Raw genomic sequence first — 115,343 nt, 5'->3', positions numbered from 1 at the left:
CAGTGAACGCTTTAAACGAATGTTTACCTATTATCTGAATGCCTGTGCAGGTGCTTTCCGCGCCCGTGATATTCAGCTCTGGCAGGTCGTGTTCTCACGCGGTGTTGAAAACGGCCTTCGAGTGGCTCGCTAAAGGCTATTCTATCGCCCCCTCTCCGGGGGCGATTTCAGATCAGGCTTCTGTACCTGGTTGATTCATGGCATTTTCTCGTGCCGCCAGCACACGTTCTACCGTATCTACCACTGCCTGAGTTTGTGGATCGATTTCAATGTTGACGCGTGCGCCAAGTTTTTTCTTCCCAAGAGTCGTGCGTTCCAGTGTTTCCGGAATTAAATGGACGCAAAAACGCGTTGGCGTGACTTCGCCGACGGTCAGGCTAATACCGTCGATGCCAATAAATCCTTTGTACAGAATATATTTCATCAACTGACTATCCTGGACTTTAAACCAGATCTGGCGATTATTTTCCGAGGTTAATATTTTCGCCACTTCAGCGGTGGTCATAATATGACCTGACATTAAGTGTCCGCCAATTTCATCACTGAATTTCGCCGCACGCTCAACGTTTACCCAATCCCCCACTTTTAAATCGCCAAGATTGGTAATGCGTAACGTTTCTTTCATCAGGTCAAAACTGACATGGTTGCCGTTAATTTCCGTCACGGTCAGGCAGCAACCGTTATGCGCCACGGACGCACCGGTTTCCAGGCCGTCCAGCATGTGGTCGGGTAACTCCACCACATGCGTACGAAAATTTGGTTTCTCGTCAATCGACACCAGTTTTGCGGTGCCCTGTACAATCCCCGTAAACATACTTACAACTCCTGAAATCAGTTAAGACATTCTGTTCAGCACAATAGCAGGTGGCAAACGCCCTTACCAGTGAAGGGGTAAGAATGACTATTTTTTCACTGGAGAATTAATAAATCCTCGCTACAATAGACTGAATTTCCCCTGCTTCTTCTTTTTGCTGCCCATTCAGGCGGCTTTTTAGTCTCTCATATAACTACAAATAAAAGGTGTTCACGTGCAGAAGTATATCAGTGAAGCGCGTCTGTTATTAGCATTAGCAATCCCGGTGATTCTCGCGCAAATCGCCCAAACTGCGATGGGTTTTGTCGATACCGTGATGGCGGGCGGCTATAGTGCCACCGACATGGCGGCGGTCGCTATCGGTACTTCTATCTGGCTTCCGGCGATCCTCTTTGGTCACGGACTGCTGCTGGCATTAACGCCGGTTATCGCGCAATTAAATGGTTCTGGTCGACGTGAGCGCATTGCGCATCAGGTGCGACAAGGTTTCTGGCTGGCAGGTTTTGTTTCCGTTCTCATTATGCTGGTGCTGTGGAATGCAGGTTACATTATCCGCTCCATGGAAAACATCGATCCGGCTCTGGCGGAGAAAGCCGTGGGTTATCTGCGTGCGTTGCTGTGGGGCGCGCCGGGATATCTGTTCTTCCAGGTTGCCCGTAACCAGTGTGAAGGTCTGGCAAAAACCAAGCCGGGTATGGTAATGGGCTTTATCGGCCTGCTGGTGAACATTCCGGTGAACTATATCTTTATTTATGGTCATTTCGGTATGCCTGAGCTCGGTGGCGTTGGTTGTGGCGTGGCTACTGCGGCGGTGTATTGGGTCATGTTCCTTGCCATGGTTTCTTACATTAAACGCGCCCGCTCCATGCGCGATATTCGTAACGAAAAAGGCACCGCGAAACCCGATCCTGCGGTTATGAAACGACTGATTCAACTCGGTTTGCCGATTGCGCTGGCACTATTCTTTGAAGTGACACTGTTTGCCGTCGTGGCTCTGTTAGTGTCTCCGCTCGGTATTGTTGATGTCGCAGGACACCAGATTGCCCTGAACTTTAGTTCACTGATGTTTGTGCTTCCAATGTCGCTGGCGGCAGCGGTAACTATCCGCGTAGGTTATCGTCTGGGTCAGGGCTCAACGCTGGATGCGCAAACCGCTGCGCGGACCGGGCTTATGGTGGGTGTCTGTATGGCAACCCTGACGGCCATATTCACGGTTTCACTGCGGGAGCAAATCGCCCTGTTGTACAACGACAATCCCGAGGTTGTAACGCTGGCTGCGCATTTGATGTTGCTGGCGGCAGTATATCAGATTTCTGACTCGATCCAGGTGATTGGCAGTGGGATTTTGCGTGGTTATAAAGATACGCGTTCCATTTTCTATATTACCTTTACGGCTTACTGGGTGCTGGGCTTGCCAAGCGGCTATATTCTGGCACTGACCGATCTGGTCGTTGAACCTATGGGGCCAGCAGGCTTCTGGATAGGCTTTATTATTGGCCTGACGTCGGCAGCCATTATGATGATGCTGCGTATGCGGTTCCTGCAACGTCTGCCGTCAGCCATCATTCTGCAACGAGCGTCCCGCTAATAAAGACAAGGCGCAACCTTCACGGGTTGCGCCTGTGTTTTTACGCAGGCTGGAGCGTTGCGCCAATCCCGTCTTCGTCTGGCTGTAGTTTCAGTGCGTTACACAGAGTTTGCCGACTGGCATCTGTTATCTCAACGCGTATATCCCCGGTAACTTCCCCTTTCACATTGATGAAGTCAGGTGAAATTTCTTTCGCACTGGTTTGCAGGCAAATCGCTCCCTCTCCGCGCAGGCGTTTCACTTTCAGTTGCACATGCGTTGCCGCACCAGTGATCAGCCACAGTTTTCCGCCATTCAGATTGATGTTACCAACAATGAAAGTGACACTGTCACCTTTTACCGTACTGCCGTCGAGAATCAACACACCGCCCTGCTGTACAGTAATCGTTGATTGTTGCAGCTCTGCGCCATAACCAATAATCATTGAAGCGCCGTCCAGTAATGCAACACTCCCGGTCAGTTCAACCGGTGCGCGATCTTCCTCTACGACAAAATTTTCGTCCGCGCTGGTGGGTGACAACAGGATCACTGTTCCACCTTGTATTACCGCATTTTCCAGCGTACCGGCATGCACTTCAGCCCGACCACCCACATTCACGGACAGGTTTTGCGTCTTACCGGAACTGTAGAGCTGAAGGCCATCCGTCCCCAGACGATAAATGGATCCATTCTCAACAATAGTGTCAGAGTCTTCACCACCGAGATTATTCATGGTGCCACCAGCAAGCAACGTATCACTGGCTTTCCCAGCCAGCATAAAAACGCCGCCCTGATTAATCTCACAATTGCTGGCTTCCCCACCTGGATACACCAACAATTCACCACCTTCATCTACCACGACCGCTGAGGTTGTCCCATTGACCAACAGGCCGCCCTCTTGATCGAGAATGATTTTTTCCGCGCGATGTCCTTCCAGTACACGCAGGTTACCGCCATTTTCCAGCAACAAACCGCAGGCATAACCCTGATCAACGCTGAATTCACCTTCGGGATGGCGGCCATTAACCGTAGCGAGCGTAGAGAGACTAATTGCGCCTCCCTCGGACTGAACAACATCTGTGGCAATGGCACCGTCGCTGACCGATAGCGTGCCATTGTTACCGTACTGTGTGCATTTGACGATCCCACCGGTTGCAACTTTCAACCAGCCGGTCCCCGTGACCACGGTATTTTCAGCTCTTCCGCCAGCCTCAACAATTAACTCGCCTTCAGTAAGTTGAGTCGCGCCAATGACCTCGCCGGTCTTAACAATTTGCACGTTCCCGTCGCTCATCAAGTTTTTCGCATCAGATCCCATGATTTATTCCTTTGCTGCATCTGTGTGCCTTTATTGCTACCTAAGTGTAAAGGCTACGGAGGATTTATCCACGACAGATTTGAGATGGTGGCAAACAACTCTGTTTAAACTCTGATACACGAATTATTGGGTTGTATCAGATGTAAATGCGATCCTGAATAAAAATCGCCCTTGCAAATCAACAAAATATAGCCAATTTGCTTAAAAGCTCTGCAAACGGTCGAAATAGCGCAGAAAATTACGTTTTACCTCTTGCCACCTTCCCACTCTGCCGCTAATATTCGTCCCCGTTGTCACCTACAACGTTGCGTTCATAGCTCAGTTGGTTAGAGCACCACCTTGACATGGTGGGGGTCGTTGGTTCGAGTCCAATTGAACGCACCATCCTGCGTCCGTAGCTCAGTTGGTTAGAGCACCACCTTGACATGGTGGGGGTCGGTGGTTCGAGTCCACTCGGACGCACCAGATTTTCTTAATCTGGTCTTCTCCTTTTTCCCTCTGTTTCTTCTCTGTATCCAATACGTTAAAAGATTTACACTGTCTTCGTATGCGTTATCAGAAGGAGAATCGCTATGGCAACTTTGTTACAACTTCATTTTTCTTTCAATGGCCCATTTGGCGACACAATGGCTGAGCAGCTTAAACCGCTTGCTGAGTCGATTAATCAGGAACCTGGTTTTCTGTGGAAGGTATGGACCGAAAGTGAAAAGAACCACGAAGCCGGTGGGATCTACCTTTTCACTGATGAAAAAAGCGCCCTTGCCTATCTGGAAAAACACACTGCCCGACTGAAAAATCTCGGCGTTGAGGAAGTTGTCGCCAAAGTTTTCGATGTCAATGAGCCACTGAGTCAAATCAATCAGGCAAAACTCGCCTGACAGAATTTAATCAAGGGCGGTTAGCGCCCTTTTCATCCCTGTCTGAAATTTCTCAAATTCTAAAAATTTCAACCAAACTTATCTGATAACACTAAATTCGAAAGAATGCGTACAGGTAAGTAACAATGAAAAAAATTGCTATTGTGGGTGCCGGGCCTACGGGGATCTACACCTTATTCTCGCTTCTACAGCAACAAACTCCACTTTCTATTTCTATCTTCGAGCAGGCTGACGAGGCCGGTGTCGGGATGCCATACAGTGATGAGGAAAACTCAAAAATGATGCTGGCAAATATTGCCAGTATTGAAATACCGCCGATTTATTGTACGTATCTCGAATGGCTACAAAAGCAAGAAGCCAGCCATCTCCAGCGTTATGGCGTTAAAAAAGAAACCTTGCACGATCGTAAGTTTTTACCGCGAATTCTGCTGGGCGAATATTTCCGCGATCAATTTTTACGATTAGTAGACCAGGCACGAAAGCAAAAATTTGCAGTGGCTGTTTATGAATCATGCCAGGTTACCGATCTGCAAATTACAAATGCTGGCGTCATGCTCGCTACAAATCAGGATTTACCCAGCGAGACGTTTGATTTAGCGGTGATTGCCACGGGTCACGTCTGGCCTGATGAAGAAGAAGCAACCCGAACGTATTTTCCCAGCCCGTGGTCAGGCCTGATGGAAGCAAAGGTCGATGCGTGTAACGTGGGTATTATGGGAACATCCTTGAGCGGACTGGATGCGGCAATGGCAGTGGCTATTCAGCATGGTTCGTTCATTGAAGATGATAAACAACACGTCGTTTTTCACCGCGATAACGCAAGTGAAAAGCTAAATATCACGTTGATGTCGCGCACGGGTATTTTACCCGAAGCCGATTTCTATTGCCCTATTCCCTACGAGCCCTTACACATCGTCACCGATCAGGCATTAAATGCTGAGATTCAAAAAGGCGAAGAGGGCCTTTTGGATCGGGTATTTAGATTGATAGTAGAGGAAATCAAGTTTGCTGATCCAGACTGGAGTCAACGCATAGCCTTAGAGAGCCTGAATGTCGATTCCTTTGCTCAAGCCTGGTTTGCCGAGCGCAAACAACGCGACCCATTTGACTGGGCAGAAAAAAATCTCCAGGAAGTCGAACGCAATAAACGAGAAAAACATACTGTTCCCTGGCGTTATGTCATTCTGCGCCTGCATGAAGCCGTACAGGAAATTGTTCCACATCTGAATGAACACGACCATAAACGGTTCAGTAAAGGCCTTGCCCGGGTTTTCATCGATAATTATGCGGCAATCCCTTCAGAGTCTATCCGTCGCCTACTTGCCTTACGTGAAGCGGGAATCATTCATATTCTCGCCCTCGGTGAAGACTACAAAATGGAAATTAATGAGTCGCGCACCGTCCTGAAAACGGAAGACAACAGCTACTCGTTTGACGTTTTTATCGATGCCCGCGGGCAGCGTCCGCTTAAAGTGAAAGATATTCCTTTCCATGGACTACGCGAACAATTACAGAAAACAGGGGATGAAATCCCTGATGTTGGTGAAGATTATACGTTACAGCAACCCGAAGATATTCGTGGACGCGTAGCGTTCGGCGCGTTGCCCTGGTTAATGCACGACCAGCCTTTCGTTCAGGGACTTACGGCATGTGCAGAAATTGGTGAGGCGATGGCTCGGGCGGTCGTAAAACCTGCCTCCCGTGCACGTCGGCGTCTTTCGTTTGATTAAAGGTAAAGCTATCAGCACTCAACAAACTGATGCTGTTCATTAAGACGATAGCGGACTCCGGCTCGAATATTGTTTTCACCTTCAATGGCGACGGCGAAGCGAACTCTTTCGCCGTCATGATATACCAGTGCGGCGCTTCCTCCTGGCCCGAGAATAATTGAGTCGACCACGCCCGTGCTCACTACCGTTGAATTTTCACCGCTGGCAATGATGTGTACATTGTCGCCACTGTTGGCAATTCTGGCGTTTGCGCCAAAGCTGGCGATTTGCACCAGGTCACCATTACTGGCGACATGACATCGTTCACCCAATGTACAAACGCGTACTCGCATTCCGGTATTCGCAATCCGACTGCTATCTCCAGCGCTGCTTATCCGCGAAGAATTACCGGTTACAGCAACCCGTGCGCGTTCACCGGAGCTGCCAATGTGACTGTTAAAGCCGACACTTCCAATCCGCACGCTATAACCCATACTGGCAATTTGCGCGGCATACCCAGCGGTTGCGATTCTGGCGTTATCCTCACAACAGCCGATGCGAGCATGATCGTCGCTGCGGGCAAACTGACTGCAAAATGGTCTCTCTCCGGGGTCTGTGGCCAGTTTTTGCATAGAGGAAACTTCCTGATGCGCGAAGTTTTCATCCGCCAGCCATTTTTTCCACGCATACTCAACCAGACTCTCCGCCCAGTCCGTATATCCTTCCTCAATCAGTGCATGATGAATACCGGCATAACTACCGCCGCGTGGGAAATGGCGCAGGAACCAGCGATACATCACCGCTCCGATACGCCATTCTCGCAGGTCTGCTTGTGTAATGATCATTCGTTAGTGCCGGTGATAGCCATCGACCATGCTTTTAAAGGTTTCGTGTGGCGTACGCCCCGTGGTGCAAAGATAAAGATGACCGAAGATAAAAAAGAGGCTTATAAATGCCAGAGCAAAATGTGTCTGCAATAACCAGTATCTTACGCCAGGAAACACATCTCCCACGGCTTGCGGATAGAGACACAGCAGCCCCGTCAATAGTAACAACGGCAGCAATCCATACATGACACCAACATAGGCAACCTGCTGTAAGGGATTAAATTTAGACTGGGTTGTTGCCGGGAAAGGATGTTCTTCCCCCTGCATAATGCCAAACAAATAAAATCGCGTTTGTTTTGCCGCCCGCTCCAGCCAACCCTGACGACGAATGCGATAGTGGTGGCCATTACCCCCAACGGCATTGATCAGAACAAAGCCGAGCCAGCATGCCAGTAACAAAAATCCGCAAACTTCATGCACCGCAACCAGACTTTTAACCGCAGTTGCGCCCACCAGCGCAAAGTGATTTATCAGCCCACTTGCCAGCAACAATACAAAGAGTAACGCATTCGACCAGTGCCATAATCTGACCGCTTTGCTGTAAAGATAAATCTTCTCACCATGATCGGTGGCTGATTTCTTCACGCCACGAGCACGAAGCAAGGCGTGCAGCCCCAGCACCAACCACATCCCAACCAGCAATACTCCGGCAATGATCAACCACACCGGCCAAAATTCGGGAGTGAACTGTGGCACATAGTTCGCTAACTGGCTCTGAAACTGTTCAGCATGTTGCGACGGGTTCATACATTTTCCTTTTTAATCAAATGTTGACCGAACCGGCGATACAGATGCGGTTTCCCGGCACCAGGTAGCTGATATTGATAGTATTTATTATCCTGCAACCACGCCTGAATTTCTGGGCTATCTTCGCGACCAAAGATCAATGCGTGTTCCGGGCAGGCGCTGACGCAAATGGGCGGAAAGCCTTTTGCCAGCCGGGACTCAGCGCAGAAATCACATTTATCTGCCACTTTAGTGACAGGGTTAAGGTAGCGAACCTGGTACGGACAAGCGCCAATGCAATAACTGCAGCCGATGCACTGCGATTTTTCTACCCGCACGATCCCCTGCTCATCACGCCACGATGCCCCCGTCGGGCAAACGTCGATGCACGGAGCATCTTCGCAGTGCTGACATGACTGGCGAAAAAAGTGATACTGCGTTTCGTTGTCGTTATCGGTGACTGGAATGTGTGCTATCGATAAACGGCTTCCCTGAGCGGGGACGTGGTTAGTTTTACGGCATGCGCGGGCGCAAATATTACAGCCATTGCACCGTGACTCGTCATGAATCATGGCATACCGAACTTCCTTTTCTTGCCTCGTGTTCGCTAACAGAGAAGACGCAGAACCAGTAAAAAAGATTACTGTTCCCATCCCCAGAACAAATTTGCGTCGAGTGAAGGACATCTGATTATCCCCTAATGCAGTGGCTGCAACTGTCCACCCTATCCATGACATCTCCCTGAAATTTCAGGGGTTCTGAAACTGCTCTACCTCGAACCATTCGCATAAGCCATAAGCCTTGCCATAGGTCATAAATCGCTCGCTAAACAAGTACAACACCGCCGTCGATGACTCCACCTGCCGTATATCGGCATATTCAGGTGCAACATCCATCGCGGCGATCGCGGCTTCAATCTGCGCTTCCTGGAAGTAATATGGCGCTTGCATCAGCATGGCGACTTTGTAAGGACGAGGATACGTCTGGCACTCAAAACGAACGGCGTGTGCAATGGCGCGACAAATGTCCTGCTCCACAACTTGCAAAGACATCGCCGCGTAGTTTTCACTCATGGCCTGCGTTGAGTAATAGTAATCATCCTTGCTTCCCGTCAAACAAGCGATATCCGCGTAGTCTCCGTTCTGCTTAATGCTTTCCAGCAAAACTGACAGTTCCTCTTCTGCAACCAAATAGGGTGGCGAGAGAAACACGGCGCGCGCCACCAGCTGCCCAGCCGCAGAATGCTGGCGAATGAACTCAGCCAGGATTTCAGCAGGTTCTGGTTCGGTTACCGTATCAACGGGGTGACGCATCCCCTGCAACCATTGCCGCTTCGCCTCGTCAACTTCACTGACTTTCGCTAACGGCAATTCATCCTGATGGTTCATCTTACCCATTCCTTACGCAGGCAGTAGATTGTGTGCTGCCAGATCGGCGGCAATATCTTCCAGCCCCAGACGCTGCAATGTTTCGCGGGTTGGACAACCAAGCTGTGGGTCCCAGCCCATTTCTTTGTAGAACATCGTGAGCGAAGCATGCATATCGTCACGATCCATTTTGTCAGTACCTTCAGTAAAGACCGGGATCTGCGGATCCTTGTCGAATACCCAGGAACAGATAAGATCGTGTTCATTACGCATATCTTTGGTTTGCATCAGTTTTACCGTGTAGGCACGATGCAACGTAAAAATACGCTCTGCAGCTAAATCTAATTTTTCCTGAGTCATCTCTTCGCCGGTGATCGCTTTGAAGAATTTGGCTTCAAGCGCCAGATCGCCCCGGTAATTACGGCTTTTCAGCGGCGAAACGGTCATTGGCCAGACCCAGTTGCACAGGGTGACGGCGTTATGCAAACAGACCCGCAACAGCGACCACTTTGCATATTTAATTTTTGCGTCATTGATTGGCGTGTAGTTTTTGGTTTCATCGTAAGCATCTTCAGAACCAAAAAGTTCTTTCGCCACTTCACGTTGCAGTTTCAATGGCAAGCCGGAACCAATAAAGTTGATATGGGTATGCGTCATGCAGTCACGGTTGAACATACAGTTAACAATGGAACCGACCTGCGCTGACGCTTCATTGGCATGGTGAACCGGATAGCCAAACGGCGACCAGAGTTTATTTTTCGCGTAGCCCCAGTACTCTTCACCCAAATTCCAGCGTTCTGCGATGGCATATGAACCATCAGCCAGGTGACTCAGCTCACCCACACGATGCGCCAGACGGTAGTAAAAATCTTTAATGAAGTTAACGTCACCCGCTTCCAGTTGATCCCAGCGAATTTCTGCATACTCTTCAGCTGGCAGAACACGCTTGAACACACCTTTGCTGTAACAATAAGTAAAGTCGCGATGCAACTGCCCGTAGTTACACCATAGGCCGTAGTCATCGAACAAATTCAGACCCACCAGGTTACCAATCACACGACCATCGTCTTTATCTTCAAAATCTTTCGGCCCGTTCGGGAAGATGGTGGTATGGACAAAGTTTGCTACACAAGTGTTACCACCTGTGCTGGGCACGCCAAACTCTTTCACCCGAGGAATATTCATTTGGGTCATACAACGGATCGGGCAAGAGTGGCAGCCGCTCATTTTTACTGTGTATTTCTCTGCCGCCGGTCCTAAGTCAAAAACGGATTTATAGGTACGAAAGCCGACCGTATTCTGATTGCCTGGCGGAATTTCACCCGTTTCAATCGGACCACCTTCAGCCGCGCCCCAAAACAGCCCTTTACGTGCTGTCCAGCGTGACTTGGGATCTGAATACTCTGCCCACGATTGTGGCGTACTTGGCACGACATGGTTGTTATTCGCACCAATAAGTTCAGTCATCATGTAATCATTGAGACGCTTCATCTCCTGACGATCGGCAATGTTGACCCCTTTCGTCCCTTCAACCGCAATCGCTTTCAGGTTTTTCGAACCCATTATTGCGCCAGTTCCCGCACCGCCGCTGTGGTTACGGCTATTCAACATGCCAGAGAGAGGAACAAGGTTTTCCCCAGCCTGACCAATAGCCGCCACACAGGTTTCCGGACTGGTCAATCGACAAATTTCTTCCGTCGTTGCGCGCGTCCCTTTTCCCCATAAGAAATCGGCTTTTTCCAGGCTAACTTTGTCATCTTTAATCTTCAGCCATACCGGTGATTTCGCCTTCCCTTCGATAATAATGACGTCGTATCCAGCGAATTTCATTTGCGCTGCAAAAAAGCCACCCATATGGGCATCGACGACTAAATTTCCTTTGGTAAAAGTAGAAAGTGAGGTGATATTTACGCGAGAACTACAGGGGGCACCAGATCCAGTTAATGGGCCGGTAGCAAAGACTAATTTATTCGCTTCATCGAAAGGTTTCGTGCCTGGCGATACTTCGTCATACATAATTTTGTAGCCGAAGCCCATGCCACCGACAAAACTTTTAAACTTACTGGAATCTTCGAGGGTAATATTTCCTGTCGTGAGATTGACTCTTAATATATTACCTGTCCAACCGTTAGCCATGATTTTTTCCTTTGCAAGATTCACACAGTAATATCTTTCCACTCGATAATTTTTAACGCCCCTGTTGGGCAGGCGTTTGCGCATTCACCGCATAACACACATTTCGAGGATTTTTTACTTTCGGTATTTACGGTGGCCATCATCCACGGGCATGCCGTAGTACAGGCGCTACAGCCAATACAGCGTTTATGATCGACGGTAATACAGCCTTCTTTCTGCTGCCAGGTAATCGCACCAATCGGGCAGACGTTCATGCATTGCGGCTCTTTGCATTGACGGCAGGTGTCCGCGGTATAGTTGAGATCGCCATACAGGCCGCCGCCAGAGCCAACCCCGTTGTCGCCAAAGAAATAATTGCGATGGATTTTGATACGGGAGAAGAATGTCCCTACTGAGCCATCGTTGAAGTTGGTACAAGAGATTTCACAGCGGTGGCAACCCGTGCATCGCGCTCGCTGGGTCACCAGCACCCCTTTGGGGGTATTTATCAACCCTACTGTGCCGCTATCAATATCTTCCTGTTTGCAACCCAAAAGTGACAGTAACGCAGGGGCAATTGTTAGACCAGCAAGGCCTTTTCCTGATATACGCAAGAATTCTAATCGCGTTAAGCCAATATCTAATAGTGGACGATCAACCGGGTTCATTTATTTCGCATCCTCTTCGCAAACACAGTGCTGACAATTCAGCAGCCTGATATTAAGCATTCAACTAATACGCTGCTGACTCTGTCCCCAACACCAGATATTTTCCCTAACCCGATAGTGTATGAGAAAAGATTAACGCCGATAAACTAATCCTTTATGGTTAGGAGAAAAAATAATGTGATTATTCTGAGCCCTTAACATTGATCGTTATCAATTAAAATTACAAAGCAAGAAATTATAAGTGAACTGATATTTATTATCATTTGAAATAAATTTAACTTAAGCGACAATTATTTGTGACGTTCATTGCAGAAAATAAAAATAACATTATCGCTATAAATTAAAATACATACCGAAATTCGTATAATTTCAGCAGTTGTTATTTAGAATGATTAACTGGACCGCAACTGAAGCAAGAATATCAGGATGAAGCTTACCGCCTCATCCTGAATGGTCATTTTACCAGTGCGTTAATGACGGTTTCCATCGCCTGCTTTTCCAGCTCACTGCGCTGAATGCGTTTATTGGCTAATGCTGTACGTAATACGCCTGCGATAACAATATGCTTTGGTTCCTGCCCCAGATCGCGCATTTCCAGCACAACTTTACCGACAACTCTGCACATTTCTCGGTACAGTTCATCCTCTTTTGTCCGATTTCCCATTCTTTATACCTATTTATCATGCCAACTATCAGCATATATCAATCTAACCAATTAAACAAAAATCAAACAAAATCAGACAAATAACGCGATAAATTATTTTAACTGTAGCAATTGAGCGATGATATATTTATACACCGGATGAACTTTCACTTATCCTCACACTGACAACTTCGGCACCAGACGTTGCGCAAACAGCGAAGTTTTTGCGTAACCTTTTCCCTGGAACGTTAAATCTTTGATAACAATTTATTGTCTAACAAGTTGTATATTTTTTGAAACGCTGTTTTTGTTTTCCTTTTGGATTAATTTCAGCGTATAATGCGCGCCAATTGACTCTTGAATGGTTTCAGCACTTTGGACTGTAGAACTCAACGACTCAAAAACAGGCACTCACGTTGGGCTGAGACACAAGCACACATTCCTCTGCACGCTTTTTCGATGTCACCTATCCTTAGAGCGAGGCACCACCACTTTCGTAATACCGGATTCGCTTTCCGGCAGTGCGCCCAGAAAGCAAGTTTCTCCCATCCTTCTCAACTTAAAGACTAAGACTGTCATGAAAAAGACCAAAATTGTTTGCACCATCGGACCGAAAACCGAATCTGAAGAGATGTTAGCTAAAATGCTGGACGCTGGCATGAACGTTATGCGTCTGAACTTCTCTCATGGTGACTATGCAGAACACGGTCAACGCATTCAGAATCTGCGCAACGTGATGAGCAAAACTGGTAAAACCGCCGCTATCCTGCTTGATACCAAAGGTCCGGAAATCCGCACCATGAAACTGGAAGGCGGTAACGACGTTTCTCTGAAAGCTGGTCAGACCTTTACTTTCACTACTGATAAATCTGTTATCGGCAACAGCGAAATGGTTGCGGTAACGTATGAAGGTTTCACAACTGACCTGTCTGTTGGCAACACCGTACTGGTTGACGATGGTCTGATCGGTATGGAAGTTACTGCCATTGAAGGTAACAAAGTTATCTGTAAAGTGCTGAACAACGGCGACCTGGGCGAAAACAAAGGTGTGAACCTGCCTGGCGTTTCCATTGCTCTGCCAGCACTGGCTGAAAAAGACAAACAGGACCTGATCTTTGGTTGCGAACAAGGCGTAGACTTTGTTGCTGCTTCCTTTATTCGTAAGCGTTCTGACGTTATCGAAATCCGTGAGCACCTGAAAGCGCACGGCGGCGAAAACATCCACATCATCTCCAAAATCGAAAACCAGGAAGGCCTCAACAACTTCGACGAAATCCTCGAAGCCTCTGACGGCATCATGGTTGCGCGTGGCGACCTGGGTGTAGAAATCCCGGTAGAAGAAGTTATCTTCGCCCAGAAGATGATGATCGAAAAATGTATCCGTGCACGTAAAGTCGTTATCACTGCGACCCAGATGCTGGATTCCATGATCAAAAACCCACGCCCGACTCGCGCAGAAGCCGGTGACGTTGCAAACGCCATCCTCGACGGTACTGACGCAGTGATGCTGTCTGGTGAATCCGCAAAAGGTAAATACCCGCTGGAAGCGGTTTCTATCATGGCGACCATCTGCGAACGTACCGACCGCGTGATGAACAGCCGTCTCGAGTTCAACAATGACAACCGTAAACTGCGCATTACCGAAGCGGTATGCCGTGGTGCCGTTGAAACTGCTGAAAAACTGGATGCTCCGCTGATCGTGGTTGCTACTCAGGGCGGTAAATCTGCTCGCGCAGTACGTAAATACTTCCCGGATGCCACCATCCTGGCACTGACCACCAACGAAAAAACGGCTCATCAGTTGGTACTGAGCAAAGGCGTTGTGCCGCAGCTGGTTAAAGAGATCACTTCTACTGATGATTTCTACCGTCTGGGTAAAGAACTGGCTCTGCAGAGCGGTCTGGCACACAAAGGTGACGTCGTAGTTATGGTTTCTGGTGCACTGGTACCGAGCGGCACTACTAACACCGCATCTGTTCACGTCCTGTAATATTGCTTTTGTGAATTAATTTGTATATCGAAGCGCCCTGATGGGCGCTTTTTTTATTTAATCGATAACCAGAAGCAATAAAAAATCAAATCGGATTTCACTATATAATCTCACTTTATCTAAGATGAATCCGATGGAAGCATCCTGTTTTCTCTCAATTTTTTTATCTAAAACCCAGCGTTCGATGCTTCTTTGAGCGAACGATCAAAAATAAGTGCCTTCCCATCAAAAAAATATTCTCAACATAAAAAACTTTGTGTAATACTTGTAACGCTACATGGAGATTAACTCAATCTAGAGGGTATTAATAATGAAAGCTACTAAACTGGTACTGGGCGCGGTAATCCTGGGTTCTACTCTGCTGGCAGGTTGCTCCAGCAACGCTAAAATCGATCAGCTGTCTTCTGACGTTCAGACTCTGAACGCTAAAGTTGACCAGCTGAGCAACGACGTGAACGCAATGCGTTCCGACGTTCAGGCTGCTAAAGATGACGCAGCTCGTGCTAACCAGCGTCTGGACAACATGGCTACTAAATACCGCAAGTAATAGTACCTGTGAAGTGAAAAATGGCGCACATTGTGCGCCATTTTTTTTGTCTGCCATTTACCGCTACTGCGTCGCGCGTAACATATTCCCTTGCTCTGGTTCACCATTCTGCGCTGACTCTACTGAAGGCGCATTGCTGGCTGTGGGAGTTGCTCCACTGCTCACCGCAACCGGATACCCTGCCCGACGATACAACGCTTTATCGACTAACTTCTGATCTACAGCCTTATTGTCTTTAAATTGCGTAAAGCCTGCTGGCAGTGTGTATGGCATTGTCTGAACGTTCTGCTGTTCTTCTGCCGATAGTGGTCGATGTACTTCAACATAACGCATCCCGTTAGGTTCCACGGAATATTTCACCGGTTCGTTGATCACTTTCACCGGCGTTCCCGTCCGCACGCTGGAGAACAAGGCTTTAATATCCGGTGCATTCATGCGAATACACCCTGAACTGACGCGCAAACCAACGCTGTCCGGCGCACTAGTGCCATGAATGAGGTATTCGCCATTACCATGCGCGAGGCGCAGTGCGTAACGTCCTAGCGGGTTATTTGGTCCGGCAGGAACGACTGGCGGTAATTTAATGCCACGCTCCAGCGAACGCTGACGAATGCCTGCCGTAGGCGTCCAGGTTGGGTTAGGGATTTTCTGCCCAACACGCGTTTCCATCACCGGCGTTTCCAGCCCCTGCAATCCAATACCTATTGGATAAACCTGCACAATATTTTCTCCCGGCGGATAATAATAAAGGCGCAGCTCTGCAAGGTTAACGATAATCCCCTGACGCGGTGCATCAGGTAATAACAGTTGTGAAGGAATAGTTATCGTCGTACCAGGTTTTGGCACCGGGGCGATAGTGTTATTGGCTTCAAGGATCAACATTGCCGCAGTATCAAAACGTCGGGCAATAGCCTGAAGGTTTTTATCCCCTTCTTGCACCGTATACGTTTGATTTTGCCCAACCAGTCGGCTTCCGGTTGGTGGTAGCGGATAATCAACCGCCCAGGCAGCCTGGATGGCGCTAAAAGCGCCGATAAGCGTGAGTGTAAGCAAAGACGCGCGTTTCATTGTAAACCTCCTGTATTTGCCGGAGACTCACGCTGAAACGTCGGATGGCGCTTATGTTCACCTGAAACCAAAACACTCCTGTGCAGGTCAGTGTAAACATTGACCATCCGGCAATGTGAGCCAACCGGATGAAAGCTGTCCCTTTAGTTTAGCTAAGTGCAGCGGCTTTGGCGCGAATTGCGCGAATCATCGCTTCCAGACCTTGTGAACGAGATGGGGTGAGATGTTGGGTGAGCGCCATTTTTTCAAACCACGGACGCACATCGAAATTGACAATATCCTGCGGCGTCATCTGATCGTAGAGAATAAAGACGACCGCAATAAGCCCTTTCACAATCGCCGCATCGCTGTCGCCCTGCAATTCAATAATTCCCTGCGCATTCTGGCGCATGACAATCCACACCTGACTCTGGCAGCCCTGAATGCTATTTTGTGGGCTTCGGTCTTCGGCGCGTAATTCTGGCAGACGCTGGCCCAGCTCAATAATGTAGAGATATTTCTCTTCCCAGTTGGCGCAGCGTAAAAAATTACGCAGCAATTTTTCTTTATCCGGCAATAAAGCCATAGTGCCTCCCTGTTATCCCAGCAGACGGTGAATACGTTGCAGTCCGGTCACCAGACGATCCACTTCTTCATGGGTGTTATACATGGCCAGCGACGCCCGACACATAGCAGGGACGTTGTAATAGGCCATTAATGGCATCGCGCAGTGATGTCCGGTACGCACAGCAATGCCGTAGTTATCGAGAAAACTGCCAACATCATAGGCGTGGTGTTTACCAAGATTAAAAGCAATAACGCCAAGCCTGTTCCGCGGGCCATAGAGAGTGAGATCCGGTACAGATTCCAGCTGTGATAGCGCGTAGTGCATCAGATTCTGTTCATACTCGGCTATGTTATTAAGCCCCAGCGCCGAAACATACTCCAGCGCCGCGCCAAGACCAATGATGCCCCCGGTATTGGGTGTACCGGCTTCAAACCGCCATGGTGCTTTGGTCCAGGTAGTGCCTTCACTCAGGCTGACGGTGGCGATCATAGAACCGCCCCCTTCCCACGGCGGCATCTCCTGCAACAAGGCTTCTTTCACATAAAGAATGCCAATTCCGGTGGGGCCATACAGTTTATGCCCGGAGAACACGTAAAAGTCGCAATCCAGCGCCTGAACATCCACCGGATGATGCATCACCGCCTGAGCGCCATCCACCAGCACTTTTGCGCCATGCTGGTGCGCAAGCGTGATTATTTCCGCCAGCGGATTTTCTGTTCCCAGCACGTTGGAGACATGAGTAATTGCCAGCAGGCGAGTTTTCTCATCAAACAGCGTAGGCAGCGTCTCCAGTTGCAGCGTACCGTCGGGGTTGAGAGGGATCACACGCAGCTCTGCGCCAACGCGTGCGCAAAGCATCTGCCAGGGGACAATGTTAGCGTGGTGCTCCATCTGACTGATGATGATGTTATCGCCCGCCCGCACATTGCTGTTGCCCCAGCTATTGGCGACCAGATTGATCCCTTCCGTCGTGCCGCGGACGAACACCAGCTCTTCCGCCGAACGGGCATTAATAAACAGCGATGCCCGCTTGCGCACGTTCTCCATTTTCTCGGTCGCCTGAGCGCTTAAGGTATGAATACCGCGATGCACCGCCGCGTAGCCATGACGATAAAACTCGGCCTCGGCGTCAATCACCTGGCTCGGTTTCTGTGCACTGGCGGCGCTGTCGAGATAAGCCAGCGGCAAACCGTTTACCTCACGCGAAAGCACCGGAAAGTCGGCCCGCACTTTGTCGACGGAAAAAGTCATCTTGCACCTCCTGGCAGCCGTTGACCGATTCGGGCCAGCACCTGCTGTTTAAGCCCCTCATCACGCAGTGCTTCCGTCAGTTCGGCAGCAAAGGCGTAAATGATCATCTGCTGGGCATCCTGCTGATTGATCCCGCGCGAGCGCAGATAGAACATCTGTTCATCATCAATACGCCCCACCGTCGCGCCGTGGCTGCATTTCACATCATCTGCATAGATTTCCAGCTGCGGTTTTGTATCCACTTCCGCCAGTTTGCCCATCAGCAGATTATTGTTGGTCATCTGACCATCCGTTTTGATGGCGTGCTGCGCGACGTTGATCAAACCGTTAAATACCGCGCGGCCTTTGTCGCTGACGATAGTTTTGTGCAACTGTCGGCTGTTACAAAAACCTTTATTGTGTTCCAGCCAGGTACGGGTATCACACACCTCGTTTTTCACCGGCATCGCCAGGCTATTGATCCGCAGCGTGCTGTTTTCGCCATTGAGTTGCGTACTGGTGTTGTGTCGTAACACTGCGCCACCCAGCAGGAAACTATGGCTAAATGCGGTGGCATCGTCAGCCAGCAACAAATCGTTATGGGCAAAGTGGTGACTGACCGGGTTTTCAAACGCCAGCTTGATATGCTGCAAGTGGGCGTTCGCTGCGACATTGATAGTGAACCGTGCGCCGGTGAAGTGACGAGCATCATTAAGGCTGACAAAATGTTCGATCACCGTTGCTTCGGCACCTTCCGCCAGATCCAGATGATGTCGGTAATGGGCAGTGTTGACCTCTTCACCTGCCACGCCCTGGGTAATATGCATTAACAGCAATGGCTTTGCCGGCCGTTGACCGCGCTTCACGGCGATATGCGTCACGCTTTGTGCCAGGCTTTCCGTCAAATGCAGAAACACTTCCGCCTGAATAGCGTCGGGTACCCCCTGACGGTCGTCGTTAATGCTCACTTCATACCCGCTGCCTTCAGTCGCATCGCTCAGTGCTGACACGTAACGTCCATCGACAAATACCAGCCGCACAGCGTCTAACGTTAACGCTAAGGCATCTCGCTGCTGTGGGGATATCTCTCCCGCAATGCTGACAAACTGACTATTGGTCAGCCCTTCCAGCGGCGTATATTTCCAGTTTTCATGTTTACGTGTCGGCAGTCCGGTACGCAGCAATTGTTGTAAATGCTGCTGTGCTTGCGGTGAGCGTTTTGTCCCTTCAGCTTCAAACAAGTGATGCCACTGTTGCAGCGCATTACTGCTGTTCGGTAAGCCAGCCATAACCCTGCTCCTCCAGTTGTTTGACCAACGTGAAATCGCCGGATTTCACAATTCGTCCCTGATATAGCACATGAACGTAATCAGGCTTGATGTAGTCGAGAATGCGTTGGTAGTGCGTAACAATGATGAATGAGCGCTTGCCATCACGCAGCGAGTTCACGCCATCGGCGACCACTTTTAATGCGTCAATATCCAGCCCGGAGTCCGACTCATCAAGAATGCATAACTCCGGTTCCAGCACCGCCATTTGCAAAATATCGTTGCGCTTTTTCTCGCCGCCGGAAAAACCAACGTTTACCGAACGGGTCAATAAATCTTCCGGCATCTTCAACAGCGCGATTTTCTCTTCCATCAAATCCTGAAAATCAAAGCGGTCGAGCGTTTCCTGCCCGCGATAGCTGCGCACCGCATTAAGTGCCGTTTGCAGGAAAAACTGGTTACTGACGCCGGGAATTTCTACCGGATACTGGAAGGCCATAAAGATACCTTCACCTGCACGATCTTCCGGCGACAGCGCAAGCAAATCTTTGCCTTTAAACTCAACCGCTCCGCCCGTCACTTCATAATCTTCTCGCCCGGCAAGCGTTGCCGATAAGGTACTTTTGCCCGAACCGTTTGGCCCCATAATGGCATGAACTTCGCCGGGACGAACGTCGAGGCTTAATCCACGCAGGATAGCTTTATCTTCCACGCTGACGTGTAAATCTTTAATACTTAACATGTTTATTCCTTATCCGACGCTGTGTTCAAGACTGATGGCGAGGAGTTTTTGTGCTTCAACGGCAAATTCCAGCGGCAGTTCTGAGAACACGTCTTTGCAGAAACCGTTAACAATCATCGAGATGGCGTCTTCTTCGCTGATCCCGCGTTGCAGGCAGTAAAACAGTTGATCTTCACCAATACGTGATGTCGTTGCCTCGTGCTCCAGTTGTGCGCTGTTATTGCGACATTCGACATACGGGAAGGTATGCGCCCCACAATTAGCGCCAATCAGCATTGAGTCGCACTGAGTGAAATTGCGCGCATTGGTTGCCGTCGGCATGATTTTCACTAAGCCGCGATAACTGTTCTGACTATGTCCGGCAGAGATCCCTTTCGAGATAATGGTCGATTTGGTGTTTTTACCGATGTGGATCATCTTGGTGCCGGTATCAGCTTGCTGATGACCGCTGGTCAGCGCCACTGAGTAAAACTCACCAATGGAGTTATCGCCGCGCAAAATGCAGCTGGGATATTTCCACGTAATCGCTGACCCGGTTTCTGATTGCGTCCATGACATTTTGCTGTTTTCGCCTTCGCACAAAGCACGCTTGGTGACGAAGTTGAGAATACCGCCGGTGTTGTTATCGCCAGGGAACCAGTTTTGTACCGTGGAATATTTCACCTCGGCGTTTTTATGGATGATGACTTCCACCACTGCCGCGTGCAACTGATAGCTGTCACGCACCGGAGCGGAACAGCCTTCAATGTAGCTGACGTAGCTGTCTTCGTCGGCCACCAGAATGGTGCGCTCAAACTGCCCGGTTTTTTCTGCGTTAATGCGAAAATAGGTGGAAAGTTCCATCGGGCAGCGCACGCCTTTAGGCACATAAATAAACGTACCGTCAGAGGCTACCGCCGCATTAAGCGCGGCAAAGAAGTTGTCATTCCCCGGCACCACGGTGCCGAGATATTTACGCACCAGTTCCGGGTGATCGTGGATCGCCTCACCAAAGGAACAGAAAATAATTCCCTGCTCCGCCAGTTTTTCGCGATAAGTAGTGGCAACCGAAACTGAGTCGAAAATGGCATCCACCGCCACCTCTTTGCCTTCCCGCACGGGAACGCCCAACTGCTCAAACGCCGCCTCCACCTCTTTACTTAAAAAGGCGTTCGCGCCAGTTTGCTGCACCGCGCCAGGTTCAGACGCGCAAGTGTCGTCACAATTACCGCACGATGGTGCTGAGTAGTAGCTGTAATCCTGATAATTCAGCTTGTCGTAGTGCGCTTTCAACCAGTGCGGTTCTTCCATCTCCAGCCATGCGCGATAGGCGTTTAGACGAAACTCCAGCATCCATTCCGGCTCATTACGCTTCGCCGAAATTGCGCGCACCACCTCTTCGTTTATCCCTTTTGCCAGCTCATCGGTGGCTAACTGGGTGAAGAATCCTTCTTTATAATTCAGCGGGCCGCCGGTCCAGGTTTTGACATCGTCAGTTGCTTCAGTATTACGAGACATAGTACCGCCTATACCCCAAAGCTTTCGCCACAGCCACATTCATTCTGGGCTTTAGGGTTGTGAAATTTGAATATCTGATTAAGTCCTTCACGAACGAAATCGACTTCCGTGCCATCAATAAACGGCATCGCTTGCAGCGGGACAAACAGCTTCGCGCCGTCGTGTTCAAACAGCAGATCGTCTTTGTCCGGCTCGCTAACACTGTCGAGCACATAGCCAAAGCCCGCGCAGCCCGTTTGCTTCACACCTAAGCGCACGCCGACCATACCTGGCTGCTTTGCCACCAGCTCGCGGATGTGTATCGCCGCTGCGGGTGTCAGCGTTAAGCCTTGCCAGGCGAAATCCTGTGGGTTAAAGGTTCCTGAATGCATGTCCATCTATTTACCTCACTTCATCGCTTTCAGCGTATAACAGCATGTTAGTGATAATGATTATCAGTTCAACCCAGCAAACGCAGGGGCTTTACCGTAAAACATGCTTTTTGCCTGCTTTTAATAAGCATAGACCCTGATGTGTGGGTTAACAGGCACGCTAAGAATTAGGTATCTCATTGTTAGATAATGGTTATTATCTAAGGAGCATTAAGGCTGTGATGAAAAAGAAAAAGTTGTATTGAAAATGACTATTTAAGAGATAGGTAAAAAAGTGCAGCGTTCAGAAATAAGAAAACCCTTAAGTCAGTGCGACACAGGCTTAAGGGTTTCTACCCCATCCGGCGCTTATCTCCGGCACTCTCAGTGGCTTAGCTCTTGAAGGGGTGATAAGAATAATCTCATAAAGCTAACCCGCCGTTTTAACACAAACTGCGATTAGTATTATTTTTGAACAATATCAGGCGGGTAGATAAGCAGTATTAAGAAGGTCATCGAACCTGGACGGAGGTTAATCCAGGTCGATTTGGCGAACTTGCGGTATTAAGTCAGGATCAATGCACGCCCAGACGCCAGGCAAAGTAGATTTCTTCTTTTAATTCAGCAGAAGAGAGAGTAAGCAGGTCAGCAAATTCAAGTTCTAGTTGTTTCAGACGTTTGAGATATTGGGCAGGTGAAAGATTGCTCTGGTCACGGCGTAAAAATTCAATGGCCAGCTGGGTGGGATCAAGTTGAGTAGACATAGCATCCTCGCTTTTAGACAAGACCTGCACAGTATACCACCGTTTACTGTGCAGATAATGACCAAAAGCAATATGCGTCACACTTTTCTGGTGACAACGTCACAAAATGGCGGTCGTCAATCGTGACGAACAGCACAAACGCCCTTTCTCATCGAAGATTTCAATCTGCCAGACCTGGTGACGCGAACCGAGATGCAACGGTTTGCATGCGCCGTGCACCCGTCCTTCTCGTGCCGAGCGGACGTGGTTAGCATTGATTTCCAGACCAACCACTTTTTGCTCACCTTCGGTACATAAATAACCGGCAACGGAACCGATACTTTCGGCCAGTACCACGGATGCACCTCCATGTAGCAACCCGAAAGGCTGCTTTGTCCGCGAGTCTACTGGCATTGTCGCTTCAAGGGTGTCATCACCAATATGTTCAAAGCGAATATCCAGTAACCCCACCATGTTTCCTTCACCCATAGCATTCAGTGCTTCCAGGGTGATTTTTCGTTTCCATATCATTTAATAATCTCCAGTAAAGCCTGCACAGGATGGCGTACCCCCGTGCCTTCAACCCGTTTGACCTGACTACGGCAGGAATATCCGGTCGCCAGACAGCGGTTACGCGGCAGTCGCTGCATAGCCTGATGCCAGGATAACTCATAGATCCCGAGCGAATTTTTATGGTTTTTCGCTTCATGTCCGTAAGTCCCTGCCATGCCGCAGCAACCCACGCTGACATTTTCCAGTTTCGCGCCAAAACGGGCAAATATCGCGGCCCATTGTGCTGGCGCACCCGGCAAGGCGGTAACTTCGGTACAGTGACCAAAGAAATACCATGATTCACCGCTGACTGTAGCCACTGGCTGTGACTCAAGTGCGCTTGCCAGCCATTCATTCGCCAGTAAGACGTTAAACTCGCCACGTTCCTCGCCCAGTGCCAGTTTATATTCATCGCGATAACAAAGTACCAGCGCCGGATCGACGCCTACCATTGGCATACCCAGCTTCGCCATACGGTTGAGGAAATCCGCCGTCTTTTTCGCCGTCTTCGCAAAACGATTAAGAAAACCTTTAATATGCTGGGCTTTGCCATTTGGCGAAAATGGCAGTAACACAGGCTGGAAACCTAATTTTTCGACCAGACGGACAAAATCCGCCACCACTTGCGCATCGTAATAGCTGGTAAAGGGGTCCTGCACCACCAACACTGTGCGCGCTTTCTGCTCTGCATTGAGAGATTCAAGCTGTTCCAGCGTCATGTTTGCCGAGCGATGCCCCACCATTTGTTGTTGTAGCGAGGGGACCGACAGCAGCGGCAAATCAACCATGCCGATATGTTTTTCCGAGAGTTTGCGCACCAGCGGCTGGTTAATGAAGAAGTTAAAGGTTTTCGGCGCGCGTGCCATCAGCGGCGCGTAGCTCTCGACCGTAGCGACGAGGTGGTCGCGCAGCGGACGTAAATAACGGGTATGATAGAGCTGCAGGAAACGAGAGCGAAACTCCGGCACATCAATTTTGATGGGGCACTGGGTCGAACAAGCTTTACAGGCCAGACAGCCCGACATCGCCTCTTTGACTTCGTGTGAGAAGTCATATTCGCCTTTATTCGCATGCCAGCTATTGCGCGTGCGGGCAATTAACGTCCGCAAACTGACGCCGGATTCAGGCAGTTCTTGTTCCAGTTTGAGTGGATCAACGCCGCGATCCGCCAACAAACGCAGCCATTCACGCACCAGCGTTGCGCGCCCTTTCGGTGAATGAATCCGGTTCTGGGTGATCTTCATCGACGGACACATCGGACTACGGGCATCAAAGTTGAAGCATAAACCGTTGCCGTTACACTCCATCGCACCGCGCCACTGCTGGCGTACCGCAATGGGGATCTGCCGATCGAATGTACCGCGCTTCACCGCGTCCACTTTCATCATCGGCGCATCGAGACCTTCTGGCGGGCAAATCTTCCCTGGGTTGAGTCGGTTATGCGGGTCAAATGCCGCTTTCACTTTGCGCAGTTCTGCAAAAAGTTCCTCACCGAAAAACGCCGGGCTGTATTCAGCGCGAAAACCTTTGCCGTGCTCGCCCCACAACAAACCACCGTATTTCGCAGTCAGCGCCACCACGTCATCAGAGATTTGCTTCATCAAAATCTCTTGTTGCGGATCGCACATATCCAGTGCCGGACGGACGTGCAAGACACCTGCGTCGACGTGACCGAACATACCGTAGCTTAAGCCGTGGCTGTCGAGCAGCGCGCGAAATTCAGCAATATAATCGGCCAGATGTTCCGGCGGTACGCAGGTATCCTCAGCAAACGGAATTGGCTTAGCGGCACCTTTGGCATTGCCAAGCAGACCAACGGCTTTTTTGCGCATTGCATAGATACGTTCAACCCCCGCCAGCTCACGGCACACCTGCCAGCCGATGACACCTGCTTGATGACTGGCGATCAGCTCATCCAACCGCGCACAGAGTGCATTTACCCGCTCATCAATCAGCGCCTCATCATCACCAGCAAATTCCACAATGTTCAGCCCGAGCATCTCTTTGTCAGGCACATCGGTAATCAACTCGCTGACGGAATGCCAGACAATATCTTCCCGCGCCAGATTCAGCACTTTTGAGTCCACCGTCTCTACCGAAAGCGCCCGCGCCTCAACCATAAACGGCGCGTTACGCAGCGCAGAGTCAAAAGAGTCATATTTGACGTTCACCAGACGGCGCACTTTAGGCAAGCGCGTAATATCCAGCCGCGCTTCGGTAATAAAGGCCAGCGTCCCTTCTGAACCCGTCAGAATGCGCGTCAGGTCGAACTCGGTCATCTCATCGTTAAAGACATGACGCAGATCGTAACCGGTAAGAAAGCGGTTAAGTTTGGGGAAGTTGTCGATGATTAACTGGCGTTGCTGACGGCAACGTTGATAAACCGTGTTATAAATTCGCCCGATTGTGGTATTGGATTTACCCAGCGTTTCCGCCAGCTCGACGGGTAAAGGTTGCGTATCGAGAATATCGCCCCCCAACAACACCGCGCGTACGCCAAGTACGTGATCTGACGTTTTGCCATAGACCAGCGATCCCTGACCGGATGCATCGGTATTGATCATCCCACCGAGCGTTGCCCGGTTGCTGGTCGAAAGTTCCGGCGCAAAAAAGTAGCCGAACGGTTTCAGGTACTGATTGAGTTGGTCTTTTATCACCCCGGCCTCAACGCGCACCCAGCCCTCTTCAGGGTTAATTTCGATGATGCGGTTCATATGGCGGGACATATCAACAATAATACCCTGGTTGAGCGCCTGACCGTTAGTGCCGGTGCCGCCGCCGCGGGGGGTAAAGATCAGCGATGAATAGCGTTCCTGCGCGGCAAGACGGGCGATCAGCGCCACATCTGCGGTTGAACGCGGAAATACCACCGCATCGGGGAGAAGTTGGTAAATACTGTTGTCGGTCGACATTGTCAGACGATCAGCATAACTTGTCGCCGTATCGCCGGTAAAACCTTGTTGCTCCAGCTCTTGCAAAAAATTAAGCACCAGTTGAACGACGCCGGGTGCCTGGGAAATCTGTGGAATCATTATATTGACCCTTTCCTGCGGTCTGTGATGTAGGTCGATACACTGTTCTTTCAGGCGGCTGCAATAGCGCACAGAAAAGTGATGTTTATTTACTCTATGGATTTCGAGTTGCAGGAAGGCGGCAAGCGAGTGAACTCCAGGAGCTTACAACAGTAAGTAACTGGGGTGAACGAACGTAGCCGCAGCATATGCAACTTGAAATACGACGAGTAAATCGTTTGCGTGTTGCCTGAGTTGTTGTACCACATTTTTTTCTAACACGCCCATCAGAATTAAGGGCAGAATCGGCCTGTTAAAAACCGCTGAAATTGCTCATCATTATGCAGGTGAGTTTCGCGTGTTCACGTCGCGTCGACGATTTGACGCACAAAAAAGGTGAAAAGTAGTTATGGTAAATGTTCGTCAGCCCAGGGATGTCGCACAAATTCTGCTTTCGGTGCTGTTTTTAGCCATCATGATTGTGGCATGTCTGTGGATTGTTCAACCCTTTATTCTCGGCTTTGCATGGGCCGGTACGGTGGTTATCGCCACCTGGCCGGTATTGTTACGTTTGCAAAAGATCATGTTTGGCCGCCGCTCTCTCGCCGTTCTGGTGATGACGCTGTTATTAGTGATGGTGTTTATCATCCCTATTGCTTTGCTGGTTAACAGTATCGTCGACGGCAGCGGCCCGCTAATTAAAGCCATTTCCAGCGGTGACATGACGTTACCCGATCTGGCGTGGCTTAATACCATTCCGGTGATTGGCGCGAAGCTGTATGCAGGCTGGCACAACTTGCTGGATATGGGGGGGACGGCGATCATGGCGAAAGTCCGCCCTTATATTGGCACCACCACTACCTGGTTCGTTGGGCAAGCGGCGCATATCGGGCGCTTTATGGTGCATTGTGCGCTGATGCTTCTCTTCAGTGCCCTGCTGTACTGGCGCGGTGAACAGGTGGCACAAGGCATTCGCCATTTTGCGACCCGTCTGGCAGGCGTTCGCGGAGATGCCGCCGTACTGCTGGCGGCACAGGCTATCCGCGCGGTGGCGCTGGGTGTGGTGGTGACGGCGTTAGTACAGGCAGTGCTTGGCGGTATCGGCCTCGCCGTATCCGGCGTACCTTATGCAACTTTGCTAACGGTGTTAATGATCCTTTCCTGCCTTGTCCAGCTTGGCCCGTTGCCGGTACTGATTCCGGCGATTATCTGGCTCTACTGGACTGGCGATACCACCTGGGGAACGGTATTGTTAGTGTGGAGCGGTGTGGTTGGCACGCTGGATAACGTCATCCGCCCAATGTTAATTCGCATGGGTGCCGATTTACCGCTGATCCTGATCCTCTCTGGCGTTATTGGTGGTTTGATTGCTTTCGGGATGATCGGTCTGTTTATTGGTCCGGTTCTGTTAGCCGTTTCCTGGCGTCTGTTTGCCGCGTGGGTGGAAGAGGTCCCACCGCCGACGGATCAACCGGAAGAAATTCTCGAAGAACTTGGCGAAATCCAGAAACCGAATAAGTAATTTCTCATCAGGCGGCTCTGCCGCCTGATTGTTAACCACCGCTAATTGATATTTGCTTGCTCTTCCCCATATTTTCCTGCTTACCGCCATTCAGCTGGTAGTACCTGTCGCAAATTCTTTACAGTTTTTAAACTAATGAGACGAATCTGATCGACGCAAAAAGTCCGTATGCCTACTATTAGCTCACGGTTATAAATCAACATATTGATTTATAAGCATGGAAATCCCCTGAGTGAAACAACGAATTGCTGTGTGTAGTCTTTGCCCATCTCCCACGATGGGCTTTTTTTTAACATTTTTCCGCTTCGCTACCTCGCCCCTCACTCTTTCCAATAATGTTGCACAAGATACTGTGACTCTCTTCAAGCCGTCAGCAGGCTGATAATGTTATTTATATTTTATTGTTTATTTCATGCAGCCATTACACGATGAACGCTTATGAACTCCAGGCACTCCGCCATATTTTTGCTATGACTATTGATGAATGCGCGACCTGGATTGCCCAGACAGGTGACAATGAAAGCTGGCGTCAGTGGGAAAATGGCAAATGCGCCATTCCTGATCGTGTGGTCGAGCAACTGTTGGCTATGCGACAGCAACGAAAAAAACATCTTCATGCCATCATAGAGAAAATAAATAACCGCATCGGCAACAACACCATGCGTTTTTTCCCCGACTTAACCGCGTTTCAACGTGTCTACCCTGATGGCAATTTTATTGACTGGAAGATCTATCAATCGGTAGCCGCTGAATTATATGCACACGATCTGGAGCGGCTTTGTTAATTTTTCCACAGAAAGGAATTGTCGTTGTTACAACAATAATGAATGGATACTGACACAACATCGCTACACTTTTTAAAGCACCTTTGCTAAGTAGAACCTATGAAAAATCCCTATTACCCTACCGCACTTGGGTTGTATTTTAATTACCTGGTGCATGGTATGGGCGTCATTTTGATGAGCCTGAATATGGCCTCGCTGGAGACGCTTTGGCAGACTAATGCCGCGGGCGTCTCGATAGTTATCTCATCGCTGGGCATTGGTCGATTAAGTGTCTTGCTTTTTGCAGGATTATTATCCGATCGCTTTGGTCGCCGCCCTTTTATCATGCTCGGGATGTGCTGCTATATGGCCTTCTTTTTTGGCATCCTGCAGACCAATAACATCATTATCGCTTATGTTTTTGGCTTTCTGGCGGGAATGGCAAACAGTTTTCTCGATGCAGGCACTTATCCCAGTTTGATGGAAGCTTTTCCACGCTCACCTGGGACAGCCAATATTTTAATTAAAGCATTTGTTTCCAGCGGACAATTTTTATTACCGCTAATCATTAGCCTGTTAGTGTGGGCTGAACTGTGGTTCGGTTGGTCCTTTATGATTGCTGCAGGCATTATGTTTATTAACGCTCTGTTTTTATACCGTTGTACGTTCCCACCCCATCCGGGTCGTCGCTTACCTGTCATAAAGAAAACCACCAGCTCTACGGAACATCGCTGTTCAATTATCGATTTAGCCAGTTATACCTTATATGGCTATATCTCAATGGCAACGTTTTATCTGGTTAGCCAGTGGCTGGCACAGTACGGACAATTTGTTGCAGGCATGTCATACACTATGTCGATCAAACTACTCAGTATCTACACCGTGGGTTCGCTGCTTTGTGTATTTATTACCGCTCCACTCATTCGTAATACCGTTCGCCCAACAACATTACTGATGCTGTACACCTTTATCTCATTTATTGCTCTGTTTACCGTCTGCCTGCATCCCACATTTTATGTGGTGATAATATTTGCTTTTGTCGTTGGTTTTACCTCTGCTGGAGGTGTTGTGCAAATTGGCCTGACGTTAATGGCTGAACGTTTCCCTTACGCTAAAGGTAAAGCTACAGGGATCTATTACAGTGCGGGCAGTATTGCGACCTTTACTATTCCGTTGATTACGGCTCATCTGTCCCAAAGAAGTATTGCCGATATTATGTGGTTCGATACCGCCATCGCTGCCATCGGTTTTTTACTGGCACTGTTTATCGGCTTACGCAGCCGCAAAAAAACGCGGCATCACTCGCTAAAGGAAAATGTCGCTCCGGGTGGGTAATGCAATATTCTTTTCAGGTCATGCAAGATCTTACGGATAAATAACTCTTTCTGCGCTAACTAAGGAAAATCGCGATCAAAAACAAACTATGACATGCAATATTCCTGGAAACATAAACTTTATGCCATGTACCCAGGGAAAATCATCTTCAGTATAGTAATTATGTAAACCGTCGGAGAACAATACGTACGGTAACGAAATTATCTTTCAGCAAGGAGCTGTGAAAATGTCTCAAAATAAGGCTTTCAGCACGCCATTTATCCTGGCTGTTCTTTGTATTTACTTCAGCTACTTCCTGCACGGCATTAGTGTTATTACGCTTGCCCAAAATATGTCATCTCTGGCGGAAAAGTTTTCCACTGACAACGCGGGCATTGCCTACTTAATTTCCGGTATCGGTTTGGGGCGATTGATCAGTATTTTATTCTTCGGTGTGATCTCCGATAAGTTTGGTCGTCGGGCGGTGATATTAATGGCAGTAATAATGTATCTGCTATTCTTCTTTGGTATTCCCGCTTGCCCGAATTTAACTCTCGCCTACGGTCTGGCAGTGTGCGTAGGTATCGCTAACTCAGCGCTGGATACGGGTGGCTACCCCGCGCTCATGGAATGCTTTCCGAAAGCCTCTGGTTCGGCGGTCATACTGGTTAAAGCGATGGTGTCATTTGGGCAAATGTTCTACCCAATGCTGGTGAGCTATATGTTGCTCAATAATATCTGGTACGGCTATGGGCTGATTATTCCGGGTATTCTATTTGTACTGATCACGCTGATGCTGTTGAAAAGCAAATTCCCCAGCCAGTTGGTGGACGCCAGCGTAACTAATGAATTACCGCAAATGAACAGCAAACCGTTAGTCTGGCTGGAAGGTGTTTCATCGGTACTGTTCGGTGTAGCCGCATTCTCGACCTTTTATGTGATTGTGGTGTGGATGCCCAAATATGCGATGGCTTTTGCTGGTATGTCAGAAGCTGAGGCATTAAAAACCATCTCTTATTACAGTATGGGCTCGTTGGTCTGTGTCTTTATTTTTGCCGCACTACTGAAAAAAATGGTCCGGCCCATCTGGGCTAATGTATTTAACTCTGCACTGGCAACAATAACAGCAGCCATTATCTACCTGTACCCTTCTCCACTGGTGTGTAATGCCGGCGCCTTTGTTATCGGTTTCTCAGCAGCTGGCGGCATTTTACAGCTCGGTGTTTCGGTCATGTCAGAGTTTTTCCCAAAAAGCAAAGCCAAAGTCACCAGTATTTATATGATGATGGGTGGACTGGCTAACTTTGTTATTCCGCTGATTACCGGTTATCTGTCGAACATCGGCCTGCAATATATCATTGTTCTCGATTTTACTTTCGCGCTGCTGGCCCTGATTACCGCAATTATTGTTTTTATCCGCTATTACCGCGTTTTTATTATTCCTGAGAATGATGTGCGGTTTGGCGAGCGCAAATTTAGCACCCGGTTAAACACAATTAAGCATAGAGGTTAAAGGAGTTAATTATGGATGTTACCGCAAAATACGAATTGATTGGGTTGATGGCTTATCCTATCCGCCACAGTTTATCGCCTGAAATGCAGAATAAAGCCTTAGAAAAAGCGGGATTGCCATTTACCTATATGGCCTTCGAAGTGGATAACGATAGCTTTCCCGGAGCAATTGAAGGATTAAAAGCTCTAAAAATGCGCGGAACTGGTGTATCAATGCCGAACAAACAACTGGCGTGTGAATATGTTGATGAATTAACGCCAGCAGCCAAACTGGTGGGTGCCATCAACACCATCGTTAATGATGATGGCTACCTGCGCGGCTATAACACCGACGGCACGGGCCATATTCGAGCCATTAAAGAGAGCGGTTTTGATATCAAAGGCAAAACAATGGTGCTGTTAGGGGCCGGAGGTGCCTCAACGGCGATTGGCGCGCAGGGGGCAATTGAAGGTTTAAAAGAAATTAAACTCTTTAACCGTCGGGATGAGTTCTTCGATAAAGCCCTCGCCTTCGCGCAGCGGGTTAACGAAAACACCGATTGTGTCGTCACGGTTACCGATCTCGCCGATCAGCAAGCCTTTGCTGAAGCCCTGGCTTCCGCCGACATTTTAACCAATGGCACAAAAGTGGGTATGAAACCCCTTGAGAATGAATCATTGGTTAATGATATCAGTCTGTTACATCCGGGACTGCTGGTCACTGAATGCGTGTATAACCCGCATATGACGAAGTTATTGCAGCAGGCGCAACAAGCTGGTTGCAAAACGATTGATGGATACGGCATGTTGTTGTGGCAAGGGGCTGAACAGTTCACGTTATGGACTGGCAAAGATTTCCCTCTGGAATATGTTAAACAGGTCATGGGGTTCGGTGCCTGACAGGCTGACCGCGTGCAGAAAGGGTAAAAAATGAAAACCGTAACTGTAAAAGATCTCGTCATTGGTGCGGGCGCACCTAAAATCATCGTCTCGCTGATGGCGAAAGATATCGCCCGCGTGAAATCCGAAGCTCTCGCCTATCGTGAAGCGGACTTTGATATTCTGGAATGGCGTGTGGACCACTTTGCCGACCTCTCCAATGTGGAGTCTGTCATGGCGGCGGCAAAAATTCTCCGTGAAACCATGCCAGAAAAACCGCTGCTGTTTACCTTCCGCAGTGCCAAAGAAGGCGGCGAGCAGGCGATTTCCACCGAGGCTTATATTGCTCTCAATCGTGCAGCCATCGACAGCGGCCTGGTTGATATGATCGATCTGGAGTTATTTACCGGCGATGATCAGGTTAAAGAAACCGTCGCCTACGCCCACGCGCATGATGTGAAAGTTGTCATGTCCAACCATGACTTCCATAAAACGCCGGAAGCCGAAGAAATCATTGCCCGTCTGCGCAAAATGCAATCCTTCGACGCCGATATTCCTAAGATTGCGCTGATGCCGCAAAGTACCAGCGATGTGCTAACGTTGCTTGCCGCGACCCTGGAGATGCAGGAGCAGTATGCCGATCGTCCAATCATCACGATGTCGATGGCAAAAACTGGCGTAATTTCTCGTCTGGCTGGTGAAGTATTTGGGTCGGCGGCAACTTTTGGTGCGGTAAAAAAAGCCTCTGCGCCAGGGCAAATCTCGGTAACTGATTTACGCACAGTATTAACTATTTTACATCAGGCATAAGCAATAATATTTCGGCGGGAATATCCTCCCCCGCCGAACTAAAAAAATATATTCAACCGTATTTAATAAAAATATTTCGTGAGTCTCTGTGCGCTAATTATCCATCTGGCGTAGGGAAAATCACACCTGAATCAGGAATTAACAATGAAACCTGTAAAACCACCTCGTATTAATGGACGAGTGCCGGTCCTGTCGGCACAGGAAGCGGTGAATTATATTCCCGACGAAGCAACACTTTGTGTGTTAGGCGCTGGCGGCGGTATTCTGGAAGCCACCACGTTAATTACTGCTCTTGCTGATAAATATAAACAGACTCAAACGCCACGTAATTTATCGATTATTAGTCCAACAGGGCTTGGCGATCGCGCCGACCGCGGTATTAGTCCGCTGGCGCAAGAAGGTCTGCTGAAATGGGCATTATGCGGTCACTGGGGACAATCGCCGCGTATTTCTGATCTCGCAGAACAAAATAAAATTATTGCTTATAACTATCCACAAGGTGTACTTACACAAACCTTACGCGCCGCCGCAGCCCACCAGCCTGGTATTATTAGTGATATTGGCATCGGGACATTTGTCGATCCACGCCAGCAAGGCGGCAAACTGAATGAAGTCACTAAAGAAGACCTGATTAAACTGGTCGAGTTTGATAACAAAGAATATCTCTATTACAAAGCGATTGCGCCAGATATCGCCTTCATTCGCGCTACCACCTGCGACAGCGAAGGCTACGCCACTTTTGAAGATGAGGTGATGTATCTCGACGCATTGGTTATTGCCCAGGCGGTGCACAATAACGGCGGTATTGTGATGATGCAGGTGCAGAAAATGGTTAAGAAAGCCACGCTGCATCCTAAATCTGTCCGTATTCCGGGTTATCTGGTGGATATTGTGGTGGTCGATCCGGATCAAACCCAACTGTATGGCGGTGCACCGGTTAACCGCTTTATTTCTGGTGACTTCACCCTTGATGACAGTACCAAACTTAGCCTGCCCCTAAACCAACGTAAATTAGTTGCGCGGCGCGCATTATTCGAAATGCGTAAAGGCGCGGTGGGGAATGTCGGCGTCGGTATTGCTGACGGCATTGGCCTGGTCGCCCGAGAAGAAGGTTGTGCTGATGACTTTATTCTAACGGTAGAAACAGGTCCGATTGGCGGAATTACTTCACAGGGGATCGCCTTTGGCGCGAACGTGAATACCCGTGCCATTCTGGATATGACGTCCCAGTTTGATTTTTATCACGGTGGCGGTCTGGATGTTTGTTATTTGAGTTTTGCTGAAGTCGACCAGCACGGTAACGTCGGCGTGCATAAATTCAATGGTAAAATCATGGGCACCGGTGGATTTATTGATATCAGTGCCACTTCGAAGAAAATCATTTTCTGCGGCACATTAACTGCGGGCAGTTTAAAAACAGAAATTACCGACGGCAAATTAAATATCGTCCAGGAAGGACGGGTGAAGAAATTTATTCGGGAACTACCGGAAATTACTTTCAGCGGAAAAATCGCTCTCGAGCGAGGGCTGGATGTTCGTTATATCACTGAGCGCGCAGTATTCACGCTGAAAGAAGACGGCCTGCATTTAATCGAAATCGCCCCTGGCGTCGATTTACAAAAAGATATTCTCGACAAAATGGATTTCACCCCAGTGATTTCGCCAGAACTCAAACTGATGGACGAAAGATTATTTATCGATGCGGCGATGGGTTTTGTCCTGCCTGAAGCGGCTCATTAACAGGAGTATAATGATGGATTTTTCTTTAACTGAAGAACAAGAACTGCTGCTGGCCAGTATTCGCGAACTGATTACGACTAACTTTCCGGAAGAGTATTTCCGCACCTGCGATCAAAACGGGACATATCCGCGTGAGTTTATGCGGGCGCTGGCGGATAACGGTATTTCCATGCTTGGCGTGCCGGAAGAATTTGGTGGTATCCCTGCGGATTACGTCACCCAAATGCTGGCGCTGATGGAAGTGTCAAAATGCGGTGCTCCGGCATTTTTAATTACCAACGGTCAATGTATTCACAGTATGCGCCGTTTCGGTTCTGCAGAGCAGCTACGTAAAACGGCAGAAAGCACCCTGGAAACCGGCGACCCCGCCTATGTCCTGGCGTTGACGGAACCAGGTGCTGGCTCAGATAACAACAGTGCCACCACCACTTACACGCGTAAAAACGGCAAGGTTTACATCAACGGACAGAAAACCTTTATTACCGGTGCGAAAGAGTACCCGTATATGCTGGTGTTGGCGCGCGATCCGCAACCGAAAGATCCCAAAAAAGCCTTCACCCTGTGGTGGGTCGACTCCAGTAAGCCCGGCATTAAGATTAACCCGCTGCATAAAATCGGCTGGCATATGCTCAGCACCTGCGAAGTCTATCTCGACAACGTGGAAGTTGAAGAGAGCGACATGGTGGGCGAAGAAGGAATGGGTTTCCTCAATGTGATGTACAACTTTGAGATGGAGCGCCTGATCAACGCCGCGCGCAGCACCGGCTTTGCCGAATGCGCCTTTGAAGATGCCGCCCGCTATGCCAACCAACGTATCGCTTTTGGTAAGCCCATTGGTCATAACCAGATGATCCAGGAAAAACTGGCGCTGATGGCGATTAAGATTGACAACATGCGCAACATGGTGCTGAAAGTGGCATGGCAAGCCGATCAGCATCAGTCACTGCGCACCAGCGCGGCGCTGGCAAAACTGTATTGCGCACGTACCGCAATGGAAGTCATTGATGATGCGATTCAAATCATGGGCGGTCTGGGCTATACCGATGAAGCGCGCGTCTCCCGCTTCTGGCGTGATGTCCGTTGTGAACGTATCGGCGGCGGTACAGACGAAATTATGATTTACGTAGCAGGTCGGCAGATCCTGAAAGACTATCAGAACAAATAATCTGCAGGCGGCGCAGCTTCTTAACAAACTGCGCCGCCAGATTTATCCAACAAGACTTACCGGTTGAGGAAATTCAGATAGGATTTCTTGTTCCGCAAAACAGTTTTTAAATTGCCTGCGGTAATCGCTGGGTGAACAGCCGACATGGCGCAAAAACAGTTTGCCAAAGTGATCGACATTTTCATAACCCACACGCCAGGAGATCTCTGCCTGTGATAATTCAGTATTAGTGAGTAACCATTTCGCTTCCGTCATACGCCGTTGAATAACATAGTTAATTGGGGAAATACGATACTCTTTGGTAAATTCATGGCAAATATAACTGACGCTGGCACGAAATTTTTTCGATAACTGTTCTAAAGTGATTTTTTCGCGATAATTATTATTCAGATAGAAAAGAATATCTTTTATCAGAACATCTTTTTTAATATACCCCTGCTCCGAACGATAAGCATTTTTAAAGTTTTCGTAGTAAAGAATTGCTAATGTATAGGCAAATGCATCCCATAACGAAGATGTTTGGCTATTTTTACTTTGCGGCAAAATCACACTTAGCTCATTAAATAAGGTTTTAATGACTTCTTTTCCCTGCCCCGCGGCAATTACCGGACAAGAATGCGGTTGCAGTAGATGATTTTCCTCAGCCCCCTGAAACTGAAAGCCGTACAGCGCACAGGTACACGTCGTTGCCGGATCGTTAACGTCAGAGGCCACCGCATGCAGCCTGCCGCGTTCTATCACCACTATATCATCTGCATGCGCGACATATAACGAAGAATCGATGGTAAACCTTGCCACCCCTTTCTTGACGTAAATCAGCTCGGTTTCATTGTCATGAACGTGATGTCCAGACTCCCATTTTGGATCATCGCTAAATGCAAAACGTGAAAGCCGTGGCGTTTTACCAGCGACAAACAGCGTTTCACTGGCATTATCAAAACAGCGTTGATACATGACAACCTCCCTATTCCATGAGCAAGCAAAAACAATATATGCCGGATAAAATACGGCGTGTATTGCGGTTATACAACCGCGTTTAGCGAGAGCTAAACAAGATTATTTACACTGAATGCAAGATTGTACGGTCATGGAATAACTATATTGCCGCAAATTGCACTTTTGTTTTAGCGATCGCATTTTTTTTGCAAGATTGTTGGCAAGGAAAACAGCTTGCTCCGTCGAAAACCCCGCACCGCTATCGCACACTATTTTCAGGCCATTTTTACCTTCCATCGGAGATGGTTCCGTATGCGACTCACAGGAGAAATCATGAAAATAATAACCTGCTTTAAGCTGGTGCCTGAAGAACAGGACATTGTTGTCACTCCAGAATACACCCTGAATTTCGACAATGCCGACGCCAAAATCAGCCAGTTCGATCTCAATGCCATTGAAGCTGCAAGCCAGCTTGCAACAGATGACGATGAGATAGCCGCGCTGACCGTTGGCGGCTCATTGTTGCAGAACTCGAAAGTGCGCAAAGACGTGCTATCCCGCGGGCCGCACAGCCTGTATATGGTGCAGGATGCACAACTTGAGCATGCACTGCCTCTCGATACCGCAAAAGCGCTGGCGGCAGCAGTTGAAAAGATCGGCTTCGATTTACTGATCTTTGGTGAAGGTTCCGGCGACCTTTATGCCCAGCAGGTTGGCTTGCTGGTCGGAGAAATTCTGCAACTTCCGGTGATTAATGCAGTGAGTGCTATTCAGCGTCAGGGCAATACACTGGTGATTGAACGCACGCTTGAAGATGACGTTGAAGTTATTGAACTCTCTGTTCCAGCCGTGCTCTGCGTCACCTCCGATATTAACGTGCCACGCATTCCTTCGATGAAAGCCATTCTCGGCGCGGGTAAAAAACCGGTAAATCAGTGGCAGGCAAGTGATATTGGCTGGAGCCAGAGCGCACCACTTGCTGAACTGACCGGCATTCGCGTACCGCCGCAAACAGAACGTAAGCACATCATTCTCGATAACGATTCGCCGGAGGCCATTGCCGAGCTGGCGGAACATCTGAAGAAAGCCCTGAACTGAAGCCTACGGAGAAGAAACGATGAGTCAATTAAACAGCGTCTGGGTCTTTAGCGATAATCCTGAACGTTATGCTGAACTGTTTGGCGGCGCTCAGCAATGGGGCCAACAGGTGTATGCCATTGTACAAAATACCGACCAGGCGCAGGCAGTTATGCCTTATGGTCCAAAATGTATTTATGTTCTTGAGCAAAACGACGCGCTGCAACGCACTGAAAATTACGCCGAAAGCATTGCTGCCCTGCTGAAAGATAAACACCCCGCTATGTTGCTGTTGGCCGCGACGAAACGTGGTAAAGCTCTGGCAGCACGGTTAAGTGTGCAACTGAATGCGGCGCTGGTGAACGATGCCACGGCGGTGGATATTGTCGATGGTCACATTTGCGCCGAACACCGGATGTATGGCGGGTTAGCGTTCGCTCAGGAAAAGATCAACAGCCCGCTGGCGATCATTACCCTTGCACCCGGTGTTCAGGAACCGTGCACCAGTGATACCTCTCATCAGTGCCCGACAGAAACGGTACCTTACGTTGCTCCGCGTCATGAAATTCTCTGTCGCGAACGCCGTGCGAAAGCCGCAAGCAGCGTGGACCTGAGCAAAGCAAAACGTGTGGTTGGCGTCGGTCGTGGTCTGGCGGCGCAGGATGACCTGAAAATGGTCCACGAACTGGCGGCGGTGCTGAATGCTGAAGTCGGCTGTTCACGTCCAATTGCCGAAGGCGAGAACTGGATGGAGCGTGAACGTTATATCGGTGTCTCCGGCGTGTTGCTGAAATCCGATCTCTACCTGACGCTGGGGATCTCCGGGCAGATCCAGCATATGGTTGGCGGCAACGGCGCAAAAGTGATTGTCGCCATCAATAAAGATAAAAATGCGCCAATCTTCAATTATGCCGACTACGGTCTGGTGGGCGATATCTACAAAGTCGTCCCTGCCCTGATTAGCCAGTTGAGCCGCTAATTCCCCTTTCAACCACATCTCCCGCTGTAAACGCAGCGGGAAGGGAGCATAACGCATGTCGGATGACAAATTTGATGCCATTGTGGTCGGTGCGGGCGTTGCTGGTAGCGTTGCCGCACTGGTCATGGCGCGAGCCGGGCTGGATGTCCTGGTGATAGAACGCGGCGACAGTGCCGGATGTAAAAACATGACCGGCGGGCGTCTTTATGCCCACACACTTGAAGCAATCATTCCAGGCTTTGCAGCATCAGCGCCGGTAGAACGCAAGGTCACACGCGAGAAAATCTCCTTCTTAACCGAAGAGAGCGCCGTTACCCTCGATTTTCACCGCGAGCAACCAGATGTTCCGCAACACGCATCTTATACCGTATTGCGTAATCGTCTGGACCCGTGGTTGATGGAACAAGCCGAGCAGGCGGGCGCACAGTTTATCCCGGGCGTTCGCGTCGATGCGCTGGTTCGTGAAGGAAACAAGGTCACTGGCGTCCAGGCTGGGGATGATATTCTCGAAGCGAATGTGGTGATTCTGGCTGATGGCGTTAACTCGATGCTTGGCCGCTCGCTGGGAATGGTTCCCGCTTCCGATCCGCATCATTACGCTGTTGGTGTTAAAGAGGTTATTGGCCTCACACCAGAACAGATCAACGATCGCTTTAATATTACGGGCGAGGAAGGTGCCGCCTGGCTGTTTGCCGGTTCCCCTTCTGACGGCCTGATGGGTGGCGGATTCCTCTATACCAATAAGGATTCCATATCCTTGGGGCTGGTTTGTGGATTGGGTGATATCGCCCATGCGCAAAAAAGCGTGCCGCAAATGCTGGAAGATTTTAAACAACACCCCGCCATTCGCCCGCTGATTAGCGGCGGCAAACTGCTTGAATATTCCGCGCATATGGTGCCGGAAGGCGGTCTGGCAATGGTGCCGCAACTGGTTAACGAGGGCGTGATGATCGTTGGTGACGCCGCAGGCTTCTGCCTGAATTTGGGTTTTACGGTCCGCGGCATGGATTTAGCCATTGCATCGGCTCAGGCTGCCGCCACAACGGTGATCGCCGCCAAAGAACGCGCAGATTTCTCCGCCAGCAGTCTTGCGCAATACAAACGTGAGCTGGAACAAAGTTGTGTTATGCGCGATATGCAGCATTTTCGCAAGATCCCGGCGCTGATGGAAAATCCGCGCCTGTTTAGTCAGTATCCGCGCATGGTCGCCGACATCATGAACGATATGTTCACCATTGACGGCAAACCAAACCAGCCGGTACGCAAAATGATCATGGGACACGCGAAGAAAATTGGGCTGATGAACTTGCTGAAAGATGGCATTAAGGGAGCAACCGCGCTATGAGCCAGAACGCTACGGTTAACGTCGACATCAAATTAGGCGTCAATAAATTCCATGTTGATGAGGGCCACCCGCATATCATTTTGGCGGCAAATCCCGATATCAATGAATTCCGTAATTTAATGAAAGCTTGCCCTGCCGGACTTTATAAGCAGGATGACGCCGGCAACATTCATTTCGATTCCGCCGGTTGTCTGGAGTGCGGCACCTGTCGGGTGCTGTGCGGCAACACTATTCTCGAACAGTGGCAATATCCCGCAGGCACCTTCGGTATTGATTTTCGCTACGGCTAATCATGCATCCCACAGGCCCGCATCTCGGGCCTGATGTTCTGTTTCGAGAGTCCAAAATGAAAGTGACATTAACGTTCAACGAACAACGTCGTGCGGCGTATCGTCAGCAAGGGTTATGGGGCGATGCTTCACTGGCCGATTACTGGCAGCAGACCGCTCGTGCGATGCCAGACAAAATTGCCGTGGTCGACAATCATGGTGCAACGTACACCTATAGCGCGCTCGATCACGCCGCGAGCTGTCTGGCAAACTGGATGTTAGCGAAGGGTATTGAATCAGGCGATCGCATCGCATTTCAACTGCCTGGCTGGTGTGAATTTACCGTTATCTATCTTGCCTGCCTGAAAACCGGTGCGGTTTCCGTGCCGCTGTTGCCTTCCTGGCGGGAAGCAGAACTGGTGTGGGTGCTCAATAAGTGTCAGGCAAAAATGTTCTTTGCACCGACGTTGTTTAAACAAACGCGTCCGGTAGATTTAATCCTGCCGCTGCAAAATCAGCTTCCACAACTACAACAAATTGTCGGCGTGGACAAACTGGCTCCCGCCACCTCTTCCCTCTCATTAAGTCAGATTATCGCCGACAATATCCCACTGACCACGGCGATAACGACCCACGGCGATGAATTAGCTGCGGTGCTGTTTACCTCCGGAACCGAGGGTCTGCCAAAGGGCGTGATGCTAACGCATAACAATATTCTCGCCAGTGAGCGGGCTTATTGCGCGCGGCTGAATCTGACCTGGCTGGATGTATTTATGATGCCTGCGCCACTTGGTCACGCAACGGGATTTCTGCATGGCGTAACAGCACCATTTTTAATTGGTGCTCGCAGCGTGTTGTTAGATATTTTCACTCCTGATGCGTGTCTCGCGCTGCTTGAGCAGCAGCGTTGCACCTGTATGCTAGGCGCAACGCCGTTTGTCTATGATCTTTTGAATTTACTAGAGAAACAACCCGCAGACCTTTCAGCGCTGCGCTTCTTTCTTTGCGGCGGTACCACAATCCCCAAAAAAGTGGCGCGTGAATGTCAGCAGCTCGGCATTAAATTATTAAGTGTTTATGGTTCCACAGAAAGTTCGCCGCATGCGGTGGTGAATCTCGATGATCCTTTGTCGCGCTTTATGCACACCGATGGTTACGCTGCCGCAGGTGTAGAGATTAAAGTGGTCAATGACGCACGCAAGACCTTACCGCCAGGTTGCGAAGGTGAAGAAGCCTCGCGTGGCCCCAATGTGTTTATGGGGTATTTTGATGAACCTGAATTAACCGCCCGTGCGCTGGACGAAGAAGGCTGGTATTACAGCGGCGATCTCTGCCGCATGGATGAGGCTGGCTATATAAAAATTACCGGACGCAAAAAAGATATTATTGTCCGCGGCGGCGAAAATATTAGCAGCCGTGAAGTGGAAGATATTTTATTGCAGCATCCTAAAATTCACGATGCCTGTGTGGTTGCAATGCCCGATGAACGTTTAGGTGAACGATCATGCGCTTATGTCGTGCTGAAAGCGCCGCATCATTCATTATCGCTGGAAGAGGTGGTGGCTTTTTTTAGCCGTAAACGGGTCGCAAAATATAAATATCCTGAACATATCGTGGTAATCGAAAAACTACCGCGCACTGCCTCAGGTAAAATACAAAAGTTTTTGTTAAGAAAAGATATTATGCGGCGGTTAACTCAGGATGCCTGTGAAGAGATTGAATAAGTTTCATCTTCGGGGATCACATAAACCCGGCGACAAAACGCCGCCGGGTATTTATTTTATTTCTTCAGTTCAGCCAGGCTTAACCAGGTTTGCACCACGGTGTCCGGGTTCAGAGACAGGCTATCGATCCCCTCTTCCATCAACCATGCGGCAAAGTCTTCGTGGTCGGACGGACCCTGACCGCAAATCCCGACATATTTGCCCTGTTTCTTCGCGGCACGAATCGCCATCGACAGCAGTGCTTTCACCGCATCGTTGCGCTCATCGAACAGTTCAGACACCACGCCGGAGTCACGATCCAGACCGAGCGCCAGCTGCGTCATGTCGTTTGAGCCAATTGAGAAGCCGTCGAAATATTCGAGGAACTGCTCGGCCAGCAAGGCGTTGGACGGGATTTCACACATCATGATGATTTTCAGCCCGTTCTCACCACGTTTCAGCCCCTGACGCGCCAGTTCCTCAACCACCGCTTTCGCCTGATCTACGGTTCGCACGAACGGGATCATGATCTCAACGTTGGTCAGCCCCATGTCGTTGCGCACACGTTTCACTGCTTCGCACTCCAGCGCGAAACAGTCGCGGAAGCTGTCGGAAATATAGCGTCCCGCGCCACGGAAGCCGAGCATCGGGTTCTCTTCATCTGGCTCGTAACGCTCACCACCGACCAGGTTGGCATATTCGTTCGATTTAAAATCAGAGAGACGGACAATGACGCGCTTCGGATAAAACGCGGCACCCAGCGTCGCGATCCCTTCAGTCAGACGACCAACGTAAAATTCACGCGGAGAATCAAAACCTTTCATCATCTCGCGGATTTCGTTTTGCAACTGCGGTTCCTGATCGTCAAACTCAAGCAGTGCGCGTGGGTGGACGCCAATCATACGGTTGATGATAAATTCCAGACGCGCAAGTCCCACGCCTTCGTTCGGCAGACAGGCGAAGTCGAAAGCTCGGTCCGGGTTACCGACGTTCATCATCACTTTCAACGGCAGATCCGGCATCGTTTCTACGCTGGAGCTTTTCACGCTAAATTCCAGCAACTCCGCATAGACGTAACCGGTATCACCTTCGGCACAAGAAACAGTGACGTTCTCACCGTCTTTCATCCGTTCTGTTGCATCACCACAGCCCACTACCGCCGGAATGCCCAGTTCACGAGCGATGATCGCCGCGTGACAGGTACGACCGCCACGGTTGGTGACGATGGCAGATGCTTTCTTCATGATCGGTTCCCAGTCCGGGTCGGTCATGTCAGTGACCAGCACGTCACCAGGTTCGATGCGGTTCATTTCGCTGATATCATGGATGACTTTCACCGGACCCGCACCGATGCGATGACCGATAGCACGGCCTTCGGCGATAATCTTACCCTGTGAATGCAGCGTATAACGCTCCATGACCTGACCGCGTGAGCGCACGGTTTCCGGACGCGCCTGCACAATGAACAGTTTACCGGTGTGGCCATCTTTCGCCCACTCAATATCCATCGGGCGACCGTAGTGTTTCTCAATTTGTACGGCCTGTTTTGCCAGTTCCTGCACTTCTTCGTTGGTCAGCGAGAAGATGTCACGCTGTTCCTGCGGTACGTCTTCGATTTTAACCTGCTTGCCGTGCTCCTGGGTCGGCGCGTAAACCATGCGGATTTTTTTCGACCCCATGGTGCGGCGCACGATAGCCGGGCGATTCGCCGCCAGTGTCGGTTTATGCACGTAAAACTCATCCGGGTTAACCGCACCCTGCACGACCATCTCACCAAGGCCCCATGCGGAAGTGATAAACACCACCTGGTCAAAGCCGGATTCGGTATCAATGGAGAACATCACGCCAGATGATGCGAGGTCAGAGCGCACCATCCGTTGAACACCGGCGGAGAGCGCCACACCACGGTGATCGTAACCCTGGTGCACACGATAAGAGATGGCGCGATCGTTAAACAGAGAAGCAAATACATGTTTCACTGCCACGAGAACGGCGTCAAAACCCTGAACGTTGAGGAAGGTTTCCTGCTGACCGGCAAAAGAAGCGTCCGGCATATCTTCTGCGGTGGCGGAGGAGCGCACCGCAAAAGAGGCGTTTTCGTCATCGGCGGAAAGCTGTGCATAGGCTTCGCTGATGGCGTTTTCCAGCTCAGGCTGGAAGGGAGTGTCGATAATCCACTGGCGGATTTGCGCGCCCGCTTTCGCAAGCTGAGTAACATCGTCAATATCCGTTTTATCCAGCAGTTCATAAATGCGCTGGTTTACGCCGCTTTGGTCCAGAAACTGGTTAAACGCGTCGGCGGTTGTGGCGAAACCATTCGGAACGGAAACACCCATTCCGGAAAGGTTAGTAATCATTTCACCCAGGGAGGCATTTTTGCCCCCAACCCTGTCTACATCATTCATGCCGAGTTGGTTATACCAAAGCACCAGCGGTGACGAGCCATTGTTGGACATCGAACAATCCTTTTGTGATAAATGAACGGTTTGAGAAACACATTTCTGCGCATTTATCTTTGCATATTTAACCGGATGAAAAAAACGGTGAATCGTTCAAGCAAATATATTTTTTTATTTTTTAAGACTGATCCCAGCGTTGCGCAAATCTGCTCTCTTCGACAATTTCCACATAAACCATCGGTATAAACGAAACCATAAAAATGAAATACTGTTTTCATAAAAAATAAAATTGAAGGTTCATTTTATAAACCAGACATAACGTTCTACGCTTCTGTGCGTTTTTAATTTATGCTTTCATAGAATTATGTCTGCATCACGGGAAGAACAAAATGGATAATGCTGTTGATCGCCACGTTTTTTATATTTCTGATGGTACGGCAATAACTGCGGAGGTATTAGGACACGCAGTAATGTCACAATTTCCCGTCACTATCAGCAGCATCACGCTGCCGTTTGTCGAAAATGAGAGCCGTGCACGGGCAGTGAAGGATCAGATTGACGCAATTTATCACCAGACAGGCGTGCGCCCGCTGGTCTTCTACTCCATCGTGTTGCCGGAGATTCGCGCCATCATCTTGCAAAGTGAAGGCTTTTGCCAGGATATCGTTCAGGCGCTGGTTGCCCCGCTACAACAAGAGATGAAACTGGATCCAACGCCGATTGCTCATCGTACCCATGGCCTTAACCCTAATAATCTCAATAAATATGATGCGCGCATTGCGGCGATTGATTACACCCTCGCCCACGATGACGGCATTTCGTTGCGCAATCTGGATCAGGCTCAGGTGATCCTGCTCGGTGTTTCTCGCTGTGGTAAAACCCCGACCAGTCTGTATCTGGCAATGCAATTTGGTATCCGCGCGGCAAACTACCCCTTTATTGCCGACGATATGGATAATCTGGTGCTACCCGCGTCGCTCAAACCGCTTCAGCATAAATTGTTCGGCCTGACTATCGACCCGGAACGTCTGGCGGCGATTCGCGAGGAACGTCGGGAGAACAGTCGCTATGCCTCGCTTCGTCAGTGCAGGATGGAAGTCGCGGAAGTGGAAGCCTTGTACCGTAAAAATCAGATCCCGTGGATTAACAGTACCAATTATTCGGTAGAAGAGATTGCCACCAAGATCCTCGATATCATGGGCCTTAGTCGCCGAATGTACTAGAGAACTAGTGCATTGGCTTATTTTTTTGTTATCATGCTAACCACCCGGCGAGGTGTGACACACCTCGCACTTGAAATCAGCAGCGATTGGTTTATCGTGATGCGCATCACTTCCCGGCAGTCCTGCCGTAGAAGCAACAAATTTCTGAGACTTGTAATGAACAGAACTGACGAACTCCGTACTGCGCGTATTGAGAGCTTGGTAACGCCCGCCGAACTCGCGCTACGGTATCCCGTAACGCCTGGCGTCGCAACCCATGTCACCGACTCCCGCCGCAGAATTGAAAAAATACTCAATGGTGAAGATAAGCGACTGTTGGTCATTATTGGCCCCTGCTCGATCCACGATCTCACCGCTGCAATGGAGTACGCCACCCGTCTGCAGTCGCTGCGCAACCAGTACCAGTCACGGCTGGAAATCGTAATGCGCACCTATTTTGAAAAACCACGAACTGTTGTCGGCTGGAAAGGACTAATCTCCGATCCAGATTTAAACGGCAGCTATCGGGTAAATCACGGTCTGGAGCTGGCGCGCAAATTACTTTTACAGGTAAATGAGCTGGGCGTCCCAACCGCGACTGAGTTCCTCGATATGGTGACCGGTCAGTTTATTGCTGATTTAATCAGTTGGGGCGCGATTGGCGCACGTACTACCGAAAGTCAGATCCACCGTGAAATGGCTTCGGCACTCTCCTGTCCGGTAGGTTTTAAAAATGGTACCGATGGCAATACGCGGATTGCTGTGGATGCTATCCGCGCAGCCCGCGCCAGCCATATGTTCCTCTCGCCAGACAAAAATGGTCAGATGACCATCTATCAGACCAGCGGCAACCCGTATGGCCACATTATTATGCGTGGCGGCAAAAAACCGAATTATCATGCCGATGATATCGCCGCAGCCTGCGATACGCTGCACGAGTTTGATTTACCTGAACATCTGGTGGTGGATTTCAGCCACGGTAACTGCCAGAAGCAGCACCGTCGCCAGTTAGAAGTTTGTGAGGATATTTGTCAGCAAATCCGCAATGGCTCTACGGCGATTGCTGGAATTATGGCGGAAAGTTTCCTGCGCGAAGGAACGCAAAAAATCGTCGGCAGTCAGCCGCTCACTTACGGTCAATCCATTACTGACCCGTGTCTGGGCTGGGAAGATACCGAACGCCTGGTCGAAAAACTCGCCTCTGCGGTAGATACCCGCTTCTGAATGCGAGCCCATTCCTGATGGGATGGGCATTTCTGCGCAACTTGTTGTCTTCTCAACACATTACTGCTTGCTCTGGTCAGCCATAATATTGATAATAAGAATCATTGTTATATCAATTATTATTAATTTTTATGCGTTATACGGATAGCAGAAAACTCACGCCTGAAACGGATGCCAATCACAAGACCGCTTCCCCGCAGCCTATTCGGCGAATTTCCAGCCAGACACTGTTAGGTCCGGATGGCAAACTGATTATCGATCATGACGGGCAAGAATATCTGCTCCGTAAAACTCAGGCTGGCAAGCTGCTGTTAACTAAGTAGCCTTTAACTCGAGCAGCTGACTTCCAGCCGTTTACCCCAGTCAGGTGGACGACTGACATAGTCATCATCTCTGTCGCTGAAAGGATTTCGCAACGCCTCATGCAGGCGGTGCAATTCCATCATATCACCCTTTTCTGCCGCTTCAATCGCCCGTTGCGCCAACCAGTTGCGCAATACCAGAGCTGGGTTAACGCTTTGCATCAGTTGCTGACGCTCACTATCGCTAACCTCGTCTTGTTGCAAACGCCCCCGATAACGGGCAAACCAGTCATCAAATGCCGCACGATCAATAAACTCATCACGTAGCGGTGACGCCGCGCTGTGCTGCTCGGTCAGACTCAGCATGCGGAATGTGCGGGTATAATCGCTGCGCTCTCGCGCCATCAGACTGAATAATTCATTCAGTAGCGCGTTATCCTCTTTTTGCTCCGTCATGAAGCCCAGTTTCTGCCGCATCCGTTGTCCATAATGCGTCAACAAAACCTGCTGATAGCTGTCCAGGGCCTCATTCAGGGCATCTACGGCAACAAATGGTGACAATGTCTGCGCCAGACGCTGTAAATTCCACAACGCGACAGCAGGTTGATTATCAAAGCTATAACGCCCTTGATGATCCGAGTGATTACAAATAAAACCGGGTTCGTAATCATCAAGAAAACCAAACGGCCCGTAATCAAGCGTCAGTCCCAGCAGCGACATGTTGTCGGTATTCATCACCCCATGTGCAAAGCCGACCGTCTGCCATTGGGCAATTAACGACGCGGTACGTGCGACAACATCGCTAAACCAGAGACGGTATTTGTCCTCATCATCTTCAAGATGTGACCAGTAATGACGAATAGCAAAGTCAGCTAACTGACGAACCTTTTCCGACTCGCGGCGGTAGTAAAAATGTTCGAAATGACCAAAGCGCAGATGACTTGGTGCCACACGCATCAGCATCGCGCCTGGCTCCGCCGTTTCCCGATACACTGGCGAATCGCTGGTGACGATACTTAACGCGCGGGTCGTCGGAATGCCCAGATAATGCATCGCCTCACTGGCGAGACTTTCTCGTATCGTCGAACGTAAAACCGCCCGTCCATCACCCATTCGCGAATAAGGCGTCAGGCCAGCACCTTTCAGATGCCAGTCCATTGTAGTGCCATCAGCAAGCAGTTGTTCGCCGAGTAAAATGCCGCGCCCATCACCCAGTTGGCCCGCCCAGACGCCGAACTGATGACCACTGTAAACCTGCGCCAGTGGTGACATACCAGGCAGTAGGGCTTCGCCGCCCCAGACACCTGCGCCATTTTTAAACAGCGACGATGGAATACTCAGCGTGTTAGCCAGTTCGGTATTATGCCAAATCAGCCGGGCATTATTTAAAGGCGTAGGGGAAAGTGCTGTATAGGTTTCTGGCAATTCATCGCGCCAGCGGGTAACAAAAGACAGGGTCATAGATCCTCCTGTTTGATAGTGTAGACGGTTACTCTCGTCTTAAACACCAGCAAACAGAAGGGTTATCGCTGAACCAACGTCGTTATCTGATTTATGGGAACGGCAGGCCACAGGCATCCCTGGAGAGCATGGAAATCGAAGGGGGTAATCTGTGCCAATATTTCTGCCGTATCAATGCCTCCCGCAATGATGCAATTGCAACAAGGGGAAATTTGCGCCTGGATCGCACGAATAAACGGTTCGAAGGAGCGGTGCGTGATTTGTTGCTGAATAAAACTTTTATCCAGCATGACGCGGGTGAAAAGACCATCAAAAACCGCTTTCATCGTGCTATTGCCTGCTCCCAAATTACCTAACGCAAGGGGATACACTTGCGATAAGGATAAAAGACCGCGATTATCTTTTCCTTCATTGAGATGCGGGTAATTCTCATTAATCAACAGTTCAATAAACGGATATTTTAATAGTTCGCCTGCGTAATTATCCCTCTCTAATAATAATGTAGCCACTTGTGGCGTTAAATTAAGCCAGGCAAAGAGTTTATGTTGAATAAAAAAATGTTGGCATGATTTTAGTAATTCCAACTGCTCTGAAAATAATTGCCAATGTTGCTCCTCGGTAAGTTGCGCTATAACCCGACTCGTCGGGATACGCACCGTGCCATCTTCACTGGAGAAATGGGTAATTAACTCAACGCCGACAAGGACTTGCTGGTTGTCTCTTATCGGCAGGAAATAGCAATCAGAATGATAAAGATTCTCCAAAAAAATCTTCATGGTAACCGTCCCTCTCGAAGGATGTTTTTCAGTATCCGGCTAAAAGGGATGAGGCCATAAGACATAACAATTACAGAAGGAGTAACTTTCATTTGTTCCATGTTAACCACTTTTTCAGGGGTCCTTTTTTTAGATTATCCTGATTATAAACGAATAATCCATTTACGGAATTTTTGTCTGCAAAATACTACTGTATTCAGGAGTAAATGGACGGCGATGTATCATCGCCGTCCATTTTTCGACATACTAGATTCGTCTCGCCTGCCAGAAATTTTTCTGCCAATAGACATTATCAAGTGAGGAACGCATCACTCCCTTGCTGGTAGAGGCGTGGATAAATTGGTTGTTGGTATCGTAAATACCTACATGCAAACCATTTTGTCCGGACCCCGTTTTGAAAAAGACCAGGTCACCTGGCAGCAACTCGTCTTTATCAATTTGCGTGCCAATAGAGGCTTGTTGTTTGGTTTCACGGGGCAGCTGCAAATCGAAACGATCGCGCATCGTCACAACCACAAATCCCGAACAGTCCACACCGCGCCGCGTCATGCCACCATAACGATACGGCGTGCCATGCCAGCTTTGTAGCTGGTCGTTCAAACCGGCAATAACGGTAATCGAATCAGAAAGTCTGGCATTTGGCGGCGGTGCTTTATGGTGGCTACACCCGGCCAGAAGCAGTGCTGTGATCAAAATAAGGCAGAAACGCATTCCGTACGGTTCCTCTGTTTTTTATTCTTGCATTAATTTAGCGTCGTAATTACCCGATTTTCAAGATACTAATGAAATCAGATGGTCGAAATCAGCATTCTGTGACCTTCGATATCCAGACGGCGAAAATTCATCCCATAGGCCTGCGCCAGATTTGGCGGCGTGAGCACCTCTTCCCTGCGTCCACTGGCCAGCATTTTTCCACCTTTTAGCAACCACGCCCGATGCGCATGACGCAATGTGTGGTTGAGATCGTGACTGCTCATCACAATCGCCAGTCCTTGCTGACACAGCGCGCTCAGAATTTTGTCTAACGCACTTTGTTGCGCAACATCAAGACTGTTCATCGGCTCATCAAGAAGCAGCAATTGGCCTGCGGGATTGGCTTGTGGTGTGATTTGCAACACCACCGCAGCAAGACGTACGCGTTGCCATTCACCGCCGGAAAGTTGATTGGTGCTACGTCCGAGTTTGTCATCAAGAGCCAGCGCCCCTGCGACATCATTCAGTAGTTCGGTACGCGTTTTATCGTGCTGATGCAGTGTCAGGTAGTGCCAGACCGGCATTGCAAACGGCGGCGTCTGCTGTTGTGAAAGATAGGCGCGATGCAGCGCGAGTTTTGTTGCGGACCATGCTTCCAGTGGTTGCCCCGCGAACTGAATGCTTCCCTTACCGCTGGTCATTCCGGCCATTCGCGCCAGTAAGGTACTCTTACCCGCGCCATTCGGCCCCACCAGGTGCAGGATCTCCCCAGCCCGAACCTCGCCAGAAAGCGGCCCCAGGCGGGTAGATTCCGCAACATCTTGTAACTGCATCACAATAGACATTATTTTGCCAACGCCAGTTTAATGCTTTCCATCACAATGGGATCTTCCGGCGTCATATCCGGGGAAAAACGCTGGATGACTTTTCCGTCCATGCCAACCAGGAATTTTTCAAAATTCCATAAAATATCATCCGGGTACAGCGGTGCACGGCCTTTGCTGACCATAAGGGCATAGAATCCGCTCTCTTCCGGCGCGACTGCGGTCGGCGCTGCGGCAATCAATTTTTGATACAGCGGATGGCGTCCTTCGCCATTAACTTCAATCTTACTGAACATCGGGAACGTCACCCCCCATGTGGTGGTACAGTAAGTTTTAATCTCTTCATCGCTGCCCGGTTCTTGTTCCAGAAACTGGTTGCACGGGAATCCCAGCACCACAAAACCTCGATCGGCCCAGGCTTTCTGAATATTCTCCAACTGCTCATATTGCGGCGTTAAGCCACACTTTGAGGCGACATTGACAATCAACAGCACATTACCGGCGTACTTCTCCAGCGTGGTCACTTCACCGTCGATATCTTTCACTACGGTCGTCAGAATGGAATCTTGCATCGTTTCTCCTGGGTGTGGTCAGTAAAAATCTTAGCTTTTAATCATAGACCGTCTTTTTGCGGCTAACGTCTTGCTTTTAACAATAACCAGATAAACACCGGCGCACCCAACGTTGCGGTGACCACGCCAATAGGCAGCTCTGCGGCAGCTAATGCCAGGCGCGCTACAATATCGGCCAGCAGCAATGCGCTCGCCCCTGCCAGCGCGCAGCCGGGAAGTAATACGCGATGATCGGTTAAACCACACAACCGAAGAATATGTGGGATCACCAGACCAATAAAGCCGATAGCACCCGCCAGCGCCACACTGACGCCAACCATCCAGCCGGTCGCGGCCACCAGCACATTGCGCCAGAACCACAGGGGTAAACCCAGTTGCCGCGCCGAGATCTCGCCAAGTGCTAACATATTCATCGGCCTGGACTGACAACAGATCCACAACAACACGGGGATCAATGCCAGCATCAGCCAGCTTTGCCGCCAGTCTACGCCGCCAAAACCGCCCATCATCCAGTACATCAGCTGACGTAAATCAACAGAGGTGGAAAAGTAGATAGCCCACGTCATTAGTGCGCTACAGATAATCCCTAATGCAACGCCAGCCAGCAATAACCGACTGGTCGAAAGATGACGACGGGCGAAACGTAAGAGTATTAAAGTGATGATAAGCGCGCCAGCAATCGCACACAGCCCTAGCGCCCAGTTGGGGAGTTGCCCTTGCCCAAGCAATACCGCGGCGATAAGCCCCACGCCTGCGCCGTTAGAGACGCCAAGTAGTCCAGGTTCTGCCAGAGGATTTTCAAACAACGCCTGCATTACAGCGCCGGATATAGCCAGCGCCGCACCAACCAGCAATACAGCCAGCGTACGTGGCAGGCGAATTTGCCAGACGAACAGTTCGCCACGAGGAGTAAACCAGTCACCTGGCGAGATCCATTGTTCACCGGCGCAAAGGCTTAAGAGAAGCGCCAGCAGCATCAAAACTGACAGGCATAATAACCAGCGAATATTTTGTCGCTGTTGTTGGCGGGCAAGTGTCAGCATGGTATCCGTTCTGCTGAAGTGTCATGGCGTTGATTTTACGGTGACTCTTCGACAGTGAAAAGAAAAAAGGCCGCAGAGCGGCCTTTTTAGTTAGATCAGATTACTCGTCTTTGGGCGAAGCGTTTTCGACCCGGCTTTTTAACTTCTGCCCGGGTCTGAAGGTCACCACGCGCCGTGCTGTAATGGGAATATCCTCGCCCGTTTTCGGGTTACGTCCCGGGCGTTGATTCTTATCACGCAGATCGAAGTTACCAAAACCAGAGAGTTTCACCTGTTCGCCGTTTTCCAGAGCGCGACGGATCTCTTCGAAAAACAGTTCAACCAGTTCTTTGGCATCCCGCTTGCTAAGCCCAAGCTTATCAAACAGATATTCTGACATTTCAGCTTTTGTAAGCGCCATAGGTTCAATCCCTCAATGATGCCTGGAATCGCTCTTTTAATGCCTCTACACATTTGGCGACGGTAGCGGCAATCTCCTCTTCTTCGAGTGTACGGCTGGTATCTTGCAGGATCAGGCTTATGGCGAGGCTCTTATACCCCTCCGCAACACCCTTACCGCGGTACACGTCAAATAAGTTTACGCCAACTACCTGATTTACGCCAACTTTCTTACATTCGGATAAAATATCCGCTGCGGGAACGTTTTCTGCGACCACCACCGCGATGTCACGACGGTTCGCCGGGAAGCGAGAAATCTCGCGCGCCTGAGGCACCACGCGGTCTGCGAGCTTGTTCCACTCCAGTTCGAACACCAGAGTGCGACCGTTAAGATCCAGTTTACGTTCCAGTTCAGGATGAACAACCCCAACAAAACCAATACGTTCACCTTTCAGATAAATCGATGCGGATTGCCCCGGATGCAGTGCCGGATTCGCTTCTGCACGGAACTCAACCTCATTCAGTTTACCGGTCAGGTCGAGAACGGATTCAAGATCGCCTTTCAAATCATAGAAATCAACGGTCTCTTTTGCCAGGTTCCAGTGCTCTTCGTAACGGTTACCGCAAATCACACCGGCTAACATCAGATCCTGACGAATGCCCAACGGTGCCTGAGTATCTGGTACGAAACGCAGACCGCTTTCGAAAATGCGCACACGGTTCTGCTGACGGTTCTGGTTGTACACCACGGTTGCCAGCAGGCCAGTCCACAGAGAAAGACGCATTGCTGACATTTCAACAGAGATCGGGCTTGGCAGCAGTAACGCTTCAACGCCTGGATGGATCATCTGCTGCACTTTCGGATCAACGAAGCTGTAGGTGATCACTTCCTGATAGCCTTTGTCGTTGAGCAGCGTTTTCACGCGCTTGAGCGACAGGTCAGCTTCACGGTGAGTACCCATAATCAGGCTTGCCTGTACCGGCTCATCCGGGATGTTGTTGTAGCCGTAAACACGCGCGACTTCTTCGACCAGATCTTCTTCAATCTCCATGTCGAAACGCCAGCTCGGCGCAACTGCCTGCCACTCGTCTTTGCCTTCGGTCACTTCGCAGCCGAGACGACGCAGAATGTCAGTTACCTGCTCATCCGCAATATGATGGCCGATCAGGCGATCCAGTTTGCTACGACGTAAAGTGATGGTTGCACGCTTCGGCAGCGTTGCTTCGTTGGTGATATCAATTACCGGACCAGCCTCACCACCGCAGATGTCGATCAGCAGACGGGTCGCACGTTCCATCGCTTTGTACTGCAGTGCCGGATCAACGCCACGCTCATAACGGTGAGACGCATCAGTATGCAGGCCATGACGACGAGCACGACCGGTGATAGACAGCGGGCTGAAGAAAGCGCATTCCAGCAGGACGTTTTGCGTTTCGTCATTCACGCCAGAGTGTTCGCCACCAAAAATGCCGCCCATCGCCAGCGCCTTGTTGTGGTCGGCGATAACCAGGGTGTCAGCATTCAGCTTCGCTTCAGTGCCATCAAGCAGCACCAGCGTTTCACCCTCTTTCGCCATCCGCACCACAATGCCGCCTTCAATGCGATCTTTATCGAAAGCGTGCATCGGCTGGCCCAGTTCGAGCAGCACATAGTTGGTGACGTCAACAACTGCATCGATAGAACGGATCCCGCAACGACGCAGTTTTTCTTTCATCCACAGCGGAGTTGGCGCTTTAACGTTAATGCCTTTTACCACACGGCCAAGATAACGCGGGCAGGCTTCCGGCGCTTCGACTGTAATCGGCAGCGTGTCGTCGATGGTCGCACCAACCGGAACGATTTCCGGTTCAACCAGCGGCAGCTGGTTCAGCACGGCAACGTCACGCGCAACACCAATGATACCTAAACAGTCGGCACGGTTTGGCGTTACGCTGATTTCGATGGTGTTGTCATCGAGTTTCAGGTATTCGCGGATGTCAGTGCCAATCGGCGCATCTGCAGGCAGTTCGATAATGCCGTTATGGTCGTCAGAAATTCCCAGCTCAGAAAAGGAGCACAGCATCCCTTCAGACGGTTCGCCGCGCAGTTTCGCCGCTTTAATTTTGAAATCACCCGGCAGAACAGCACCAATGGTCGCTACCGCCACACGCAGGCCCTGACGGCAGTTTGGCGCACCGCAGACGATGTCCAGCAGGCGATCGCCGCCAACATTCACTTTTGTCACACGCAGTTTGTCAGCGTTCGGATGCTGCGCACACTCAACCACTTCACCAACTACCACGCCGTGGAAGCTACCGGCAACCGGTTCTACACCGTCAACTTCCAGGCCCGCCATAGTGATTTGATTTGCCAGCGCATCGCTATCAATCGCCGGGTTCACCCATTCGCGTAACCACAGTTCACTGAATTTCATAATCTATTCCTGCCTTATTTAAACTGTTTGAGGAAACGCAGATCGTTTTCGAAGAATGAACGCAGGTCGGTGACGCCGTAACGCAACATAGTCAGACGCTCCATCCCCATCCCGAAGGCGAAACCAGAGTAAACTTCCGGGTCGATGCCAACGTTACGCAGCACGTTCGGATGCACCATCCCGCAGCCCAGCACTTCCAGCCATTTACCGTTTTTACCCATGACATCCACTTCTGCAGAAGGTTCGGTAAACGGGAAGTAGGAAGGACGGAAGCGAATCTGCAAATCTTCCTCAAAGAAGTTACGCAGGAAGTCGTGCAGCGTGCCTTTCAGGTTGGTAAAGCTGATGTTGGTATCAACAATCAGACCTTCCATCTGATGGAACATCGGCGTGTGAGTCTGGTCGTAGTCGTTACGATAAACACGGCCAGGCGCGATGATACGAATCGGTGGCTGCTGGGCTTTCATGGTGCGGATCTGTACGCCAGAGGTCTGGGTACGCAGCAGGCGGGTAGTGTCAAACCAGAAAGTGTCGTGGTCAGCGCGCGCCGGGTGGTGACCAGGAATGTTCAGAGCATCGAAGTTATGATAATCGTCTTCGATTTCCGGCCCGGTTGCCACGGTAAAGCCAAGCTCACCGAAGAAACTTTCGATACGGTCGATGGTACGGGTAACCGGATGCAGACCGCCGTTTTCAATGCGACGACCTGGCAGAGAGACATCAATCGTTTCCGCCGCCAGACGCGCATTCAGTGCAGCGCTTTCCAGTTCCGCTTTACGCGCATTCAGCGCCTGCTGAACCTGCTCTTTCGCTTCGTTGATAACCGCACCAGCTGCCGGACGCTCTTCTGGCGGCAGCTCACGCAGGGTCGTCATCTGAAGGGTTAAGTGCCCTTTTTTACCCAAATATTCGACGCGCACATTATCTAACGCGGCAACATCTGACGCCTGGCTAATGGCCGCCTTCGCACTGGCAACCAGTTCTGCGAGATGTGACATGGTTTTCCTCATTGTGTCAGTGGTGACACTGGTTCGTTGGACTTAGAGCCTATCCCATCAGGCTATTTTACTTGCCATTTTGGTCCCGGGCTGTGCTCGAAATTCTCACGTACTTAAATACGCTCCGGTTTCTCCGCGCTGGCCGTGTCCAGTCTGGCTGCGACAATTACACCTGATGAGACAGGCTTTTTATTTTTCAAAACGCGCATACAAAAAAAGCCTCCACTGGGAGGCTTTCAGGCGCTGTTTTCCGTTTCTCTTCTCACGCGCTAGCCTCCTGGATTCAGGTGCTAAAGTAAAAAAAGAAGCGGAAAATAGCAGCATTCATTGCTTGCGTTACCTTTTGGTACTCTTCAAAAGACCTTTATTGAAAAGGCTACGGCGATAAAAGTCAATGTTTTGATGGCGTTGAAACGAAAAGAGGGAGACTAGCTCCCTCTTTCAACTGGCTTATGCCAGAGCTGCTTTCGCTTTTTCAACCAGAGCGGTGAACGCTACTTTGTCGAATACTGCGATATCAGCCAGGATCTTACGGTCGATTTCAACAGAGGCTTTTTTCAGGCCATTGATGAATTTGCTGTAAGAAATACCGTTCTGACGTGCTGCTGCGTTGATACGCGCAATCCACAGTTGACGGAACTGACGCTTACGTTGACGACGGTCACGGTAAGCATACTGACCAGCTTTGATAACAGCCTGGAAGGCAACGCGGTATACGCGAGAACGCGCACCGTAGTAGCCTTTAGCTTGTTTCAAAATTTTCTTGTGACGTGCGCGTGCAATAACACCACGTTTTACGCGAGCCATATGTGCTCTCCTGTATCTATATTCTAATTAAAAAGTTAAAAACGTTAACGGCTTATGCGTACGGCAGGCACGCGATTACCAGGCCCAGATCGCCTTTGGAAACCATGGCTTTCGGACGCAGGTGACGTTTACGTTTGGTCGCTTTTTTGGTCAGAATGTGACGCAGGTTAGCGTGCTTGTGCTTAAAACCACCTTTACCGGTTTTTTTGAAGCGCTTAGCAGCACCGCGTACGGTCTTAATTTTTGGCATTTTAATAACTTCCACTTCGCATTGTTAATAAACGAAACAAAGGCGAACAAAGCCTGTGAAGCCCGAAGGCTCCACAGACAGTGCTACTTGAAGGCCTTACTGTTTCTTCTTAGGAGCGAGCACCATGATCATCTGGCGGCCTTCGATCTTCGTTGGGAAGGATTCGACCACTGCCAGTTCTTGCAAATCGTCTTTCACGCGATTAAGCACTTCCATACCGATTTGCTGGTGCGCCATCTCACGACCGCGGAAACGCAGCGTGATTTTGGCTTTATCACCCTCTTCGAGAAAGCGAATCAGGCTGCGGAGTTTTACCTGATAGTCGCCTTCATCTGTACCAGGACGGAATTTAATTTCCTTAACCTGGATAACTTTTTGCTTTTTCTTCTGTTCCTTAGAAGACTTGCTCTTTTCATAGAGGAATTTGCCGTAATCCATTATACGACAAACCGGCGGCTCGGCGTTAGGGCTGATCTCGACTAAGTCTACTCCGGCTTCTTCTGCTTTCTCCAGAGCTTCTCTCAGACTCACAATACCAAGCTGCTCGCCTTCCAGACCTGTTAAGCGAACTTCCTGGGCGCGAATTTCGCCATTGATACGGTTAGGGCGCGCCGTTTGAACTCGTTTTCCGCCTTTAATACCTTATTCCTCCAATTGTTTAAGACTGCGGCTGCGAATCTCTTGTTGCAGCTTCTCGATCACTTCATTTACGTCCATGCTTCCCAGGTCTTTACCACGGCGGGTGCGAACGGCAACTTTGCCAGATTCCACCTCTTTATCACCACAGACCAGCATATATGGGACGCGACGCAAAGTGTGCTCGCGGATTTTAAAGCCAATCTTCTCATTTCTCAAGTCTGCTTTAACACGAATGCCCGCATTTGATAGTTTTTGCGTCAATTCGTTAACGTAATCAGACTGTGAATCGGTAATATTCATGATAACAACCTGAACCGGCGCAAGCCAGGTCGGGAAGAAACCAGCGAATTCTTCGGTCAGGATACCGATGAAACGTTCCATCGACCCAAGAATTGCGCGGTGAATCATTACCGGTACCTTACGCTCGTTGTCTTCGCCCACATAGGAGGCGCTCAGACGAGACGGCAAGGAGAAGTCCAGCTGTACTGTACCGCACTGCCATGCACGATCGAGGCAGTCATACAGGGTAAATTCAATTTTCGGACCGTAGAAAGCGCCTTCACCCAGTTGATATTCAAACGGGATGTTGTTTTCTTCCAGCGCAACCGCCAGGTCCGCCTCAGCACGATCCCACATTTCGTCGCTGCCAATACGTTTTTCAGGACGAGTGGAGAGTTTGACGACGATCTTCTCGAAGCCAAAAGTGCTGTACATATCATAGACTAAACGGATACATCCGTTAACTTCATCGCGAATTTGTTCTTCAGTACAGAAGATATGCGCGTCATCCTGGGTAAATCCACGCACGCGCATCAGGCCATGCAGCGAACCTGACGGCTCGTTACGGTGGCAGCTACCAAACTCGGCCATACGCAGCGGCAGATCGCGATAAGACTTCAGCCCCTGGTTAAAAATTTGTACGTGACCCGGGCAGTTCATCGGCTTAATGCAGTATTCACGGTTCTCAGAAGACGTGGTGAACATTGCATCTTTGTAGTTGTCCCAGTGACCGGTTTTTTCCCACAGGACACGGTCCATCATGAACGGACCTTTAACTTCCTGATACTGGTACTCTTTCAGTTTAGAACGAACAAACACTTCCAGTTCACGGAAGATGGTCCAGCCGTCGTTGTGCCAGAATACCATACCCGGCGCTTCTTCCTGCATATGGTACAGGTCGAGCTGTTTACCGATTTTACGGTGGTCGCGTTTCGCGGCTTCTTCCAGGCGCTGCAGGTAAGCGTTAAGTGCTTTTTTGTCTGCCCACGCCGTACCGTAAATACGTTGCAACATTTTGTTGTTGCTGTCGCCACGCCAGTAAGCCCCTGCCGTTTTCATTAGTTTGAAATGATGGCAGAAACGCATGTTCGGTACGTGCGGACCGCGGCACATATCGACATATTCTTCATGGAAGTACAGACCTGGCTTGTCATCATGGGCGATGTTTTCGTCAAGAATGGAGACTTTGTAGCTCTCCCCACGGTTGGCGAAAGTTTCACGCGCTTCGTGCCAGCTGACTTTCTTCTTAATGACGTCGTAGTTTTTCTCAGCAAGCTCATGCATCCGCTTCTCGAGTGCTTCGACATCTTCCTGGGTTAACGTGCGGTCAAAATCAACGTCGTAATAAAAACCGTTGTCAATAACCGGGCCGATTGCCATTTTGGTATGCGGCCAAAGTTGTTTAATCGCGTGCCCTAACAGGTGCGCACAGGAGTGACGAATGATCTCCAGACCTTCTTCGTCTTTGGCGGTAATGATCGACAGTTGTGCGTCGTTTTCAATCAGATCGCAAGCATCAACCAGTTCGCCATTAACGCGCCCTGCGATACAGGCTTTCGCCAGACCTGGACCAATGTCCAGCGCAACATCCATGGGGCTTACAGCGTGATCGTAATGGCGTTGGCTGCCATCAGGAAGAGTTATAACAGGCATTTTATATCCTTATTTGCAGTGGTGACCCACACGAAAGATCACATACAAAGAAAAATTTGTTTATTAACAGTTCATTGCGAAACCATCTAGCCAACAAATGCTAAATTGGTTCGCAATCAGGTACACAAATGAAAGACATTAACCTCTCACCTTCCACCCGGTTGAGCGATGTTAACACTAAAAAAAGGGAGATTGTACCTTTACGTTTCACATTGATTCGATTCGCAATTCGTTTGTAGTGAGTACACCAGCAAAACGCTTAAAGAACAACTGATAACATCACGGTGCGTCTGAAAGGTTTACTGCGAGCGGATTTACAGCAGCATAAACTGAATCCAGCAAAGTTCGTTGCGTGATTTGGCGGTAGTATTTTAAACGCTCATGAGATTAATGACGAAGTGGTCATATCACAATGATAAAAGTGACACAATTCTTATAACAATTTTTCGTGCACATTTCGTTCTGGCGATAATAATTAATCATCATCCTCAAAACCTCCAGATATATATAAGGCGAACAGATTATGAGTCAAAACGATATCATTATCAGAACTCATTATAAGTCTCCTCATAGATTGCACATCGATAGCGACATACCAACACCTTCATCAGAGCCTATTAATCAATTTGCGCGCCAGCTCATCACCCTACTTGATACCTCTGACTTAAGTTCGATGCTGTCATACTGTGTTACTCAGGAATTTACCGCAAACTGTCGAAAAATATCACAAAATTGTTATTCCACTGCCCTTTTTACCATTAACTTTGCCACTTCACCCATCCATACAGAAAATATACTCATTACATTACACTATAAAAAAGAAATCATTTCCTTATTACTGGAAACCACGCCTATTAAAGCTAACCATTTGCGAAGCATACTGGATTATATTGAACAGGAACAGTTAACTGCTGAAGATCGTAACCATTGTATGAAACTGTCTAAAAAAATCCATAGAGAAAAAAACTATACACCCAACAGTAAATCTCAATGGTAGTGCATGTTTTTTGCAATCTCCTTCTGACGCTATTTTTTGTCGCCATCTGTCATTGCAATACGCCCTTGATTCATTGAGAAATGGAAAAGGCAAAGTCAACCTGATTAAACATTACTCCTCCGTTGAATCCATACAGCAGCATGTCCCCTGAGTCCGGGACGCGGAGTTCAGAGCATTACTTCGCCATCCTCCTGCAGGGAGTCGCGTTATCGCGAGTAAGGATTTTGGCTTCGCTTTAGATATTTTCTTTTGTCGAATGATGGCAAACAATGTCAGTCATATGTCCGCGATTTTATATATAGACAATCATACTTTGTCAGTAAGGCTACGAATAAAGCAGTCAGTGTATGGACAATTAAATTATGTTGTGTCCGTTTACGACCCGAACGATACCAACGTTGCCGTCAGAGACACCCACAGGACAGCACGGGGCTTTCTTTCGCTTGATAAGTTCATCAGTTCAGGTCCCGATGCTCAGACCTGGGCTGATAGATATGTTCGCAACTGTGCAATTGCTATTCTGCCCCTATTACCTGTGGGAGTTCCAGGGGCTATTTTCGCGGGTATTGCATCACGAATGCCATTTGCCCCTATACATCCATCGGCAATGTTGTTAATAATGGCTACAGGCCAGACTCAACAGCTTATTACATTATTCAAACAGTTGCCCATACTCCCTGAAAAAGAAATCATTGAAATAATAACTGCGCAGAATAGCGTTGGTACACCTGCTTTATTTTTGGCTATGATGAACGGACATACTGACAACGTGAAAATATTTATGCAAGAAATTCAGTCACTGGTAGATAATCACATCATTCATGAAGATAATCTGGTTAAATTACTGCAAACTAAAAGTGCTAACGAAACACCTGGACTTTATATCTCCATGTTGTATGGATTCGATGAAATAATCGATATCTTTCTGAATGCATTAACCACTCCAATAGCACAAGAGCTTTTAAACAAAAAACTGGTGATGAGTATTTTAGCCATGAAAATACATGATGGTGAGCCAGGATTATACGCCGCAATGGAAAATAATCACCCTTTGTGTGTCACACGGTTCCTCTCTAAAATTAATGGCATCGCCTTTAAATACAAGTTGAGCAAAGCTAACATCATGGATTTATTAAAAGGAGCTACAGCACAGGGAACCCCTGCATTATACATCGCCATGAGCAAGGGTAATGAAGACGTTGTGTTATCTTATATATCGACGCTGGGTGCTTTTGCAAAAAAACATTCTTTTAGTCAACATCAGTTATTTACACTATTGGCCGCTAAAAATCATGACAACATGTCAGCTGTTCATATAGCCATTCATCATAAGCATTATAAAACTGTAGAAACATATTATGCTGCTATTAATGCAATCAGCCAAAGCCTGAGTTTTAGTGCTGATGAAATAAAGACGTATTTATAACCAGCTATTTACGATATATATCGATACATAATTTTATTTTTTTCATAAAACGCAGAAACAGTGACCATGTGCACAACGCCACCCGACGGCTGTAATAACAAAAAATCCCTTGATGCCTGTCCCTTTTGTTACACTCCGTTATCACGCACAAGAGATATGCAGGACACTGGTATGCCGACTAAACGCTTTGATAAAAAACACTGGAAGATGGTGGTGGTGCTACTGGCAATCTGTGGCGCTATGTTGTTGCTACGTTGGGCAGCAATGATTTGGGGCTGAGCAGTGACAAACGAAGACAGCCAGACCGCATAACACGGTCCGGCAGATAATTTTACATGCTGTAGCCCAGCGATAAGGTTGTCCGACGGTCGGTATGTTCCGGTGCAGACTCTGGAGGTTCAGAGTTCCATGTGACGTTGTAAGCCACCTTCAGTCCAAAATGTTCATTAATAGCAACATTTAATGCGCTTTCGGAGTTCAGCGTTGTGTCTTCCGCGCCAAAGACCGAAACACCCTGCGTAAATTTAGCGTTGTCAGTCAACTGCCATGCATAAGCCCCGGAGGCATAGCCCAGCGGCTGGGTTTCACTGGCATTGTCGGTATATTTGTCGTAACGCACACCTGGACCGAATTCAAAGCGGAAACTGTGTACCGGGCCATTCAAAAACTGACGACCATAACCCGCGGTCAACACATCGCGCTCTCGATAGCCGTTATAACGGTCTGTCAGCCAGCTTGCCTGACCAAATAAATAGTCATAATCAGTTAAATTAAAACGGCTACGCCCGCCCGCCGCATATTTTTCTGAAGAACGCTCATCATTAGAAGAAGTATTACTGGCGTTCCCCCACAGCGACCAGGCAGTGGTGTGTCCATACCAGGTCATGGTGGTGTCAGCCGTAAGTGAGGAGCTTTTCGTATTGCCTGATTGTGCAAGATATCCTGCGTTCAGATTACCTTCGAAAGGTTTTTTAGCGCTGGCAGGATCATCCATGACAGTAAAAACGGAATCATCGGCAGCTGCATTCAGTGACGCAAACATGCCCCCCGCCAACATAACGATGGCAGGAACTGTCTTCAAAAGCTTCATTTATCAAGAGTCCGTACAACAAAAAAAGAGACCATCGCGGTCCCGGAAACTTTCTTAAGGATCAAAGATTAGCGTCCCTGGAAAGGTAACGAATTATAAAAAGGCGCGAATAACTTAGCAATGTATTCTTATTTCATTTTTTGAATAAGCATGTGGCGAAAACAGATTTTTATTTATATATATTTATCTGCAAAATTTTAAATAAAGCTCCAATAAATCATATTGTTAATTTCTTCACTTTCCGCTGATTCGGTGCCAGACTGAAATCAGCCTATAGGAGGAAATGATGGTACGTATCTATACGTTGACACTTGCGCCCTCTCTCGATAGCGCAACAATTACCCCGCAAATTTATCCCGAAGGAAAACTGCGCTGTACCGCACCGGTGTTCGAACCCGGGGGCGGCGGCATCAACGTCGCCCGCGCCATTGCCCATCTTGGAGGCAGTGCCACAGCGATCTTCCCGGCGGGTGGCGCGACCGGCGAACACCTGGTTTCACTGTTGGCGGATGAAAATGTCCCCGTCGCTACTGTAGAAGCCAAAGACTGGACCCGGCAGAATTTACACGTACATGTGGAAGCAAGCGGTGAGCAGTATCGTTTTGTTATGCCAGGCGCGGCATTAAATGAAGATGAGTTTCGCCAGCTTGAAGAGCAAGTTCTGGAAATTGAATCCGGGGCCATCCTGGTCATAAGCGGAAGCCTGCCGCCAGGTGTGAAGCTGGAAAAATTAACCCAACTGATTTCCGCTGCGCAAAAACAAGGGATCCGCTGCATCGTCGACAGTTCTGGCGAAGCGTTAAGTGCAGCACTGGCAATTGGTAACATCGAGTTGGTTAAGCCTAACCAAAAAGAACTCAGTGCGCTGGTGAATCGCGAACTCACCCAGCCGGACGATGTCCGCAAAGCCGCGCAGGAAATCGTTAATAGCGGCAAGGCCAAACGGGTAGTCGTTTCCCTGGGTCCACAAGGAGCGCTGGGTGTTGATAGTGAAAACTGTATTCAGGTGGTGCCACCACCGGTGAAAAGCCAGAGTACCGTTGGCGCTGGTGACAGCATGGTCGGCGCGATGACACTGAAACTGGCAGAAAATGCCTCTCTTGAAGAGATGGTTCGTTTTGGCGTAGCTGCGGGGAGTGCAGCCACACTCAATCAGGGAACACGTCTGTGCTCCCATGACGATACGCAAAAAATTTACGCTTACCTTTCCCGCTAACAAAAACATTCCCCCAGCATTGGGGGAATCATCACCAACCTGTCGGCAACGCGTTTCTCCGACTATGCTCAAAAGTCATGTGATAACAAAGGGGTGAACTATGGCCAGTGGCGATCTTGTCCGTTATGTCATAACCGTCATGTTGCATGAGGATACATTGACTGAAATTAACGAGTTGAATAATTACCTGACTCGCGACGGTTTTTTGCTCACTATGACGGATGATGAGGGAAATATCCATGAGCTGGGAACTAACACTTTTGGACTTATCAGTACCCAAAGTGAAGAAGAAATTAGAGAACTGGTTTCGGGGCTTACCCAAAGTGCAACCGGCAAAGATCCTGAAATCACCATCACGACCTGGGAGGAATGGAATAGCAACAGAAAATAAATGGTTTTTGGGCAATAATCAGTCTGTGGTGTGCGTTAGCTCGTGTTTTTACACCGCATTCTTGCGCTAACCTTATGATCTGGCAGACAACATGGGAGAGACATCATGTGGCAGGCAATCAGTCGTCTTTTGAGCGAGCAGTTAGGTGAAGGCGAAATCGAACTGCGTAATGAACTGCCTGGCGGAGAAGTCCATGCCGCATGGCATTTGCGCTATGCAGGACATGATTTTTTCGTCAAATGTGATGAAAGGGAACTGCTTCCCGGTTTTACCGCCGAAGCCGACCAACTGGAGTTACTGTCGCGTAGTAAAACCGTCACCGTGCCTAAGGTTTGGGCAGTTGGCGCTGACCGTGACTACAGTTTTCTGGTGATGGATTATCTCCCACCTCGTCCGCTGGATGCGCATAGCGCATTTATTCTTGGTCAGCAAATTGCGCGTTTACATCAATGGAGCGACCAACCACAATTTGGCCTTGATTTCGATAACGCGCTCTCCACAACTCCACAGCCCAACACCTGGCAACGTCGCTGGTCAACGTTTTTTGCTGAACAACGGATTGGCTGGCAGTTGGAACTGGCTGCAGAAAAAGGGATCGCTTTCGGCAATATCGACGCCATCGTCGAGCATATTCAGCAGCGTCTGGCCTCACATCAACCGCAGCCTTCTCTGTTGCACGGCGATTTATGGTCCGGCAACTGTGCACTGGGTCCGGATGGCCCGTACATTTTCGACCCGGCCTGCTACTGGGGTGACCGAGAGTGCGACCTGGCGATGTTACCGCTGCATACTGAACAGCCGCCACAAATCTATGACGGCTATCAGTCAGTATCCCCGCTACCTGCCGATTTCCTTGAACGTCAACCGGTTTACCAACTCTACACGCTGTTAAATCGTGCAAGGTTATTTGGCGGTCAGCATTTGGTTATTGCTCAGCAGTCATTGGATAGATTATTAGCAGCATGATATGGGTTGAGGATAATGGCCGCTCCGTGCGGCCTTTTGATTAAATAAACCCAAGCAGAGAAAAGAACACATAACCTGCAGCAATACAAATAACCGGCAGGATATACAGTGAGAAAAACTGCAGGAAAATAGTATGGTGCGGAACAACAATACGGGACTCAATTTGTTCACGCGTTAGCCCCTCTTCCCCTTTGGCTTTTTCCAGAATGAGTTGATCTTCAACACCTTCCCGCAAGAAGCGCGCCTGGCGACTCATCCGGGCACCTGAATCCTGCAACGCCAGTCCGACAAAAATCAGGATGAAAATCACCCAGAACATAACGTTCACGCCACCATTAAAATTGGGCGTCGGGGAGTTATACCAGAATAGATTCAAAAAAGGCGTATTCGCCTGCATCATATCGACCATGACATGAGTAAAGTCGAGCATGACCGCATTAATGCCTTCCTGGTTTTCCTGTCGGGTATTCATAAATTTCAGCAAAGAAATCAATGTAGAGATCAATGCAGGTATAAAAATCACCCAACCCAAAATCCTTTTCAAAACAGCAATGCGTCCAGCTTGTTGATACGTCATGAGTTCTCCTTGATTAAGACGCGTCGTTTCACTTAGTTTACCTGTAGATATCTGTTTTCGCCCATTCTTTAAAGGCGATATGATAGGCGCTTAATCATAAGCACGGCTTAATACCTTACACATAATGCTCTAAAGGAGAGGTTGTAATGTCAACCCCGCGTCAGATTCTTGCTGCAATTTTTGATATGGATGGATTACTTATCGACTCAGAACCTTTATGGGATCGAGCCGAACTGGATGTGATGGCAAGCCTGGGGGTGGATATCTCCCGTCGTAACGAGCTGCCGGACACCTTAGGTTTACGCATCGATATGGTGGTCGATCTTTGGTACGCCCGGCAACCGTGGAATGGGCCAAGCCGTCAGGAAGTAGTAGAACGGGTTATTGCCCGTGCCATTTCACTGGTTGAAGAGACACGTCCATTATTACCAGGCGTGCGCGAAGCCGTTGCGTTATGCAAAGAACAAGGTTTATTGGTGGGGCTGGCCTCCGCGTCACCACTACATATGCTGGAAAAAGTGTTGACCATGTTTGACTTACGCGACAGTTTCGATGCCCTCGCCTCGGCTGAAAAACTGCCTTACAGCAAGCCGCATCCGCAAGTATATCTCGACTGCGCAGCAAAACTGGGCGTTGACCCACTGACCTGCGTAGCGCTGGAAGACTCGGTAAATGGCATGATCGCCTCTAAAGCAGCCCGCATGCGTTCCATCGTCGTTCCTGCGCCAGAAGCGCAAAATGATCCACGTTTTGTATTAGCAGACGTCAAACTCTCATCGCTGACAGAACTCACCGCAAAAGACCTTCTCGGTTAATGACCAGGGGCAGTGATCTCGCTGCCCCTGGTTCTTTATCTGAAATTGCATTCAACTGACGGATTAATCGTCAATTTAAGAGAAAGAGTTACACCGTCACCACTTCCGTGCACTGTATAAAAATCCTATACTGTACGTATCGACAGTTTAGTGAGTTTTATCATGACGGCGGAAGGTCACCTTCTCTTTTCTATTGCTTGTGCGGTATTTGCCAAAAATGCCGAGCTGACGCCCGTGCTGGCACAGGGTGACTGGTGGCATATTGTCCCTTCCGCAATCCTGACGTGTTTGTTACCGGACATCGATCACCCAAAGTCGTTTCTTGGGCAGCGATTAAAATGGATATCAAAACCGATCGCCCGCGCTTTTGGGCATCGTGGTTTTACCCACAGTCTGCTGGCGGTATTTGCGCTGCTGGCAACCTTTTACCTTAAGGTTCCTGAAAGCTGGTTCATTCCGGCTGATGCGCTACAAGGAATGGTGCTGGGTTATTTAAGCCACATACTTGCCGATATGCTGACACCCGCCGGTGTTCCCCTGCTCTGGCCATGCCGCTGGCGTTTCCGCTTACCTATCCTGGTTCCCCAAAAGGGCAACCAACTGGAACGTTTTATCTGCATGGCATTATTTGTCTGGTCGGTATGGATGCCCCATTCATTACCCGAAAACAGCGCTGTTCGTTGGTCATCGCAAATGATTAATACCTTGCAGATCCAGTTTCATCGGCTTATTAAGCATCAGGTTGAATACTAAAAAGGCAAAAATCACCTTTCTGTAATAAGCAATTCCATTTGAATATAAGAGCCAGCTCACAGTTCTGTTAATCTTGCGCCAACACTATGACTGCTACGCAGTGATAGAAATAATAAGATCAGGAGAACGGGGATGAACTTTCCATTAATTGCGAACATCGTGGTGTTCGTTGTACTGCTGTTTGCGCTGGCTCAGACCCGCCATAAACAGTGGAGTCTGGCGAAAAAAGTGCTGGTGGGTCTGGTGATGGGTGTGGTTTTTGGCCTTGCCCTGCATACCATTTATGGTTCTGACAGCCAGGTACTTAAAGATTCTGTACAGTGGTTTAACATCGTTGGTAACGGCTATGTTCAACTGCTGCAAATGATCGTTATGCCGTTAGTCTTCGCCTCTATTCTGAGCGCGGTTGCCCGTCTGCATAACGCATCTCAGTTAGGCAAAATCAGTTTTCTGACCATCGGTACGCTTTTGTTTACCACGCTGATTGCGGCGCTGGTCGGTGTGCTGGTCACCAACCTGTTTGGTTTGACGGCTGAAGGTCTGGTTCAGGGTGGTGCAGAAACTGCACGTCTGAACGCCATTGAAAGTAACTATGTTGGTAAAGTCTCTGACCTGAGCGTTCCGCAGCTGGTCTTGTCCTTTATCCCGAAAAACCCGTTTGCCGATCTGACCGGAGCCAATCCGACGTCAATTATCAGCGTGGTAATTTTTGCCGCATTCCTCGGTGTAGCTGCGCTGAAACTGCTGAAGGATGATGCGCCGAAAGGTGAACGCGTCTTAACCGCTATCGATACCCTGCAAAGCTGGGTGATGAAACTGGTTCGCCTGGTCATGCAGTTGACCCCTTACGGCGTTCTGGCACTAATGACCAAAGTGGTTGCAGGTTCTAACCTGCAAGACATCATCAAACTGGGAAGTTTCGTTGTCGCGTCCTACCTCGGTCTGCTGATTATGTTTGCAGTGCATGGCATTCTGCTGGGCATTAATGGCGTGAGTCCGCTGAAGTACTTCCGTAAGGTATGGCCTGTGCTGACGTTTGCCTTTACCAGCCGTTCCAGTGCTGCGTCTATCCCACTGAATGTGGAAGCACAAACGCGTCGTCTGGGCGTTCCTGAATCCATCGCCAGTTTCGCCGCCTCTTTCGGTGCGACCATTGGTCAGAACGGCTGCGCCGGTTTGTATCCGGCAATGCTGGCGGTGATGGTTGCGCCTACGGTTGGCATTAACCCGCTGGACCCGATGTGGATTGCGACGCTGGTCGGTATTGTTACCGTTAGCTCCGCAGGCGTTGCCGGTGTCGGTGGTGGTGCAACTTTCGCCGCACTGATTGTGCTGCCTGCGATGGGCCTGCCAGTAACCCTGGTGGCGCTGTTAATCTCCGTTGAACCGCTTATCGACATGGGCCGTACGGCGCTAAACGTTAGTGGCTCGATGACAGCTGGCACGCTGACCAGCCAGTGGCTGAAGCAAACCGATAAAGCCATTCTGGATAGCGAAGACGACGCCGAACTGGCACACCATTAATTCTTATGCTGGCAACGGTCCGTTTCATATAGGGGCCGTTGCCTTACTTTTTAAATGTTCCATCGCGGCGATGCATACTGACTCATATTTAAACAGATCGTCAGCGAAAAAAATGTCCAACTTATCAATACATTCCTGGCTCAATGAATGTGCCTGTAGCGAGAAGCTTAAAACCTCATACCCGAGACGTTTTCTAAGTGAACTATCTGGAATACTCATAATATCTTCAAGTATACCACTTCCCATTCCCGGAAGATTTAGTGGATTAAAAAGAAGATTGATATTAAGCATTGATATTATCGAAGGAAACTTTAGGAGACTCTCATTTTTTTGAATCGCAGCAAAAATGCTCCCGACAGGATGTATATAATTTTGTTCATAGTATATAGTCCTTAAATAATGAATAACCAACCTGTTTTTTATATTGATCAAATTCGTCATTTTTTCTGGGCGAAACACAGAAGTGACATCCATTCCAATAAAATCTTTATTTATACCTCTTATCCGAATTTCACTACCATAAAGATTATTAATTATTACTTTATATTTAACATTGTCCTGCAGATATGTATCAAAACTAAGTGCTGGCGCTCCTGGCTTTGAGGCATCATAGTTAATGTTAGACATATAGGCAATCATATAATTAAAATTTGATTCTGCTATTTCATCGCAGTCACATTGACCCGTTGATATAAAGAAAGTGAGTGCCGCCATGGTAGACTCAAGCCTTTCTTTAAAAGAGTCAAAAGCCAGACTTTTAATATTTAAATCACCATAATTACTCTGTATTAAGTTTGTAGAAAACATCTCCCACCTCATATTGTTAACAAAATTATTATCTCATTTAAATCTAAGTCATTTACAATATAAGTTTAAGAGCGACGCCACAGGATGAACTATCAAAAATAGCTCATCATGATTAGCAAAACTTAACCATTTTAAAATAAATAAACAATTAAAGAAAAAAGATCACTTATTTATAGCAATAGATCGTCAAAGGCAGCTTTTTGTTACAGGTGGTTTGAATGAATGTAGCAACGAAATACAGAATTTCAGGTCATGTAACTCCCGGCAAAACCGGGAGGTATGTAATCCTTACTCAGTCACTTCCCCTTCCTGGCGGATCTGATTTGCCCAACGTTGGGCAGATTCAGGCACAGTAAACGCCGGTGAGCGCAGAAATGACTCTCCCATCAGTACAAACGCAACATATTTGCCACGCAGCATCCAGACATCACGAAACGAATCCATCTTTATCGCATGTTCTGGCGGCGCGGGTTCCGTGCGTGGGACATAGCTAATAATCTGGCGGTTTTGCTGGCGGAGCGGTTTCTTCATTACTGGCTTCACTAAACGCATATTAAAAATCAGAAAAACTGTAGTTTAGCCGATTTAGCCCCTGTACGTCCCGCTTTGCGTGTATTTCATAACACCGTTTCCAGAATAGTCTCCGAAGCGGGATCTGGCTGGTGGTCTATAGTTAGAGAGTTTTTTGACCAAAACAGCGGCCCTTTCAGTAATAAATTAAGGAGACGAGTTCAATGTCGCAACATAACGAAAAGAACCCACATCAGCACCAGTCACCACTACACGATTCCAGCGAAGCGAAACCGGGGATGGACTCACTGGCACCTGAGGACGGATCTCATCGTCCAGCGGCTGAACCAACACCGCCAGGTGCACAACCTACCGCCCCTGGGAGCCTGAAAGCCCCTGATACACGTAACGAAAAACTTAATTCTCTGGAAGACGTACGCAAAGGCAGTGAAAATTATGCGCTGACCACTAATCAGGGCGTGCGCATCGCCGATGATCAAAACTCACTGCGTGCCGGTAACCGTGGTCCAACGCTGCTGGAAGATTTTATTCTGCGCGAGAAAATCACCCACTTTGACCATGAGCGCATCCCGGAACGTATTGTTCATGCACGCGGATCAGCAGCTCACGGTTATTTCCAGCCATATAAAAGCTTAAGCGATATCACCAAAGCGGATTTCCTCTCAGATCCGAACAAAATCACCCCAGTATTTGTAAGGTTCTCTACCGTTCAGGGTGGCGCTGGCTCTGCCGATACCGTGCGTGATATCCGTGGTTTTGCCACCAAGTTCTATACTGAAGAGGGTATTTTTGACCTCGTTGGCAATAACACGCCAATCTTCTTTATCCAGGATGCGCATAAATTCCCCGATTTTGTTCATGCGGTAAAACCAGAACCGCACTGGGCAATTCCACAAGGGCAAAGTGCCCACGATACTTTCTGGGATTATGTTTCTCTGCAACCTGAAACTCTGCACAACGTGATGTGGGCGATGTCGGATCGCGGCATCCCCCGCAGTTACCGCACCATGGAAGGCTTCGGTATTCACACCTTCCGCCTGATTAATGCCGAAGGGAAGGCAACGTTTGTACGTTTCCACTGGAAACCACTGGCAGGTAAAGCCTCACTCGTTTGGGATGAAGCACAAAAACTCACCGGACGTGACCCGGACTTCCACCGCCGCGAGTTGTGGGAAGCCATTGAAGCAGGCGATTTTCCGGAATACGAACTGGGCTTCCAGTTGATTCCTGAAGAAGATGAATTCAAGTTCGACTTCGATCTTCTCGATCCAACCAAACTTATCCCGGAAGAACTGGTGCCCGTTCAGCGTGTCGGCAAAATGGTGCTCAATCGCAACCCGGATAACTTCTTTGCTGAAAACGAACAGGCGGCTTTCCATCCTGGGCATATCGTGCCGGGACTGGACTTCACCAACGATCCGCTGTTGCAGGGACGTTTGTTCTCCTATACCGATACACAAATCAGTCGTCTTGGTGGGCCGAATTTCCATGAGATTCCGATTAACCGTCCGACCTGCCCTTACCATAATTTCCAGCGTGACGGCATGCATCGCATGGGGATCGACACTAACCCGGCGAATTACGAACCGAACTCGATTAACGATAACTGGCCGCGCGAAACACCGCCGGGGCCGAAACGCGGCGGTTTTGAATCATACCAGGAGCGCGTGGAAGGCAATAAAGTTCGCGAGCGCAGCCCATCGTTTGGCGAATATTATTCCCATCCGCGTCTGTTCTGGCTAAGTCAGACGCCATTTGAGCAGCGCCATATTGTCGATGGTTTCAGTTTTGAGTTAAGCAAAGTCGTTCGTCCGTATATTCGTGAGCGCGTTGTTGACCAGCTGGCGCATATTGATCTCACTCTGGCCCAGGCGGTGGCGAAAAATCTCGGTATCGAACTGACTGACGACCAGCTGAATATCACCCCACCTCCGGACGTCAACGGTCTGAAAAAGGATCCATCCTTAAGTTTGTACGCCATTCCTGACGGTGATGTGAAAGGTCGCGTGGTAGCGATTTTACTTAATGATGAAGTGAGATCGGCAGACCTTCTGGCCATTCTCAAGGCGCTGAAGGCCAAAGGCGTTCATGCCAAACTGCTCTACTCCCGAATGGGTGAAGTGACTGCGGATGACGGTACGGTGTTGCCTATAGCCGCTACCTTTGCCGGTGCACCTTCGCTGACGGTCGATGCGGTCATTGTCCCTTGCGGCAATATCGCGGATATCGCTGACAACGGCGATGCCAACTACTACCTGATGGAAGCCTACAAACACCTTAAACCGATTGCGCTGGCGGGTGACGCGCGCAAGTTTAAAGCAACAATCAAGGTCGCTGACCAGGGTGAAGAAGGGATTGTGGAAGCTGACAGCGCTGACGGTAGTTTTATGGATGAACTGCTAACGCTGATGGCAGCACACCGCGTGTGGTCACGCATTCCTAAGATTGACAAAATTCCTGCCTGATGGGAGGCGGCGCAATTGCGCCGCCTCAAATGATTTACATAGTGCGCTTTGTTTATGCCGGATGCGGCGTGAACGCCTTATCCGGCCTACAAAACTGTGCAAATTCAATATATTGCAGGAAACACGTAGGCCTGATAAGCGAAGCGCATCAGGCAGTTTTGCGTTTGTCAGCAGTCTCAAGCGGCGCAGTTACGCCGCCTTTGTAGGAATTAATCGCCGGATGCAAGGTTCACGCCGCATCTGGCAAACATCCTCACTTACACATCCCGATAACTCCCCAACCGATAACCACGCTGAGCGATAGCACCTTTCAACGACGCTGATGTCAACACATCCAGCTCCGTTAAGCGTGGAAAACAGTAAGCACTCTGACGGATAGTATTATCGATAAACGCCGGATGACACATCACCTCCAGCGAACGATCACCCCGATGGCCTGCGTCATCCAGCACTTGCAGGAACAGCGACTCACTGATCTCTTCACCGTAGAATGCACTGCTGAATCCCTGGGTAGTGCGCAGGTTGACCGGCAAATCAAACGCCATCTGACGATCCGCCCGCAACGCAATGCCCTGCTCTGCCGCAAACCTGGCAACAATCGGGAAAATCTGCGGGAACATATGCACATGATGATGGCTATCAAGATGCGTAGGTTTGCGTCCAAATAGCTCAATGAAACGCAAATACTGACTGGCAAGCTCCTGAGTAATTTCTTCCAGCGGTAAAGCATCTTCTTCTGCCAACTGCCAGATCCATTTTCCCAGCACACCATCGCGGGTTAACCCCGGCATAGCTGTCAGTGGCTTACCCATAGTAAGGACAAAGTGCATCCCTATGGCCAGACTCGGTTCATCACGACTCAACTGCACCGCATGGTCAATAGCCTGCCCATTCACCAGCGCCGTCGTCGACGTGACAATCCCATTGCGACAGGCCTCGATAATGCCGTAGTTCTGACCTTTGCTTAAGCCAAAATCATCGGCATTAACAATCAGTAAGCGTTCCATAATCAGCCTCGGTTAATGTGCTTTTTTAAGCTCTGCGATGCAGTCGGCAAAGTTTGGCAGCCATTTCTCGTGCGCCAGAATCATCTCGCGTGCCAGCAGCTCAGCATCGCGATCGGAATGCACCAACGGACTAAGGTTTAGCGCCAGTAACACATCGTTAAATTCTCCGCTAAGTGCGGCGTTGCTGGCAGCAATCTCGAAGCCTTTAATGGTGTGAATCAGCCCCATCACTTTATCATCGAAATGCGTAATGCGCGGATGTGGCGTCGCGCCATCGCGCCCCAGCTTACAGGTCATTTCTACCGCCCAGTCTGCCGGAATATTATCAATATGCCCATGATGCGGGATATTAACGTAATGTTCTGCTTGCTTGTCGTTGTAGATAGCGTTGATCACTTCGCACGCTGCATCAGAGTAATAAGCCCCACCGCGCTGTTCCAGTTCTTTCGGCTTAACTTTCAACTCCGGGTTTTTATACAGCTCAAAAAGTTGTTTCTCGACTTTCTGTACTACCTGCGCTCGTGCGCCGCCTTTGTAGTATTCGCCCATTTCAATAGCCAGCATCTCTTTCTGCTTGAAGTAATACAGCAGATAAGAACATGGCAGCAGATTCAACGAACGAATTAAGCCCTCACTAAATGGCAGATCGAAAATATTTTTTACAGAGGACGCTTTTAACTGCCCTGACGCCACACCATCAAGCAATTCGGCAAAGCGCGACTTGCCATTTACCAGCACATCCTTAATGAACACCATATGGTTGAGGCCGAACAAATCGATAGATAAATCATCGCTGTCTTTCAGCATCAGAACATCGCGAATAAACATCTTCATGCCGATCGGAATATTACACACGCCGATAAAGCGTTTAAATCCGGTATGACGATAAACGGCTTCAGTGACCATTCCCGCCGGGTTAGTGAAGTTAATCACCCATGCATTCGGACAAAGTTCTTCGACATCTTTTACGATGTCAAAAATCACCGGAATGGTACGCAGACCTTTAAACAAACCGCCCGCGCCGTTGGTTTCCTGACCAAGATAACCATGACTTAATGGAATACGTTCATCCAGTTCACGCGCCGGTAATTGGCCAACGCGCAGTTGGGTAGTAACGAAATCAGCATCTTTCAATGCTTCGCGGCGATCCAGCGTTTTATAAAGCTTCATCGGGACGCCAGCGTTATCAATCATCCGTTGGCAGAGATCGAAAATAATATCCAGTTTCGCTTTACCACCTTCGACATCCACCAGCCATAATTCGCTGACCGGCAATTCGTGATAACGCTTAATAAATCCTTCCAGTAACTCCGGGGTATAGCTGCTCCCGCCACCAATAGTGACGACTTTTAATTTCTGGCTCATAATTTCTCCCTTCAGTACAGAATACTGATATCTGGCATATCTGCCCCCCCGGACATAAATAATCCAGCAACAGGACAGATATGTGAATTGTCAGGTATAACGACTTACTGATTAAATTCAGTCAATTTCTTACGATAGCTCTTAGGCGTAAAGGACGTTAATTTCTTAAACGTTTTAATAAACAAACTCGGGCTACTATAACCGGCCTCAAACGCAATATCCGTCACTGAATAGTTGGTCATTTCCAGTTGTTTTTTGGCAAAATTAATACGGATTTCATTAATAATCTGCATTGGCGTTTTGCCATAATATCGTTGAGTCGCTCGCGTCAAATATTCCTGTGATTTGGCTGACAACGTCACCATATTCTCCAGCGCCGATTCACTAAACTGCTCTTTATCATGCATCTTTTCTACCGTACTTTTCAGCCACTGCGGTACATCATCAATCACCTGTTCTTCGCGGTAATGACGTAAACGGTTAATGACATAAAAAGTAACCATCTCAACAAACTCTTCCAGCCCTGTTTCGCGGAAATTCAATGAAGAAATCACTGTTTCCACATAGGTGAGAAAAGCGTTATTGGTCCGGTATACCTGCGAAGCGACAAAGCAATAAGGCAACAATGGCAGGTAATGCTGCTCAAAAAAGCGTTTACTGATCCCAACGTTCAATATGCGCGTGGCACCAAACTCATAAAAACTTTGATGGTGCGAACCTAACGGAATAAAAACAAAATCGCCCCGTTCCAGTAACACGCGCTTACCGTTAATCTCCTGGAAATAACGCCCGGTTAATACCAGAGTAAATTCATAATAGTCGTGCTGATGCAGTCCGCTGATACTCTCAGTTTTGTTATAGATAAACACATGGAAGTTTTTGCCATTAAACAACTGCTGTTCTCGGGCAGTGGCAATTTCCGGCGCGTTAATCACTGGCTGCATCATCGACTCCTTATGCCTTCAGTTTTTCATGAAGCTCAATTAATTCAGTAATCAGTTCACGCGCAAGCATGGACGTCATTAAATGATCCTGAGCGTGGACCAGCACCAGACTCACTTTCATCTTACCTTCGCCCGCATCGCCTTCAATCAGTTTCGTCTGTACCAGATGCGCTTCATTCAATGCCATCCGTGACTGATCCATCATGGCTTTTGCTGCGGCAAAATCGCCCTGCTTCGCCTGTTTCAGTGCCGCATACGCCAGGCTGCGCGCTTGTCCGGAGTTGATGATCAGCCCCATCACCACTTCTTCCAGCTCTTCAGCTTCCGTTTGCGTATCGGGAATGTTATCGAGATCCATCATACATCGTTCCTCTCTTTTCTTACCGGCACGATTACCCGTACCGGCATCGATTAAAATTTCAGGGCGTTAGCGATATCTTCTTCGCTCTCTTCTTTATCAATCGCATTTTGTGCTTTGTTAGCCACCACAACAAAGGGCAGATAAATTAACGTTGCGATGCCAAGGTTGAAGAGTGCGACCAGCAATGCGGCGACGCTACCGTTGGTGTTAAAGAAGGCTCCCAGACCGGTTGGCATGGTCCACGGTGCAATATTGGTCACCGGAGGAATAATGCCCATGTAGTACGCTGCGAGGGTGATTGCCGCCAGAATCGGTTGTACCAGTACAAACGGGATAAACATCACCGGGTTCATGATAATTGGCAGACCAAACAGAATCGGTTCGTTAATCTGGAAGATGCCGGACGGCAGCGCCAGTTTTGCCACCTGACGATAATCAGCACGGCGAGAGGCGATAAAGATAGCCAGGATCAGGCCTAAAGTCGCACCACTGCCCCCAAGGAAAATAAAGGAGTCCAGCATCGGCTTGGCCCAGATATGGAAGGTCTTACCGGCTGCCAGCGCCGCTTCGACGGAACCATATTGCTGATAGGTCGCGATATTTTCCAGTGCCCACGGCGTCATAATGCCGTTGTCCAGTGCGGTCAGCGCCAGCGCGCCATGAATACCGAAGAACCAGAGCAGTGGAACAAAGATCACATAGGCCCAGCCCACCACGCTACCCAACGATGCCAGTGGGGTTGAGATGGTATCCATAATGATCTGATGGAAGTTGGTGCCCCAGGTATTCAACGCCCAGGCAATAATCCCCATCACGGAAAGAATAATAAAGCCGGGAATTAATGCCGAGAAGGAACGCGATACTGAAGCAGGTACGCTGTCGGGCAGTTTAATGACCCAATTGCGGCGGACAATAAAGGTAAACATTTCTGCCACCACCAGGCCAATAATAATCCCGGAGATGATATTCGCCCCACCTAACCAGTTTGCACCAACCGCATAGGCCTCACCGACACTATATGGGGTGACGGTCATAAATGCTGCAACGGATAACAACCCAGCCGCCAGCGCATCGACTTTACGCTCTTCTGCCAGCGCCATGCCAATAAAGAACGGTGCCATTAAAGACATTATTCCTAATGTTCCGTTATATACGTTGCCGCCAATACCTTTCAGACCATTAAGTGTTTCAATGGTTGAGGCGTCGAGGCGAATACCTAAGGAATAAAAAAACGACCCCTCCCCAAAGCTTAGAAAAACGTTGTTAATTAATACAAACATGGCCCCCGCAAGGGTTAACGGCATTAAGCGAATAAAGCCATTTTTGATTGCATTAACGTGTGGCTGCTTTCCTATTTTAACTGCAAAAGGGAGGAGTACCTTTTCAAGCGATGCAATAACATTACTCATAGAAAAATACCCTTAAAAACCGCAATTTAAATATTGCGGTATTGATTTATGAAATAACTCTTTGACGGGAAAATTTAAAATAAATTAATTTGCTGCGGCTTTTTTAATCGCTGCAACCGCAGCCTTAAGCACGCCTAAACCATCGACTTTGCCATAAAGCAGCGAGTCAATTACTTCAACCGGTTTGTTGGGTAACAAACGCTGGATTTCGGGCAACATATAAGCAATCTGCGGCCCTAATAACACGACATCGGCATTCTGACCTTTTTCACCAGCCAGTGTTTCCGGAAATGCTTCAATAATGACCGGAACTTCATATTTTTCTGCCTGTGCGCGCATTTTTGATACCAGTAAAGAGGTAGACATGCCCGCAGAACAAAACAGATAAATGTGTTTCTTTTCCATAAAACTGCCCTCATCGACGATTATCTGTCAGCCAGACACTCCGCAAGCCTTAACCTGCTTCCATGCTCTGGGTAACTTGCGAAACCAACATGACTTTTTTTGTGGCTGAAAGGAGTATACGGTATAGACCTGAGCAATAGTATTTCTTTGACCTAATAAATTGTTTCTCCTTGACCTGTGGTTATGACCCTCTTCACATTTCGGGCAAATAATTCGCGAAGATAATTAAGAACTCAGGCCAAAAAAAACCGGCGCAATGGCCGGTTTCCGTTGTTACTCAAGCTTTCAGACGAATTGATTACTTCGCAGCCTGTGGATCAGTGTCGTATTCAGCACAGGTCTGATAACCGGAGTTGATGACATGTCCGGTATCATCTAACGCGACAAAGTAGGTTTCTGCTTTACCATCACGTTGACCCAGGATGTAGGTCTGGCAAGTACCGCGAGCATGGATCATGCTCACTTCAGACGAAGGTTTACCCGCAATTTGTGCAACCTGCGCCCGGCTCATGCCTTTTTTGACGTCTTTCACCACAGGCTGTACAAACTGGTCTTTGGTACGATCATAAGCCGTACAACCCGCCAGCATGGTTAATACCGCCGCTGCACTCAGAATTCCTGCCATATTCTTGTTCATATTCCGTCCTCTTGTTTATCAGCGTGTTAGATAAGCCTGGAATACATTGGGCGCTTTTTCAAGCCCGTGAACGAAACGGCTCCGCTTTCAGAGGATTCCTGTATGACGTTTTAACCACCATTCAGCCCGCTGTCGCTTGTCGTTTCAGTAGCAACGGGTTAGCTTTAAGGAAGTTTTGTCTTTTCTGTCTGGAGGGGTTCAATGACATTGCAACAACAAATAATAAAGGCGCTGGGCGCAAAACCGCAGATTAATGCTGAAGAGGAAATTCGTCGTAGTGTCGATTTTCTGAAAAGCTACCTGCAAACTTATCCGTTCATTAAATCACTGGTGCTCGGGATCAGCGGCGGTCAGGACTCCACGCTTGCCGGAAAGCTGTGCCAGATGGCGATTAATGAGCTGCGCCTGGAAACCGGCAACGAATCACTGCAATTTATTGCCGTACGCCTGCCCTATGGTGTTCAGGCCGACGAACAAGATTGCCAGGATGCCATTGCCTTTATTCAACCGGATCGCGTATTAACCGTTAATATCAAGGGCGCGGTATTGGCCAGCGAACAGGCATTGCGGGAAGCAGGCATTGAACTGAGCGATTTTGTCCGTGGCAATGAAAAAGCGCGTGAGCGGATGAAAGCACAATATAGCATTGCGGGTATGACCAGCGGTGTCGTGGTGGGCACCGATCATGCAGCAGAAGCCATTACCGGATTCTTCACTAAATATGGTGACGGCGGTACGGACATTAATCCGCTGTATCGTCTCAACAAACGTCAGGGTAAACAGTTACTGGCGGCATTAGCTTGCCCGGAACACCTTTATAAGAAAGCGCCAACGGCCGATCTGGAAGATGATCGCCCTTCTCTGCCAGATGAAGTGGCACTCGGCGTGACCTATGACAATATCGACGACTATCTGGAAGGGAAAAACGTACCTCAACAGGTCGCCAGAACAATAGAGAACTGGTATCTGAAAACCGAACATAAACGCCGTCCGCCAATTACCGTTTTCGATGATTTCTGGAAAAAGTAATAATTTGCACATATTGGATTGTGCGAAAAAGAGTAATTTGTTCACGCCGGATGCGGCGTGAACGCCTTATTCGACCTATAAAACTATGCAAATTCAATACATTGCAGGAGTCGAATAGGCCTGACAGGCGTAGCACGTCAGACGGTGTAACCTTTGTCATCGACCCGCCTCTTTTTTAATCGCTTCCCGCCTGTTACACTGGATAGATAACCAGCATTCGGAGTCAACAGTGGTACGGCGTTTAACTTCTCCGCGGCTCGAATTTGAAGCTGCGGCAATTTATGAATATCCCGAACATTTACGTTCATTCCTTAATGACTTACCCACCCGACCAGGGGTGTATCTGTTTCATGGTGAAAGTGACACCATGCCGCTCTATATCGGCAAAAGCGTTAACATCCGCAGCCGCGTCCTTTCTCATTTACGTACCCCGGATGAAGCCGCCATGCTACGGCAATCCCGACGGATCAGCTGGATATGTACCGCCGGTGAAATCGGCGCTCTGCTCCTTGAAGCGCGATTAATCAAAGAACAACAGCCGCTGTTTAATAAACGGTTGCGCCGCAATCGCCAGCTCTGTGCCCTGCAATTAAATGAAAAGCGCGTCGATGTGGTGTATGCCAAAGAGGTGGATTTTTCACGAGCCCCCAACCTGTTTGGCCTGTTTGCCAATAGGCGCGCAGCTTTGCAAGCATTGCAGACCATCGCTGATGAACAAAAACTTTGTTATGGCCTGCTGGGACTGGAACCGTTAAGTCGCGGTCGTGCATGTTTTCGTTCAGCGCTAAAACGTTGCGCCGGAGCATGCTGCGGTAAAGAGAGCCATGAGGAACATGCGCTACGCTTGCGCCAGTCTCTGGAGCGTTTGCGGGTGGTGTGTTGGCCTTGGCAAGGGGCGGTGGCGCTGAAAGAACAGCACCCGGAAATGACTCAATATCATATTATTCAAAACTGGCTGTGGCTGGGGGCGGTTAATTCGCTGGAAGAAGCGACAACGTTAATTCGGACACCCGCCGGGTTTGATCACGACGGTTATAAAATTCTTTGTAAGCCGCTGCTTTCCGGTAACTATGAAATTACTGAACTTGATCCGGCGAATGACCAGCGAGCCAGTTGATTTCACTGAACAACAGTTTACCTTGCGGTTGTAAAAGCCGCAGGGTGTGCCTGCCATCGAACCAGCACGCGCCCTGGTCGGTAGTGAGCAATTTATCGCCCAGTTGCCACGCCCCGTTAATCACAAACACCACCCCGCCGCGTGAGCCAAAGGTAGTAAACGTTCGTTCGGCAATTCTGACTTTCGCCTTACAGACATCCAGGCGTGTCATGATGTTGAAATCCATCGACATCTGCCCTGCCGTCAGTTTCGCTTTTACCACCTGGTCCGCTGCAAAGGCAAAAGGCTGGAACGGTTTTAAGGTATGGTTAAAGCGGTCTGCGCTTTCAAGGAGCATCTCGCCGCCTTCCAGCAACGTCACTATCCTTTCCATGCCGGGAAACAAAGAAAACTCCCCATTCGCCGCGATGGATGCAATGCTGGCACGCCAGTAAAAATCACGTTTTGCCGGTGGGAACGTGCAAATTTCGCGCGTTTCACCGGCAGCATTTCGCCACAGATTCACCGACATTTTACGCATATCAAAGTATTCCATACTCGCTCCCGGCCCGTTCTTTTCATTGTTATCGTTCAGGTAACCGTGGATGGTTATCGGCAACTCGGGTGATTTACGTTAGTGGTGATCAGGCTTTTTTTACAACTGTTTGAGAAGAGAAAAGAAAACCGCCGATCCTGTCCACCGCATTACTGCAAGGTAGTGGACAAGACCGGCGGTCTTAAGTTTTTTGGCTGAAAGATTATTCAGCAGTTGCAGGCATTTTACCTTTTGCCGCTGGACGTTCTGTCAGACGCTTCTCAAAATTAGCATTAAATTGCTTTTTCTGTTCCGGCGTCAGGATGTTGTAAATTTTGTTCTGGGTTTCCATGTGCGCCAGCATGTTAGCTTTGCGCTGTTCTTCCATTTTTGCGATCTGCGCTTCAGCTTTTACTTTATCGAAGGTATCGCTGGCAATGATGTCATGCATTGCGCGGCGTTCTTCCAGCGGCGGACGTTTCATCTGGTCACGCTGGCCTTTCATGATTTCGCGGATCTGCTGTTTCTGCGCGTCGGTCAGGTTCAGGTCTTTGAACATCATGTCCTGATGCGGACCGAACTTGCCTTTGTGGTGCATCATCGGCTTCGCGTCAGCCGGTGCTGCGGTAGTGGTGTCTGCGGCATGGGCCAGGTTAGCCGCGCCAAGAGCCAGGGTAGAGGCAACAAACAGTGCAGTTAATTTACGCATATTCTATATCCTTCCTTTCAGTTATTTATTACGGCTTTCTTAAGTAGCGTGCCGTGTTGACGAGATTAACTTTACTGACTTTAGCGTCAATTAATCAGAGCAACGGTAAAACAATGAAAGTGTAAAAAACACTTTTGCGCCAATTATGGAGAAAAAAAGAAAATTTGATGGAGAGTGATGAGAGAATATTACAACACGATGATTTTGCAGAGATTATGAAGAACTATACCGGATGACTGGTGATAAATAAAGCAAATAACCAGGATTAATCTGTATTAATTTATAAGAAAGCAACTTAATACCCGCAGAATGATTTCTGCGGGTAAGTATTAGCTTATTTTTTCGAGCATTAATCCCGCGCGTAATCCCAACGCTACCAACGGATTAGGGAATAACACATACTCTACATCATGGGTTACGGTAAAACGTTCCTCTCCGTCCTGCGCCAGCAATGTTCCTTTCTCAAACGGCATAAAATTCAGCGTGTCACTTGCCATATGCATTTCGAAGGACGGCGAGTGGCGAGTAATTTGCGAAACCACCCGATAACGGAGCGGCGGTGTTCTCACGATACCGACACTCTCACCAGATAGCAGCGCAGCAATTGCGCTGGCAGTTACTGCAAACTGGCGAAGATCGTTTTGCCCAAAGGGCAACGCTTTGCCAAGTTCCAGCGTACAGGCCAGCGCGCCAAAATGTCTGGCGCTGAAATGGGTAAACGTACCACCAGGTTCCTGATGGAACACCAGCGCCTCCAGCCCCGCCGCACCCAGCCACGTCAGAAATTTCTCGTCCCAGGGAATGTCGCGTTGCGGTAATACACCGAACTGCGGATGCAAGGAGCCACGAATTGCGGTATGTAGATCAAGGTGCCAGCGCACAGATTCTTTGCCCTGGTCATAAAAATCTTCCAGGCACTGTTCCAGTTCGCGCGCCCGACAGGTTTCTCGGCTTTCAGCAAATAGCTGCCAACGACCGCCAAACATTCGATTCATATCGCTATGGCAATAACGTTTCCCTTGCTTCAGCGCAGGAGGATTCCCGAGGATCACCAGCAACCGCCAACGTAACGGGATCTCGCCGTGAGATATCGCGCCAAGCAACGCGTCCAGCATCTCCACAGGTGCCGTCTCATTACCGTGTATTCCCGCTGAAATCACCAGTGCGCCTTGCGGTGGCGTTAATGGCGTCAGTTCCAGCACACCATCGCCCAGCCAGCGCCAGCGAACGCCGTTGATTTCTCGCTCGGTGATAACCGGTTTTTTACCCGTTAAGGTCAGAGCAAGAAAATTATCCATTGCCCCCTCCCTCGCGCTGGAACGGATAAACCGAACCGAGATTCAGTAATTGGCTCAATACATCCAGTGCTTCCCGCCCTTCGCGCAGCAATTGCGGGTCGGCCAGATCGGCAGCAGTAAGGCGATCGCGGTAGTAACGATCCACCCAGTCATTGAGCGCATTAAACAGCGTATCGTTCATCATCACCGCCGGATTCACCGCCCGGCGTTCTTCTTCTGTCAATACCACCCGCAACCGCAGGCACGCCGGGCCGCCGCCATTCGCCATGCTTTCACGTAAATCAAAGACTTTTAGTTCGCTAATCGGGTTGTCAGCGGCAAGGAGTTCATTGAGATAACCCCATACTCCGGCGTGTTCCCGACACTCCTGAGGCAGCACCAACATCATGGAACCATCATCGCGGCTCAGCAGTTGGCTGTTAAACAGATAGGTAGACACCGTATCAGACACGGAAACCTGAGTTGCCGGAACTTCTATCGCCATAAAACCATTGACCCGCGCACGCAGGTTTGCCAGTAACTGTGACTGGCGAGCGAACGCCTGTTGGTGGCAAAACAGCACCTGGCGGTTACTCACGGCAATCACGTCATTATGAAAAACGCCCTGGTCGATAACGTCCGGGTTTTGCTGGGCGAAAATCACCTGTTGGGGATTCACCTGATTCAGCCTTGCCACCGCCTCGCTGGCTTCGCGAGTCTGTCGCGCCGGATAACGGGAAGGCCGGGTATCATTGCCTTCTTCTCGCCCGTAGACAAAAAGCTGCATACCCGGCTCACCGTAATGACCGCCGAGACGATTGTGGTTTGCCGCCCCCTCATCACCGAGCAACGCTACCTGCGGCAACGCCGAATGGACGCTAAATTTCTCTTCGTCGTTAAAAATAGCTTTTAACAGCGATTCAGTGACGGGCGCTTCCAGCGAACGGTGAAATTTATTGTTCAGGTTGGCAACGGTGAGATGCACTTTGCCATCCAGCGTATCGGCAGATGGCGCGATCGTTGCCGCATTGGCTACCCACATTGGCGAAGCGGAGCTGACGCTGGAAAGCCAGTGCGGTGCCTGGCGTGCAACTTTTTCCAGTACCTGCTCATCGCTACCGCTGAATCCCAACTGACGCAGCACCGGAATAAACGGACGCTCGTGCGGCGGGATCACGGCCTGGGGGAATCCCGCATCGGCAAGGGCTTTCATTTTCAGTAAGCCCTGCTTCGCCGCCAGTCGCGGGTTAGACACCTGAAAACGGTGACGGGTAGAGGCTTCATTACCAAACGACAGGCCCGCGTAATGATGCGTCAGCCCTACCAGCCCGTCGAAATTAACTTCCCAGGCGTTCATCGCACCACCTCATCGGAAAAATCCAGCCCGGGGTTAAGCGTTGCGGGCAAAGTTAACGAGTCCGACTCCAGGCTCGCCATAGGCCATGCGCAGTAATCTGCGGCATACCAGGCGCTGGGGCGATGGTTACCGGATGCACCAATGCCGCCGAATGGCGCGGTACTGGCAGCACCAGTAAGCGGTTTGTTCCAGTTAACAATCCCCGCCCGCGCCTCCAGCAACAGTTGATCGAATTTTTCCCGCTCGGGGGAAACCAGACCGCAAGAGAGTCCGAAGCGAGTGTTATTCGCCATTAGAATCGCTTCCTCGAAAGAATCATAACGCCAGACGCGCAAAAGCGGCCCGAACACCTCTTCATCTGGTACGCCAGCAACGCCTGTCATTTCAATGATCCCCGGCGTCAGCAACGATGTCTCTGATTGTAATAAGCGCGGCGCAAGCAGGGTTCGTCCGCCCATCGCTTCCAGTTGCTGCCAGGCAGTAACCACCTGCTGTGCGACCTGTTCAGAAATCAGCCCGCCAATAAACGGCTGCGGTTCGTCATCCCAGTTGCCCGGCGTTAATCGCTGGCTGACGGCAACCAGACGAGCAAGAAACGCATCGCCCTGCGCTCCGCTTTTGAGCAATAAACGGCGGGCGCAGGTGCAGCGTTGCCCGGCTGTGACAAACGCCGACTGAATGGTCAGATGGACAGCCGCGTCGATATCCGCCACCTCATCGATAATTAGCGGATTATTACCGCCCATCTCAAGGGCGAGAATTTTCTCCGGCTGACCGGAGAGCTGGCGATGCAGCTGGTAGCCGGTATTGGCGCTACCGGTAAACAGCAAACCGTCGAGATCCTCCAGCGCACTCAGCGCCTGACCCGTTTCTCGCCCGCCCTGCACCAGGTTCAGTACGCCCGGCGGCAAGCCAGCCTGCTGCCATAAACGCATTACCGCTTCGCCACTCCACGGTGTCAGTTCGCTGGGTTTAAAGATAATGGTGTTACCTGCCAGCAATGCCGGAACGATATGTCCGTTCGGCAAATGACCAGGGAAATTATACGGCCCAAACACCGCCAGCACGCCGTGCGGGCGATGTCGCAGGCTCGCCGCGCCGTCCGGCATTTCGCTACGCTGCTCGCCGGTACGAACGTGATACGCCTTAATTGATATCGCGATTTTATTGATCATCGCCGTCACTTCGGTTGCCGCTTCCCAGCGCGGCTTGCCGGTTTCTCGGGCAATGATTGCGGTTAATTCGCCTTTATTCCTTTCCAGCAATCCGGCAAAGCGTTCGACAACGGCCTGACGTTCAGCAAATGAGAGCCGCGCCCAGCGAGGAAACGCCGCACGGGCTGCCCGACAAGCCTGCTCGACCTGAGCGGCATCGGCATCATTGCCCTGCCATAACACCTCGCCCGATACCGGATTACGCCTCACACGCAATGCGCCCTGGCCCGTTATCCAGTCACCGTTAATCCATAAAGTCATGCTGTTTTCTCCTCTGCGCACAGGCGCACCAGACGAACGCGATCCCCGGCGTGGCATTTCAGGGCATCCAGTTGTGCGGCGGTTAATATCAAACGCTCGGTTGCCGGATCGGTACGCACCAGCACCACGCGGAAATGGTGATAATTTTCATTGGCGACCAGGCAGGCCGGAAAATCGCCCTGCGCAGGCTGCCCTTCTGCCACTTCCACCAGCCGACTTTTACGGATGGCGCGCACGCGGTCGATGTCACACTCAAGCGTTGGCCCGCCGTCGAAGATGTCGATATAGTTGCGGTAACGAAAACCTTCTTTCTCCAGCACCGCGCGGGCAGGCGCGGTTTGCGGATGTACCTGACCGATGACGTCCTGGGCTTCCTGGGATAAAAAGTGGGTATAGATCGGATGTTTCGGCATCAGTTCTGCAATAAATGCCTTTTGCCCGGTGCCGCAGAGAAAATCGGCGCGGCTAAAATCCATCGAAAAGAAGCGTTTACCGAGGCTTTGCCAGAACGGTGAATAGCCGTGTTCGTCAATCACCCCGCGCATTTCAGCAACCACTTTGTCATTAAACTTGTCGCGAAAAGCCGCCATAAACATAAAGCGCGATTTCGACAGCAAATAGCCGTTGCCCTCTTTGCGCCAGTCCGGGTCGAGAAACAGCGTGCACAGCTCGCTGCTGCCGGTGTGATCGTTACTGAGAAACAGCGTCGGCAATGCGTTATAGACATTCAGCTCTTTTGAGGCGTGAACCAACGTGCCGACGCGATAGTTGTACCAGGGATCGTTCAGCCCAACCGCCACCTCAATGGCACAAATCCCCGCCACGGTGCCTGTCTCGCTATCTTCCAGCACGAACACATAGCCCTGCTCACTTTTGGGCAGTTCGCCTTGCCAGGTTTTGATTGCCCTTTCGATACGCGCCGAAAGCGTGGCTTCATTGGCGGGAAGCGACGTCAGGCCGCCGCCCGTTTTGCTGGCAAGCTGCATCAGCGCCGAGACATCTGATCGCTCAACGGGACGGATGACCATCATGATGAACCTCGGCTAACAAAGTGTTCGCAAGCAGCTGCAAAGCGATCCAGTCCGGTCGTCACCTCTTCTTCGCTGACATTGAGCGCAGGCGCAAAACGCACCACGTTGCCACCCGCAATCAGTACCATCACGCCTGCTTTCGCCGCTTCCTGAGAGATCTGTTTCGCTTGCCCGGCGTAATCGGCATTCAGTACACAGCCAATCAGCAAACCTAAGCCGCGAACTTCACTGAACAAACCATAGCGGTGATTAATAGTATTAAGACGCTCAACAAACCAGTCGTGACGCTGTTTAACGCCATTAAGCATCTCTGGTGTGTTGATGAGCTCCAGCACTTTGCCTGCCACCGCCGAGGCCAGCGGATTACCGCCATAGGTGGTGCCATGAGTGCCAACGGTCATCACGCGGGCGCACTCTTCGGTTGCCAACAACGCACCGACCGGGAAACCGCCGCCCAGCGCTTTGGCGGTAGTTAACAGATCAGGCGTCACGCCGTAGTGCATATAGGCATACAGTTCCCCGGTGCGCCCGACGCCGGTTTGTACTTCATCAAAAATCAACAGCGCATTGTGGCGGTTACACAATTCACGCAGACCTTGTAAAAACGCGTTGCTGGCTGGCACCACACCACCTTCCCCCTGGATGGGTTCGACAATCACCGCACAGGTAGAGTCGTCAATCAGCGCGCTGGCAGAGTTAATATCGTTATATGCAGCATGACGAATATCCGCCGGCAGTGGCGCAAAATCCTGTGAATAGGCTGGCTGCCCACCCGCACTGATAGTAAACAGCGTGCGACCATGAAACGCATTTTTGAACGCCACGATGCCGCTCTTATGGCTGCCGTAGCGGTCGTGAGCGAATTTACGCGCCAGTTTTAGCGCCGCTTCGTTGGCTTCCGCACCGGAGTTACAAAAGAAGACGCGATCGGCAAACGTGGCGTCGATCAATTTTTTCGCCAGTCGCAGTACCGGCTCGTTGGTGTAACCGTTGCCGGTATGCCAGAACTTACTCGCCTGTTCGTTCAGCGCTTCACGCAGTTCCGGATGCGCATGGCCCAGCGCGTTCACCGCAATGCCACCCGCAAAGTCGATATACTCTTTCCCCTGCTGATCCCACAAGCGCGAACCTTCGCCACGTACCGGTATAAAGGGTGCCGGAGCGTAAACAGGTATCATCCATTCATCAAAGTTTTCACGCGTAATTGGCTGAGACATAGCGACCTCTACAGTAAATAATTCGTTATTTATATGTTAACAATAAGTAATGTCTGCGCTGTAAATGTAGATTGCAGGGTTCGTGCCAGCCAGTGATAAAAGTGCATAAACGGCGGAGGCTAACGGGAAATCAAGGAGTTATAACCAAACCATATGCATTTAAAGTGCATATAAAGTGAATACGTTTGCGATGTGGGTGAATAAAAAGAATAAAAAACGCAATGTTATGCAGAAGTAAAATATAATTCTGGAATTGTGATCATTGACGAAATTTACTGGAAATTACTGCGCCATTCTGACGCAGCGCGCACCAAAAGCGGGCATTTTTTGCGCCATCGTTGACATCATTAACAACCATCGATCAAATCACTTAACAACAGGCGGTAAGCAACGCGAAATTCTGCTACCATCCACGCACTCTTTATCTGAATAAATGGCAGCGACTATGAAATTTGTCTCTTTTAATATCAACGGCCTGCGCGCCAGACCTCACCAGCTTGAAGCCATCGTCGAAAAGCACCAACCGGATGTGATTGGCCTGCAGGAGACAAAAGTTCATGACGATATGTTTCCGCTCGAAGAGGTGGCGAAGCTCGGCTACAACGTGTTTTATCACGGGCAGAAAGGCCATTATGGCGTGGCGCTGCTGACCAAAGAGACGCCGATTGCCGTACGTCGCGGCTTTCCCGGTGACGACGAAGAGGCGCAGCGGCGGATTATTATGGCGGAAATCCCCTCACTGCTGGGTAATGTCACCGTGATCAACGGTTACTTCCCGCAGGGTGAAAGCCGCGACCATCCGATAAAATTCCCGGCAAAAGCGCAGTTTTATCAGAATCTGCAAAACTACCTGGAAACCGAACTCAAACGTGATAATCCGGTACTGATTATGGGCGATATGAATATCAGCCCTACAGATCTGGATATCGGCATTGGCGAAGAAAACCGTAAGCGCTGGCTGCGTACCGGTAAATGCTCTTTCCTGCCGGAAGAGCGCGAATGGATGGACAGGCTGATGAGCTGGGGGTTGGTCGATACCTTCCGCCATGCTAATCCGCAAACAGCAGATCGTTTCTCATGGTTTGATTACCGCTCAAAAGGTTTTGACGATAACCGTGGTCTGCGCATCGACCTGCTGCTCGCCAGCCAACCGCTGGCAGAATGTTGCGTAGAAACCGGCATCGACTATGAAATTCGCAGCATGGAAAAACCGTCCGATCACGCCCCCGTCTGGGCGACCTTCCGCCGCTAATTTAGCAGCTCTCCTGGCTCAAACTGGGTCAGGAGAATTAACCTTGAGAAAAATCAACAAACTGTCAGTAATGATTTGTTGCCTGCCGTCCTTTGTTATACCGTCACTGCGTTTTTAGTTGTCTGACCACTTCTCTATTATCAAGTTTGATATAGGAAACTCCACGATGAACGCTGAGCGTAACTTTCTGTTTGCCTGTCTTATTTTTGCGCTGGTCATTTACGCTATCCACGCTTTCGGTTTATTCGATCTGCTCACCGATTTACCCCACTTACAGACACTCATTCGCCAGAGCGGATTGTTCGGTTATAGCCTCTATATTCTGTTATTCATCATTGCCACCCTCTTTCTGTTACCAGGAAGCATACTGGTGATCGCTGGAGGAATAGTTTTTGGCCCGCTCTTAGGGACACTACTCTCATTAATTGCCGCAACGCTGGCCTCCTCGTGCTCATTCCTGCTGGCGCGCTGGCTGGGACGTGATTTACTGCTGAAATACGTGGGCCATAGCCATACCTTCCAGGCCATTGAAAAAGGCATTGCGCGTAACGGTATTGATTTTCTTATTCTGACCCGCTTAATCCCGTTGTTTCCTTACAATATTCAAAATTACGCTTACGGATTAACCACCATCGCCTTCTGGCCTTATACCCTTATTTCGGCACTCACGACCCTGCCCGGTATTGTTATTTATACCGTGATGGCAAGCGATCTCGCCAATGAAGGCATTACGCTGCGCTTTATTTTACAACTCTGTCTGGCGGGCCTGGCGCTGTTTATTCTCGTCCAGCTCGCAAAACTCTACGCCCGACACAAACATGTGGATCTGTCTGCTTCGCGCCGCAGCCCACTTACTCACCCAAAAAATGAAGGATAGAACGATGTCGCAACATTATTCAGTGTCATGGAAAAAAGGACTGGCTGCACTCTGCTTACTGGCTGTTACCGGGCTTAGCGGCTGCGATCAAAAAGAGAATGCGGCGGCAAAAGTGGAATACGACGGACTTTCGAACAGCCAACCGCTGCGCGTCGATGCCAATAACCATACGGTAACCATGCTGGTGCAAATTAATGGTCGTTTCCTCACCGACGACACTCGTCACGGTATTGTGTTTAAAGATGGCTCCAACGGACATAAATCGCTGTTTATGGCTTATGCGACCCCGAAAGCATTTTATGAAGCCCTGAAAGAGGCAGGTGGTACGCCGGGCGAAAACATGACGATGGATAATAAAGAAACGACTCATGTCACAGGCAGCAAACTGGATATTTCGGTCAACTGGCAAGGGGCGGCAAAAGCGTATTCCTTCGATGAAGTGATTGTTGACAGTAATGGCAAGAAACTGGACATGCGCTTTGGCGGTAATTTAACGGCAGCAGAAGAGAAGAAAACGGGTTGCCTGGTGTGTCTGGATAGCTGCCCGGTCGGCATCGTCAGCAATGCAACATACACTTATGGTGCGGTGGAAAAACGCGGCGAAGTGAAATTCAAAGGCAATGCCTCAGTTCTCCCGGCGGATAACACGCTGGCAACGGTTACCTTTAAAATCACCGAATAAAGCCAGGATAAAGGATGATGAAGATACAATCGCGTAAAATCTGGTACTACCGTATAACCCTCATCATCCTGTTGTTCGCTATGCTGCTCGCATGGGCGCTGCTTCCCGGCGTCCATGAGTTTATCAATCGCAGCGTTGCGGCGTTTGCCGCCGTGGACCAACAGGGTATAGAACGCTTTATTCAGTCTTACGGCGCACTGGCGGCAGTTGTCTCGTTCTTGTTGATGATTTTACAGGCCATTGCTGCACCGCTACCTGCGTTTTTGATCACCTTTGCCAATGCGTCGCTGTTTGGCGCGTTCTGGGGCGGCTTGCTGTCGTGGACCAGTTCGATGGCCGGCGCGGCGCTGTGCTTTTTTATCGCCAGAGTGATGGGCCGCGAAGTGGTGGAAAAATTAACCGGCAAAACCGTGCTTGACAGTATGGACGGCTTTTTCACTCGCTACGGCAAACACACCATTCTGGTCTGTCGGTTATTGCCTTTTGTCCCTTTCGATCCAATCAGCTATGCTGCCGGTTTGACTTCAATACGTTTTCGCTCGTTTTTTATCGCCACCGGGCTTGGTCAGTTACCGGCAACTATTGTTTATTCCTGGGCGGGCAGCATGTTAACAGGCGGTACTTTCTGGTTTGTCACCGGACTGTTTATTCTGTTTGCCCTGACCGTGGTGATTTTTATGGCGAAGAAAATATGGCTTGAACGCCAGAAGAGGAATGCCTGATGGGTTTACCGCCGCTTAGCAAAATTCCTTTAATTTTACGTCCACAGGCGTGGCTGCATCGTCGCCATTACGGCGAGGTGCTAAGCCCCATTCGCTGGTGGGGGCGGATCCCGTTTATCTTTTATCTGGTGTCGATGTTTGTTGGCTGGCTGGAGCGCAAACGCTCACCGCTCGATCCGGTAGTACGATCGCTTGTCAGCGCGCGCATTGCGCAAATGTGCCTGTGTGAGTTTTGTGTGGATATCACCAGTATGAAAGTCGCCGAGCGCACCGGCAGCAGCGATAAACTGCTGGCAGTGGCTGACTGGCGGCAAAGCCCGCTCTTTAGCGATGAAGAACGGCTGGCGCTGGAGTACGCCGAAGCCGCAAGCGTAACGCCGCCAACGGTCGATGATGCCCTGCGTACCCGACTGGCTGCGCATTTTGACGCTCAGGCGCTCACCGAACTGACGGCATTGATCGGCCTGCAAAATCTGTCAGCCCGTTTTAATTCTGCCATGGACATTCCCGCTCAGGGGCTGTGCCGTATTCCTGAAAAACGTTCTTAAGGAGAGATGATGCGCCATTGTGGGTGGTTGCTGGGATTGTTATCGCTGTTTTCTCTGGCAACACATGCCAGTGACTGGCAAGAAATTAAAAATGAGGCCAAAGGGCAAACCGTCTGGTTTAACGCCTGGGGCGGCGATACCGCAATTAACCGCTATCTCGACTGGGTGAGCGGCGAGATGAAAACCCATTACGCTATAAACCTGAATATTGTCCGTCTGGCGGATGCCGCAGACGCGGTGAAGCGCATTCAGACCGAAGCCGCAGCCGGACGTAAAACGGGCGGCTCGGTGGATCTGCTCTGGGTGAACGGCGAAAACTTCCGCACCTTAAAAGAGGCCAATTTATTACAAACGGGCTGGGCGGAGACTCTGCCCAACTGGCGCTATGTCGACACACAGCTGCCGGTGCGGGAAGATTTTTCTGTGCCGACACAAGGTGCGGAATCGCCCTGGGGCGGCGCACAACTGACGTTTATCGCCCGCCGCGATGTTACGCCACAGCCACCACAAACGCCGCAAGCCTTACTGGAGTTTGCTAAAGCCAATCCCGGCACGGTTACCTATCCGCGCCCACCGGACTTTACCGGCACGGCGTTTCTTGAACAGTTGCTGATTATGCTGACGCCCGATCCCGCCGCATTAAAAGAAGCGCCGGACGATGCGACTTTCGCCCGTGTCACTGCTCCCTTGTGGCAATATCTTGATGTGCTGCATCCGTATTTGTGGCGCGAAGGAAAGGATTTCCCGCCTTCACCCGCGCGGATGGATGCTCTGCTGAAAGCCGGCACATTGCGCCTGTCGCTGACCTTTAACCCCGCGCATGCGCAGCAAAAAATCGCCAGCGGCGATTTGCCTGCAAGCAGTTACAGTTTTGGCTTTCGCGAGGGGATGATTGGCAACGTGCATTTCGTCACCATTCCTGCCAACGCGAATGCCAGTGCTGCGGCGAAGGTAGTTGCCAATTTCCTGCTCTCACCCGATGCGCAACTGCGTAAAGCAGATCCCGCTGTCTGGGGCGATCCTTCTGTTCTCGATCCGCAAAAACTGCCTGACGGGCAGCGCGAATCATTGCAATCAAGAATGCCGCAGGATCTGCCGCCGGTACTGGCTGAACCGCACGCAGGTTGGGTAAATGCGCTGGAACAAGAATGGCTACACCGTTACGGTACGCATTAATCTTTTTGCTGTGGGCGATGGTGGCGGTGATTTATGCACCGCTGATCCCGGCAGCTCTCACGCTGATATCGCCTGCTTTGTCGTTGACACACTGGCAGGCGTTATTTGCCGATCCACAGTTACCGCAGGCATTACTGGCAACGCTGGTGTCGACAACCATCGCGGCGGTCGGGGCATTGTTGATTGCCCTGCTGGTGATTGTGGCGCTGTGGCCTGGGCCGAAATGGCAGCGTATGTGCGCCCGTCTGCCGTGGCTGCTCGCCATTCCCCATGTGGCTTTTGCCACCAGCGCCCTTCTGCTCTTTGCTGACGGAGGGCTGCTTTATGACTATTTCCCGTATTTCACTCCGCCAATGGACCGATTTGGCATCGGTCTGGGCCTCACCCTTGCAGTGAAAGAAAGCGCATTTCTGCTGTGGATCTTAGCAGCAGTATTGAGCGAAAAATGGCTGTTGCAGCAGGTCATTGTGCTGGATTCGCTGGGCTACAGCCGCTGGCAATGCCTGAACTGGCTGCTGTTGCCCTCCGTCGCGCCTGCGCTGGCAATGGCGATGCTGGCGATTGTTGCCTGGTCGCTGTCGGTCGTGGATGTGGCAATTATTCTCGGGCCAGGTAATCCCCCGACGCTGGCGGTAATTAGCTGGCAGTGGTTAACCCAGGGCGACATTGACCAACAAACAAAAGGCGCGCTTGCCAGCCTGCTGTTGATGCTGTTACTCGCCGCCTACGTTTTGCTGAGCTATCTGCTATGGCGCAGCTGGCGGCGCACTATTCCCCGCGTAGATGGCGTTCGCAAGCCTGCCACGCCTTTATTGCCGGGCAATACGCTGGCGATTTTTTTACCCTTAACCGGTGTGCTGTGTGTGGTTCTGCTGGCGATCCTCGCGGATCAGTCGACGATCAATAGTGAAGCGCTCATCAACAGCCTGACAATGGGGCTGGTGGCGACATTCATCGCTTTGCTCCTGTTACTGCTGTGGCTGGAATGGGGGCCACAGCGTCGCCAGTTGTGGCTATGGTTGCCCATTTTATTACCCGCTCTGCCACTGGTGGCGGGCCAGTACACGCTGGCGCTATGGCTGAACCTGGATGGAAGCTGGACGGCGGTGGTCTGGGGGCATCTGCTGTGGGTAATGCCATGGATGCTGTTTATCCTGCAACCCGCCTGGCAGCGCATTGATTCACGGTTAATTTTGATTGCGCAAACACTGGGCTGGTCGCGGGCCAAAATCTTCTTTTACGTGAAATGTCCGCTTATGCTACGCCCTACGCTGATTGCCTTCGCGGTGGGATTTGCAGTCGGTATTGCGCAGTATATGCCAACGCTGTGGCTGGGCGCGGGGCGTTTTCCGACGCTCACCACTGAGGCGGTGGCATTAAGCAGCGGCGGCAGCAACGGTATTCTCGCCGCCCAGGCTTTATGGCAACTGCTATTACCGCTTATTATTTTTGCCCTGACCGCGTTAGTCGCAAAATGGGTAGGTTATGTCAGACAAGGACTCCGCTAATGCTCTGCGTGAAAAATGTTTCGCTACGTTTACCAGAAAGCCGCTTGCTGACAAACGTTAACTTTACGGTGGATAAAGGTGACATTGTCACGTTAATGGGGCCGTCTGGCTGTGGAAAATCCACTCTGTTTTCATGGATGATTGGTGCACTGGCCGAACAGTTTTCTTGTACAGGTGAGCTATGGCTCAATGAGCAACGGATTGACATCCTACCCACCGCACAGCGTCAGATTGGCATTCTTTTTCAGGATGCACTGTTATTTGACCAGTTCAGTGTCGGGCAAAATTTACTGCTGGCGCTACCGGCGACACTTAAAGGGAATGCCCGACGTAATGCCGTGAATGATGCACTTGAGCGTTCAGGCCTTGAGGGAGCTTTCCATCAGGATCCTGCCACTTTGTCTGGCGGTCAGCGAGCGCGCGTTGCTCTACTACGCGCCCTTCTCGCCCAACCAAAAGCGTTACTCCTGGATGAGCCATTCAGCCGTCTTGATGTGGCTCTGCGCGATAATTTTCGCCAGTGGGTGTTCAGCGAAGTTCGCGCCCTGGCGATCCCCGTCGTTCAGGTAACGCACGATCTCCAGGATGTTCCTGCTGATAGTTCTGTTCTGGATATGGCGCAGTGGTCAGAAAATTACAACAAACTGCGATAACGCAAAGTTTTTCTCAATGCGTCAGTTCAGAATGGCGCACTCAAAACTACAATGTCGGGATTTTCGATGAAACGTGTTTCTCAAATGACCGCGCTGGCAATGGCTTTAGGGCTGGCTTGCGCTTCTTCGTGGGCCGCTGAACTGGCGAAGCCTCTTACACTTGACCAGCTTCAACAACAAAATGGCAAAGCGATAGATACTCGCCCCAGCGCGTTTTATAACGGCTGGCCACAAACCTTAAATGGCCCTTCTGGTCATGAACCTGCCGCCTTAAACCTCTCTGCCAGCTGGCTTGACAAAATGAGCACCGAACAGCTCAACGCGTGGATCAAGCAACATAACCTGAAAACCGATGCTCCGGTGGCGCTGTACGGTAATGACAAAGATGTCGACGCCGTCAAAACGCGACTGCAAAAAGCAGGTTTAACGCATATCTCCATCCTGAGTGACGCGCTAAGCGAACCTTCCCGTCTGCAAAAACTGCCGCATTTTGAGCAGCTGGTTTATCCGCAATGGCTGCACGACCTGCAACAAGGTAAAGAGGTTACGGCGAAACCTGCCGGTGACTGGAAAGTCATTGAAGCGGCCTGGGGCGCTCCTAAGCTTTACCTTATCAGCCATATTCCCGGTGCTGACTACATCGATACCAACGAAGTGGAAAGCGAACCGCTGTGGAACAAAGTTTCTGATGAACAACTAAAAGCGATGCTGGCAAAACACGGCATTCGCCATGACACCACGGTCATTCTGTACGGGCGTGACGTATACGCTGGAGCGCGTGTGGCGCAAATTATGCTCTACGCAGGCGTGAAAGATGTGCGTCTGCTGGATGGCGGCTGGCAAACCTGGTCCGACGCGGGACTGCCTGTTGAGCGAGGAACGCCACCGAAAGTGAAAGCGGAACCGGATTTCGGCGTGAAGATCCCGGCACAACCGCAGTTGATGCTCGATATGGAACAGGCCCGTGGACTGCTGCATCGCCAGGATGCATCGCTGGTGAGCATTCGTTCGTGGCCAGAATTTATCGGTACGACCAGCGGTTACAGCTATATTAAACCAAAAGGTGAAATAGCCGGAGCACGTTGGGGACACGCTGGTAGCGACTCGACGCATATGGAAGATTTTCATAACCCGGATGGCACCATGCGCAGCGCCGATGATATTACCGCTATGTGGAAAGCGTGGAATATCAAACCAGAGCAGCAAGTTTCATTCTACTGCGGCACCGGCTGGCGCGCGTCCGAAACCTTTATGTACGCACGCGCCATGGGTTGGAAGAATGTTTCCGTGTATGACGGCGGCTGGTACGAATGGAGCAGCGATCCAAAAAATCCGGTAGCAACCGGTGAACGCGGCCCGGACAGTAGCAAATAACATTGCAATTACTGACGCTGGAGCGACTTCAGCGTCAGATACCCACTCCACACCCGCGTAAAGGTCGTCATCCAGCACAACGCACCAAATACCCACGCAAACCACGGAAAACAGGTCGGAAAGAGGCAACTCAGAACAAACAGCAAAATCGTCTCGCTGCCTTCGGTTAACCCGCCCAGATAATAAAACGATTTATGCGCATAACCGGGATTATCAATCTGATGTTTCGCCGCCAGCGCAGCAAAAGCGAGAAAACTGCTACCCGTGCCGATAAACGCAAACAGCAGCCAGCCGCCTGCCAGGGCGTTTTGCTGCGGTGCGGCGAGGATAAACCCAAAAGGCACCAGCGCGTAAAAAAGAAAATCGAGAGAAATATCAAGAAAGCCGCCCGCGTCGGTAAGCTCTCTGCGCCGCGCCAGCGCACCGTCCAGACCATCAAGCAGCCTGTTCAACAAAATGACGACTAGCGCCGCCAGATACCAGCCCAGCGCCAGAAACGGCAGAGCCAGCACGCCGATGGCAAATCCCACTAATGTTAAACCATCTGGCGTAATGCCCGGTTTATCAAGAACCCGCACGCACTGATGCAACAACGGTTTAATCCGGGGATGAAGATGGCGGTCTAGCACAGGCACTCCTTAAATATAAAGCCTTTCTGATTGAGCAACAGTGCGGATATTATGGCATTTTTCGCTTATCTGCCCGTGTGTAATTTATGAAAATGATTGAAGTTGTTGCCGCCATCATTGAACGTGATGGCAAAATTTTACTCGCGCAACGCCCCGCCCAGAGCGATCAGGCGGGATTATGGGAGTTTGCCGGTGGTAAAGTCGAGCCGGATGAAAGTCAGCGGCAGGCGCTGGTGCGTGAGTTACGCGAAGAACTGGGCATCGAAGCAACTGTGGGTGAATATGTTGCCAGCCATCAGCGAGAAGTTTCGGGGCGGATTATCCATCTTCATGCCTGGCACGTACCCGACTTCCACGGGACGTTACAGGCACATGAACATCAGGCGCTGGTCTGGTGCTCACCTGAAGAGGCGCTGCAATATCCGCTGGCCCCTGCTGACATTCCATTATTAGAGGCGTTTATGGCTTTACGCGCCGCCAGACCAGCGGATTAGTGCTAAGGGTTTTGTCATCACGCTGGCATTGCAGCAGTATTCCTTCGGCTTTAATTACCGCCCCTTCAGAATAATTTTGATCCTGATAAACGCAGCACTGAGTACAGGGCTGCGCTGACTGCCCGCCTGAACTGAACACTTCTGGCGGTACGTTTACCTCCACGTCCGGACGATAATGCGGGTTAGCCAGTGCAATTAATGGAAATGCTAATACTACGGCGAACAATGCTCGACTCACAGGGAACTCCTTAACGTTATTGTCTCTGCTACTGATAACGGTAGCCGGGTGGCAAAACTTTAGCGTCTGAGTTATCGCATTTGGTTATGAGATTACTCTCGTTATTAATTTGCTTTCCTGGGTCATTTTTTTCTTGCTTACCGTCACATTCTTGATGGTATAGTCGAAAACTGCAAAAGCACATGACATAAACAACATAAGCACAATCGTATTAATATATAAGGGTTTTATATCTATGGATCAGACATATTCTCTGGAGTCATTCCTCAACCATGTCCAAAAGCGCGACCCGAATCAAACCGAGTTCGCGCAAGCCGTTCGTGAAGTAATGACCACACTCTGGCCTTTTCTTGAACAAAATCCAAAATATCGCCAGATGTCATTACTGGAGCGTCTGGTTGAACCGGAGCGCGTGATCCAGTTTCGCGTGGTATGGGTTGATGATCGCAACCAGATACAGGTCAACCGTGCATGGCGTGTGCAGTTCAGCTCTGCCATCGGCCCGTACAAAGGCGGTATGCGCTTCCATCCGTCAGTTAACCTTTCCATTCTCAAATTCCTCGGCTTTGAACAAACCTTCAAAAATGCCCTGACTACCCTGCCGATGGGCGGTGGTAAAGGCGGCAGCGATTTCGATCCGAAAGGAAAAAGCGAAGGTGAAGTGATGCGTTTTTGCCAGGCGCTGATGACCGAGCTTTATCGTCATCTGGGCGCGGATACCGACGTTCCGGCAGGTGATATCGGGGTTGGTGGTCGTGAAGTCGGCTTTATGGCGGGGATGATGAAAAAGCTCTCCAACAATACCGCCTGCGTCTTCACCGGTAAGGGCCTTTCATTTGGCGGCAGTCTTATTCGCCCGGAAGCTACCGGCTACGGTCTGGTTTATTTCACAGAAGCAATGCTAAAACGCCACGGTATGGGTTTTGAAGGGATGCGCGTTTCCGTTTCTGGCTCCGGCAACGTCGCCCAGTACGCTATCGAAAAAGCGATGGAATTTGGTGCTCGTGTGATCACTGCGTCAGACTCCAGCGGCACTGTAGTTGATGAAAGCGGATTCACGAAAGAGAAACTGGCACGTCTTATCGAAATCAAAGCCAGCCGCGATGGTCGAGTGGCAGATTACGCCAAAGAATTTGGTCTGGTCTATCTCGAAGGCCAACAGCCGTGGTCTGTACCGGTTGATATCGCCCTGCCTTGCGCCACCCAGAACGAACTGGATGTTGACGCCGCGCATCAGCTTATCGCCAATGGCGTTAAAGCCGTCGCCGAAGGGGCAAATATGCCGACCACCATCGAAGCGACTGAACTGTTCCAGCAGGCAGGCCTACTGTTTGCACCGGGTAAAGCGGCTAATGCTGGCGGTGTAGCAACGTCAGGCCTTGAAATGGCGCAAAACGCTGCGCGCCTGGGCTGGAAAGCCGAGAAAGTTGACGCACGTTTGCATCACATCATGCTGGATATCCACCATGCCTGTGTTGAGCATGGTGGTGAAGGTGAGCAAACCAACTACGTGCAGGGCGCGAACATTGCCGGTTTTGTGAAGGTTGCCGATGCGATGCTGGCGCAGGGTGTGATTTAAGTTGTAAATGCCTGATGGCGCTACGCTTATCAGGCCTACAAATGGGCACAATTCATTGCAGTTACGCTCTAATGTAGGCCGGGCAAGCGCAGCGCCCCCGGCAAAATTTCAGGCGTTTATGAGTATTTAACGGATGATGCTCCCCACGGAACATTTCTTATGGGCCAACGGCATTTCTTACTGTAGTGCTCCCAAAACTGCTTGTCGTAACGATAACACGCTTCAAGTTCAGCATCCGTTAACTTTCTGCGATAGCAGCAGATATGCCAGTAAAGAAATCCCATTTGACTATTTTTTTGATAATCTTCTTCGCTTTCGAACAACTCGTGCGCCTTTCGAGAAGCAAGCATTATATAATGCCAGGCCAGTTCTTCTTCAATTGTCCCGTTTTGAAAAGCTGTGCTTGATATCGAGATCATCCATGATAATTCCGCCGCCCATATTAGCTTCGCCGAGGATTTACCGGAGCTATGATTAGCGCAATCAGAGATATAGTCTGAGGGAAAAACAGCAAATTTATTCAACAAGGCGATAACCTGCTCTGGGGCTTCCTCCATGTTTGCTTTAAAGGTATTGGCTCCATGGTCGCCAGAAAGAAAATGCTCCATTAAGGCACAATAACTTTCGCTATCTTCGATACCCCATTGATCCTCTAAAGACTCGCGTCTTTTACTTATGATATCGATCGAGTCAAAAGGAAGCACATGATATTGGAAGGTATCTTTGCCAGGTTCAGGCTTTCGCGGCCAGAACTCCAGCGTTTCAGACCATTGCTTATGATAGAATCGATAAGGTGCGATCAATTGTAGCGCCTGTAACTTCTCGATACTGAGCGGCTCAATACCTTTAGCCTGATAATAATGCAGTTGTTCTTTTTTTGCTTTAAAACCGGCCGAACAATAAGCCCCATCATAATTAATAGATAAAGAAAAGAGCATCCCGCGGTAATCAGGCCTCTTTCATTCAAACCGTTGGATGTTATCGCTGCGAACACAAACATTACAGCGACAACACATGTTAAATAAAACCCCCACTTACAAAGCAGCATGGCCTTATTTTCTTTAATCATCCGTTCAAAATTACTATTAAATATTTCCCAGCCATTAAAAGAATACTTCTCGCTCCCAGGATGGTTTTGTAATAAAACTTTTTTCATCACATTCCCTGTTATTACATACTTTAGAGGCGATAATTTTATCCATGCAAAAAAAATATCCAACGAATTTTCTTGATCCGCTGGATATTTCAGAATATGACTCGAATAGCACGAAAGATTCACTCGCTTACGCTATCGCCCCGCTTCCGACTTCATCTGCTGGCGGACTTTTTTTCGCACTACGTTTACGCGGTGCAGCCTTTTTCTTATCAGCACTGCCACCACTGCCCGGAGCCACAATGCCGCGAAACTGCCGCACCGGCGTACGTTTGGCTTGATCAATAAGCTGATATAGCGTCCCCACCAGCGGCTGCATAAAGTCCTGATAGCGACACTGCTTTTCGCTGATTTGCGTCAGCACCGATTCCCAGTGCGCGGTCATGTCCGGTCGCGTCGCCATCTCCGGCAGCGAATGGAATAGCGCTTTTCCGGCGTCGGTGGAGTGGATATAGCGCCCTTTTTTGGTCAGGAAACCACGCTTGAACAACAGTTCAATAATCCCGGCACGCGTTGCCTCTGTCCCCAGACCATCGGTCGCACGGAGGATCTTTTTCAGATCTTTATCCTGCACAAAGCGCGCGATCCCGGTCATCGCCGAAAGCAGTGTTGCATCGGTAAAATGGCGCGGCGGCTGGGTTTGCCGCTCTACCACTTCACCTTTTTCACACAGCAACTCATCGCCTTTCGCCACCACAGGCAGTGGCGTGCCGTCGTTTTCTTCATCGCGCTCTTTGCTGCCTAACAGCGTGCGCCAGCCTGCTTCAGCAAGAAAACGCGCTTTAGCGACAAATTTGCCTTTGGCAATGTCCAGTTCGATAACACACTTGCGGAACACCGCATCCGGGCAGAATTGCATCAGATACTGACGGGCAATCAGGTTATAGACCTTCGCTTCGTTCTCCGTCAGGTTGATCGCAGAACTCCGTGCGGTCGGAATGATGGCGTGGTGCGCATCGACCTTTTTGTCATCCCAACAGCGGTTGCGTATATCTGGATCTACCACTGGCTGCGGCAACAGATCCGGTGCATGAACACTGATGGCATTCATCACCGCGTGGCGTCCGGCAAAATGTTCTTCTGGCAAATAGCGACAATCAGAACGCGGATAAGTGATTAGCTTGTGCGTTTCGTACAGTTTCTGGCAGATATCAAGCACGTTCTGCGCACTCAGACCAAAACGTTTTGCCGCTTCAATCTGCAACGCTGAAAGCGAAAAAGGCAGCGGCGCGGATTCTGATTCCCGTTTATCGTTATAGCTGGTGACAATAGCCGGTTGACCACTAATGCGGTTAACCACATGCTCCGCCAGTGGACGATGTAACAAGCGCCCTTCTTCATCCTGGTACGGTTCACACGCTTCGCTCGGTTGCCAGATAGCGGTAAACCGCTCATCGGCAGGTGTCACGATATGTGCTTTGACTTCAAAGAAGTCTTTCGCCACGAAGTTTTCAATCTCTTCATCGCGGCGCACCACCAGCCCAAGCACGGGCGTCTGCACGCGTCCCACGGAAAGTACGCCCTGATAACCGGCATTGCGACCGAGAATGGTATACGCACGGGTCATATTGATGCCGTACAGCCAGTCGGCACGCGCTCGCGCCAGCGCAGAAACGCACAGCGGTACAAACTCACTGTTGGAACGAAGACGGTCGATCGCCCGCTCAACCGCCTGCGGGTTCAGGTCGTTTATCAAGCAACGCTGTACCTGCTGGCGCTTTTCCGGTGCCAGTTGCAGATAGTCCAGCACTTCATCCACCAGCAATTGCCCTTCACGATCCGGGTCCCCGGCGTGAACGATTTCGCTGGCTTCATGCAGGAACCGTTTGATGACGTTAAGTTGTTTGGTCACGGAGGGTCGGGGCTGTAATTGCCACTTTTCCGGGACAATCGGCAAATCCGCAAGATTCCAGCGCGCATAGCGGCTGTCGTAGGCGTCTGGCTGCGCCTGCTCAAGCAGGTGACCGATACACCAGGTCACCACCTGACCATTACCGCACTCGATAAAGCCATCGCCTTTCCGGTGCGGTTTGGGCAGGACATCAGCAATGGCGCGCGCCAGACTCGGTTTTTCGGCAATAAACAACCGCATTGAATTAACGAATCTCAACCATGGCACGACCGCCGCGCGCTGGCACCAGTTCGCCAATTGCCGTCAGTTCAATGCCAAACTCGGCGGCTGTAGCTTTGACCTCATTTTCTGCTTCCGGCATGACCGCCAGCAGCAAACCGCCAGAAGTTTGCGGATCACACAGCAGATCGCGCACTTCACGCGGCATTTCACCCATCAGATGACCGTAGCTGGCAAAGTTACGTTCAGTGCCGCCAGGTACTGCGCCCAACTTAATGTACTCTTCAACACCGGGGAGTTTCGGGATCGCTTCATAGTCGACGCGTGCCTGCACACCAGCCCCCTGACACATTTCGCTCAAGTGGCCCAGCAGACCAAAGCCCGTAACGTCGGTCATCGCTTTTACGCCTTCGATGTTGGCAAAGGACGCGCCTGCGATGTTCATCCGGCACATCACTTCCGTCGCCAGTCCCTGATGTTCTGGTTTCAACAGTGATTTTTTCTCAGCCGTGGTAAGAACGCCGATCCCCAGCGGTTTCGTCAGGAACAGTTTGCATCCGGCTTGTGCGGTACTGTTTTTCTTCACCCGCTCGGTCGGTACGATCCCCGTTACCGCCAGACCAAAAATCGGCTCCGGCGCATCGATGGAGTGACCGCCAGCCAGCGCAATACCCGCCTGACGACATGCATAGCGTCCACCTTCGGTCACTTCGCGGGCAATTTCTGGGGAAAGTTTGTTAATCGGCCAGCCGAGGATCGCAATCGCCATAATCGGTTTGCCCCCCATCGCGAAGATATCGCTGATGGCGTTAGTCGCCGCAATGCGGCCAAAATCGAAAGGATTATCAACGATCGGCATAAAGAAGTCGGTGGTACTGATAACGCTGGTGCCATTGCCCAGATCGTACACCGCCGCATCGTCGCGGGTTTCATTACCCACAAGCAAATTCGGATCAACAAACTTCGCCTGCTCACTATGCAGGATGGTTTCCAACACTTTTGGGGAAATTTTACAGCCGCAACCAGCTCCGTGGCTGTATTGGGTCAAACGAATCGAGTTCTCGCTCATGGACATCTCCTGTCAATGCAATCCGGGTATGGTAACCCTCATTCCGTGAAGTGATAAGTGAGAGTGTCTGAATTCCTGCGCCTTTGCTCACAATCCAGACAGTTTCGCGACAATTATCAGAAATAAGTTACAAACGGCGTCGGGTCCGGGACGTTAATCGACGTAGATGCTTTCAGCTGCGGCGTACCGAGGTAGAGAAAACCGACAATTTTATCCTGCTCACGGCAACCGAATGCTTCACGCACTACCGGACTTTCAGTTAATGCGCCACTGCGCCAGATGCCGCCAAACCCCTGGGCAACTGCTGCCATTTGCATCGCCATGACCGCGCATCCGGCAGACATTTCCTGTTCCCAGCGCGGGACTTTATGATTCTCTTCGCATTTCGCCACCACCGTGATGATGAGCGGTGCGCGGAACGGCGCATTACGGGCTTTGTCGATAGCTTTGTCATCACTACCGGCAGCAATCGCCCCCTGTTCCAGTACGGCGCTGAAACGCTCGCGCCCTTCCCCTTCAATCACAAAAAAATGCCACGGTTGCATGGACTTATGGTCCGGCGCACGCATACCCGCACGCAAGATGTTTTGCAGTTGTTCACCCGTTGGCGCGGGTTCAGCCAAGCGGGAGGCGCTACGGCGATTGATCAATAGTTCGAGTGCATCCATTTGATTAACTCCTGTCGTGATATTTATTCACAAAATTAACACGAGAGTGGATTTTGTTACAGCACAGTCCGCAATTCCTGCTGACAAGTACCGGTTGGGTCATTACGATAACCACATCTATTGCGCCTGTGACAGGTGTGACCTTAAGTTGGGAGAATACATGCGAACCCTTTGGCGATTTATTGCCGGATTTTTTAAATGGACGTGGCGTCTGCTGAATTTCGTCCGTGAAATGGTACTTAACCTGTTCTTTATTTTCCTCGTACTGGTTGGTGTGGGGATTTGGATGCAGGTCAGTGGTGGTGATTCGAAAGAAACGGCCAGTCGTGGCGCACTGCTGCTGGACATTTCTGGTGTGATCGTCGATAAACCCGACAGTTCTCAGCGGTTTAGTAAATTAAGCCGCCAGCTGCTTGGTGCCAGTTCCGATCGTCTGCAGGAAAACTCACTGTTTGATATCGTCAACACTATTCGCCAGGCGAAGGACGACCGCAATATCACCGGTATTGTGATGGATCTGAAAAACTTCGCAGGCGGCGACCAACCGTCTATGCAGTACATCGGCAAAGCTCTGAAAGAGTTTCGTGACAGCGGGAAACCGGTTTATGCCGTTGGCGAGAACTACAGCCAGGGGCAATATTATCTCGCCAGTTTCGCCAATAAAATTTGGCTGTCACCGCAAGGCGTGGTGGATTTGCACGGTTTTGCTACCAACGGTCTGTACTACAAATCGTTGCTGGATAAGCTGAAAGTTTCCACCCATGTGTTCCGCGTGGGTACGTATAAATCTGCCGTTGAACCGTTTATTCGTGATGACATGTCACCGGCAGCCCGCGAAGCTGACAGCCGCTGGATTGGTGAGCTGTGGCAAAACTATCTGAATACTGTTGCCGCTAACCGGCAGATCCCTGCTGAGCAGGTATTCCCTGGCGCGCAAGGGTTGCTTGAGGGTTTAACCAAAACCGGTGGCGATACCGCGAAATATGCACTGGAAAACAAGCTGGTCGATGCACTGGCATCGAGTGCGGAAATCGAAAAAGCACTGACCAAAGAGTTCGGCTGGAGTAAGACTGATAAAAATTATCGCGCCATCAGTTATTACGATTACGCATTGAAAACGCCGGCAGATACCGGTGACAGCATCGGTGTCGTCTTCGCTAATGGCGCAATTATGGATGGCGAGGAAACTCAGGGGAATGTTGGCGGTGATACCACTGCGGCACAAATCCGCGACGCTCGCCTTGACCCGAAAGTGAAAGCGATTGTCCTGCGTGTTAATAGCCCAGGCGGCAGCGTTACCGCGTCTGAAGTGATTCGCGCTGAACTGGCAGCAGCCCGGGCAGCGGGTAAGCCTGTGGTTGTATCGATGGGCGGCATGGCGGCATCTGGTGGTTACTGGATTTCCACGCCAGCTAATTACATTGTGGCTAACCCCAGCACCCTGACCGGTTCTATCGGTATCTTCGGCGTGATCACCACCGTAGAAAATAGTCTGGATTCGATTGGTGTTCATACTGATGGTGTCTCAACTTCACCGCTGGCGGATGTTTCTATCACCAGGGCACTGCCGCCGGAAGCGCAGCTGATGATGCAGTTAAGCATTGAGAATGGCTATAAACGCTTTATCACGCTGGTTGCTGATGCGCGTCATTCGACGCCGGAGCAGATTGATAAAATTGCCCAGGGCCACGTCTGGACCGGTCAGGATGCAAAAGCTAACGGGCTGGTCGATAGTCTCGGGGATTTCGATGATGCGGTCGCCAAAGCAGCAGAGCTGGCAAAAGTGAAACAGTGGCATCTGGAATATTACGTTGATGAACCGACCTTCTTCGACAAAGTGATGGACAACATGTCTGGTTCTGTCCGGGCAATGTTGCCAGATGCGTTCCAGGCCATGTTACCTGCACCGCTGGCCTCGGTAGCCTCTACCGTTAAAAGTGAAAGTGACAAGCTGGCCGCGTTTAATGACCCACAAAACCGTTATGCGTTTTGCCTGACCTGCGCCAACATGCGTTAAGTCTTGTACTGAGTGGCCGACAGATCGTCGGCCACATTATTTTTTACGTCGACGAATCCTCTTCCCGCTGTTTCGCCCCATATTTCCTTATCCGCATAGTATCAGGTGCGCTCCCCCTGCCTCACGTATATACTTTTGCTCTTTCGATATCATTCATATCAATATCATGCAAAAGAAATCAATTTACGTTGCCTACACGGGCGGGACCATCGGGATGCAGCGTTCCGAGCAGGGTTATATACCGGTGTCAGGTCATCTACAACGCCAACTGGCGCTGATGCCGGAATTCCATCGCCCGGAGATGCCAGATTTCACCATTCATGAATATACGCCGCTGATGGATTCTTCAGATATGACGCCGGAAGACTGGCAGCATATTGCTGAAGATATTAAAGCGCACTATGACGACTATGATGGTTTTGTCATTCTGCACGGCACCGACACGATGGCGTATACCGCCTCTGCGCTGTCGTTCATGCTCGAGAATCTCGGTAAACCGGTCATTGTGACAGGGTCACAAATCCCGCTGGCTGAGTTACGCTCTGACGGACAAATTAATCTGCTGAATGCGTTGTACGTTGCGGCGAATTATCCGATCAACGAAGTAACGCTCTTTTTCAATAACCGATTGTATCGCGGCAACCGCACTACCAAAGCCCATGCCGATGGTTTTGATGCGTTTGCCTCTCCAAACCTTCCTCCGTTACTGGAAGCAGGTATCCATATTCGTCGTTTAAATACGCCACCCGCCCCGCACGGTGAAGGGGAATTAATCGTTCATCCAATCACCCCACAACCAATTGGCGTAGTGACGATTTATCCAGGGATTTCTGCTGACGTCGTGCGCAATTTTCTGCGCCAACCGGTGAAAGCATTGATTTTGCGCTCCTATGGCGTGGGTAATGCGCCACAAAACAAAGCCTTCCTGCAGGAATTACATGAAGCCAGCGATCGCGGTATTGTGGTGGTCAACCTGACACAATGTATGTCCGGTAAAGTGAACATGGGTGGTTATGCCACCGGTAACGCCCTCGCCCATGCCGGCGTTATTGGCGGTGCAGATATGACTGTAGAAGCCACGCTAACCAAACTGCATTACCTGCTGAGCCAGGAACTGGATACTGAAACCATTCGCAAGGCCATGAGCCAAAACCTGCGCGGCGAACTGACGCCGGATGATTAAGGAGACTGCAATGCCCCCTCGCGCCCTGTTACTGGTCGATTTACAAAATGATTTCTGTGCTGGTGGCGCGCTCGCCGTGCCGGAAGGTGACAGTACGGTGGATGTCGCTAACCGCCTGATTGACTGGTGCCAGTCGCGCGGTGAAGCGGTTATCGCCAGTCAGGACTGGCACCCGGCGAATCACGGCAGTTTTGCCAGTCAGCACGGTGTAGAGCCTTATACGCCAGGCCAACTCGACGGTTTGCCACAAACCTTCTGGCCAGATCACTGTGTGCAGAACAGTGAAGGCGCACAATTACATCCGTTACTGCACCAAAAAGCGATCGCAGCGGTGTTCCATAAAGGCGAAAATCCTTTAGTTGACAGTTACAGTGCCTTTTTTGATAACGGCCGTCGGCAGAAAACCTCTCTCGATGACTGGTTACGCGATCATGAAATCGATGAATTGATCGTTATGGGCCTGGCTACTGACTATTGCGTGAAGTTTACCGTGCTGGACGCGTTACAGTTAGGTTATAAGGTAAACGTGATTACCGATGGTTGTCGTGGCGTGAATATCCAGCCACAGGACAGTGCGCACGCGTTTATGGAGATGTCAGCTGCTGGGGCAACGCTATATACGCTGGCAGACTGGGAAGAGACACAGGGGTAATTTTACGCTGGCCTACAATTCTGTACTGGCATTGTAGGCCAAATAAAACACGTCAGTGGCACATCTGGCAATTGATGCCATCAACGAAAGATTTAATTCACCTCAGAAATCTCTTCCAACGACACCTTCCGCGTTTCGATGCCAAAAATGGAGAGAACCAGCGCACAGAGCAATAACATGACACCAAGTACTATAAACACCGTGATCGACCCATAATGTGTTAATAATGCCGCAACGCCATAGGGCGTGAAGACTGCGACGATCCGTCCGACGGCATTAACGAAACCCGAACCGCGCAGGCGTAAATGCGTTGGCCAAAGCTCCGGGATATAAACCGCCGACGCGAAGCAAACATACATGTATAAAAAGAAGATCATCACCAGGCCATAGATTAAAATCGCCCACTCTGTAGTCTGAATTGAATAGATATAGCCTAACACGGCAATAATAATAAGTAAGGTGGAGCCAAATAACCGACGAGGAAAATGATCAATAATTAATGCCGCAATAAATATTCCTACCGGAGCGCCAATCATAATAACAGCGGTCATTAATATTGATTTATCGACATCAATGCCGGAGTTAACAAATATGGTCGGTATCCATACGGTGATGGTATAAAGCGAAATGTTCATTGCAATTAAAACAGTAATCGCGACTAATGTACGTCGTAACATTTCACCTTTAAACAGGAGCCAGAAAGTACCCTTGATTACTTTAACTTTGCTGTTGCTCTGATACGAAGTAAGCGGGGGTAAACGAATACTCTTCTCTCTTTCAATTTGCTGCTCTACTTCACGAAGTTGGCATTCTGCACCTGCGATTTGCCCTTTCCCTGCCAGCCATCGTGGCGACTCAATAAAGTATTTACCTGAGAGAAGCCAGGCTAACAGTATGCCAATACCACCCAACAGAAACATTATCCGCCAACTAAAAAAAGCGATAACCACCACACCTATCGCCGCAGACAGCATGGGCGACCAGTTACCAACAAATGAGAGCCGCGCGGACCATTTTCCACGCACCGTCGCGGGGATAAACTCCGTAAATGAGGCATAGCCAACCATAATCAGCGCCCCCATTCCTGTTCCCATCAGGAAGCGAAAGAAGATGAGCCAGTACATATCAGGGACAAAAGCGGCCCCTGTTGCAGCAATACCGACGATGAGAAGATTTATGCGAAACGCCCTGCGCCGCCCAAAGTAATCACCGATGAACCCACCGGTAAGAGAGCCGATGAAATAACCAAACATTAATGCCGAGGTAAAGGCGGCATTGAGGAAATTATTTGACCATCCACTGCTTACCAGCTTTGCTAAGACAACATTACCGGAGTAACTCAAAAAACCCGTTAATAACAGACTAAAGCTTATTATACCAAATATACGATAATGAAACCGGGCCAAAGGCAAGCGGTCCAGTCTTGCGCCAATTTGATCATATTGTTCCATTGGGTGCCTCGGATTTGCTAAAAAAGGTAGCAATTGCGGCAAATTCACTTGCCGCATCTTTATCATCATTTTATTTCAAGGCGCAGGAACAAATAATATTGACAACGTGTGCTTAAATTACCACACCAGCTGGATATTATTGTCTTTGCAAAATGCTATCCACTCTGCACCCGGTGATTTATCAGTTATTATGTAATTAATATGACTAAAATCAGCTAACTGGACAAAAGCTTTGCGATCAAACTTAGAGTGATCAACCAATAACGCAACTTCTGTCGCCTGACGGATCATTGTCTTTTTGATTTCAGCTTCCGCTTCATTAGAGTCCAGCGCGCCGCTGTTAATATCAAGACCTTTACAACTCATTACCATGATATCGACATGATAGCGGCTGATGATCTCTTTAGTAATTCTTCCTTGCAGTGAAAGTGTATTTTTGTTTAGTTCCCCACCCGTTGAAACGACTTTAATTTCTGACTGAGCCAGAACATGAATCGCTTCCGCCGAGTTGGTTAGCAACGTCAGGTCACTACGGTCCTGTAACAATTTGAGCAATTCCATTACGGTACTACTGGAATCGGCTGCCATGGTGGTTTTATTGTCGATAAAGGGTAGTGCCTTGCGTGCAATAAGCTGCTTCTCTTCATAAAACGATGAAGCGCGCTTATAAAAATGGATATTCTCCGTCAACATCGCTGTATTTAAAACAGCACCACCATAGGTTCTGGTCAAAAAGCCTTCATCTTCCAGCTTCTCAAGATCGCGGCGAATGGTTTCTTCGGTTACCTGAAAAATCCCACTCAAATTTGAGACTGTCACTTTTTTATCGTTGGCAACCATTTGCTTAATTGCCTGAATCCTGTCTTTTGCCGCCACGATTACACCCCTGTATCTTTTTACATCACATTAGCGCGATTATCGCATAAACGATGTTTACTTTCAAAACAACCTGTTTGAATCACAGATTTTCATCACAGTTTTCACAGAAACAGAGGTGAATCGTGTTGAGTATTTAACGCTCCAGGGCCTCTGCCATTTCCCTCATCAATGTTGCGTCTGCATCCGATAAGTTGATAATCAGTGCCGCGACATTTTCGCGTACCTGTTCCGGTGCAGTAGCCCCACTAAGAATGGAGATTAAATCACTCTGTTTTAATATCCACGCCAGTGCCAGAGTGGGAATTGTGCACTGATAACGAGCACAAAGTGGCTGCCACTGTTCAAGCATATCAATCACTTTCAGCATGTTTTCACGCTGGAACCAGACTTTATTTGCCCGAGCGCCGCCCGGAACGTAATCACGAGTGATGGTGCCGGTCAACAATCCCTGCTCTAGCGGGGAATAAACCTGAACCACAATGCCATTATCACGACATAGCGGCAGCAGTTCGTTTTCCATTGCCCGGTCGAGGATACTGTATTTCGCCTGAATAATATCCAGTTCACCATATTGCAGATACTCGCGGATATGGTCAGCATCGACGTTAGCAGCGCCTATAGCGCGAATTTTCCCTTCAGCCTTCAACTCATTAAGCACTGCGACAGTTTCAGCGATCGGCGTAAAAAATGGCGGCACCGACTGCCAGTGCGTCATGTAGATATCGATGTAATCAATACCCAGACGTTGCAAGCTGGCTTCTACCTCTTCGCGGATAGATTCCGGGGAAAGGTTTTTATACAACTGCCGATCGCCAACTTTGTTGAATAAACTTCCTTTTCGTTCCCAGACAATGCCGCATTTGGTTTCTACTACAACCTGTTCACGGGGCAGTTTTTTTAACGCCTGACCGACGATAACTTCACTATTGCCAAAGTTATATCCTGGCGCAGTATCAATCAGATTAATGCCGCAACGATGGGCTTCAAGAATCGTATCAATACATATTTGCCGATCGAGATCGCCATTCCATGCAGGACCGCCGCCAATGGCCCATGTCCCCAACCCCATTCGCGAAAGCGTAATATCCGTTGTGCCTAAAGGTATCTTTTTCATTTGCCTTCATTATCCTTCGTATTCTTCCAGCAATTGTTCGACCAGCTTTCTGTTTTTTACGCCGGTGGTGGCACCGACGCTTAGAACCGAGATAGCCGCCGTTGCATTGGCAAAGCGTGCGCATTCACGCAGATTTTTGCCTTCTAACAGTGCCGCAATAAAACCTGAAGCAAAGTTATCGCCCGCGCCAATGGTGTCGATGGCGGTTATTCCTGCTACCGCCGGCACCTTCATCGTCATGTCACCACGCTTGATAAAGCAGCCGTCTTTACCCGTTTTAATCACCACCGTTTTTACGCCGCACGCAAGAAAGCAGTCAGCAATTTCATCCAATGTCTCTTTCCCGGTGAGTAATTTTGCCTCGGCATAATTAGGAAACAGATAATCGACATAACTCAATGCTTCGCAAATATCATCCAGCGTTTCATTCAACCGCGGTTTGATCATATTGGCACAGATAATCATCTGCCGGGTTTTAGCTTGCGTAAAAATTTCTGTTAGCGCTTTACCATCCAATAGAGGACTGTTGAAAATACTGGCCAGAGATAATAATTTCGCCTGAGAAAACCGCGAAAAATCAACATCGTCAATATTCAATTTCCACAGACTGCCGTTACGGTTTGTGACAAACGTCCGCTCGCCATCCTCCGTCACCAGTCCAACGTTAATAGAGGTATCTATGCTGACGTCCTGCTTCAGGCTTTGAATATCAATATTCTCTTTGCGGCAATGGTCGAGAATAAACTGTCCTGCGGCATCTTTACCAATACGGCTCATTAATGCTGTACGATGGCCCAGACGAGAAATAATTGTTGCTTCATTTATTGCATCACCCCCGGTGGTCATTGCGATTCTTTCAAGAGGATAAGAATCCACATCAAAGATATTTTTACTGACCGGTTGCAATGGAATATCAACAATAGCGGCACCTATACAAATAACGTCGAGATTATCCATATCATTATTCCGCTTTGCCATCAGAACCGAACAGTTTAATTTTTTCCAATGCCCGTTCTTTTACAGCTTTACGTACTTCACGTTCTAAATGCAGGAAAGGCTGATCCTGGTTTTCTTTCACTGCGACCATTGCGGCCTGACAGAGCTCCGTATGAATGTTGATTTTCGCGATACCCAACGAAATTGCAGTTTTAATGTCGGCATCACTGATCCCCGATGCACCGTGCAAAACCAGCGGAACAGAAACGGCATCGCGTACGCGTTTGACGACCTCAAAGTTCAATTGTGGCTCTGACGTATAAACCCCATGCTGGTTGCCGATGGCGACAGCCAATGAGTCACAGCCCGTACGTTCAACAAATTCAGCCGCCTGGTCAGGATCGGTATAGTGATAGCCCTCCAGCGCTTCCTCATAAACGGTTTCATTACCGACATGCCCTAATTCCGCCTCTACCGGAATACCCAGCGGATGGAAGAAATCGACAGCCTCTTTGGTTAAACGAATATTTTCTTCGAAATCAAATGCAGAAGCATCACGCATTAATGAATTCATACCATGAGTCCAGGCGTTATGAATAATCTCCATACTCCGACCATGATCCCAATGAGTTATTACCGGCACAGTTGCTTTTCGTGCCATTGATACCATCATGTGAGAGAAATCTTCAAATGAGGTGTTGCCGACAAAACCTGTACCAAAAGAAATAATAACCGGTGATTTCGCTTCTTCGGCTGCGTCGATAACGCCCATCAACATTTCTGCATTCCATACGTTAAAATGGGCAATTGCATAATGTTTATTTGTGGCATCGTTTTCCCAATATCTGATATCTGCGAGCA

The 115,343-nt window shown here is 49.7% G+C and carries 110 protein-coding genes, 2 tRNA genes, 1 other RNA gene, 2 pseudogenes and 1 other annotated feature (2 of these 116 cut by a window edge); of the genes and pseudogenes, 51 read left to right on the top strand and 64 right to left on the bottom strand.

From position 1 onward, the window contains the following. Positions 1–133, top strand: the end of a protein-coding gene (gene cfa / locus AB4H76_RS11170; protein WP_077491352.1) for a cyclopropane fatty acyl phospholipid synthase. 1,016 nt of this gene lie to the left of the window's left edge; the window shows 133 of its 1,149 coding nt (coding positions 1,017–1,149); its start codon lies beyond the left edge, outside the window; its stop codon occupies positions 131–133. A 39-nt stretch (positions 134–172) separates the two neighbouring features. On the opposite strand, the gene ribE is transcribed toward cfa, so the two are convergent. Beyond that, positions 173–814, bottom strand: coding sequence for a riboflavin synthase (ribE, locus tag AB4H76_RS11165; protein WP_000493947.1), 642 nt, complete (start codon positions 812–814; stop codon positions 173–175). A 214-nt stretch (positions 815–1,028) separates the two neighbouring features. Here ribE and mdtK point away from each other — a divergent pair, with 214 nt between their 5' ends. Continuing rightward, the gene (mdtK, locus tag AB4H76_RS11160; protein WP_001174961.1) at positions 1,029–2,402 is read left to right on the top strand and encodes a multidrug efflux MATE transporter MdtK; all 1,374 of its coding nucleotides are present in this window, start codon (positions 1,029–1,031) and stop codon (positions 2,400–2,402) included. A gap of 40 nt (positions 2,403–2,442) precedes the next feature. Here mdtK and AB4H76_RS11155 read toward each other — a convergent pair whose 3' ends face one another. Further along, positions 2,443–3,699 carry an AIDA repeat-containing protein gene (locus AB4H76_RS11155; protein ID WP_000534307.1) on the bottom strand — a complete coding sequence of 419 codons (1,257 nt, stop codon included), beginning with the start codon at positions 3,697–3,699 and terminating at the stop codon, positions 2,443–2,445. 307 nt (positions 3,700–4,006) lie between these two features. On the opposite strand from AB4H76_RS11155, the gene AB4H76_RS11150 reads away from it, so the two are divergent. The 4 genes from AB4H76_RS11150 (at position 4,007) to AB4H76_RS11135 (ending at position 6,307) form a co-directional block, all read left to right on the top strand. Continuing rightward, positions 4,007–4,083 (top strand) — tRNA-Val (locus AB4H76_RS11150). Between the two features lie 4 nt (positions 4,084–4,087). Continuing rightward, a tRNA-Val gene (locus AB4H76_RS11145) sits at positions 4,088–4,164 on the top strand. 107 nt (positions 4,165–4,271) lie between these two features. Further along, complete coding sequence (locus AB4H76_RS11140; RefSeq protein WP_000212680.1) at positions 4,272–4,577, top strand: monooxygenase; 306 nt, start codon at positions 4,272–4,274, stop codon at positions 4,575–4,577. Positions 4,578–4,702: 125 nt separating this feature from the next. Then, positions 4,703–6,307, top strand: coding sequence for an FAD-NAD(P)-binding protein (locus tag AB4H76_RS11135; protein ID WP_077492046.1), 1,605 nt, complete (start codon positions 4,703–4,705; stop codon positions 6,305–6,307). A gap of 11 nt (positions 6,308–6,318) precedes the next feature. Here AB4H76_RS11135 and ydhT read toward each other — a convergent pair whose 3' ends face one another. The 7 genes from ydhT to fumD all read right to left on the bottom strand — a co-directional run bounded on the left by ydhT (position 6,319) and on the right by fumD (position 12,713). Continuing rightward, positions 6,319–7,131: a protein YdhT gene (gene ydhT / locus AB4H76_RS11130; protein WP_077492044.1), complete on the bottom strand. Its 813-nt coding sequence runs from the start codon at positions 7,129–7,131 to the stop codon at positions 6,319–6,321. Between the two features lie 3 nt (positions 7,132–7,134). Then, positions 7,135–7,920, bottom strand: coding sequence for a thiosulfate reductase cytochrome B subunit (gene phsC / locus AB4H76_RS11125; protein WP_001069977.1), 786 nt, complete (start codon positions 7,918–7,920; stop codon positions 7,135–7,137). Beyond that, positions 7,917–8,585: a 4Fe-4S dicluster domain-containing protein gene (locus tag AB4H76_RS11120; protein WP_001349911.1), complete on the bottom strand. Its 669-nt coding sequence runs from the start codon at positions 8,583–8,585 to the stop codon at positions 7,917–7,919. Before AB4H76_RS11120 ends, phsC begins: the two co-directional genes overlap by 4 nt. A gap of 63 nt (positions 8,586–8,648) precedes the next feature. Then, positions 8,649–9,287 (bottom strand): YdhW family putative oxidoreductase system protein, encoded by a 639-nt coding sequence (locus AB4H76_RS11115; RefSeq protein ID WP_001301419.1) that lies wholly within the window; start codon positions 9,285–9,287, stop codon positions 8,649–8,651. Positions 9,288–9,299: 12 nt separating this feature from the next. Next, the gene (locus tag AB4H76_RS11110) at positions 9,300–11,402 is read right to left on the bottom strand and encodes an aldehyde ferredoxin oxidoreductase (RefSeq protein ID WP_085452663.1); all 2,103 of its coding nucleotides are present in this window, start codon (positions 11,400–11,402) and stop codon (positions 9,300–9,302) included. A gap of 20 nt (positions 11,403–11,422) precedes the next feature. Further along, complete coding sequence (locus AB4H76_RS11105; protein ID WP_001070230.1) at positions 11,423–12,049, bottom strand: ferredoxin-like protein; 627 nt, start codon at positions 12,047–12,049, stop codon at positions 11,423–11,425. Between the two features lie 454 nt (positions 12,050–12,503). Continuing rightward, complete coding sequence (gene fumD, locus AB4H76_RS11100) at positions 12,504–12,713, bottom strand: fumarate hydratase FumD (protein ID WP_000528342.1); 210 nt, start codon at positions 12,711–12,713, stop codon at positions 12,504–12,506. A gap of 354 nt (positions 12,714–13,067) precedes the next feature. Between fumD and AB4H76_RS11095 the strand changes: the two genes are divergently transcribed. The 3 genes from AB4H76_RS11095 to lpp all read left to right on the top strand — a co-directional run bounded on the left by AB4H76_RS11095 (position 13,068) and on the right by lpp (position 15,229). Then, positions 13,068–13,262 (top strand): protein YnhH, encoded by a 195-nt coding sequence (locus AB4H76_RS11095; protein ID WP_240806354.1) that lies wholly within the window; start codon positions 13,068–13,070, stop codon positions 13,260–13,262. Positions 13,263–13,269: 7 nt separating this feature from the next. Continuing rightward, on the top strand, positions 13,270–14,682 hold the full coding sequence (gene pykF, locus AB4H76_RS11090) for a pyruvate kinase PykF (RefSeq protein WP_001295403.1): 1,413 nt from the start codon (positions 13,270–13,272) through the stop codon (positions 14,680–14,682). Positions 14,683–14,992: 310 nt separating this feature from the next. Further along, positions 14,993–15,229 (top strand): murein lipoprotein Lpp, encoded by a 237-nt coding sequence (lpp, locus tag AB4H76_RS11085; protein ID WP_000648420.1) that lies wholly within the window; start codon positions 14,993–14,995, stop codon positions 15,227–15,229. A 63-nt stretch (positions 15,230–15,292) separates the two neighbouring features. Here the strand turns inward: lpp and ldtE are convergent, their stop codons facing one another. The 10 genes from ldtE to AB4H76_RS11035 form a co-directional block, all read right to left on the bottom strand. Beyond that, positions 15,293–16,297: a L,D-transpeptidase LdtE gene (ldtE, locus tag AB4H76_RS11080; RefSeq protein WP_000817098.1), complete on the bottom strand. Its 1,005-nt coding sequence runs from the start codon at positions 16,295–16,297 to the stop codon at positions 15,293–15,295. A 148-nt stretch (positions 16,298–16,445) separates the two neighbouring features. Beyond that, the gene (gene sufE, locus AB4H76_RS11075; protein WP_001196517.1) at positions 16,446–16,862 is read right to left on the bottom strand and encodes a cysteine desulfuration protein SufE; all 417 of its coding nucleotides are present in this window, start codon (positions 16,860–16,862) and stop codon (positions 16,446–16,448) included. 12 nt (positions 16,863–16,874) lie between these two features. Further along, positions 16,875–18,095, bottom strand: coding sequence for a cysteine desulfurase SufS (gene sufS, locus AB4H76_RS11070; protein ID WP_000144564.1), 1,221 nt, complete (start codon positions 18,093–18,095; stop codon positions 16,875–16,877). Beyond that, positions 18,092–19,363, bottom strand: a complete 1,272-nt coding sequence (sufD, locus tag AB4H76_RS11065; RefSeq protein WP_000908012.1) for a Fe-S cluster assembly protein SufD — start codon at positions 19,361–19,363, stop codon at positions 18,092–18,094. Before sufD ends, sufS begins: the two co-directional genes overlap by 4 nt. Beyond that, positions 19,338–20,084 carry a Fe-S cluster assembly ATPase SufC gene (sufC, locus tag AB4H76_RS11060; protein ID WP_000948865.1) on the bottom strand — a complete coding sequence of 249 codons (747 nt, stop codon included), beginning with the start codon at positions 20,082–20,084 and terminating at the stop codon, positions 19,338–19,340. The genes sufD and sufC overlap by 26 nt, the downstream gene beginning before the upstream one ends. A 9-nt stretch (positions 20,085–20,093) precedes the next feature. Continuing rightward, positions 20,094–21,581, bottom strand: coding sequence for a Fe-S cluster assembly protein SufB (gene sufB / locus AB4H76_RS11055; RefSeq protein ID WP_000089364.1), 1,488 nt, complete (start codon positions 21,579–21,581; stop codon positions 20,094–20,096). Between the two features lie 8 nt (positions 21,582–21,589). After that, complete coding sequence (gene sufA, locus AB4H76_RS11050) at positions 21,590–21,958, bottom strand: Fe-S cluster assembly scaffold SufA (protein ID WP_000367160.1); 369 nt, start codon at positions 21,956–21,958, stop codon at positions 21,590–21,592. A gap of 548 nt (positions 21,959–22,506) precedes the next feature. Then, positions 22,507–22,695, bottom strand: a complete 189-nt coding sequence (locus tag AB4H76_RS11045) for a YdiH family protein (RefSeq protein WP_001296104.1) — start codon at positions 22,693–22,695, stop codon at positions 22,507–22,509. Positions 22,696–22,794: 99 nt separating this feature from the next. Next, the gene (gene menI, locus AB4H76_RS11040; protein ID WP_077491488.1) at positions 22,795–23,205 is read right to left on the bottom strand and encodes a 1,4-dihydroxy-2-naphthoyl-CoA hydrolase; all 411 of its coding nucleotides are present in this window, start codon (positions 23,203–23,205) and stop codon (positions 22,795–22,797) included. Further along, positions 23,202–26,258, bottom strand: coding sequence for an FAD-binding and (Fe-S)-binding domain-containing protein (locus tag AB4H76_RS11035; RefSeq protein WP_004016189.1), 3,057 nt, complete (start codon positions 26,256–26,258; stop codon positions 23,202–23,204). The genes menI and AB4H76_RS11035 overlap by 4 nt, the downstream gene beginning before the upstream one ends. A 388-nt stretch (positions 26,259–26,646) precedes the next feature. Between AB4H76_RS11035 and ydiK the strand changes: the two genes are divergently transcribed. The 9 genes from ydiK (at position 26,647) to AB4H76_RS10990 (ending at position 35,922) form a co-directional block, all read left to right on the top strand. Next, positions 26,647–27,759, top strand: a complete 1,113-nt coding sequence (gene ydiK, locus AB4H76_RS11030; protein WP_000248639.1) for an AI-2E family transporter YdiK — start codon at positions 26,647–26,649, stop codon at positions 27,757–27,759. Positions 27,760–27,944: 185 nt separating this feature from the next. Then, positions 27,945–28,052: antisense sRNA RprA (gene rprA, locus AB4H76_RS11025), an RNA gene on the top strand. Between the two features lie 135 nt (positions 28,053–28,187). Further along, positions 28,188–28,544 carry a YdiL family protein gene (locus AB4H76_RS11020; RefSeq protein WP_001295404.1) on the top strand — a complete coding sequence of 119 codons (357 nt, stop codon included), beginning with the start codon at positions 28,188–28,190 and terminating at the stop codon, positions 28,542–28,544. A 99-nt stretch (positions 28,545–28,643) separates the two neighbouring features. Continuing rightward, the gene (locus AB4H76_RS11015; protein WP_077492619.1) at positions 28,644–29,858 is read left to right on the top strand and encodes an MFS transporter; all 1,215 of its coding nucleotides are present in this window, start codon (positions 28,644–28,646) and stop codon (positions 29,856–29,858) included. A gap of 226 nt (positions 29,859–30,084) precedes the next feature. After that, a complete protein-coding gene (locus AB4H76_RS11010; protein WP_001301286.1) occupies positions 30,085–31,350 on the top strand; it encodes an MFS transporter in 1,266 nt (421 codons plus the stop codon). Between the two features lie 11 nt (positions 31,351–31,361). After that, a complete protein-coding gene (ydiB, locus tag AB4H76_RS11005; protein ID WP_000383469.1) occupies positions 31,362–32,228 on the top strand; it encodes a quinate/shikimate dehydrogenase in 867 nt (288 codons plus the stop codon). Between the two features lie 30 nt (positions 32,229–32,258). Continuing rightward, positions 32,259–33,017, top strand: coding sequence for a type I 3-dehydroquinate dehydratase (aroD, locus tag AB4H76_RS11000; protein WP_000860163.1), 759 nt, complete (start codon positions 32,259–32,261; stop codon positions 33,015–33,017). A 144-nt stretch (positions 33,018–33,161) separates the two neighbouring features. Beyond that, the gene (locus tag AB4H76_RS10995) at positions 33,162–34,757 is read left to right on the top strand and encodes an acyl CoA:acetate/3-ketoacid CoA transferase (protein ID WP_000805640.1); all 1,596 of its coding nucleotides are present in this window, start codon (positions 33,162–33,164) and stop codon (positions 34,755–34,757) included. Positions 34,758–34,770: 13 nt separating this feature from the next. Then, positions 34,771–35,922: an acyl-CoA dehydrogenase gene (locus AB4H76_RS10990; protein WP_077492621.1), complete on the top strand. Its 1,152-nt coding sequence runs from the start codon at positions 34,771–34,773 to the stop codon at positions 35,920–35,922. Positions 35,923–35,964: 42 nt separating this feature from the next. Here the strand turns inward: AB4H76_RS10990 and AB4H76_RS10985 are convergent, their stop codons facing one another. Then, positions 35,965–36,876 (bottom strand): AraC family transcriptional regulator, encoded by a 912-nt coding sequence (locus tag AB4H76_RS10985; protein WP_000284783.1) that lies wholly within the window; start codon positions 36,874–36,876, stop codon positions 35,965–35,967. A 315-nt stretch (positions 36,877–37,191) separates the two neighbouring features. Between AB4H76_RS10985 and AB4H76_RS10980 the strand changes: the two genes are divergently transcribed. Genes AB4H76_RS10980 through fadK form a run of 5 tightly spaced genes read left to right on the top strand, consistent with a single transcriptional unit; the run spans position 37,192 to position 42,252 of the window. Then, the gene (locus tag AB4H76_RS10980; protein WP_000692154.1) at positions 37,192–37,956 is read left to right on the top strand and encodes an electron transfer flavoprotein; all 765 of its coding nucleotides are present in this window, start codon (positions 37,192–37,194) and stop codon (positions 37,954–37,956) included. A gap of 19 nt (positions 37,957–37,975) precedes the next feature. After that, on the top strand, positions 37,976–38,914 hold the full coding sequence (locus AB4H76_RS10975; RefSeq protein WP_000080700.1) for an electron transfer flavoprotein subunit alpha: 939 nt from the start codon (positions 37,976–37,978) through the stop codon (positions 38,912–38,914). Positions 38,915–38,969: 55 nt separating this feature from the next. After that, entirely contained in the window at positions 38,970–40,259 is a 1,290-nt protein-coding gene (locus AB4H76_RS10970) for an FAD-dependent oxidoreductase (RefSeq protein ID WP_077492623.1), read from the top strand. Further along, positions 40,256–40,549: a ferredoxin family protein gene (locus AB4H76_RS10965; RefSeq protein WP_000081078.1), complete on the top strand. Its 294-nt coding sequence runs from the start codon at positions 40,256–40,258 to the stop codon at positions 40,547–40,549. Before AB4H76_RS10970 ends, AB4H76_RS10965 begins: the two co-directional genes overlap by 4 nt. A gap of 56 nt (positions 40,550–40,605) precedes the next feature. After that, positions 40,606–42,252 carry a medium-chain fatty-acid--CoA ligase gene (gene fadK / locus AB4H76_RS10960; protein WP_085452709.1) on the top strand — a complete coding sequence of 549 codons (1,647 nt, stop codon included), beginning with the start codon at positions 40,606–40,608 and terminating at the stop codon, positions 42,250–42,252. 56 nt (positions 42,253–42,308) lie between these two features. Here the strand turns inward: fadK and ppsA are convergent, their stop codons facing one another. Further along, positions 42,309–44,687 (bottom strand): phosphoenolpyruvate synthase, encoded by a 2,379-nt coding sequence (ppsA, locus tag AB4H76_RS10955; RefSeq protein WP_000069410.1) that lies wholly within the window; start codon positions 44,685–44,687, stop codon positions 42,309–42,311. A 332-nt stretch (positions 44,688–45,019) separates the two neighbouring features. Here ppsA and ppsR point away from each other — a divergent pair, with 332 nt between their 5' ends. The 3 genes from ppsR to hemP all read left to right on the top strand — a co-directional run bounded on the left by ppsR (position 45,020) and on the right by hemP (position 47,379). Next, positions 45,020–45,853: a posphoenolpyruvate synthetase regulatory kinase/phosphorylase PpsR gene (gene ppsR / locus AB4H76_RS10950; protein ID WP_000368046.1), complete on the top strand. Its 834-nt coding sequence runs from the start codon at positions 45,020–45,022 to the stop codon at positions 45,851–45,853. 156 nt (positions 45,854–46,009) lie between these two features. Continuing rightward, a complete protein-coding gene (aroH, locus tag AB4H76_RS10945; protein ID WP_001082229.1) occupies positions 46,010–47,056 on the top strand; it encodes a 3-deoxy-7-phosphoheptulonate synthase AroH in 1,047 nt (348 codons plus the stop codon). 131 nt (positions 47,057–47,187) lie between these two features. Beyond that, the gene (gene hemP / locus AB4H76_RS10940; RefSeq protein ID WP_001270809.1) at positions 47,188–47,379 is read left to right on the top strand and encodes a hemin uptake protein HemP; all 192 of its coding nucleotides are present in this window, start codon (positions 47,188–47,190) and stop codon (positions 47,377–47,379) included. Positions 47,380–47,382: 3 nt separating this feature from the next. On the opposite strand, the gene selO is transcribed toward hemP, so the two are convergent. The 14 genes from selO to thrS form a co-directional block, all read right to left on the bottom strand. Next, positions 47,383–48,819, bottom strand: coding sequence for a protein adenylyltransferase SelO (gene selO, locus AB4H76_RS10935; protein WP_000175708.1), 1,437 nt, complete (start codon positions 48,817–48,819; stop codon positions 47,383–47,385). Positions 48,820–48,881: 62 nt separating this feature from the next. Continuing rightward, positions 48,882–49,595 carry an anti-FlhDC factor gene (gene ydiV, locus AB4H76_RS10930; protein WP_016242177.1) on the bottom strand — a complete coding sequence of 238 codons (714 nt, stop codon included), beginning with the start codon at positions 49,593–49,595 and terminating at the stop codon, positions 48,882–48,884. Between the two features lie 246 nt (positions 49,596–49,841). Then, a complete protein-coding gene (locus AB4H76_RS10925; RefSeq protein WP_001209795.1) occupies positions 49,842–50,306 on the bottom strand; it encodes a C40 family peptidase in 465 nt (154 codons plus the stop codon). A 77-nt stretch (positions 50,307–50,383) separates the two neighbouring features. Continuing rightward, positions 50,384–51,133 carry a vitamin B12 ABC transporter ATP-binding protein BtuD gene (gene btuD / locus AB4H76_RS10920; RefSeq protein WP_000029466.1) on the bottom strand — a complete coding sequence of 250 codons (750 nt, stop codon included), beginning with the start codon at positions 51,131–51,133 and terminating at the stop codon, positions 50,384–50,386. Then, complete coding sequence (btuE, locus tag AB4H76_RS10915; RefSeq protein ID WP_001154178.1) at positions 51,133–51,684, bottom strand: bifunctional thioredoxin/glutathione peroxidase; 552 nt, start codon at positions 51,682–51,684, stop codon at positions 51,133–51,135. The genes btuD and btuE overlap by 1 nt, the downstream gene beginning before the upstream one ends. 62 nt (positions 51,685–51,746) lie before the next feature. Continuing rightward, positions 51,747–52,727 (bottom strand): vitamin B12 ABC transporter permease BtuC, encoded by a 981-nt coding sequence (gene btuC / locus AB4H76_RS10910; RefSeq protein ID WP_000956529.1) that lies wholly within the window; start codon positions 52,725–52,727, stop codon positions 51,747–51,749. Between the two features lie 100 nt (positions 52,728–52,827). Next, positions 52,828–53,127: an integration host factor subunit alpha gene (ihfA, locus tag AB4H76_RS10905; RefSeq protein WP_001229265.1), complete on the bottom strand. Its 300-nt coding sequence runs from the start codon at positions 53,125–53,127 to the stop codon at positions 52,828–52,830. Between the two features lie 4 nt (positions 53,128–53,131). Beyond that, complete coding sequence (pheT, locus tag AB4H76_RS10900; protein ID WP_085452664.1) at positions 53,132–55,519, bottom strand: phenylalanine--tRNA ligase subunit beta; 2,388 nt, start codon at positions 55,517–55,519, stop codon at positions 53,132–53,134. 14 nt (positions 55,520–55,533) lie between these two features. Continuing rightward, positions 55,534–56,517 carry a phenylalanine--tRNA ligase subunit alpha gene (gene pheS / locus AB4H76_RS10895; RefSeq protein ID WP_000018596.1) on the bottom strand — a complete coding sequence of 328 codons (984 nt, stop codon included), beginning with the start codon at positions 56,515–56,517 and terminating at the stop codon, positions 55,534–55,536. 209 nt (positions 56,518–56,726) lie between these two features. Next, positions 56,727–56,851 (bottom strand) — a sequence feature (Phe leader region). Then, complete coding sequence (pheM, locus tag AB4H76_RS10890) at positions 56,801–56,845, bottom strand: pheST operon leader peptide PheM (RefSeq protein WP_001386830.1); 45 nt, start codon at positions 56,843–56,845, stop codon at positions 56,801–56,803. Its footprint overlaps the feature before it by 45 nt. A gap of 116 nt (positions 56,852–56,967) precedes the next feature. Next, positions 56,968–57,324 carry a 50S ribosomal protein L20 gene (gene rplT / locus AB4H76_RS10885; RefSeq protein ID WP_000124850.1) on the bottom strand — a complete coding sequence of 119 codons (357 nt, stop codon included), beginning with the start codon at positions 57,322–57,324 and terminating at the stop codon, positions 56,968–56,970. 52 nt (positions 57,325–57,376) lie between these two features. Next, complete coding sequence (rpmI, locus tag AB4H76_RS10880; RefSeq protein WP_001124225.1) at positions 57,377–57,574, bottom strand: 50S ribosomal protein L35; 198 nt, start codon at positions 57,572–57,574, stop codon at positions 57,377–57,379. A gap of 96 nt (positions 57,575–57,670) precedes the next feature. After that, the gene (gene infC / locus AB4H76_RS10875; protein WP_001700733.1) at positions 57,671–58,213 is read right to left on the bottom strand and encodes a translation initiation factor IF-3; all 543 of its coding nucleotides are present in this window, start codon (positions 58,211–58,213) and stop codon (positions 57,671–57,673) included. Between the two features lie 3 nt (positions 58,214–58,216). Continuing rightward, positions 58,217–60,145, bottom strand: coding sequence for a threonine--tRNA ligase (thrS, locus tag AB4H76_RS10870; RefSeq protein WP_420062592.1), 1,929 nt, complete (start codon positions 60,143–60,145; stop codon positions 58,217–58,219). 523 nt (positions 60,146–60,668) lie between these two features. On the opposite strand from thrS, the pseudogene espL1 reads away from it, so the two are divergent. Together espL1 and yniD are read left to right on the top strand one after the other, a co-directional pair. Beyond that, positions 60,669–62,568: pseudogene (espL1, locus tag AB4H76_RS10865) on the top strand (type III secretion system effector EspL1). Positions 62,569–62,739: 171 nt separating this feature from the next. Beyond that, positions 62,740–62,847, top strand: a complete 108-nt coding sequence (yniD, locus tag AB4H76_RS10860; protein ID WP_001142445.1) for a small membrane protein YniD — start codon at positions 62,740–62,742, stop codon at positions 62,845–62,847. Positions 62,848–62,899: 52 nt separating this feature from the next. Here the strand turns inward: yniD and AB4H76_RS10855 are convergent, their stop codons facing one another. After that, positions 62,900–63,658 (bottom strand): DUF481 domain-containing protein, encoded by a 759-nt coding sequence (locus AB4H76_RS10855; RefSeq protein WP_000771391.1) that lies wholly within the window; start codon positions 63,656–63,658, stop codon positions 62,900–62,902. A gap of 286 nt (positions 63,659–63,944) precedes the next feature. On the opposite strand from AB4H76_RS10855, the gene pfkB reads away from it, so the two are divergent. The 3 genes from pfkB (at position 63,945) to AB4H76_RS10840 (ending at position 66,231) form a co-directional block, all read left to right on the top strand. Next, positions 63,945–64,874 (top strand): 6-phosphofructokinase II, encoded by a 930-nt coding sequence (pfkB, locus tag AB4H76_RS10850; RefSeq protein WP_000251727.1) that lies wholly within the window; start codon positions 63,945–63,947, stop codon positions 64,872–64,874. A gap of 100 nt (positions 64,875–64,974) precedes the next feature. Further along, positions 64,975–65,265: a type V toxin-antitoxin system endoribonuclease antitoxin GhoS gene (ghoS, locus tag AB4H76_RS10845; RefSeq protein ID WP_000146159.1), complete on the top strand. Its 291-nt coding sequence runs from the start codon at positions 64,975–64,977 to the stop codon at positions 65,263–65,265. Between the two features lie 105 nt (positions 65,266–65,370). Beyond that, a complete protein-coding gene (locus AB4H76_RS10840; RefSeq protein ID WP_000267650.1) occupies positions 65,371–66,231 on the top strand; it encodes a fructosamine kinase family protein in 861 nt (286 codons plus the stop codon). 40 nt (positions 66,232–66,271) lie between these two features. Here AB4H76_RS10840 and AB4H76_RS10835 read toward each other — a convergent pair whose 3' ends face one another. Beyond that, complete coding sequence (locus tag AB4H76_RS10835; protein WP_077492809.1) at positions 66,272–66,808, bottom strand: YniB family protein; 537 nt, start codon at positions 66,806–66,808, stop codon at positions 66,272–66,274. Positions 66,809–66,954: 146 nt separating this feature from the next. Here AB4H76_RS10835 and hxpB point away from each other — a divergent pair, with 146 nt between their 5' ends. The 3 genes from hxpB to tcyP all read left to right on the top strand — a co-directional run bounded on the left by hxpB (position 66,955) and on the right by tcyP (position 69,900). Then, positions 66,955–67,623 (top strand): hexitol phosphatase HxpB, encoded by a 669-nt coding sequence (gene hxpB, locus AB4H76_RS10830; RefSeq protein WP_000106833.1) that lies wholly within the window; start codon positions 66,955–66,957, stop codon positions 67,621–67,623. Positions 67,624–67,785: 162 nt separating this feature from the next. Continuing rightward, entirely contained in the window at positions 67,786–68,376 is a 591-nt protein-coding gene (locus AB4H76_RS10825; protein ID WP_001295408.1) for a metal-dependent hydrolase, read from the top strand. A 132-nt stretch (positions 68,377–68,508) separates the two neighbouring features. Next, entirely contained in the window at positions 68,509–69,900 is a 1,392-nt protein-coding gene (gene tcyP, locus AB4H76_RS10820; RefSeq protein ID WP_001010706.1) for a cystine/sulfocysteine:cation symporter, read from the top strand. Between the two features lie 24 nt (positions 69,901–69,924). Here tcyP and ydjO read toward each other — a convergent pair whose 3' ends face one another. Both ydjO and cedA read right to left on the bottom strand, forming a co-directional pair. Next, positions 69,925–70,707 carry a protein YdjO gene (gene ydjO, locus AB4H76_RS10815; protein ID WP_001469620.1) on the bottom strand — a complete coding sequence of 261 codons (783 nt, stop codon included), beginning with the start codon at positions 70,705–70,707 and terminating at the stop codon, positions 69,925–69,927. A gap of 288 nt (positions 70,708–70,995) precedes the next feature. Further along, a complete protein-coding gene (gene cedA, locus AB4H76_RS10810) occupies positions 70,996–71,259 on the bottom strand; it encodes a cell division activator CedA (protein WP_001241561.1) in 264 nt (87 codons plus the stop codon). A gap of 182 nt (positions 71,260–71,441) precedes the next feature. On the opposite strand from cedA, the gene katE reads away from it, so the two are divergent. Continuing rightward, a complete protein-coding gene (gene katE / locus AB4H76_RS10805; RefSeq protein WP_000077848.1) occupies positions 71,442–73,703 on the top strand; it encodes a catalase HPII in 2,262 nt (753 codons plus the stop codon). Between the two features lie 257 nt (positions 73,704–73,960). On the opposite strand, the gene chbG is transcribed toward katE, so the two are convergent. From chbG to osmE, 7 genes are all read right to left on the bottom strand, one after another. Beyond that, positions 73,961–74,710, bottom strand: coding sequence for a chitin disaccharide deacetylase (gene chbG, locus AB4H76_RS10800; protein WP_000440458.1), 750 nt, complete (start codon positions 74,708–74,710; stop codon positions 73,961–73,963). Between the two features lie 12 nt (positions 74,711–74,722). Further along, a complete protein-coding gene (gene celF / locus AB4H76_RS10795) occupies positions 74,723–76,075 on the bottom strand; it encodes a 6-phospho-beta-glucosidase (protein WP_000078754.1) in 1,353 nt (450 codons plus the stop codon). 104 nt (positions 76,076–76,179) lie between these two features. Beyond that, a complete protein-coding gene (chbR, locus tag AB4H76_RS10790; protein WP_000983653.1) occupies positions 76,180–77,022 on the bottom strand; it encodes a transcriptional regulator ChbR in 843 nt (280 codons plus the stop codon). Between the two features lie 7 nt (positions 77,023–77,029). Further along, positions 77,030–77,380 (bottom strand): PTS N,N'-diacetylchitobiose transporter subunit IIA, encoded by a 351-nt coding sequence (gene chbA, locus AB4H76_RS10785; protein WP_000968919.1) that lies wholly within the window; start codon positions 77,378–77,380, stop codon positions 77,030–77,032. A 50-nt stretch (positions 77,381–77,430) separates the two neighbouring features. Beyond that, positions 77,431–78,789 (bottom strand): PTS N,N'-diacetylchitobiose transporter subunit IIC, encoded by a 1,359-nt coding sequence (gene chbC / locus AB4H76_RS10780; protein WP_000073041.1) that lies wholly within the window; start codon positions 78,787–78,789, stop codon positions 77,431–77,433. A gap of 84 nt (positions 78,790–78,873) precedes the next feature. Then, on the bottom strand, positions 78,874–79,194 hold the full coding sequence (chbB, locus tag AB4H76_RS10775) for a PTS N,N'-diacetylchitobiose transporter subunit IIB (protein WP_000412169.1): 321 nt from the start codon (positions 79,192–79,194) through the stop codon (positions 78,874–78,876). Positions 79,195–79,492: 298 nt separating this feature from the next. Further along, the gene (gene osmE / locus AB4H76_RS10770) at positions 79,493–79,831 is read right to left on the bottom strand and encodes an osmotically-inducible lipoprotein OsmE (RefSeq protein WP_001039044.1); all 339 of its coding nucleotides are present in this window, start codon (positions 79,829–79,831) and stop codon (positions 79,493–79,495) included. Between the two features lie 201 nt (positions 79,832–80,032). Here osmE and nadE point away from each other — a divergent pair, with 201 nt between their 5' ends. Both nadE and cho read left to right on the top strand, forming a co-directional pair. Continuing rightward, positions 80,033–80,860: an ammonia-dependent NAD(+) synthetase gene (gene nadE / locus AB4H76_RS10765; protein WP_000175026.1), complete on the top strand. Its 828-nt coding sequence runs from the start codon at positions 80,033–80,035 to the stop codon at positions 80,858–80,860. A gap of 229 nt (positions 80,861–81,089) precedes the next feature. After that, positions 81,090–81,977: an excinuclease Cho gene (gene cho, locus AB4H76_RS10760; protein WP_000252397.1), complete on the top strand. Its 888-nt coding sequence runs from the start codon at positions 81,090–81,092 to the stop codon at positions 81,975–81,977. On the opposite strand, the gene ves is transcribed toward cho, so the two are convergent. From ves to astC, 7 genes are all read right to left on the bottom strand, one after another. After that, a complete protein-coding gene (gene ves / locus AB4H76_RS10755; RefSeq protein ID WP_001300480.1) occupies positions 81,937–82,512 on the bottom strand; it encodes an environmental stress-induced protein Ves in 576 nt (191 codons plus the stop codon). The genes cho and ves overlap by 41 nt on opposite strands. Before the next feature lie 202 nt (positions 82,513–82,714). Continuing rightward, entirely contained in the window at positions 82,715–83,200 is a 486-nt protein-coding gene (spy, locus tag AB4H76_RS10750) for an ATP-independent periplasmic protein-refolding chaperone Spy (RefSeq protein ID WP_001228984.1), read from the bottom strand. A gap of 329 nt (positions 83,201–83,529) precedes the next feature. Beyond that, positions 83,530–84,498: a succinylglutamate desuccinylase gene (gene astE, locus AB4H76_RS10745; RefSeq protein WP_077492811.1), complete on the bottom strand. Its 969-nt coding sequence runs from the start codon at positions 84,496–84,498 to the stop codon at positions 83,530–83,532. Continuing rightward, positions 84,491–85,834: an N-succinylarginine dihydrolase gene (astB, locus tag AB4H76_RS10740; protein ID WP_000994973.1), complete on the bottom strand. Its 1,344-nt coding sequence runs from the start codon at positions 85,832–85,834 to the stop codon at positions 84,491–84,493. Before astB ends, astE begins: the two co-directional genes overlap by 8 nt. Next, positions 85,831–87,309 carry a succinylglutamate-semialdehyde dehydrogenase gene (gene astD, locus AB4H76_RS10735; protein WP_085452669.1) on the bottom strand — a complete coding sequence of 493 codons (1,479 nt, stop codon included), beginning with the start codon at positions 87,307–87,309 and terminating at the stop codon, positions 85,831–85,833. The genes astB and astD overlap by 4 nt, the downstream gene beginning before the upstream one ends. Further along, the gene (gene astA, locus AB4H76_RS10730) at positions 87,306–88,340 is read right to left on the bottom strand and encodes an arginine N-succinyltransferase (protein ID WP_000989419.1); all 1,035 of its coding nucleotides are present in this window, start codon (positions 88,338–88,340) and stop codon (positions 87,306–87,308) included. Before astA ends, astD begins: the two co-directional genes overlap by 4 nt. Then, positions 88,337–89,557, bottom strand: coding sequence for a succinylornithine/acetylornithine transaminase (gene astC / locus AB4H76_RS10725; RefSeq protein ID WP_077491779.1), 1,221 nt, complete (start codon positions 89,555–89,557; stop codon positions 88,337–88,339). The genes astA and astC overlap by 4 nt, the downstream gene beginning before the upstream one ends. Positions 89,558–90,002: 445 nt before the next feature. Here astC and xthA point away from each other — a divergent pair, with 445 nt between their 5' ends. The 9 genes from xthA (at position 90,003) to ynjE (ending at position 98,349) form a co-directional block, all read left to right on the top strand. Then, positions 90,003–90,809 (top strand): exodeoxyribonuclease III, encoded by an 807-nt coding sequence (xthA, locus tag AB4H76_RS10720; protein ID WP_000673918.1) that lies wholly within the window; start codon positions 90,003–90,005, stop codon positions 90,807–90,809. Positions 90,810–90,975: 166 nt separating this feature from the next. Continuing rightward, entirely contained in the window at positions 90,976–91,686 is a 711-nt protein-coding gene (locus tag AB4H76_RS10715; RefSeq protein ID WP_001299560.1) for a TVP38/TMEM64 family protein, read from the top strand. Positions 91,687–91,690: 4 nt separating this feature from the next. Continuing rightward, entirely contained in the window at positions 91,691–92,368 is a 678-nt protein-coding gene (ydjY, locus tag AB4H76_RS10710; protein ID WP_077491782.1) for a lipoprotein YdjY, read from the top strand. A 14-nt stretch (positions 92,369–92,382) separates the two neighbouring features. Next, positions 92,383–93,090 carry a TVP38/TMEM64 family protein gene (locus tag AB4H76_RS10705; protein WP_000975812.1) on the top strand — a complete coding sequence of 236 codons (708 nt, stop codon included), beginning with the start codon at positions 92,383–92,385 and terminating at the stop codon, positions 93,088–93,090. Beyond that, complete coding sequence (locus tag AB4H76_RS10700; protein ID WP_000524097.1) at positions 93,090–93,638, top strand: carboxymuconolactone decarboxylase family protein; 549 nt, start codon at positions 93,090–93,092, stop codon at positions 93,636–93,638. Before AB4H76_RS10705 ends, AB4H76_RS10700 begins: the two co-directional genes overlap by 1 nt. 9 nt (positions 93,639–93,647) lie before the next feature. Then, the gene (locus AB4H76_RS10695; RefSeq protein ID WP_077491784.1) at positions 93,648–94,814 is read left to right on the top strand and encodes an ABC transporter substrate-binding protein; all 1,167 of its coding nucleotides are present in this window, start codon (positions 93,648–93,650) and stop codon (positions 94,812–94,814) included. Continuing rightward, positions 94,787–96,322 carry an ABC transporter permease gene (locus AB4H76_RS10690; protein ID WP_000224959.1) on the top strand — a complete coding sequence of 512 codons (1,536 nt, stop codon included), beginning with the start codon at positions 94,787–94,789 and terminating at the stop codon, positions 96,320–96,322. The genes AB4H76_RS10695 and AB4H76_RS10690 overlap by 28 nt, the downstream gene beginning before the upstream one ends. Beyond that, positions 96,322–96,975, top strand: coding sequence for an ATP-binding cassette domain-containing protein (locus AB4H76_RS10685; protein ID WP_001300558.1), 654 nt, complete (start codon positions 96,322–96,324; stop codon positions 96,973–96,975). The genes AB4H76_RS10690 and AB4H76_RS10685 overlap by 1 nt, the downstream gene beginning before the upstream one ends. A 66-nt stretch (positions 96,976–97,041) precedes the next feature. Continuing rightward, positions 97,042–98,349, top strand: coding sequence for a thiosulfate sulfurtransferase YnjE (gene ynjE, locus AB4H76_RS10680; protein WP_077492238.1), 1,308 nt, complete (start codon positions 97,042–97,044; stop codon positions 98,347–98,349). 8 nt (positions 98,350–98,357) lie between these two features. On the opposite strand, the gene AB4H76_RS10675 is transcribed toward ynjE, so the two are convergent. After that, positions 98,358–98,978 carry a CDP-alcohol phosphatidyltransferase family protein gene (locus tag AB4H76_RS10675; RefSeq protein WP_072647163.1) on the bottom strand — a complete coding sequence of 207 codons (621 nt, stop codon included), beginning with the start codon at positions 98,976–98,978 and terminating at the stop codon, positions 98,358–98,360. 86 nt (positions 98,979–99,064) lie between these two features. Here AB4H76_RS10675 and nudG point away from each other — a divergent pair, with 86 nt between their 5' ends. After that, positions 99,065–99,472, top strand: a complete 408-nt coding sequence (gene nudG, locus AB4H76_RS10670) for a CTP pyrophosphohydrolase (RefSeq protein WP_000781888.1) — start codon at positions 99,065–99,067, stop codon at positions 99,470–99,472. Here nudG and AB4H76_RS10665 read toward each other — a convergent pair. Next, positions 99,438–99,710, bottom strand: a complete 273-nt coding sequence (locus AB4H76_RS10665; RefSeq protein ID WP_000085240.1) for a YnjH family protein — start codon at positions 99,708–99,710, stop codon at positions 99,438–99,440. The genes nudG and AB4H76_RS10665 overlap by 35 nt on opposite strands. A 235-nt stretch (positions 99,711–99,945) precedes the next feature. Between AB4H76_RS10665 and gdhA the strand changes: the two genes are divergently transcribed. Continuing rightward, entirely contained in the window at positions 99,946–101,289 is a 1,344-nt protein-coding gene (gdhA, locus tag AB4H76_RS10660) for an NADP-specific glutamate dehydrogenase (RefSeq protein ID WP_077491441.1), read from the top strand. Positions 101,290–101,405: 116 nt separating this feature from the next. Here gdhA and AB4H76_RS10655 read toward each other — a convergent pair. From AB4H76_RS10655 to AB4H76_RS10640, 4 genes and pseudogenes are all read right to left on the bottom strand, one after another. Then, positions 101,406–102,445, bottom strand: a pseudogene (locus AB4H76_RS10655) (DUF1266 domain-containing protein). Between the two features lie 127 nt (positions 102,446–102,572). Then, positions 102,573–104,534, bottom strand: coding sequence for a DNA topoisomerase III (gene topB, locus AB4H76_RS10650; protein WP_001235800.1), 1,962 nt, complete (start codon positions 104,532–104,534; stop codon positions 102,573–102,575). Positions 104,535–104,538: 4 nt separating this feature from the next. Continuing rightward, positions 104,539–105,582, bottom strand: coding sequence for a selenide, water dikinase SelD (gene selD, locus AB4H76_RS10645; protein WP_001295485.1), 1,044 nt, complete (start codon positions 105,580–105,582; stop codon positions 104,539–104,541). A 116-nt stretch (positions 105,583–105,698) separates the two neighbouring features. Then, positions 105,699–106,250 (bottom strand): NAD(P)H nitroreductase, encoded by a 552-nt coding sequence (locus tag AB4H76_RS10640; protein WP_000339283.1) that lies wholly within the window; start codon positions 106,248–106,250, stop codon positions 105,699–105,701. Between the two features lie 160 nt (positions 106,251–106,410). Here AB4H76_RS10640 and sppA point away from each other — a divergent pair, with 160 nt between their 5' ends. The 3 genes from sppA (at position 106,411) to pncA (ending at position 110,102) form a co-directional block, all read left to right on the top strand. Beyond that, complete coding sequence (gene sppA, locus AB4H76_RS10635) at positions 106,411–108,267, top strand: signal peptide peptidase SppA (RefSeq protein ID WP_001259810.1); 1,857 nt, start codon at positions 106,411–106,413, stop codon at positions 108,265–108,267. Positions 108,268–108,433: 166 nt separating this feature from the next. Next, complete coding sequence (ansA, locus tag AB4H76_RS10630) at positions 108,434–109,450, top strand: asparaginase (protein ID WP_001170157.1); 1,017 nt, start codon at positions 108,434–108,436, stop codon at positions 109,448–109,450. 10 nt (positions 109,451–109,460) lie between these two features. Beyond that, the gene (gene pncA, locus AB4H76_RS10625) at positions 109,461–110,102 is read left to right on the top strand and encodes a bifunctional nicotinamidase/pyrazinamidase (protein WP_001135066.1); all 642 of its coding nucleotides are present in this window, start codon (positions 109,461–109,463) and stop codon (positions 110,100–110,102) included. Positions 110,103–110,194: 92 nt separating this feature from the next. Here the strand turns inward: pncA and AB4H76_RS10620 are convergent, their stop codons facing one another. From AB4H76_RS10620 to AB4H76_RS10600, 5 genes are all read right to left on the bottom strand, one after another. Continuing rightward, positions 110,195–111,553: an MFS transporter gene (locus AB4H76_RS10620; RefSeq protein ID WP_077491443.1), complete on the bottom strand. Its 1,359-nt coding sequence runs from the start codon at positions 111,551–111,553 to the stop codon at positions 110,195–110,197. 117 nt (positions 111,554–111,670) lie between these two features. Next, positions 111,671–112,429: a DeoR/GlpR family DNA-binding transcription regulator gene (locus tag AB4H76_RS10615; protein WP_000719088.1), complete on the bottom strand. Its 759-nt coding sequence runs from the start codon at positions 112,427–112,429 to the stop codon at positions 111,671–111,673. A 136-nt stretch (positions 112,430–112,565) separates the two neighbouring features. After that, the gene (ydjG, locus tag AB4H76_RS10610) at positions 112,566–113,546 is read right to left on the bottom strand and encodes an NADH-dependent methylglyoxal reductase (protein ID WP_000723723.1); all 981 of its coding nucleotides are present in this window, start codon (positions 113,544–113,546) and stop codon (positions 112,566–112,568) included. Positions 113,547–113,555: 9 nt separating this feature from the next. After that, positions 113,556–114,503 (bottom strand): sugar kinase, encoded by a 948-nt coding sequence (locus AB4H76_RS10605; protein WP_053900464.1) that lies wholly within the window; start codon positions 114,501–114,503, stop codon positions 113,556–113,558. A gap of 4 nt (positions 114,504–114,507) precedes the next feature. Beyond that, positions 114,508–115,343, bottom strand: the 3' portion of a protein-coding gene (locus AB4H76_RS10600; protein ID WP_077491445.1) for a ketose-bisphosphate aldolase. Its footprint extends 1 nt past the window's final position; the window shows 836 of its 837 coding nt (coding positions 2–837); only part of the start codon is in view: it crosses the right edge, with 2 bases visible at positions 115,342–115,343; it ends in the stop codon at positions 114,508–114,510.

Origin of the sequence: Escherichia sp. UTM R2 (assembly GCF_048593455.1) — a bacterium.
Classification (GTDB): domain Bacteria; phylum Pseudomonadota; class Gammaproteobacteria; order Enterobacterales; family Enterobacteriaceae; genus Escherichia; species Escherichia coli.
This window is presented reverse-complemented; position numbering and strand designations above follow the sequence as displayed.

Excerpts from the sequence above, each read along its gene's own strand:
- AB4H76_RS10715 (WP_001299560.1), top strand. The coding sequence starts at position 90,976 with ATGAACGCTGAGCGTAACTTTCTGTTTGCCTGTCTTATTTTTGCGCTG.
- AB4H76_RS11140 (WP_000212680.1), top strand. The coding sequence starts at position 4,272 with ATGGCAACTTTGTTACAACTTCATTTTTCTTTCAATGGCCCATTTGGC.
- chbC (WP_000073041.1), bottom strand. The coding sequence starts at position 78,789 with ATGAGTAATGTTATTGCATCGCTTGAAAAGGTACTCCTCCCTTTTGCA.
- ves (WP_001300480.1), bottom strand. The coding sequence starts at position 82,512 with ATGGAATACTTTGATATGCGTAAAATGTCGGTGAATCTGTGGCGAAAT.
- ydiB (WP_000383469.1), top strand. The coding sequence starts at position 31,362 with ATGGATGTTACCGCAAAATACGAATTGATTGGGTTGATGGCTTATCCT.
- ynjE (WP_077492238.1), top strand. The coding sequence starts at position 97,042 with ATGAAACGTGTTTCTCAAATGACCGCGCTGGCAATGGCTTTAGGGCTG.
- astD (WP_085452669.1), bottom strand. The coding sequence starts at position 87,309 with ATGACTTTATGGATTAACGGTGACTGGATAACGGGCCAGGGCGCATTG.
- astB (WP_000994973.1), bottom strand. The coding sequence starts at position 85,834 with ATGAACGCCTGGGAAGTTAATTTCGACGGGCTGGTAGGGCTGACGCAT.
- nudG (WP_000781888.1), top strand. The coding sequence starts at position 99,065 with ATGAAAATGATTGAAGTTGTTGCCGCCATCATTGAACGTGATGGCAAA.
- AB4H76_RS10605 (WP_053900464.1), bottom strand. The coding sequence starts at position 114,503 with ATGGATAATCTCGACGTTATTTGTATAGGTGCCGCTATTGTTGATATT.
- AB4H76_RS10685 (WP_001300558.1), top strand. The coding sequence starts at position 96,322 with ATGCTCTGCGTGAAAAATGTTTCGCTACGTTTACCAGAAAGCCGCTTG.
- hxpB (WP_000106833.1), top strand. The coding sequence starts at position 66,955 with ATGTCAACCCCGCGTCAGATTCTTGCTGCAATTTTTGATATGGATGGA.
- AB4H76_RS11010 (WP_001301286.1), top strand. The coding sequence starts at position 30,085 with ATGTCTCAAAATAAGGCTTTCAGCACGCCATTTATCCTGGCTGTTCTT.
- rpmI (WP_001124225.1), bottom strand. The coding sequence starts at position 57,574 with ATGCCAAAAATTAAGACCGTACGCGGTGCTGCTAAGCGCTTCAAAAAA.
- pykF (WP_001295403.1), top strand. The coding sequence starts at position 13,270 with ATGAAAAAGACCAAAATTGTTTGCACCATCGGACCGAAAACCGAATCT.
- chbG (WP_000440458.1), bottom strand. The coding sequence starts at position 74,710 with ATGGAACGCTTACTGATTGTTAATGCCGATGATTTTGGCTTAAGCAAA.
- hemP (WP_001270809.1), top strand. The coding sequence starts at position 47,188 with ATGCGTTATACGGATAGCAGAAAACTCACGCCTGAAACGGATGCCAAT.
- tcyP (WP_001010706.1), top strand. The coding sequence starts at position 68,509 with ATGAACTTTCCATTAATTGCGAACATCGTGGTGTTCGTTGTACTGCTG.
- topB (WP_001235800.1), bottom strand. The coding sequence starts at position 104,534 with ATGCGGTTGTTTATTGCCGAAAAACCGAGTCTGGCGCGCGCCATTGCT.
- ihfA (WP_001229265.1), bottom strand. The coding sequence starts at position 53,127 with ATGGCGCTTACAAAAGCTGAAATGTCAGAATATCTGTTTGATAAGCTT.
- AB4H76_RS11045 (WP_001296104.1), bottom strand. The coding sequence starts at position 22,695 with ATGTCTACTCAACTTGATCCCACCCAGCTGGCCATTGAATTTTTACGC.
- ydiK (WP_000248639.1), top strand. The coding sequence starts at position 26,647 with ATGGTAAATGTTCGTCAGCCCAGGGATGTCGCACAAATTCTGCTTTCG.
- selD (WP_001295485.1), bottom strand. The coding sequence starts at position 105,582 with ATGAGCGAGAACTCGATTCGTTTGACCCAATACAGCCACGGAGCTGGT.
- ydiV (WP_016242177.1), bottom strand. The coding sequence starts at position 49,595 with ATGAAGATTTTTTTGGAGAATCTTTATCATTCTGATTGCTATTTCCTG.
- rplT (WP_000124850.1), bottom strand. The coding sequence starts at position 57,324 with ATGGCTCGCGTAAAACGTGGTGTTATTGCACGCGCACGTCACAAGAAA.
- AB4H76_RS11120 (WP_001349911.1), bottom strand. The coding sequence starts at position 8,585 with ATGTCCTTCACTCGACGCAAATTTGTTCTGGGGATGGGAACAGTAATC.
- AB4H76_RS10985 (WP_000284783.1), bottom strand. The coding sequence starts at position 36,876 with ATGTATCAACGCTGTTTTGATAATGCCAGTGAAACGCTGTTTGTCGCT.
- AB4H76_RS10840 (WP_000267650.1), top strand. The coding sequence starts at position 65,371 with ATGTGGCAGGCAATCAGTCGTCTTTTGAGCGAGCAGTTAGGTGAAGGC.
- ribE (WP_000493947.1), bottom strand. The coding sequence starts at position 814 with ATGTTTACGGGGATTGTACAGGGCACCGCAAAACTGGTGTCGATTGAC.
- lpp (WP_000648420.1), top strand. The coding sequence starts at position 14,993 with ATGAAAGCTACTAAACTGGTACTGGGCGCGGTAATCCTGGGTTCTACT.
- astC (WP_077491779.1), bottom strand. The coding sequence starts at position 89,557 with ATGTCTCAGCCAATTACGCGTGAAAACTTTGATGAATGGATGATACCT.
- chbR (WP_000983653.1), bottom strand. The coding sequence starts at position 77,022 with ATGATGCAGCCAGTGATTAACGCGCCGGAAATTGCCACTGCCCGAGAA.
- AB4H76_RS10925 (WP_001209795.1), bottom strand. The coding sequence starts at position 50,306 with ATGCGTTTCTGCCTTATTTTGATCACAGCACTGCTTCTGGCCGGGTGT.
- pheS (WP_000018596.1), bottom strand. The coding sequence starts at position 56,517 with ATGTCACATCTCGCAGAACTGGTTGCCAGTGCGAAGGCGGCCATTAGC.
- AB4H76_RS10995 (WP_000805640.1), top strand. The coding sequence starts at position 33,162 with ATGAAACCTGTAAAACCACCTCGTATTAATGGACGAGTGCCGGTCCTG.
- AB4H76_RS10705 (WP_000975812.1), top strand. The coding sequence starts at position 92,383 with ATGATGAAGATACAATCGCGTAAAATCTGGTACTACCGTATAACCCTC.
- ydjO (WP_001469620.1), bottom strand. The coding sequence starts at position 70,707 with ATGTTTTCTACAAACTTAATACAGAGTAATTATGGTGATTTAAATATT.
- AB4H76_RS10700 (WP_000524097.1), top strand. The coding sequence starts at position 93,090 with ATGGGTTTACCGCCGCTTAGCAAAATTCCTTTAATTTTACGTCCACAG.
- AB4H76_RS10975 (WP_000080700.1), top strand. The coding sequence starts at position 37,976 with ATGAGTCAATTAAACAGCGTCTGGGTCTTTAGCGATAATCCTGAACGT.
- sppA (WP_001259810.1), top strand. The coding sequence starts at position 106,411 with ATGCGAACCCTTTGGCGATTTATTGCCGGATTTTTTAAATGGACGTGG.
- yniD (WP_001142445.1), top strand. The coding sequence starts at position 62,740 with ATGCCGACTAAACGCTTTGATAAAAAACACTGGAAGATGGTGGTGGTG.
- pncA (WP_001135066.1), top strand. The coding sequence starts at position 109,461 with ATGCCCCCTCGCGCCCTGTTACTGGTCGATTTACAAAATGATTTCTGT.
- AB4H76_RS10980 (WP_000692154.1), top strand. The coding sequence starts at position 37,192 with ATGAAAATAATAACCTGCTTTAAGCTGGTGCCTGAAGAACAGGACATT.
- fadK (WP_085452709.1), top strand. The coding sequence starts at position 40,606 with ATGAAAGTGACATTAACGTTCAACGAACAACGTCGTGCGGCGTATCGT.
- sufB (WP_000089364.1), bottom strand. The coding sequence starts at position 21,581 with ATGTCTCGTAATACTGAAGCAACTGACGATGTCAAAACCTGGACCGGC.
- gdhA (WP_077491441.1), top strand. The coding sequence starts at position 99,946 with ATGGATCAGACATATTCTCTGGAGTCATTCCTCAACCATGTCCAAAAG.
- pheT (WP_085452664.1), bottom strand. The coding sequence starts at position 55,519 with ATGAAATTCAGTGAACTGTGGTTACGCGAATGGGTGAACCCGGCGATT.
- aroD (WP_000860163.1), top strand. The coding sequence starts at position 32,259 with ATGAAAACCGTAACTGTAAAAGATCTCGTCATTGGTGCGGGCGCACCT.
- AB4H76_RS11035 (WP_004016189.1), bottom strand. The coding sequence starts at position 26,258 with ATGATTCCACAGATTTCCCAGGCACCCGGCGTCGTTCAACTGGTGCTT.
- AB4H76_RS11155 (WP_000534307.1), bottom strand. The coding sequence starts at position 3,699 with ATGGGATCTGATGCGAAAAACTTGATGAGCGACGGGAACGTGCAAATT.
- cedA (WP_001241561.1), bottom strand. The coding sequence starts at position 71,259 with ATGCGTTTAGTGAAGCCAGTAATGAAGAAACCGCTCCGCCAGCAAAAC.
- sufC (WP_000948865.1), bottom strand. The coding sequence starts at position 20,084 with ATGTTAAGTATTAAAGATTTACACGTCAGCGTGGAAGATAAAGCTATC.
- sufA (WP_000367160.1), bottom strand. The coding sequence starts at position 21,958 with ATGGACATGCATTCAGGAACCTTTAACCCACAGGATTTCGCCTGGCAA.
- AB4H76_RS10825 (WP_001295408.1), top strand. The coding sequence starts at position 67,786 with ATGACGGCGGAAGGTCACCTTCTCTTTTCTATTGCTTGTGCGGTATTT.
- AB4H76_RS10695 (WP_077491784.1), top strand. The coding sequence starts at position 93,648 with ATGCGCCATTGTGGGTGGTTGCTGGGATTGTTATCGCTGTTTTCTCTG.
- osmE (WP_001039044.1), bottom strand. The coding sequence starts at position 79,831 with ATGAACAAGAATATGGCAGGAATTCTGAGTGCAGCGGCGGTATTAACC.
- ydjY (WP_077491782.1), top strand. The coding sequence starts at position 91,691 with ATGTCGCAACATTATTCAGTGTCATGGAAAAAAGGACTGGCTGCACTC.
- phsC (WP_001069977.1), bottom strand. The coding sequence starts at position 7,920 with ATGAACCCGTCGCAACATGCTGAACAGTTTCAGAGCCAGTTAGCGAAC.
- AB4H76_RS10690 (WP_000224959.1), top strand. The coding sequence starts at position 94,787 with ATGGCTACACCGTTACGGTACGCATTAATCTTTTTGCTGTGGGCGATG.
- btuC (WP_000956529.1), bottom strand. The coding sequence starts at position 52,727 with ATGCTGACACTTGCCCGCCAACAACAGCGACAAAATATTCGCTGGTTA.
- spy (WP_001228984.1), bottom strand. The coding sequence starts at position 83,200 with ATGCGTAAATTAACTGCACTGTTTGTTGCCTCTACCCTGGCTCTTGGC.
- AB4H76_RS10835 (WP_077492809.1), bottom strand. The coding sequence starts at position 66,808 with ATGACGTATCAACAAGCTGGACGCATTGCTGTTTTGAAAAGGATTTTG.
- celF (WP_000078754.1), bottom strand. The coding sequence starts at position 76,075 with ATGAGCCAGAAATTAAAAGTCGTCACTATTGGTGGCGGGAGCAGCTAT.
- chbB (WP_000412169.1), bottom strand. The coding sequence starts at position 79,194 with ATGGAAAAGAAACACATTTATCTGTTTTGTTCTGCGGGCATGTCTACC.
- btuE (WP_001154178.1), bottom strand. The coding sequence starts at position 51,684 with ATGCAAGATTCCATTCTGACGACCGTAGTGAAAGATATCGACGGTGAA.
- AB4H76_RS10965 (WP_000081078.1), top strand. The coding sequence starts at position 40,256 with ATGAGCCAGAACGCTACGGTTAACGTCGACATCAAATTAGGCGTCAAT.
- AB4H76_RS11105 (WP_001070230.1), bottom strand. The coding sequence starts at position 12,049 with ATGAACCCGGTTGATCGTCCACTATTAGATATTGGCTTAACGCGATTA.
- astE (WP_077492811.1), bottom strand. The coding sequence starts at position 84,498 with ATGGATAATTTTCTTGCTCTGACCTTAACGGGTAAAAAACCGGTTATC.
- AB4H76_RS10640 (WP_000339283.1), bottom strand. The coding sequence starts at position 106,250 with ATGGATGCACTCGAACTATTGATCAATCGCCGTAGCGCCTCCCGCTTG.
- selO (WP_000175708.1), bottom strand. The coding sequence starts at position 48,819 with ATGACCCTGTCTTTTGTTACCCGCTGGCGCGATGAATTGCCAGAAACC.
- katE (WP_000077848.1), top strand. The coding sequence starts at position 71,442 with ATGTCGCAACATAACGAAAAGAACCCACATCAGCACCAGTCACCACTA.
- AB4H76_RS11115 (WP_001301419.1), bottom strand. The coding sequence starts at position 9,287 with ATGAACCATCAGGATGAATTGCCGTTAGCGAAAGTCAGTGAAGTTGAC.
- ppsR (WP_000368046.1), top strand. The coding sequence starts at position 45,020 with ATGGATAATGCTGTTGATCGCCACGTTTTTTATATTTCTGATGGTACG.
- chbA (WP_000968919.1), bottom strand. The coding sequence starts at position 77,380 with ATGATGGATCTCGATAACATTCCCGATACGCAAACGGAAGCTGAAGAG.
- ppsA (WP_000069410.1), bottom strand. The coding sequence starts at position 44,687 with ATGTCCAACAATGGCTCGTCACCGCTGGTGCTTTGGTATAACCAACTC.
- xthA (WP_000673918.1), top strand. The coding sequence starts at position 90,003 with ATGAAATTTGTCTCTTTTAATATCAACGGCCTGCGCGCCAGACCTCAC.
- AB4H76_RS11110 (WP_085452663.1), bottom strand. The coding sequence starts at position 11,402 with ATGGCTAACGGTTGGACAGGTAATATATTAAGAGTCAATCTCACGACA.
- ansA (WP_001170157.1), top strand. The coding sequence starts at position 108,434 with ATGCAAAAGAAATCAATTTACGTTGCCTACACGGGCGGGACCATCGGG.
- AB4H76_RS11015 (WP_077492619.1), top strand. The coding sequence starts at position 28,644 with ATGAAAAATCCCTATTACCCTACCGCACTTGGGTTGTATTTTAATTAC.
- sufD (WP_000908012.1), bottom strand. The coding sequence starts at position 19,363 with ATGGCTGGCTTACCGAACAGCAGTAATGCGCTGCAACAGTGGCATCAC.
- sufS (WP_000144564.1), bottom strand. The coding sequence starts at position 18,095 with ATGACTTTTTCCGTCGACAAAGTGCGGGCCGACTTTCCGGTGCTTTCG.
- thrS (WP_420062592.1), bottom strand. The coding sequence starts at position 60,145 with ATGCCTGTTATAACTCTTCCTGATGGCAGCCAACGCCATTACGATCAC.
- menI (WP_077491488.1), bottom strand. The coding sequence starts at position 23,205 with ATGATATGGAAACGAAAAATCACCCTGGAAGCACTGAATGCTATGGGT.
- AB4H76_RS10620 (WP_077491443.1), bottom strand. The coding sequence starts at position 111,553 with ATGGAACAATATGATCAAATTGGCGCAAGACTGGACCGCTTGCCTTTG.
- AB4H76_RS10990 (WP_077492621.1), top strand. The coding sequence starts at position 34,771 with ATGGATTTTTCTTTAACTGAAGAACAAGAACTGCTGCTGGCCAGTATT.
- fumD (WP_000528342.1), bottom strand. The coding sequence starts at position 12,713 with ATGGGAAATCGGACAAAAGAGGATGAACTGTACCGAGAAATGTGCAGA.
- btuD (WP_000029466.1), bottom strand. The coding sequence starts at position 51,133 with ATGTCTATTGTGATGCAGTTACAAGATGTTGCGGAATCTACCCGCCTG.
- sufE (WP_001196517.1), bottom strand. The coding sequence starts at position 16,862 with ATGGCTTTATTGCCGGATAAAGAAAAATTGCTGCGTAATTTTTTACGC.
- pfkB (WP_000251727.1), top strand. The coding sequence starts at position 63,945 with ATGGTACGTATCTATACGTTGACACTTGCGCCCTCTCTCGATAGCGCA.
- ydhT (WP_077492044.1), bottom strand. The coding sequence starts at position 7,131 with ATGATCATTACACAAGCAGACCTGCGAGAATGGCGTATCGGAGCGGTG.
- AB4H76_RS11135 (WP_077492046.1), top strand. The coding sequence starts at position 4,703 with ATGAAAAAAATTGCTATTGTGGGTGCCGGGCCTACGGGGATCTACACC.
- ydjG (WP_000723723.1), bottom strand. The coding sequence starts at position 113,546 with ATGAAAAAGATACCTTTAGGCACAACGGATATTACGCTTTCGCGAATG.
- nadE (WP_000175026.1), top strand. The coding sequence starts at position 80,033 with ATGACATTGCAACAACAAATAATAAAGGCGCTGGGCGCAAAACCGCAG.
- AB4H76_RS10970 (WP_077492623.1), top strand. The coding sequence starts at position 38,970 with ATGTCGGATGACAAATTTGATGCCATTGTGGTCGGTGCGGGCGTTGCT.
- astA (WP_000989419.1), bottom strand. The coding sequence starts at position 88,340 with ATGATGGTCATCCGTCCCGTTGAGCGATCAGATGTCTCGGCGCTGATG.
- ldtE (WP_000817098.1), bottom strand. The coding sequence starts at position 16,297 with ATGAAACGCGCGTCTTTGCTTACACTCACGCTTATCGGCGCTTTTAGC.
- AB4H76_RS11020 (WP_001295404.1), top strand. The coding sequence starts at position 28,188 with ATGAACGCTTATGAACTCCAGGCACTCCGCCATATTTTTGCTATGACT.
- aroH (WP_001082229.1), top strand. The coding sequence starts at position 46,010 with ATGAACAGAACTGACGAACTCCGTACTGCGCGTATTGAGAGCTTGGTA.
- ghoS (WP_000146159.1), top strand. The coding sequence starts at position 64,975 with ATGGCCAGTGGCGATCTTGTCCGTTATGTCATAACCGTCATGTTGCAT.
- AB4H76_RS10855 (WP_000771391.1), bottom strand. The coding sequence starts at position 63,658 with ATGAAGCTTTTGAAGACAGTTCCTGCCATCGTTATGTTGGCGGGGGGC.